The sequence below is a fragment of the Mesorhizobium sp. WSM3626 genome, assembly GCF_000513935.1.
Classification (GTDB): Bacteria; Pseudomonadota; Alphaproteobacteria; order Rhizobiales; family Rhizobiaceae; genus Mesorhizobium; species Mesorhizobium salmacidum.
Map to the genome: position 1 here is coordinate 1 of NZ_AZUY01000009.1, position 110641 is coordinate 110641.

The following is a 110641-nucleotide window of genomic DNA, read 5'->3' on the forward strand; positions in this document are numbered from 1 at the left end:
AAGCCTCGAATCGGATGGCCATCCGGTTCGAGGCTCAGTCGCTCTTCTCGCACAAAGTTTCCTCCGTGCAGATACAAGGGGTGTTCCAGCGAAGTGAGGCGTTGGCGTTCCCTGGAACACCCCTCATCCGACCTCGCGTTGCGAGGCCACCTTCTCCCACAACAAGGGGAGAAGGAAGAAGCGCCCCGTTACCCGAACTTGCCAGTCCTCGGGAAACCCTTCGGCACCATACGCCCTGCCGATGCCCTCGCGCCGATCCACTCGGCCAGTTCCTCGCGCGACCGCGTGAAGGTGCGGTCGGCCGAATCCTGCCAGGAAAGACCGGTCTCCAGCGTGAACGGCTTGAGGTCGAGAAGGCCGCCGTCCTTGTATTTCTGCAGCCGCACGCCCTTACCGCGACTCATCTCCGGAATTTCCGAGAGCGCGAACACCAGCATCTTGCGGTTCTCGCCGACGATGGCCAGATGATCGCCAGTGACCGGCACGCAGCGCTTGGCTTCGTCCGGGGCCTTGACGTTCATCACCTGCTTGCCCTTGCGGGTGTTGGCGACCACCTCTTCCTCCGCAACGATGAAGCCGTTGGCGTCGAAAGAGGCGAGCAGCAGCTTGCGCTTGGGATCGTGGACGAAGGCGGTGACGATGTCCTGGTCATTGTCCATATCGACGATGATGCGGATCGGCTCGCCATGGCCTCGGCCGCCGGGCAGCCGGTCGGCGCCGATCGTGTAGAATTTGCCGCCGGTGGTGAAGACCAGCACCTTGTCTGTCGTCTGGGCATGGAAGGCGAGCTTGAGACTGTCACCCTCCTTGAAGGTCAGCGTCGAAAGATCGGCCAGATGGCCCTTCATTGCCCGCAGCCAGCCTTTTTCCGAAACCACGACGGTGACCGGCTCGCGCTCGATCATGGCATGCGCGATGTCGGTCAGGTCGTGCTCGGGCGCATCGGCGAACTGGGTACGGCGCTTGCCGATCTCGGTCTCCGGGCCGAACTTGTCGCGAACCTGAGTGACTTCCCACTTGATCGTCGACCACTGCTTTGCATCGGACGCCAGCAGCGCCTCGATCTGCTTCTTCTCTGCGGTCAGGCCATCGAATTCCTTGCGGATCTCGAATTCCTCCAGCTTGCGCAACGCGCGCAGCCGCATGTTGAGGATCGCTTCGGCTTGGGTGTCGGTGAGCGACCAGCGGGCCATCATGACCTGCTTTGGCTCATCCTCCTCGCGGATGATCTTGATCACCTCGTCGATGTTGAGATAGGCGATCAGGTAGCCGGCGAGGATTTCCAGCCGCCTCTCGATCTCGCCGAGGCGATGTTTCGAGCGACGGATGAGGACGTCGCGGCGGTGATCCAGCCATTCCTGCAGCACGCCTTTCAACGACAGCACGTTGGGCACCTTGCCGCGCGACAGCACATTCATGTTGAGCGGGAAACGGCTCTCGAGCTCGGTGAGCTTGAACAGTGATTCCATCAGGATGCCGGGGTCGACGGAACGGCTCTTAGGCACCAGAACGACGCGGATGTCCTCGGCACTTTCGTCCCTGATATCCTCGAGCAGCGGCAGCTTGCGGGCCATCAACAGCTCGGCGATCTTCTCGATCAGCCGCGCCTTCTGCACGCCATAGGGGATTTCGGTGACCACGATGCTCCAGGTGCCCCTGCCCTGGTCCTCCTGGTTCCATTTCGATCGCACGCGAAAGCCGCCGCGGCCTGTCTCATAGGCTTCGAGGATGGAGGCGCGGCTGTCGACGATGATGCCGCCGGTCGGGAAATCCGGGCCCTGGACGAAATCCATCAGCTTCGCCACCGGCGCGTCGCGATGGTCGATCAGATGCAGTGCGGCGTCGCAAAGTTCGGCCGCGTTGTGCGGCGGGATCGACGTCGCCATGCCGACCGCGATGCCGGACGAGCCGTTGGCCAGCAGATTCGGGAAGGCGCCGGGGAGCACGACCGGCTCCTCGTCCTCTTCATTGTAGGTCGGCCGATAGTCGACGGCATCCTCGGTGATGCCGGCAAGCAATTCGGTCGCCACGTCGGTCATGCGCGCTTCGGTGTAGCGCATGGCGGCGGCGTTATCGCCGTCGATGTTGCCGAAATTGCCCTGGCCGTCGACCAGGGGGTAGCGCATCGAAAAATCCTGCGCCAGCCGCACCAGCGCATCATAGATCGACTGGTCGCCATGCGGGTGGAACTTGCCCATCACCTCGCCGACGATACGGGCGCATTTGGCAAAACCCTGGTCGGGATTGAGGCGCAGCAGTCGCATGGCGTGCATGATACGGCGATGGACCGGCTTCAGTCCGTCGCGAACGTCGGGCAGCGCCCGGTGCATGATGGTCGACAACGCATAGGCGAGATAACGCTCTTCCAGCGCCTTCTTCAGATCGACCGGTTCAATATGATCGCCGCCGCCATTGTCAGGCGGCAAAAGCCTTTTTCCCATGGGCTGGGACTAGCCGAGCGGGTGATTCGCGGCAAGAGGCGCGCACCGGACCGGTCGATTTGCGCACGTTTCTGCAACAGGAGACCGCAAGGTCGAGCTTGCCGGCCAACATCAATCTGTTACATGCCGCATCTATTGCGAAGCACGCTGGCGGCCCGACCTTCATGCCAAATTCACTGCATTGTCCAATAGCGTTCGGATCGGGTTTGCCTTTCACCGCGATTTTCGACCATTGTGCCGGGACACGCCTTTTTCCCGTCCAGTTCGTCACGGAATGGTGATGGCGCAAAGAATTGAAAAATAATTTCAGGACACTCTCAGGGACCTTGCGATGACAATCAACCGCTCAACTCTCCGGAAATTCGCTCTTTCGACCTTCTTGCTCACACTGCCGCTGAATGCTGCCCTTGCCCAGGACGCCGTGGTCGCGGACCGGCTGAAGGCTGCGCTCTCCGCACAGGGCGTCGACATCTCCTGGACCGGCGTGACCGGCGACAACACCAGCATGGTGCTGCAGGGCGTGTCGGTGAAACCGGCCGCGGAAAAGGAAGCGCTGACGATCGGCGACGTCAAGCTCGAGAACATCACCGAAGCCAATGGCGGCTATGATATCGGCACCGTGTCGACCTCGGCCTTCGAACACAGCAAGGACGGCGTCACCCTCGATCTCAGCCCCTTCATCATCCACGACATGACGGTGCCGGCCGACGGTTCCACCAGCCCGCTTGGCTCGCTGATGATGTATAAATCTGCTGAACTGTCGAACATGACGGTCAAGGTCGCCGACAAGACCGCATTCTCGATGGACGGCCTTGCCATCGAGATCACGCCGCCCGCCGACGGCAAGGCGATGGAATTCACCGCCAATACGGAGAAGTTCACGGCCGATCTCTCGCTGGTCGACGATCCCAAATCCAAGGAGGTCATCAACGCGCTCGGCTACCAGAACATCTCGGGGAATCTCGAAATGGCCGGCACCTGGCAGCCATCTGACGGCAAGATGGAACTGTCGAAATACGACATCTCCGTCGAGAATGCCGGCACGCTCGGCATGACCTTCGACCTCGGCGGCTACACGGTCGACTTCATCAAGTCGCTGCAGGAAATGCAGAAGAAGATGGCCGCACAGCCGGAAGGCGCCGACAATTCGGCGCAAGGCATGGCGATGCTCGGCCTGTTGCAGCAGCTTTCGTTCAACAGCGCCTCGATCCGCTTCGACGACGATTCGCTGACCGGCAAGGTGCTGGACTATGTCGGCAAGCAGCAGGGCATGTCGGCCAAGGACATCGCCAACCAAGCCAAGGCGATCGTGCCGTTCGGCATGGCGCAGCTCAACAATCCGGAACTCACGGCTCAGGTGACCGCCGCGGTCAGCAAATATCTCGACGATCCGAAGAGCCTCGAAATCTCGGCCGAGCCGCCGGCATCGGTGCCGTTCGCGCTGATCATGGCGGGCGCCATGTCGAACCCGCTGGATCTGCCGAAGACGCTCGGCGTCAGCGTCAAGGCGAACGAGGACTGATCGAAACGATCTCAGGACATGAAAAAACCGGCAGCGATGCCGGTTTTTTTGTTGCCGAATCGGAAGAACCGGTTCGAGCAAGTTCCTGAAGTGAAGCCTGAAGCTTCTGGTCAGGCGTCCTTCTTGGTTGGCGCGACGCGCAACGCCAAATCGCGAAGCTGCTGCGGGCTCGCTTCCGAGGGCGCGTTCATCAACAAATCATAGGCCTGCTGGTTCATCGGGAACATGGTGATTTCGCGCAGGTTCTTGGCGCCGACCAGAAGCATGACGACGCGATCGACACCGGCGGCCATGCCGCCATGCGGAGGCGCGCCATACTGGAAGGCGCGATAGAGGCCGCCAAAGCGCTCCTCGACCGTGGCGCGGTCCAGCCCGACCGTCTCGAATGCCTTGACCATGGTTTCGGGCAAATGGTTGCGGATGCCGCCGCTGGCGATCTCGAAACCGTTGCAGACCATGTCGTACTGGAAAGCCTTGATGCCGAGCAGGTCCTCGCCGTTCAGCGCATCGATGCCGCCCTGCGGCATTGAGAACGGATTGTGGGCGAAGTCGATCTTCTTCTCCTCCTCGTTCCATTCGAAGAACGGGAAGTCGACGATCCAGCACAGTTCGAAGCGCTCGCGGTCGACAAGGTTCAGCTCCTCGCCGGCGCGCGTGCGCGCGGCGCCCGCAAAGGAGACGAACTTCTTCGGGTCGCCGGCAACGAAGAAGGCAGCGTCACCGTCGGCAAGGCCGAGCTGCAAGCGGATCGCCTCGGTGCGTTCCTCGCCGATGTTCTTGGCGAGCGGGCCGGCGCCTTCGAGCTTGTCGCCCTCCTTGCGCCAGAAGATGTAGCCCAGCCCCGGCTGGCCCTCGCCTTGCGCCCAGCTGTTCATGCGATCGCAAAAGGCGCGGCTGCCGCCGGTTTTTGCCGGAATGCCCCACACCTCGGCCTTCGGGTCGTTGGCCAGGATGTTGGCGAACACCTTGAAGCCGGACTCGCGAAAATGGTCGGAGACGGCCTGCATCTCGATCGGGTTGCGCAGGTCCGGCTTGTCGGAACCGTATTTGCGCATGGCGACATCGTAAGGGATGCGCTGGAATTTCTGCGTCACCGGCTTGCCGTTGGCAAAGGTCTCGAAGACGCCGCGCATCACCGGTTCCATGGTCGACAGCACATCGTCCTGCTCGACGAAACTCATTTCGACGTCGAGCTGGTAGAATTCGCCAGGCAGACGGTCGGCTCGCGGGTCTTCGTCGCGGAAGCACGGCGCGATCTGGAAATAACGGTCGAAGCCGGACACCATGATAAGCTGCTTGTACTGCTGCGGAGCCTGCGGCAGCGCGTAGAAGGTGCCAGGATGGATGCGCGACGGCACCAGGAAGTCGCGCGCGCCTTCCGGCGACGAGGCGGTAAGGATCGGCGTCGAGAATTCGGTGAAGCCGACCTCGCCCATGCGCTTGCGCATCTCGGCGATGATTTTCGTGCGCGCCACGATGTTCCGGTGCAGCGTCTCACGGCGCAGGTCGAGGAAGCGGTATTTCAGCCTGATGTCCTCGGGGTAGTCCGGTTCGCCGAATACCGGCAGCGGCAATTCCTTGGCCGCCGACAGCACCTCGATCTCGCGGGCGAAAATCTCGATCTCACCAGTCGGCAGGTTGGCGTTCGTGGTTTCCGGCAGGCGTGCCTTGACCTCGCCGTCGACGCGGATCACCCATTCGCCGCGCAAGGTCTCGGCGATCTTGAAGGCAGGAGAATCCGGATCGGCGACGATCTGGGTCAGGCCGTAATGGTCGCGCAGATCGATGAACAGCAGGCCGCCATGGTCGCGCACGCGATGCACCCAGCCCGACAGGCGAACGGAATTGCCGACGTCGCTCTTTCGCAACTGGGCACAGGTATGGCTGCGGTAACGGTGCATGGTCATGGATAAAAGTCCGGGATTGTGGGTTGCGGGCCAAAGCATCGCAGCCCGGCCCAAAATTTGCGCGAAAAGCGCATGAGAGGCATGGTTTGTCAAGGCAAACGGACGGAGGGGCGGTCTCTCAGTTTGGAACTTCGGGTCTCAATCCATAGCCGGTCATGTGGCGCAACCGTAAACCGCCTCTCGCGTTGGCGCATGATGGAGTGAGAGGAGGCAAACATGTTTTCCTGGAAGGGCACTTGGCGCAATCAATACGGTTCGGTTGTAGTTATCGAAGACGATAGCGATGGTTTGATCCGCGGTGTCTTCAAGACAGCATTGCCCGACAGCAGCTTTTCCGGGATGGAAGTGCCTCTCCACGGGGCCGCTCATGGAGATGTGATTGGCTTTACTTCCGCGGCGTTAGGAAAAACGGGCCCGGCGGCGGTCAGCTACACCGGCATTTTTCGGGACGGCAAGATGGAGATGTTGTGGCACACAGTGGCTGGACTGGCACTTTCAGCCGATGCCGAGGGTGAGCCCGCAAAGCTGACCCAGGTTGGAACATGGCGCGCCTTCGGGACCAGCCTAGACACTTTTGAGCGCGTCGATTGAATACTCCGACCGCCGGCGAGTTCGTGCCGATCAACGCGGCGTTGATGCTGTTCTATTCCTTCGGCACCATTGGCGGCCCGTTCGCGGCCTCGACAGCGATGCAGTATTTCGGGCCAAGCGCGCTGTTTGTCTTCAGCGCCGTGGTCTAAGCGGTCTTCACCGCCGTCATCCTCTCCGGCGTGCCGGCGGCAAGCGCAGCCGCTTCACCGCGGTGTTGCGCACCTCGACCATTCTTGCGCGGCTGGCGAGGAGAAATAGTGATCCAGACAGTCCGGAAGGGCCGTGACGGTGGCGCCACAGCTTGACGAAAGCCTTCCCGGCTGAAATCTAGGAAGACCCTACTCCTGCCAAAAGCGATTTGATGCACGTCATCACCACCCAGAAAGAACTCGAGACCGTTCTCGCCGCTTTCGAAAAGTCGGATTTCGTCACCGTCGACACCGAATTCATCCGCGAAACGACCTTCTGGCCCATCCTGTGCCTGATCCAGATGGCCGCGCCCGGCGTGACGGCGCTGATAGATCCGCTTTCACCTGATATCGACCTCGCTCCCTTCTTCAGGTTGATGGCCAACGAGGCGGTAGTCAAAGTCTTCCACGCCGCCCGGCAAGACATCGAAATCATCGTCCATCTCGGCGATCTCGTTCCGCACCCGGTGTTCGACACACAGGTGGCGGCGATGGTCTGCGGCTTCGGCGACAGCGTTTCCTATGATCAGCTCGTGCAGCGCATAACCGGCGCCCGGCTCGACAAGTCGTCGCGCTTCACCGACTGGCGCCACCGCCCGCTGTCCGACAAGCAGCTCGACTACGCGCTGGCCGACGTCACCCATTTGATCGAGGTCTATCAGCACCTCAACGCCGAGCTGGCGCGGGAAAACCGCGCCCACTGGCTGAATGAGGAGATGGATGTCCTGACCTCGCGCGAGACCTACGATCCGCATCCCGAGGACGCCTGGAAGCGGCTGAAGATGCGGCTTCGCAAACCGCAGGAGCTGGCGATCGTGCAGACCGTGGCGGCATGGCGCGAACGCGAGGCGCGCGAGCGCGACGTGCCGCGCGGCCGCGTGCTCAAGGACGATGCGATCTACGAGATCGCGCAACAAGGGCCGCGCGATGCGGCAGCCCTTGCCAAGCTGCGCACCACGCCCAAGGGCTGGGAACGCTCCTCGACGGCGACGGCACTGCTCGGCGCGGTCAACACCGCGCTCGCCCTGCCCAAGGAGCAGATGCCGAAACTGCCGAAAAGCTTCCAGCCGCCCGAGGGCTCGAATGCGGCCGCGGAGCTCTTGAAAGTGCTGCTCAGGATCATCGCCGAAAAACAGGGCGTCGCCTCTAAGGTGCTCGCCTCCAGCGACGATATCGATCGCATCGCCGCCGAAGGCGAGGATGCCGATGTGCCGGCGCTGCAAGGCTGGCGGCGCGCCGTGTTCGGCGAACAGGCGCTGAAACTTGTGCGCGGCGAGATCGGCATCAAGTTCGACAATCGAAAAATAGCAGTGTTCGACCTGTAGGTTCAGTCTCTCTTCTTCCGTCGCGGGAGAAGAGAGCTGACGCCAATTCTGCTCAAATCACCCCGAGCAGGTGAAGAGCGAGCCAGATCCAGCCCAACAGGACAATGACCGCTCCAAGGAAGAAAGAGCGGCTGCGCCAGCGCAGATCGTTGCTGGTCAGGTGAACCCAGGCGTGGAAGTAGCGGGTCACCACGAAAGCCCACATCAGCGCCAGTGTCAGATAGTTGACGCCATTGGTGACGTGCAGCGCCAGGCACAGCACATAGAAAAGCACCGGCAGTTCGAATTGATTTCTGAGATTGCCGGCAACGGTCGCGCAGGAGGCCGGTTCTGTCGAGCGGGCCTTGTACTGGCTCGCCTTCGCCTCGCCCGACTTGACGGCAACATATCGGCGCCGGCCCAGTACGCAATAGACGATATAGATCAGCAGCACGTGGGCGAGCACCGGCCAGAAGATCGCGGTCTGGTTCATGCAGTCGCCCCTGCCCTGTTCGGCTTCAATTCTGACGTCTTTGGCCCGCCAACCAGAAAGCGGCAATGACGATGACCGGGACGGCGAGAAGCACGAATTTGGTGACGATGAGCGCCGAGGCGAAAGACAGCGAGTCCGGATTGGCGTAGAGGAAATCGGACAGAAGCCGCGCCACGGCGATATTCTGGGCGTAGTCGGCGAGCGTGTAGGGCAGCACCAGGACCAGCGCGAAGATCGCCTGCATCTGAGCCGGCAGCACGCGGAAATTCTTCAGTCGCCGGCCAGTCGCCAGGATCAGGCTGACCAGCGTCAGCGACAGCAGCGCCGGAAACAAAAGATCGAAGGTCAGGTAATGCCAGACCAGGATGATCTCGCTGCCGCGCCGGCCAAGCGCCGTCAGCCAGGCCATGCCTTCGTCGGGCGTGAATCCGAAATAGCGCATGTCGAGCGAGGCCAAGCCCCCGCTCAATTGGCGGAAATAGAAGAACTCCATGCCCGTCATGGCGATGAAAACCGCCGCCGAGAGAAAGCAGAGCGCCCCGACATGGCGCGACAGGCGCAGCACCATGGCGGTCAAGTTGCGCCAAAGCCCGGAAGAATCAGGCTCCGCCGGGATAGTTGGGACTTTCGCGGGTAATCGTGACGTCATGGGCGTGGCTTTCACGAAGTCCAGCGTTGGATATGCGCACAAAAGTGGCGCGGTCGCGGAAATCGGCAAGGTCGCGGCCACCAACATAACCCATAGCGGCTTTCAGCCCGCCCGCAAGCTGGTGCAACACGCCAGACACAGGTCCTTTGTAGGGAACCTGCCCTTCAATGCCTTCCGGCACCAATTTCAGCGTGTCGCGCACCTCGGCCTGGAAGTAGCGATCGGCGGAGCCCCGCGCCATGGCGCCGACCGAGCCCATGCCGCGATAGGCCTTGAAGGAGCGGCCCTGGTGCAGGTAGACCTCGCCCGGGCTTTCGTCGGTCCCGGCAAGCAGCGAGCCGATCATGGCGGCACTGGCGCCGGCGGCGAGTGCCTTGGCGAGATCGCCGGAATATTTGATGCCGCCGTCGGCGATCACCGAGGCGCCCGATTTATGCGCTGCCTCGACCGCCGACATGATGGCCGAAAGCTGGGGAACGCCGACCCCGGCCACAATGCGGGTGGTGCAGATGGAGCCCGGACCGATGCCGACCTTGACGGCGTCGGCGCCGGCGTCGATCAGTGCCAGCGTGCCTTCCGCGGTGGCGACATTGCCGGCCAGGATGCGCACGGAATTGGAAAGCTTCTTCGCCCGCGTCACCGCGTCCAGCACCCGCTGTGAGTGGCCATGCGCGGTGTCGATCACCAAAAGGTCTACGCCGGCCTCGATAAGACGCTCGGCGCGTTCGAAGCCGTCATCGCCGACGCTGGTGGCGGCCGCGGCGCGCAGGCGCCCCTGCGCATCCTTGGTGGCATGCGGGTTAAGCTGCGACTTCTCGATGTCCTTGACGGTGATCAGCCCGACGCAATTGCCCGTTTTGTCGACCACCACCAGCTTCTCGATGCGGTGCTGGTGCAGAAGCCGCTTGGCCTCGTCCTGGTCGACATTCTCCTTGACCGTGATCAGGTTCTCACGGGTCATCAATTCGTAGACCTTTTGCGCCGGATCGGAAGCGAAGCGCACGTCACGGTTGGTCAGGATGCCGACGAGCCGGCCGGTCTTGTGGCCGCCGGCGCCGCCATTCTCGACCACCGGAATGCCCGAAATCGAGTAGGTGCGCATCAGCGACAAGGCATCGGCGAGCGTGGCGTCGGGACCGATCGTGACCGGGTTGACCACCATGCCGGATTCGAATTTCTTGACCTGCCGCACCTGCTCGGCCTGTTCGGCGGGCGAGAAATTGCGATGGATGACGCCGATGCCGCCGGCCTGCGCCATGGCGATGGCGAGCCTTGCCTCGGTGACCGTGTCCATCGCCGCCGACAGGATCGGCACGTTGAGGTCAATGTCGCCGGCGATGCGGGTGCGGATGTCGGTCTGGCCGGGCATCACCTCCGAATGACCGGGCTGCAAGAGCACGTCGTCAAAGGTCAGCGCCAGTGCGCCGGTGGAGGTTTCGATGATTTTTGCCATGGCCAGCCCTTTGAATGCAGAAAAAGCGCTGGACCGGAATGGACAGCGCCGACTCATTATTCCCTTTCAGGATTGGCGGTGGCTGGTAACACGTCGCGGCGGCGTTGAAAAGCTGATCGTTGAGTGGACGTTAAGGATCGGTTCAGTGTCGACAGGGTCGCGGGACCGATCCAACTTCCTGTTTCTACGCAGTTCCAGACGGAAAAACCGTTCCACACTTTGCCTGGAGCCTAGTCCGCGCCCAGCAGGGTATCGAGCAATTCATGACGTGGCGATGCGAAAGGATTGACAACGGTTACGCCACCCCAGGTGAAGCCATGTTGCAGATCTTCCGACAGGAGCAGCCGGCAACTCGATTGGGAGGCAGCTGATAGGATGACCGCATCCCAGATACTGAAATGGTGGTCGGCCGCAAGATCGACCGCCATCATCATAACCTCGGGCGATGTTCCAGCGACCGGGAAGGCGTCGCGCCAGCCCAGGAGTGCGTCCCGGCCTTCCTGCGAAGATCGTCCAGCCTTGCGAACAAGTATGTTGAACAGTTCGCCAAGCACTTGAACCGGAATGACAACTGCCTCTTGCGGAACGTTGCGCAGCAACTCCAGAACAGCGTCACGCTTGTCGGCGTTGTTCACGCCTTCAGCATAAGCAAGGATGTTGGTGTCGAGCGCGACCTTCACCGGTCGTAAAGCTCGTCGCGGGTCCATTGCCCGGCGTCGACGACAGGCTGCCGCTCAAGCCGTGACAGCAGCGCGGTGCGCGAGCGCGAGGCCACCTGACCGCGATTGTCCGCGGGTACGATCCGCGCAACCGGCCGCCCGTGACTGGTCACCACAAAGTTCCGCCCTTCCCGCACACCACGAAGAATGAGCGAAAATTTTCGATTGGCGTCGGCAGCTGTAACGGATTCGTCCATGATTGCATCAAAGTAGTTATTTTAACTAGAGTAGCTATAGCTTGGCTCCTTGGCAAGCAGTCTCTGATCGCTGCCCAGGCCCTCCGCGGCGTCGAAGTCGCACAAAAGTGACAGCAAATTAATGCGACATCGGCCCAAAGGCATGATAACCGCCCATTGTATCGGCATGCCCCCGGCCGGCAGGCAATTTCGACCAATTCGGACGTCTTCGTTGAACCGCACCATCCCGCTTATCCTTGCGGTCGCTCTCTTCATGGAAAACATGGATTCGACCGTCATCGCAACGTCGCTGCCGGCGATCGCGACCGACATCCATACCAGCCCGATCGCACTCAAACTGGCGCTGACGGCCTATCTGGTGTCGCTGGCGATCTTCATTCCGATCAGCGGCTGGATGGCCGATCGCTTCGGCGCCAAGAACATCTTTCGTGCCGCGATCGCGGTGTTCATTGCCGGTTCGGTCGCCTGTGCCCTCTCCGGTTCCCTGCCGGCCTTCGTGGTGTCACGCTTCCTGCAAGGCATCGGCGGCGCCATGATGACCCCGGTCGGACGCCTGGTTCTGGTTCGTGCCACGCCCAAAAGTGATCTGGTCGCCGCCATGTCCTGGCTGACCGTTCCCGCACTGGTCGGGCCGCTGGTGGGCCCGCCGATCGGCGGCTTCATCACCACCTACTTCACCTGGCACTGGATTTTCCTGATCAACGTGCCGATCGGCCTGATCGGCATCTGGCTGGCCACCCGCTTCCTGCCGGAAACTGAATCGATGGAGACGCCGCCGCTCGATTTCGTCGGCTTCGTGCTGAGCGGGCTGGCCGCATCCGGCGTCGTCTTCGGCCTGTCGGTGGTCAGCTTGCCTTATTTGCCGCCGGCGACCGGCTTCATCACGATCGCCGTGGGGCTGCTGTCGGGCGCGCTCTACCTGATGCATGCGCGCCGCGCCAGGAATCCGCTGCTCGCGCTTGAGTTGTTCCGCAACCAGGTGTTCCGCTCGTCGGTGCTCGGCGGCAGCCTGTTCCGCATCGGCATCGGCGCGGTGCCGTTCCTATTGCCGCTGATGTTCCAGATCGGCTTCGGGCTGACCCCGTTCCAGTCCGGCATGATCACCTTCGTCTCGGCGATCGGCGCCATCGGCATGAAATTCGTCACCGCGCTGATCTTCCGCGTTGTCGGCTTCCGCCGCGTGCTGATCCTGGGCTCGCTTGTCGCCGCCGCATCGATCGCCAGCTATGGTCTCTTCACCCCAGAGACGCCCTATGCGTTGATGCTGGCCATATTGCTGGTCGGCGGTTTCATCCGCTCGATGTTCTTCACCGGTGTCAACGCACTCTCCTATGCCGAGGTGTCGGCCGAGGATACCAGCAAGGCGACGCCTATCACGGCGGTGTTCCAGCAATTGTCAATCGCGCTCGGCGTGGCGCTCGCCGGCGGCGTTCTGGAAGTCTCGACCTCGATCCATGGCGGCCCGCTGACGCTGGGCGACTTCCATATCGCCTTCTTCATCGTGGCGGCGGTATCGGCGGCGGCGTCGCTGTCGTTCATGCGGCTGGCACCCGATGCCGGCAACGCCGTCTCCGGCCATGGCCGGCTGACAACGCCCAAGACACTGGAACAGGTGAGATCGCCGGGAGAGTGAGGCTCTCTCCCTGCTCCCCTTGTGCAAGAGGAGAAGGGAAGGCGTTACTCCCTGCTCGGCTCTCGCCCCTTGAAGTCCTTGGCCAACAGATAAAGCTCCACCGACTCATCGCGCGATGCCGGTGGCTTGACGTGGTGGACGGAGCGGAAATTCTTCTTGAGCATCGAGAGCAGTTCGTTCTCGGCGCCGCCCTGAAAAGTCTTGGCCAGGAAATGGCCGCCGGGCTTCAAGACCGACAGCGCGAAATCGGCCGCCACCTCGCACAGATGCATGGTGCGGATATGGTCGGTCCGTTTGTGGCCGGTGGTGGGTGCGGCCATGTCGGACAGCACGACATCAGGATCCCCGCCCAGCGCTTCGGCGAGCTTTTGCGGCGCCTGCGGATCAAGAAAATCCAGCAGCAGCACCGGCGCGCCAGGCACGGCGTCCATTTCGAGATAATCGATGCCGACGACATGCGGATGCTCGGCCGTCGATTTCGTGCGCGCGGCCGCGACCTGACACCAGCCGCCGGGAGCGGCACCGAGGTCGATCACCTTCATGCCGGGTTTCAAGAGGTGGTGCTTGTCATCGATCTCGATCAGCTTGTAGGCCGCGCGCGAGCGATAACCGTCGGCTTTGGAGCGCTGGACATAGGGATCGTTGATGTGGCGCTGCAGCCAGCGACGCGACGATTCCTTCAAGCCGCTTTTCTTCTTGATCCGCGTTTTCAGCACGCGAATGCTGGCGGACCCTGGTTTTTCCGGTTTCTTGGTCATTGCCTGATTTCTTGTTTGAGCATGATCATGCCCTAGCACGCCCATCGTTGCGCCAGGCGCCGTCATCGGCCATCAGTTCGCTCAATATGCCCTCGCGCAGGCCCCGGTCGGCGACGCGCAGCCGCTCCGAGGGCCAGACGGCGCGGATTGCCTCGAGGATAGCACAGCCGGCGAGCACGAGATCGGCGCGGTCAGCACCGATGCAGGGGTTGGCGCAGCGCTGCTGGAAATCCCAGCCGACCAGTCTCTCCACCATGCGGTCGACGCTGTCGCGGTCCATCCACAGGCCGTCGACCCGGCGGCGATCGTAGCGTTCGAGGTCGAGATGGACGCCGGCCAGCGTCGTCACCGTCCCCGAAGTGCCCAACAGATGGAAATTCGGGCTGGCCTTGAGATGGCTCAACCGATCGCGGCCATCGAAAGCGGCCAGCCTGCCGGCGACGTCGTCGACCATGGCGGTGAAGATCTCGCGCGTTACGGTGCGGCCGCCAAAGCGTTCCGCCAATGACACGACGCCGACCGGCAGCGATGTCCACGAAACGATATGATTGGCGAGGCGTGGCGAACGGCGGCCGGTGAGATCGATCAGCGCTATCTCGGAGGAGCCGCCGCCGATGTCGAACAGGACGACGCCTTGCGTGTCGCGCTCGACCAGCGAACCGCAGCCGGAAACAGCAAGGCGGGCTTCGGTCTGGCGGTCGATGATCTCGAGCTTCAGGCCGGCTTCGCGTTCGACACGATCGAGGAACTCGACGCCGTTTTCGGCGGTGCGGCAGGCTTCGGTGGCGATCAGCCTTGCCTTCCTGATCTTGCGGCCGCGCAGTTTGTCGCCGCAGACCTTCAGCGCCTCAACCGCGCGGTCCATCGCCGGCTGGCCGAGCCGGCCATTGGCGGTGAGCCCCTCGCCCAGCCTGACGATGCGCGAGAAGGCATCGATGACGCGGAACTGGCCGTGACGCGTGGGGACGGCGACCAGCAGCCGGCAATTGTTGGTGCCGAGGTCCAGCGCCGCAAAGACCGGAAGCTCGTGCACCGGCGGCCTGCGGTGTCCTTGCTCGGGGCGTGGGATTGGAACGACGGGCGAGATCGCCGCAGCGGCAACAGGCTTCAGCTCCACTGCCGCGACAGCGGCCTTGCCTTGTGCCGGCGATCGATTGTCCCCGGGGCGCGCATCGTCGCGCGCAAAAACCTTGCGCCCACGCCTTCGCTTGCGCCGTTTCTTGGGCTTGCCCTTCTGGTTGTGGGTCGCGTCGCCTGCCTGCCCATTCACGGAGCGAGGCTCCGTCGGGCGGCGTTGCTGCCAACCGGCTGTCCCCGGGCCTGACGATCCCGGGGAAGCGCTGGACGCGCCCACCTCCGGCGCGCCTGCGCCGGTGTCGCGGTCTTCCACTGTCGTTCCTTCCGGCGCCGCGCGAACCGGTGACGGACGCAGCAGGCGCTTTGGCATGTTTCAAGTTGCCGCCAGACTAACAGTGCTGTGGCCGATCACCAAGGGCCGCATGCTGAATTTTGCCGGCCGGGGCGCGAACCGCCTTTTCGCTGCACCGCCGTAATGTACCGGCAAGGCTGGATTGATAACGCGGCGCCAGCGAAGACCGCGCCCGTCGAAGCCGATGCCCTCGCCGCTTGTCAGCGTTTTGCGCCCCGTCCAGTGCAGGCAGGTCTTGCCGGCATCAGGCGCGACAAGTGTTCGCGGTTGAATAGCCGGCTTCAATGAGGCATTTCTGAAATGAATGGGGAATGCGGGGCGGTTGGCCTCTCGACAGAAAAGGAAGCGGATACACAAGGCATGGCAGTCTGGCAATGAACTGGAAACGCTATTTCTGGCCGGTCGTCGGCATCGGCGCGGTGATCTTCTCGCTGCTGCTGCTCTGGCATGAATTGCGCGGCATCTCGCTGGATGACGTCTGGGACGGGCTGGCGGCCATTCCGGCTCGCGACTGGATACTGGCAGGCTTGAGTTCGGTCGTCGCCTATGCCGCGCTCGCCGGCTACGATCACATCGCGCTGCTGCATATCGGCAGACGAGTGTCGTGGCTGTTCGTCACGCTCTGCTCCTTCACCACCTATGCGCTGTCGCACAATATCGGCGGTTCGGTGTTTTCCGGCGCCGTCATCCGCTACCGCGCATACGGCACCAGGGGCCTGACCGGCCAGGAAGTCGGCGTATTGGTAGCGGTCTGCTGGATAACCTTCGTGCTGTCGACGATACTCGCCTCGGGCCTTGTGCTGGTGTTCGAGCCGCAGATTATCGACCGATTCTCCGGCATCGCCCATCACGGCCTGTCGGAGGCGGCAGGCGTCGCGATGCTGATCCTCATCGCAGCCTATATATTCGGCAGTTGGCTGCATCTGCGCCCGTTGACGATCGGCAGCTTCCAATTGCACTATCCGGCGCTGCCGATCGTCGCGCGGCAATTGCTGATCGGCCCGATCGAACTGCTCGCCGCCGCGGCGATCATCTTCTTCGCCCTGCCCGAAGTGCACAATCCCGGCTATTTCGTCGTGCTGGGCGTCTTCCTCGTCTCCTTCTCGGTCGCCCAGATCTCGCACGCGCCGGGTGGCCTCGGCGTGTTCGAGGTGGTGTTCCTGGCCGGGCTTTCCGACATGGACCCGGTCGGCGTGCTGGCGGCGCTGCTGGTGTTCCGGCTGTTTTATCTGATCATCCCGCTGTTTCTGGGCCTGGGCATCGTGCTGTTCTTCGAACGCTCGCAATTCAGCCGCAAGGAGAGCTGAGGCATCGGATCGGACTTTGCACCCGCGTTGTGCGCGCCATATGAACGAGGCGCCTGATACCAGCGGCCGAAACGTTGCGATTGAACCGCAGAGCAGGCTTGACTATTTTCCGCTGGCGGCTACAAGGCAGCGCTCAAGCGGCTCAGCCGTTCGGCCCGCGCGGTCCATGACCGCGCCTGCTGGGGAATAGGTTAACGGTAGACCCACGGACTCTGACTCCGTTAGTCCTGGTTCGAATCCAGGTTCCCCAGCCAAACTGGATGCCCTGTGGATAGCTTGTTGCCACGAGCTTCTGCTGCTGCAGCCGCCGTTTCCGCAAGTCAATCAAATGGTTACCTGAAGGCGGCACAGACTTCGCCTCGGTTCCATTCGCAGCACCAGATGTAGGAGCTTCTCGTTAGGAAGCTGCCGGACGAACAGTCGGCTGGCTTCGCGACCCAGTCCAGGAGCCAAACGCCGTCGTCCATGGAGATTCGTCACGTTGCACATAAACGTCGGCCACATTGATCGCGACAGACGCACATGCGCCGGCCCTTGCAATCAGCGGTGCCATCACCAGTTCCGGGCCGATGGCGGCGACACCATTATCGGTGCGATCGCAGAAGCGATCAAACGACGAACACGTCGTGATAGGTCAGGGCCGCCCCGGGCTCCAGATGGGCGATTTCCACCTGTGGGGCCGATTTCGAGCCGTCGGGATCATAGGACAGAACGCCCGTGGTCCGGTTGTAGAGAAGGTAATCGTTGCTGTGGGCGGCGTGTTCTTGCAACTCGAAATACGACGAGTTCACCTGTGTCGGGCTGGACAAGGAACCGGGGCCGAGCTTGGTGAAGACGGCACTGTCGAGATATAGCGCGTCATGTTCCGCGTCGAAGTCGGTGATTGTGGCGACATTGCCGGGGCCATAGGCCGTGTCAAACACGAAGGTGTCCTCGCCCCTGCCACCGGTCAGCACGTCGTTGCCACCCAGGCCCCGCAGTGTATCGTTGCCAGCCTGGGCGTCAAAGGTATTGGCCGCGCCAGTGCCGATAAATGTATCGTTCCCGGCCGTTCCGTGGGTCGGGTCGGTCGGAGGTGGCGGTGTCGGGTCGGTCGGCGGGGTCGGAGGTGACGGTATCGGGTCCGTCCCGTCATGGGCTGCGTGCCAGGCCGCCTTGGCGTGGTCCCAATAGTCGCGGGCGGCCTGGCCCTGAAGGACCGTCCAGCCGGCGGGCGGCTTTGGATAATCCGCCGGCAGCGGCGTGTCGGAGAGGTTGAGATAGTAATTGCCGTGCGACTCGACCGTCTTGTCCCAGGCGTGCTGCAGCCGCCCCTGGCCGTTGTGGTGAACGTCGGTGATCGCCACCACGCAGTCGACAAAGTGCAGGCTGGGCGAGATATCGTTGGCGCCTGTGCCGTCGGCGAGTTTGAATGGCGAACCGTGGGTGATCACGCCTTTGCGAAGGTACTCTCCCATGCCCAGAAGCATGCCATCCATGGTGACCGAGTTGCCAGACCCATTCACCTCACCGTCGCCAAGGCTCACTCCGGAAAACACGTGGTCGAACAGCGAATCCCGGATGGTGCCGCCGATGACGTCGTCGTCCTCGACCGCGTCGTCTCGTGAGTTGCCGACATAGCTGTCCTCGATAAGAAAGGTGCCGGTGCCGCCGACGCGGATGCCATCCCAGGGCTGGGTGATCGTAAAGTCGTCGATGACAAAGCTGTGGGCTGAATTCACACGGACTGCGGCGGAGTTAACGTAGATGTTCTCCCAGTCGCCGGTTTGGGACACCGTGCCGTTGATCGTGCCGCCCAAAGCCACGAGGTTGTCGCCGGGGTTGACGACCGCGAAGGGATAGAGGTTAGTGGGGCTTCCCTGATTGGCAACGATCCACGAGGCGCTGGTGGCATCGATTGTGGTGTCGGCGGGCAGACCGGATACCTTGTATTGGCGGTAGCCGTAGTCGTCACTCAAGACAATGGTGTTCGTATTGGCCATGTTCGGCCACCTTTCACACCCCCGCCCTTTTTTCTGCCCAAACGCCTGAAGCCAGAAAGGCCTGCACCTACCAGAGCCCCGTTAACCATATCGTGCAAATCACAAAATGTAAAAATAATGGACGTCCCTCGCAAAAAAGCTGTCGCGCAGCGATTTCAGCGGGGCCCGACGTCCTATATGCCTATATGCTTGGCGCATTAGCACGGGAGAAAGGTGTGTCCCGAGAGCGTGACGCGCATATGTGGCGCGAAGCCGGGAAGCTTGCGGCGTCTGGCGACTATGAAGGATGGCTTGCCATTGAATGGGAGCTTCGTAGCAGAGGATTCTCACGCGCCAAGCTGCTGTTTGATAACGACCGGGTCCGCGAAAAATTGGATGACATCTGTAAGAAGGCACAGGAGCAACGCGCCCACGCCAACCGGACCTAAAGGCCCGAAGCGCGGCGATCTTGCCCTTCACCGATCGCATGTGGGCTGCCATTCCCGTATAAGGCCGCCTGATGGTCACTGACACCGAGTTCATCCGCGAAAGCATCAGCCAAGGCTGCGTGATGCTGGCCGATGGCGAGTCCTTCATCGACAGGTTGGTGAAGTATGTCGGCAACGGGAGAGTCCGGTGGCACGTCGAATTTCGTGGACATCGAATCGAGCTGACGACCGGCCAGCTCAGAAGCAGCCTACCTTCCGAAGGAAGATGCTCGAACAGGCCGGCATGCTGCCGGCTCAGCGTACCGGGGCCAATTGCAGGCGATGGGCTATCGATCTGAGGAAGAACGCTATCGAGCTTCCGTGGCGCGATAGACCGGTCGATGCCGGATTCGCCGTCGACAGGCTTGTCAGCCATGGGAGCGTCCGGTGGATAGTTGAATACCAAGGCAAGGCAATCAAATTCACGACCACCAAACTGCGCAGGCAAACTAGTTTTCGCAAGAGGATGCTGCTCAAGGCCAAGGTGCTGCCGCCCCAACTGGACCCAATTGCCTATCGAAAGTGGATGGATTGGCTGATTCAAAACGCCACGGAGGCGGTACCGCAGACCCGCGATGCCTTGATGACCGAGAAAAGTTGGCTTGACGACCTGCCGGAGCTAGCCGGCTGGCAAAAAGAAGCGCCACCCGAAAGCGACTAACAGGGCGCCGGCCGACCTTCCCGGGCGGTTAATTTCCGATCATGGAATGCTGAAGGGCACCGATTCCGCAACCGTTCCATCAATGGCCAAATCAACACGATAGGTGCCCTCCGGCCATCCCGCCGTAGGTTTGGTGAGTTGTGAATCAGCCTCGTTGTTCGCTCCGACGTCGAGGTCGACCTTGTCGATAGTATAGTTTTCTGGTGCGGCGCCGTGGGAATCGACCGAGACCCAGGAGAATGTGATTTTCGATGTGGGCGCGATATCCACCAAATCGGCCGACACATAAATCACCGGTGTGTCGACAGGGAAGCTGCTCTGAGGCGTTCCCCCGTCCTTCGTCGCGGAAAGGACAATGTTATCGAAGCCGGCCGCATGGGCCGGCAAGCTGAGGGCCGCCAAGGCGGCAACGGCAACTAGAACTGATTTCAAGACTTACTCCTCGGACTTGGTTACTGGCCCGCAAATCTGGGGGCGAATGGCGCTAAGGGCGGATGCCTTCAGCCCAGCCATTTGTCATAGTCGGCCACCAGCAAGTGCAGTGGCTGCGTGTCTTCCTCGATATCGGCGAAACGGCCGATCGGCTCGCGGAAGACATTGTCGGTGCGATCGTCATTGACGGTCGATACCTCGCCGATCAGGACATCCTTGCCTTCGGCCCAGAAGGCGTGCCAGACGCCGGGCAAAAGCGTGACGCTCTGGCCCGGATCGAGCTTCAACAGCCCGCCCGCCGGCAGCCTGTGAATGGTTCCGTCGACCGGCACCGACACCTCGGCCTTGGGGTCGATACCGCCATCGCGATCATGCATGAACAGTTCAAGCACCAGCTTGCCGCCGCCGCGGTTGATGATGTCCTCGGCCTTGATGTTGTGGCGGTGCATCGGCGACATCTGCTCCTTGCGCGAGATCATGATCTTCTCGGCATAGAGCATGCCCATGCCCTTCTTCATGTCCTCGTAGCGACCGTTGCGAACGGTGAACAGGAACAGGCCGAGTTCGTCGAACTTACCCTGGCCGTAGTCGGTGATGTCCCAGCCGAGCCGTGAGGTGAAGATGGCCGAGGAATCGACCTGGCGCGCCTTCATCTCTTCCGGCGACCAGTAGGCGAAGGGCGGCATGATGTAGCCGAACGAGCGGATGAAAGCGTCGGCTTCGCGGATGATATCGTTGATTGCGGAGCGTTTCATGATCATGACCCCTGGTGTCGGTTTTTCCGATAGATCGCATAGCCGAACGCCGGTGCGGTGTCGATCCATTCTGCTATTCGAGCCTTGCGCGTTCCCGACCATGGCCCACTGATCCGGCCCGCTGGCCGCGTGACATCGCTTGCTTTCAGGCTCATAAACCCTGCGAATTTTCACAGAGATAGCCGATGCCGACGATCCATGATCTCGATACGCCGTCGATCCTCATCGACGCCGCACGCGCCGAAGCCAACATCGCCAGAGCGCAAGCCCATGCCGACAAGAACGGACTGAAACTCAGGCCGCACATCAAGACGCACAAGCTGCCTTATTGGGCGAAGAAGCAAATGGCGGCTGGCGCCGTCGGCATCACTTGCCAGAAGATCGGCGAGGCCGAGGTGATGGCCGATGCCGGGCTGACGGATATCTTTCTCCCCTACAACATCCTTGGGCGCGCCAAGCTCGAACGGCTGAAGGCGCTGCATGGCCGCGTGAAGCTGTCGGTGACGGCTGACAGCGCGCAGACGCTGGAAGGGCTCGCCGCCACCTTCATCGATGCCGGGCACCCGCTCTCGGTATTGGTCGAATGCGACACCGGCATGGGACGCTGCGGCGTGCAGACTGCCAATGAAGCGGTTGCGCTGGCGAGGGTGATGGACAAGGCCGGCGGCCTTGCCTTCGGCGGACTGATGACCTATCCGGCCGCCGGCCGGGCCGTGGAGGCCGAAGCCTGGCTTGCCGACGCCAAACAGGCGCTGGCCGCCTCGGGTCTCGCTTGCGAACGCATCTCCAGCGGCGGCACGCCTGACATGTGGCGTTCCGCCGATGCCTCCGTCATTACCGAATACCGGCCCGGCACCTATGTCTATCTCGACCGTTACCAGGTCGCCAAAGGCGTCGGCACAATAAACGATTGCGCGCTGACGGTGCTCGCAACCGTGGTCAGCCATCCGACAGCGACGCGCGCCATTCTCGATGCCGGCAGCAAGGCCTTGTCCAGCGACACGCTGGGGCTAAAGGATTTCGGAGAGTTGATGGGCGTGCCGGGAGCGCTGGTGACGGGCCTGAGCGAGGAGCACGGTACGGTCACGCTGTCGGGCGATGGCAAGCTGCGCATTGGCGAACGCGTGCGGGTGGTGCCGGACCATTGCTGCGTCGTCACCAACCTGTTCAACGAGGTCAATCTGATCGACGGTGAGAAGGTGCTGGAAACGCTGCCGGTGGCGGCACGCGGATTGATGGGGTGAATTTCTAGGCCGGACGCTCCGCCTGCCGCGCCGCCACCCGCCGCATGGCAATGACGCGGCGGCGCCGGATTTCGGTGCGCATGGCCATCAGATGCAGCGTGAAGAAGAGCGCGGTGAAGCCGACGGCCATCACCAGCAGCGGCCAGAGCAGGCTGGGATCGATGGTCGGACCGCCGAGCCTGAACACGGAAGCCGGCTGGTGCAGCGTGTTCCACCAGTCGACCGAGAATTTGATGATCGGGATGTTGATGAAGCCGACCAGCGTGATGATGGCGGCGGCCCAGGCGGCACGGCTGGCATCATCCAGCGCACGGGTCAGCGCGATGATGCCGAGATACATCAGGAACAGCACGAAGACCGAGGTCAGCCTTGCGTCCCAGACCCACCAGGTGCCCCACATCGGCTTGCCCCAGATCGAGCCCGTGATCAGCGCCAGCGCGGTGAAGACGGCACCGATGGGGGCCGCTGATTTGAGCGCGACATCGGCTAGCGGATGGCGCCAGACCAGCGTGCCGAGGGCAGACAGCGCCATCAGCGTGTAGCACATCATGGCGAGCCAGGCGAAAGGCACATGGATGTACATGATGCGAACGGTGATGCCTTGCTGGAAATCCTCGGGCGCGGTGAAGCTCATATAGAGGCCGACGGCGAGGACGAGCGCGGCGAGCGCCGCCAACCACGGTACAAGCTTGTCGGCCATCCCGACGAACCGCGTCGGATTGGCAAGATCGGCCCAGCCGCCCAGGCGTGAGGTGGTGTCACTCATGCGACTTTACATAGACCGCCGATGCGTTTGGGGCAATCGAGCGGTGGTGTCGCAGGCGTAGAAGCGTCTTCCTTCCCTCTTGTGGGGGAAGGAAGAACCGGCTCAGGCGGCCTCACCCTGTACGGAGCGGCTGAGGCGGCGGACTTCCTCGTCATTGAGCAGGCCGCCGGCGCGCAGCAGGCTGGCGAAGCGGCCGTTGCGCAGCGACAGTTCGGCGAAGCCACCCATCTCGACCACCTTGCCCTTGTCCATGAACACGACCAGATCGGCGTCGCGGACGGTGGTCAGGCGGTGGGCGATGATGAAGGTGGTGCGGTCGCGACGCAATTCGTCGATCGCTTCCTTGACGCGATCCTCGGTCTCGACGTCGAGTGCGCTGGTCGCCTCGTCGAGCACCAGGATCGGAGCATCCTTCAGCACGGCACGGGCGATGGCGATCCGCTGGCGCTCGCCGCCAGACAACTGGCCGCCACGTTCGCCGACCACCGTGTCGTAGCCGTTGCTCTTGGCCAGGATGAAATCCTGCGCCGCGGCCGCGGAGGCGGCGGCATGGATTTCTTCGTTGGTCGCGTCGGCACGGCCGACCCGGATGTTGTCCTCGATCGAGCGGTTGAGAAGCCCGGCATCCTGGAACACGGTGGCGATCGAATGGCGCAGCGACTTGCGGGTCACCGTGCGGGTATCGATGCCGTCGATCAGGATACGGCCGCTGGACGGCGAGAAGACGCGCTGCAGCAAATTGATGAGCGTGGTCTTGCCCGCACCCGTCGGCCCGACAATGGCGACGGTCTGGCCTGCCTGGACCTCGAAGGACACATCGCTGACGCCCTGGCCCGAATTGGCGAACTCGAAGCTGACATCCTCGAAACGGACATGGCCGGTGACGTTGGCAAGGTCGCGCAGGCCATCCGGCTCGGCGGTATCGGCGGCCGAGTCCTCGAGCTTATAGAAATCCTCAAGCTTGGCGCGGGCTTCCGAAATCTGAGTGGTGAAGGCCGACATCTGGTCGAGACGGGCGATCAGCATCCCGGCAAAGCCGGTGAAGGCCACGACATCGCCGACGCGGAGCTGGCCACGGGTGACGAGATACGCGCCGATTGACAGCACGATCATCATCGAAATGGTCGAGGACAGGCGGTTCAGCGCATTGGCAATCGCCCACCAGTCGAGCACAGGATTCTGCGCGTCGAGCAGGCCCTTGACGTAACGCTTCAACGCCGCGGTCTCATGGCCGATGCGGTTGTAGCTCTGCAGCACGGCGACATTGCTGACGCTGTCGGTCACATGGGCAAACACGGTATGATAGTGACGCTCGACGGCGGTCTGCCCTGCCTTGGTGCGGCGCATGACGATACGGCCGATGCCCACGTAAAGGACGCCAAGGCCAAGCAGCACAATGGACATGCGGACGTCCATCGCAAGCGCGGTCGGGACCAGCAGCACCAGCGCGATGGCCGTCGAAAGATGCACGCGCATGAATTCGAGCCACAAGCTGAAAAGGGTTTCAACGGCGCGCAGCAGCGTGTGCAGCGAATTGGAAGTGCCGCGCTGGTGATGCCAGGCGAGCGGCATGGTGATTACGCGCTCGAAGGACTGGCACAACACTTCCGAACGACGGGCATGGGCGAAGCGATCGGCGCCACGCGCCACCAGCACGAAGGCCATGACATTGAAGAGACCGAGAGCTGCCCAGACCGCGAGCGTCGAAAACACCGGACCTTTTTCGGAAATAGCGCCGATCACCCGGCCTAAAAGGATCGGCTCAAGGATCGCGATGGCTGCAAGCGCGACGTTGGCCGCACAGATCAGCGCGACGCGCTTCTTGTCGGCAGCCAGATATCCCAGCGCTCTCCAATAGATCTGCAGAAGTGACACTTTAGCTACTCCGCCAACTTTCTATTGTGCCCAATACCAATATTGTGCACTGCACCATTTCGTAACACCTAACGGTTGATGCGTCGCAAAACAATGCCCGTCTATCGCTTCCGTTCCCGTTTAGCGAACAAAAGATGACGACGATACGAAATCTGACGTGATCACCTAACGGTTTGAGATAAAAGGTGAAATGTCAGCCTTGCGGCAAAATCGTGGCAGTAGCGGAGCGCTGCCACATTTTTAATCACCGCGAGCTTGCACGGTCGGTTTCACGCGTCTTTGGCGGACGCCCCACAGATCGCGCGCAAGTAAACAGGACGCGGCGGCGCGCGTCCGGAGGACGCGCGCGCTTCTGACATAACCTGCTGATTTTACGCTGGTATCTTGACCACGACCTCGGTCTGGCCGCCGGCTTTGGGTTCAAAGGACGCCGCTTTTGTCTTCGATCCGTTGACTTCGAGCGAGATCGTCTTGGCCTTTTTGTCGCGAACGACCTGGACCTTGATGTCGGCGCCCAGCATCTTGAGCGAAGCCTGGTAGCCATCCCAGTGGCTGGGCAGCTTCGGCCGGAATGTGATCTGCTTGCCGCGCCGTTCGATGCCCAGGATGCCTTCGACCGCCGCCCGGTAGAGCCAGCCCGCCGAGCCGGTGTACCAAGTCCAGCCGCCGCGCCCACCCTTGTCGTCCCCGGCATAGATATCGGCCGCCACTACATAGGGTTCGACGCGGTAGTGCTCGGTCGACGCCTCGTCGAACGCGTGGTTGACCGGGTTCAGCATCGAGAAGCAGCGATAGGCTTCATCGGTCTGCCCCATCTGGGCGAGCGCAATGACGAACCAGGTGGCGGCATGGGTGTACTGGCCGCCATTCTCGCGCACGCCAGGCGGATAGCTCTTGATGTAGCCGGGATCCTTCTGCGTCTTCGAGAAGGGTGGAGTGAACAGTTTGACGATCTTGAGATGATCGTCGACGAGCAGCTTCGTCGCCTGCTGCATAGCCGTGGTCGACCGCGCCGGGTCGCCCTCGCCCGAAAGCACGCTCCAGGACTGGGCGATGGAGTCGATCTTGCACTCTTGCGATGTACGCGACCCCAAAGGCGTGCCGTCATCGAAACTGCCGCGCCGGTACCATTCGCCATCCCATGCCGTGCTTTCGAGCGCTCGCTTCAGCGCGTCGGCATGCTTTGTCCAGGCCTGTGCGCGCTTGGTGTCGCCCTCGGTCCTGGCGACCGCGGCGAAGTCGCCCAGCGTCTTCAGCAGGAACCAGCCCAGCCACACGCTCTCACCCTTGCCGTGCTCGCCGACGCGGTTCATGCCGTCGTTCCAGTCGCCGCCGAGAATCAACGGCAGGCCGGCTGGACTGCTGCGCTTGATGGCGAGGTCGAGCGCACGCGCGCAGTGGTCGTACAGCGACACCGTCTTCTTCGAGATTTCCGGGGTGAAAAAGGCGTCGTGCTCGCCTTCGCCCAGCACCTGTCCGTCGAGGAAAGGCAGTTGCTCCTTCAGGATGGTGGCGTCGCCGGTCACCAAGAGATAGCGGGCCGTGGCGTGGGCGAGCCACACCACGTCGTCGGAGATCAGGGTACGCACGCCGGCGCCGGTGCGCGGCAACCACCAATGCTGCACGTCGCCTTCCGGGAACTGCCGCCGCGCGGCATTGAGGATCTGGTCGCGCGCCAGCGTGGGATCATGCGCCAGCAAGGCGAGTGTGTCCTGCAACTGGTCGCGGAAGCCGAAGGCGCCGCTTGCCTGATAGAAAGCCGAGCGGGCGCGGATGCGGCAGGCAAGGCTCTGATAAGGCAGCCAGTGATTGACCATGGCATCGAGCGCCTTGTCGGGCGTCTCGACCTGGATGGTGTCGAGGAAGGCGCGCCATTCGCGCTCATTGTCGGCCAGGCGCTGGTCGAAATCCTTGCCCCGGTGCTTCTGCACCAGCGCGCTCGCCTGCGCCGAAGACTCGGCATCGCCAAGCAGCCAGATGAGCGTGACGTCGCCGCCAGCCTGAATCTCGATGTCGCGGGCGATCGCCGCGCAAGGATCATCTCCGGCCTCGACGCGGCCTGAGAGAGCCGCGCCGCTCAGCACCGCCTGCGGCAACTCGCTGGACCCGTGCCGGCCGAGGAACTCGGCCCGGTCTGATGTCACCGAGTGGACGCCGGTGTCGGCGGCGAGGAAGGCCACCCGCTCGCTGAAATCGAGCCCGTAGGGATTTTGCGCCAGCAGCGCGCCGGTGGCACCGTCGCGGGACGGCACTATAGTTGCCGCGGTGCGCGACCGATGCCCGCCAAGCACCCATTCGGCATAGGCGTAAACGCGCAGCCGGGCCGGTACCGGGCCGGAATTCTGGATGCGCAGCCGCGTGATCTTCACCGGATCGATGGGATCGACGACATGGGTCAGGTCCATCGACAACGGTCCGCGCTTCGAGCGGAAGGTCGAGAAGCCCTGGCCATGCCAGGCTTCGTAGGTCATCGAGGGATCGCGCACCACCGCGGCGATCGGCGAGAATGCCTTGCCGCTGGCTTGATCATAGATATAGACCCCCTCGCCCGGCCGGTTGGAAACCGGGTCGTTCGACCATGGCGTCAACTGGTAGTCGCGGCTGTTGCGGCTCCAGGTGAAGGCAGCACCTTCGGCCGAGGTGTGGAAGCCGAACGAGGCGTTGGAGACGACGTTGATCCAGGGTTGCGGCGTGGTACGCCCGCCAGTCAGGCGCACCACATAGTGCCGCCCGTCGCCGTCGAAGCCGCCAAAACCGTTCCACTGGCTAAGGCCGGAGCCATCGGCACTGACATCGGCCCCCGCCTGCGAGGCAAATGCATGCATCTGCGGTGCGGGCGCCGGAATTTCGCGCGGGCTTGGCAACCCTGCCGGCTGCAGGCCATCGCGCGCCTGCAGTGCGGCCGCCTCGGCCCGTTCGATCTGGTCGAAAATGGTGCCATTGCGCGTATGCAGCACAACCCGGGCGACGGCGAGCAGCGTCTTATAGGTGGTTTCCTCCATCAGGTCGCGGCGCACCGCGAAAATGTGCTGGCGGGGTCCGAGTTCCTTGCCACGCAAGCGGCTGTTTTCGCAAAGCGTTTCGACCGCGCGCTGCAGATCCTGGACATAGGAGGAAGCCTGCTCGTTGACGACGACGAAGTCGATCATCATGCCGCGGGTGCGCATATATTCCTGGAAGCGCAATGCCTGGGCAACGATCTCCAGATCGGCAACGTCGCCGATCCTGACCAGGAAGATCGGGTAATCGCCCGAAATGCTTGTCGGCCACAGGCTCGACTGCTTGCCCAATCCGGAAGCAACGGACTCGGCCGGCAGCCGCAGGAACGGGTCGGGATAGATCAGATAGCGCGCCAGTTTCTGCACATTGGCCGCATCGGTCAGGCTGAGGCCCATATGGCGGGTCTGCACCTGGCTGCGCGTCCAGGCAAGCATGGCCTGGCGAGCAAAGCTCTCCTGATGGTCGAGCCGGCTTATGGCCTCTTCCAGTTCGGCGCGGTTGGCCCCGACGACTGTCCAGAAGGTCAGCGATACCTTCTTGTTGGCGGGCACGCGCACCTGCCGGCGCAGCGAGGCGACGGGATCGAGCGTGAAGCCGGAATGGCCGCCCAGCCTGGCGCCTGGATCGAAAGCGGCGGCATCGACGATGGTGCGGCCACGGCCGATGAAGGCGCGCCTGTCGGTCTCGGCTTCGGCATCACGCGCCGGTCCCGACGGATCGGTGACGAAATGCACCAGGGTGACATCGGGCTCGCTGGTTTCGCGCTTGCGGCGCGTGGCGAAGATCGCGCCATTGTTGGCGGCGATCTCGGTTTCCACGAACATCTTCGAGAAAGCAGGATGCGCGTTGTCGGAAGCCTCCGAGCCCAGCACCAGCTCGGCAAAGGACGTCACTTCGATGTGACGGTCTGACGTGCTCTCATTGTAGAGCGTGATCCGGCGGCCCTCGCCATTGCCCTCGGAAACGACGATGCATTCCACCTCGGAGCGCAGCGTGCCGGCGGTTTTGACAAAGCTCGCCTTGTCGTCGGAAAACAAGGTTTGCGTCTTTTCCTCGACGGCGCGTCTGGGCTCCGATGTCGCCGACCACCAGTCGCCGGTGGCGGCGTCGCGCAGGAAGATGTAGGAGCCAAGCCGGTCCTCGACGGGGTCGGGCTGCCAGCGGGTGACGGAAAGATCGCCCCAGCGGCTGTAGCCGGAGCCGGTCGCGGTCACCATCACCGAATAGCGGCCGTTCGACATCACATTGGTCGAACGCAGCGCCCGCACGGGATCGAGCACGATGCGGGTATCGGGGCTCTCGGTTTCGGTCTCGTCCTTGGAGCGCTCGTCGGCCTCGGTGCGGACGGTGGCGGTCGGAATATCGCGCGGCGCCCTCTCCTGCAGCAGCAGTTCGGCCGATTCAATGACCGGATCGCTGTGGAAGCGATCGCGCAGGCGACCTTCGAAGATGGCGTCGGCGACGGCGGCGATCGACATGCCCGAATGGTGGGCATAGTAGTTCAGCACGACCGCTTGGTTGGTGCCTTCCGGCACGCGCTGCGGCGTGAAGTCGACCGCATCATAATAGCCATGACGGCCAAGCGCGCCGATCTCGCGCAGCCGGGCCAGATTCTGCACCGCTTCGCGCGGGTTGAACTGCGCCGCCATGATAGTCGCGTAAGGCGCGATTACCGTATTCTGGCCAAGGCCGCGCTTGAGCCCAAGCCCCGGCACGCCGAAATTGGTGTACTGATAGGTCAATTCGCGGTCGCGGGCGTTGTAGGCCGCTTCCGAGATGCCCCACGGCACGTTCTTCTGGCGACCGTACTGCATCTGGCGCTTGATGATCAGCTTGCTGGTCTGGTTGAGGATGGAGCCTTGCGGCTCCTTCATCACCAGCGGCGGCATCAGGTACTCGAACATCGAGCCGGACCACGACATCAGCGCGCCCTGGAAGCCGATCTCGACGATGGGGCGGCCGAGCCTGAACCAGTGTTCGGTTGGCAGATCGCCCTTGGCGATGGCAAACAGGCTGGTCAGCCGCGCCTCGGAAGCCAGAAGATCGTAGCAGCTTTCGTCGAGCTGATGTTCCTCGACCCGGTAGCCGATCGACAAAAGCTTGCGCTCCGGCCGCATCAGGAAGGCGAATTCCATCTCGAAGGCGAAACGACGGGTGCGCTCGCGCAAGGTGAGCAGCTTGGCACGCAGAGCCTCGACAGCGTTTTCGTCGCTGTGGGCGTCGTGGACGTGCGCCTCGCAGGTGGCTTCGAGCCTTGCCGCCCAGTCGACGATGACGTCACTCTGCGGTGATGCGGCCTCGGTGTGAATGGCGGTGGCGAGCTTGCGGATTTCGCCGGCCAGCACCGCCAGGTTGATGGTGCGGATCGACGCCATTTCCGGCTGGGCCTTGATCGTGTCGACGGCGCGCCGCATGCCGTCGAGGCGATCGACAAGCCGTTGGCGCAACGGGCGCAACTGACGGCGGTCGTCGGGCAGTTCATCGAGGCTTTCGCTCAGGATGGTCACCGTGTCGAGAATGCCTTCGAAATCGCCCTGCAGGTGGACGGAAGGCGCTTCCGCCCATTCGGCGCAGGCCGCCGCCACCGCCACCAGGTGACCGGCGAGATTGCCGCTGTCGACAGCCGAGATATAGAGCGGATAGAGCGGCTTGAGCGTCGTGGTGTCGTACCAGTTGAAGAGATGGCCGCGGCTGCGCGGCATGCTCTCGATGGTCGTCATGGTTGCATCGATGCGGGTGATGGCATCGGAAAGGCTGATCCAGCCGAAATCGCGCGCCGAAACGACCGAGAGCAGGTAGACGCCGATATTGGTCGGCGAGGTGCGCGGCGCCACGACGGGCGCCGGGCTCTCCTGGAAATTATCCGGCGGCAGATTGTGATGTTCTGCCGTGACGAAGGTTTCGAAATAGTGCCAGGTGCGCCGCGCCACGGTGCGCAGCGTATGGATGTCGGCTTGCGATATGCGCAGCCGGTCCTCGGTTTCGGCGGAGCGGCTGATCCAGCTGGCGATCGCCGGCGAACCGATCCAGAACAAGGCAAAGAAGAAGGCGACGAAGGCACCGGTGGAGTCGGCGAGCACCGGAATGGCGAGGCCGACAAAGCCGATGATCACGGCGCCATACATCATGCCGTAATAGGAGCCGACATCGTTGTCGCCCGCCTTGTGCGCCTGCGAGGCGGTGCGCCATTCCAGGAGGTTCTGCCGGCTGACGAACAGCCGGTAGAGCGTGCGCACAATGGCATCGCCCATCATCCAGGCGTTATGTGCCATCAGCACGATCTTCAGCGCCACCATGGCGGTGCCGAAGGCGACGTCGCGCGCCAGCGCCGAGAAATGGCCGCGCGGCGTCTGGTCGCCGCTCTTGGGCAGAATGGCGTTGACCACGTCGAAGGTCGGCGCCATGAACAGGCTGAGGATCAGCAAGGCCTGCCACTGCGCGGCCTGCGTGAACGGCAGCAAGGTCCAGCCGGCGATCGCCGCCATCACCCAAAAGATCGGCGTCAGCGAGCGGCGCAGATTGTCGACCATCTTCCAGCGCGACAAGGCCGGAACGCCGGAACGAGGATTAAAGATGTAGCCCAAAAGCTGCCAGTCGCCGCGCGCCCAGCGATGGTGGCGCGAGGCATCGACCGAGTAGCGGGTCGGGTAATCCTCGACCAGTTCGACGTCGGTGACCAGTGCGGCGCGCGCCAGGGCACCTTCGAGCAGATCGTGGCTGAGGATGGTGTTTTCCTCGATGCGGCCCTGCAAGGCGGCCTCGAAGGCATCGACATGATAGAGGCCCTTGCCGGTGAAGGATCCGTCGCTGAAGACGTCCTGATAGAGGTCCGAAACAGCGAAGACATAGGGATCAAGGCCGCGATTGGCCGAGAAGACGCGCTGGAAGAACGAGGCTTCGTCGCCGCTGGTGAGTGAAGCGGTGATGCGCGGCTGCAGTATGGTGTAACCGGCGGTCACGACGCGCCTCGTGGCGTCGAAGTGCGGACGGTTGAGCGGATGGCAAAGCTTGCCGACCAGGCTCGATACCGCATCGCGGGTGGTGCGGGTATCGGCGTCGAGCGTCATCACATGGACGACCTTTTCCGGCAGCGGGACTTCGAGCGGCAGGAAGGTGGTATCGCTGTCGCCGCGCAGCAAGAGGTCGAGTTCGTGCAGCTTGCCGCGCTTGCGTTCCCAGCCCATCCAGCACCCTTGACCGGCATTGTAGAGCCGGCGGCGGTGCAGGATATAGAAGCGCGGCGCGCCGTCGGAGGGATAGCGCGCGTTGAGACGGGCGATTTCGGCGCGGGCGAAGTCGAGGATCTCGGTATCCGCCGCATCGATCTCGATCTTGCTGTCGGGCCAATCCGAAAGCAGCGCGAAATGGATCTCGTCCGCCAGATTGGCAAGGTAATGCACTTCGATGTTGCGGATGTTTTCCTCGACATCGTCACGCGAGCCGATCAGCGACGGCACGACCACCAGGGTGCGCGCCTCGGGCGGCACACCGTGCCTGTAGTCGTAACCGATAAGGCGTGTCGGCTTAAGGAACAGCGAGACCACGGTGTTGAAGAAAGCGAGCGCGCCTTCGCTGGCCGGCACGGCAAACAGAGCCAGCATCAGCACGATCGACGGCACCGACAGGCCGAGATTGGAAAGGGCGTTGCCGGACAGGACAAGCAGCAGGACGGTCAGCGCGAAGACGGGCAGGACGATGCCCAGCCAGCCGGTCTTGGCGAAGGTCCGCTTGACCGTCTGGCTGATCGTGGGCCGGTAACCGATCGCTTTTTCCAGTTCCAGCCGGCGCGGGCCAACGACGTAAAAACCGACATCGGTATGAGCGAATGCAATCTGGGCGTCCACTCCCCCTCCGCTCTCCGGGACGGTTTCACCGACGGCGTGGCCGGCCAGTTCAATGGCTTTTTCGGCGACACGGTACTCCGAAAGGTTCGAGCGGCGAGCCAGTTCCTCGATCGCGGTGCGGTATTGATCGCGCGAGAAGAAGTCGAGCGCGGCAAAATCGGTGCGCTCGCGCAGCACGGTATCGATGCGGCTGACGCCTTCGAACCACACCGTCCAGTCGACGTCGTTGATAAGGCGCAGGCCGCGGACGATGTTGCCGGTGGTCACATTGCCGCTGGACAGCGTCTGGTGCTCGGAAATGATGATTTCCTCGGCATCCGAGCCGGTCTTCTCGAGTTCGCCTTCCAGCCACTCCAGCGCCTTGCCGGCGTTCTGCGATCCGTCACGCAGGCGATAGAGAAGCTGAGTAGCAAAGGTGGTGTCCTGCGCATGCGCGCTGAAATTGGCGAGGATCGCCTGCCGATCCGGATTGTCGTCGGTCGCCAGCACCTTGTCGGCCACGTCATTGGCGATCTGGCGCATCTGGCGGGTGCGGTTGACCCTGACCGCCAGGCGACGGAGGTTCTCGATCAGCACGAAACGCAGAAGGGACGGCAGTGCCCAGAGTTCACCAATCTTCAGCGGTTCGACCGACTGAAAACCCTGGACGATAGACTTGAACATGGTCGCCGAGACGGAACTGTCGGAATGCGCGACATAAGTCCAGGCCAGCGCCAATGCGCGCGGCACGGTGCCGCCATCGGGCAGTTTCAGGGTCGGCAATTGCCGGTAAAAGCGGCGCGGCAGGTCGCGTTTGACCTGGAAAATGGTTTCCTCGATCAGATAGTTGTTGTCGAGCAGCCACTGCGCGGCCGGCGTGATGGTTTCGCCCCTCACCTGCGCGGCATTGGTAGACCGGTAGACTTCGAGGATCTTCTTGGCGCTGTCACGGATACGGGCTTGAAAGTCGAACGGTATCAGACCGAACAGATCCGTCAGATCGCCCTTGGCCAGGCTTTCGCCGAGCAGCCGGAGCCGTTCCTCCGGCAGGAATGTGGATCTTATCGGCTCTTCCGTGATGACTGGGAAGCTCGCGCTTGTCTTCTCGATCTGGGCTAGGTTCGTCTGAATATTCATTGAAAATTCCGTAAGCGGGCACTCAGCGGCGTCACCGCCACGGCAATGGCCCTAAAACCGGTTCGAATGCAATCGGTTGCATCAACCCTAAGCCGAAAGTTTATTTCCGCACCACGACGGAGCGTCATCTTTCGACCAATCCAAAGACGAGCGCCTCTCGCTCCCGTCGGGATCGATCGACGGAGAGGATTCGGGCTTTTTCGTGATGCCAGTGCCAGCTTACGCTATATTTCGCCAGCGTCGCGATCATGTTTGGAAACAGGCGGTAACCGTTGGGGCGAAGCGCGTCAGGCGGCAGCGATTATCCGGATCACGAAAAGGGTCGCATCCGGTGCGGGCTGAACCCGCAAGACAGAGGCGTCCGGCCCGAGCAGCAGGGTGTCGAGCGGTCCGACACGAATAGGCGCGGCGCCGGGGAAAATGGCATGGCCTCTGTGACAAAGGATAAGGGTGGGACCGGCCTCGGCTGGGATTTCCGCAGGCGTCGAAATCGCCAGACGCTCGACCGAATGCAATATGCGGCCGCGGCGGGTCATGACGTTGAGATCGGTGATCGGGCCGGCGATCAGCGCGGCACTCGTCGGCTGGTCGGCTGGAAAGGAAAATGGCTGGGAAGCCGCTGTCACCCGCTGCGGCGGACGGCCCGCGACATCAAGCACGATCCCCTCACCTTTCAGCACCGACAGCGTGCGGTCGATGCCGGCAAAATTGGAGAACGGCCCGCTGCGTTCGACCCGGGCCATCGAGACGCGCCAGTCGAAATCGTCGAGCCCGGCACCATCGGGCGAGACGGCGATCTCGGTCGTCGTACCGCCGCCGTTCTTCCACGGCATGACGCGGTAATCGGTGGCACGAAAGACACGCATCACGTCAGCCGCTATCCGAGAATGCCCGGCAGATTGAGCTGGTGCTCCTTGGCGCATTCGATCGCGATGTCATAGCCGGCGTCGGCATGGCGCATGACGCCGGTCGCCGGGTCGTTCCACAGAACGCGCTCCAGCCGCCTTGCAGCGTCCGGCGTGCCGTCGGCAACGATGACCATGCCGGCATGCTGGGAGAAGCCCATGCCGACGCCGCCGCCATGGTGCAGCGATACCCAGGTCGCGCCCGAAGCCGTGTTGAGCAGCGCATTGAGCAGCGGCCAGTCGGAGACGGCGTCGGAACCATCCTTCATCGCTTCCGTCTCGCGGTTCGGCGAAGCGACCGAACCCGAATCGAGGTGATCGCGACCGATGACGACCGGCGCCTTGAGTTCGCCCTTGGCCACCATTTCGTTGAAGGCGAGGCCCAATCGGTGGCGATCGCCAAGACCAACCCAGCAGATGCGCGCCGGCAACCCCTGGAAGGAAATCCGCTCGCGGGCCATGTCCAGCCAATTGTGCAGATGGGTGTTGCCGGGGGTGAGTTCACGCACCTTGGCGTCGGTCTTGTAGATATCCTCCGGATCGCCGGAGAGTGCTGCCCAGCGGAACGGGCCGATGCCGCGGCAGAAGAGCGGACGGATGTAGGCCGGCACGAAGCCGGGGAACGCAAAGGCGTTTTCAAACCCTTCGTCCTTGGCGACCTGGCGGATGTTGTTGCCATAGTCGAGTGTCGGCACGCCGGCGTTCCAGAACGCGACCATCGCCTCGACATGCTCGCGCATGGAGGCGCGCGCCGCATTCTCGACCGCCCGGGGGTCGCTGACGCGCTTTTCGCGCCACTCGGCCATCGTCCAGCCCTTCGGCAGATAACCATTGATGGGGTCGTGCGCCGAGGTCTGGTCGGTGACCATATCGGGGCGAATGCCGCGCTTGAACATCTCGGGCACGATCTCGGCGGCGTTGCCGAGCAGGCCGACGGACTTCGCCTCGCCGGCCTTGGTCCAGCGCTCGATCATTTCCATGGCCTCGTCGAGCGTCTCGGCCTTCTCGTCGACATAGCGGGTGCGCAAGCGGAAATCGATCGAATCCGGATTGCATTCGATCGCCAGGCAGCAGGCGCCGGCCATGACGGCGGCCAATGGCTGGGCGCCGCCCATGCCGCCCAGGCCGCCGGTCAGGATCCATTTTCCCTTGAGATTGCCGCCATAATGCTGGCGGCCGGCTTCGACGAAGGTCTCGTAGGTGCCCTGCACGATGCCTTGCGTGCCGATGTAGATCCAGGAGCCGGCCGTCATCTGGCCGTACATCATCAGGCCCTTCTTATCGAGCTCGTTGAATTTCTCCCAGGTCGCCCAGTGCGGCACCAGGTTGGAGTTGGCGATCAGCACACGCGGCGCATCGGGGTGGGTACGGAACACGCCGGCCGGCTTGCCGGACTGCACCAGCAGCGTCTCGTCCTCGCCAAGCGTCTTCAGCGACGCAACGATCTGATCGAAATCGTTCCAGGTACGCGCCGCCCGGCCGATGCCGCCATAGACGACCAGTTCATTGGGGTTCTCGGCGACATCAGGATCAAGATTGTTCATCAGCATGCGCAGCGGCGCTTCAGTCGTCCAATACCGGGCATTGAGCTTGTCGCCGCGGGGGCTGCGCACTTCGCGGATGTTGTGACGGGGGTCGGTCATCATTGTCCCTTTCGGATGAGGCGGCGCGTCAGCGCCCGGCCCAGTCAATGGCGGTTTGGAGAATCTGCGTCAGCGTGGCGCGGATGGGCGCGGCGAACGCGGCATCGTAGGGCGCGGGCCAATTGTCCGGTGTGCCCTTCCCGTCCGGCTCGCGCATGTAGCCGCGGTTGGAGAGCTCCATCTGCAGCGCATGCACGCCCTGATGCGGCTGGCCGAAATGGCGCGTGATCCAGCCGCCCTTGAAGCGTCCGTTGACGACAAAGGTCTCACCGGTTTCTGCCATGATCTGGTTGACCATCGCCTGCAACGCCGGATCAGCGCTCCTGCCGTCGTTCGTGCCGAGGTTGAACACCGGCAGCGTGCCTTCGAAGAGGCGTGGCAGCACCGAGCGGATCGAATGGCAGTCGTAGAGGACAATCTTGCCATGCAAGGTGCGCAACCTGTCGATCTCGGCCTGCAAGGCGGCGTGATAGGGTGCAAAGAATTTCTCGCGGCGCTCGTCGATCTCCGACGGTCCCGGCTCTTCGCCCTCGCGATAGAGCGGATCGCCGTCGAAGGTTTCGGTTGGGCATAGGCCAGTGGTTGCCTGGCCGGGATAGAGCGAGGCGCCGGATGGATCGCGGTTGACGTCGATGACGGTGCGCGAGATCGCGGTGTGCACGACCGTAGCGCCGAGACCGCCGGCGAAATCATAGAGATTGTCGATCCACCAGTCGCAATCGCGGCGACCAAGCCATGGCGAGATAAGCCGGTTTTCGAGGCCGGCGAGGTCGACACCGGTGTGCGGGATCGACACCAGAAGCGGTGCCGTGCCTCGTTTTATTGCCAGCCAAGAAGGTGTCATTGCGCAATCCCCGGCAGCGCCACGGCGCTCGCGGCCTTCGCGACTGCACCGCTACGTACCATGGCGATCGCCTTTTCCATGTCGGGGTGGAAGTGCCGGTCATTGTCGAGATGCGGCACCTCGGCGCGAACCAGCTTGCGCACGGCTTCAAGCGCCGCACTCGAGGCGAGTGGTGCATGGAAATCGCAGCCTTGCGCGGCGGCCAGCAATTCAATGCCGATAACAGCCGTCGCATTCTCGATCATGCCGATCAGCCGGCGCGCGCCATGCGCAGCCATCGAGACATGGTCTTCCTGGTTGGCCGAGGTCGGGATGGAATCGACGCTGGCCGGATAGGCTTTCTGCTTGTTTTCCGAGACAAGTGCTGCCGCCGTCACCTGCGGGATCATGAAGCCGGAGTTCAGGCCGGGCTTGGGCGTCAGGAAGGCGGGCATGCCTGACAGCGCGGGATCGACCAGCATGGCGATGCGGCGTTCCGACAGCGAGCCGATCTCGCAGACGGCAAGCGCGACCATGTCGGCGGCGAAGGCGACCGGCTCGGCGTGGAAATTGCCGCCGGAGAGCGCCGTGTCGTCCTCGGCGAAGATCAGCGGATTGTCGGTAACGCCATTGGCTTCGGTTTCGAGCGTATCGGCGGCCTTGCGCAGGACATCGAGCGCCGCGCCCATGACTTGCGGCTGGCAACGCAGGCAATAAGGATCCTGTACACGCTCGTCGCCGAGCCGGTGCGACTCGCGGATGGCGCTGCCGGCCATCAGATTGCGCAAGGCATCCGCGGTCTCGATCTGGCCGCGATGCTTTCTCAACATATGGATGCGCGGATCGAAGGGGGCGTCGGAACCCTTTGCCGCGTCGGTCGAGAGCGCGCCGGCGACAAGCGCCGACTGGTAGAGTACTTCGGCCTCGAACAGGGCGGCCAGCGCATAGGCCGTCGAAAATTGCGTGCCGTTGAGCAGCGCAAGGCCTTCCTTGGCGCCCAATGTCACGGGCTCCAGCCCATGCGAGACGAACGCGACCTTCGCCGGGAAGCGGCCATGCGGGGTAAAGCATTCGCCGACACCGATCATCACCGCCGTCATGTGCGACAGCGGCGCAAGGTCGCCGGAGGCGCCGACCGAACCTTGCGCCGGCACCACCGGGATGACATCGTTGGCCAGCATCGCTTCGAGCAACTCGATGGTTTGCGAGCGCACACCGGAGGCACCCTGCGCCAGGCTCGCAAGTTTCAGCGCCATCATCAGCCGGGCAACGGCAACAGGCATCGGCTCGCCGACGCCCGCGGCATGCGAAAGCACGATGTTGCGCTGCAGGGTCTCGAGATCCTCGGCGGGGATGCGCACGCTGGCCAGCTTGCCGAAACCGGTATTGATCCCATAGACCGGCTCACCCTTGGCGACGATGCGCGCGACAGCTTCGGCGCTTGCCTTGATTTTTGGGCGGCAGGCACCGTCCAGTTTCGGCACGGCGCCACGGTAGATGGCGCGCCAGTCGGCCAGCGTCGCATTGCCGGGCTTCAGCGTCAGTTCGGTCATTGTCCTCTCCAGATGCGGGCATGCAGCGGGTTGAAGCCCATGCGGTAGACGAGTTCGGCGGGGCGCTCGATGTCCCAGATCGCCAGGTCGGCGGATTTGCCCGGTTGCAGCGTGCCGGTCTCGTCGAGCAGGCCCAGCGCACGCGCCGCTTCGCGGGTGACGCCGGCAAGGCATTCGTCGACCGTCATGCCGAACAGGGTCGCCGCCATGTTCATGGTCAGAAGCAGCGAGGTCAGCGGCGAAGTGCCGGGATTGTTGTCGGTGGCCACCGCCATTTTGACGCCAAGCTGGCGGAACAGGGCGATCGGCGGCTTCTTGGTCTCGCGGATGAAGTAGTAGGCGCCGGGCAGGATCGTCGCCACTGTCCCCGCCTTAGCCATCGCCATGGCGCCCGCCTCGTCGGTGTATTCGAGATGATCGGCCGACAATGCACCATAGCGGGCGGCGAATTCAGCGCCATGCAGGTTGGACAGTTGGTCGGCGTGGAGTTTTACGGGCAAGCCGAGCGCCCTGGCCTTGTCGAACACGCGAGACATCTGCTCGGATGAAAAGGCGATACCTTCACAGAACCCGTCGACGGCATCGGCCAAGCCTTCCGCGGCGACGCCGGGAAGGATCGTTTTGGCGACGAGATCGATGAAAGCGTCCTTGTCGCCCTTGGCTTCGGGCGGCAGCGCGTGGGCTGCGAGACATGTGGTGCGAACCATCACCGGGCGTTCACTGCCCAGTTGCCGCGCGGCGCGCAGCGATTTCCTCTCGTTTTCGAGATCGAGACCATAGCCCGACTTTATTTCAACGGTGGTGACGCCTTCGGCCATCAGCGCATCGAGGCGCGGCAGCGTCTGGGCAACCAGGTCGTCCTCGCTGGCCGCACGCAAGGATTTGACCGAGGAAACGATGCCACCGCCGGCCCTGGCGACCTCTTCATACGTGGCGCCGGCCAGCCGCATCTCGAACTCGTTGGCGCGGTTCCCGGCATGAATAAGATGGGTGTGGCAGTCGATCAGGCCGGGCGTGATCCAGCGGCCCTCGCAATCGATGATCTCGCCCTGGGCAAACGCCGACGGCATCTCGGATTGCGAACCCGCATAGACAATGCGGCCATCGCGCGCGGCGAGCGCGCCTTGCTCGACGATACCCAGTCCGGCAGAATTTTCAGCCATGGTCGCCAGACGCGCATTGCGCCACAGGCGAAGCCCGCCTGCCGGGTTTTTGCTCTCTACGGCCATCATCTTTTCCGTTTCAATCGGTGGCGATTATGTATATACATATTGAAACGCACTGCAAGTGTCATCATTGCACACGAGACCGGGGAGCGGAGAGAAAAGTGACCGATATCTTGGCGGAACAGGCGCTTCTTCCCAACGGCTGGCACGACAATGTGCGGATCACTTTCGCCAATGGGCGCATTGCGGCCGTAGAGCCTGGGAGCACCGCGTCGCCTGGTGACGAACGCCATGCCATTCTCCTGCCAGGCATGACCAATCTGCACAGCCACGCCTTCCAGCGCGGCATGGCAGGGCTCGCCGAGTTGCGCGGGCCCTCCGCCGACAGTTTCTGGAGCTGGCGCGAGGTGATGTACCGCTTCGCGCTGTCGATGACTCCGAACCAGGTCGAGGCGGTGGCAGCGCAGCTCTACGTGGAAATGCTGGAGGCCGGTTTTTCGCGCGTCGGCGAATTTCATTATCTGCACCATGACCGTGACGGACAACCCTATGCCAACCCAGCCGAGATGGCCGAGCGCATCGCTGCCGCGGCCGGCGAAACGGGGATCGGCCTGACGCTGTTGCCTGTGTTTTACGCACATTCCTCCTTCGGTGGTGCCGCGCCAAACGAAGGCCAGCGCCGATTCATCAACGATGTGAATCGGTTCGCCCGGCTTGTTGAGAAAAGCCGGGAATCTGTTCGCTCTTTGAATCAAGCGATTGTCGGCGTTGCCCCGCACAGTCTGCGGGCCGCGACGCCTGAGGAACTCACGGCGATTGCGGCCATGGCGCCAAACGGGCCAATCCACATCCATGTCGCCGAGCAGGTGAAAGAAGTCGAAGACTGCCTTGCCTGGTCCGGCGCGCGTCCGGTCGAATTTCTGCTTGGGGCTGCCGATGTCGACCAGCACTGGTGCCTGATCCATGCCACCCACATGACCGATGCTGAAACCATCGGCATGGCCAGGAGCGGCGCCATTGCCGGCCTTTGCCCGATCACGGAGGCCAATCTCGGCGACGGCACCTTTGCCGCGCCTTTGTTCAGGGAGCATGGCGGCCGCTTCGGTGTCGGCTCCGATTCCAACGTGCTGATCGGCCTGCCCGACGAATTGCGCCAGCTCGAATATTCGCAGCGCCTCGCGCACCGCGCCCGCAATGTGCTGGCCGTGGCTGGCGGCTCGACCGGCCGCGCGCTGTACGACGCAGCGCTTAACGGCGGCAGCGTCGCGCTTGGCGCCGGCGCATCGCAAATCGCGCCTGGTGCATCCGCCGATCTCATCTCGCTCGACGCCGGCAACCCCTCGCTGGCCGGCAAAACCGGCGATGCGATCCTCGACGCCTGGATTTTCGCCAATGGCAGCAAGGTCGATTGTGTCTGGGTGCATGGCAAGAAACAGGTCAGTGATGGCAGACATGCCAAGCGCGAGGCCATCGCCGAACGGTTTCGCGGCGTGATGACAGCGCTTTCCGAGGGTTCACCCAGATGAGCATGGCTGAACCGACGGAGATAGACGACAGCGAGACCGTCTCGCTGCATCAGCGCATCCTTTCCGATATCCGGGAAAGAATTCTTTCCGGCACCTGGGTGCCCGGCCACCGTATCCCGTTCGAACATGAGCTGACCGCCGAATACAAATGCTCACGCATGACGGTGAACAAGGCTCTGTCCCAGTTGGCCAAGGCAGGTTTGATCGAACGCCGCCGCCGGTCGGGCAGCTTTGTCCGCCAGCCGCAATCGCAGGCAGCCGTGCTGGAACTTCACGACATCAGGATCGAAGTCGAGGCGCTCGGCCTGCCCTATCGCTACGAGCGGCTGGAACGCCTGAAGCGGCGCAGCAATGGGGAGGACAGGACGTTGCTCGAACTGTCCGCCACAGGTCCAGTGCTATGGCTCGAAGGTCTTCATTTTGCCGGCGAACGGCCATTCGCGCTCGAGCAACGTCTGATCAATCTTTCGGCGGTTTCGGAAGCCGGGGACGAAGAGTTTCTGGAAATCGCTGCTGGGCCTTGGCTGATCGACCGCGTGCCGTGGAGCGAGGCCGAGCATCGGATACGCGCCATGAGCGCTGACGACGCCATCGCCGATGCGCTCGACATCGATCCCGGGGCACCTTGCCTGGTGGTCGAACGCCGCACCTGGAGTGCCGAGCACCCGGTCACCCACGTGCGCTTCATCTATCCGGCGGAAAGCCATACGCTGGTGGCAAGGTTCACGCCGTCGCAGGGGTGAGTGATCTCCCCCTCGTCGTGGGGGAGATCGGCAGTTCTGACGTCGCGCCTTTACAACGCCGCGGTGATAATAATCTCGACCAGATATTCCGGGCCGGCGAGCTTTGCTTCGCCGGTGGCGCGGGCGGGCGTGTGGCCCTGCGGCACCCACTTGTCCCATTCGGTATTCATCTCGGCGAAGGTGCCCATGTCGGCCAGCCAGATGATCGCCTGGACGATCTTGGTCTTGTCGGTGCCGGCCTTGGCCAGCAATTCGTCGATGGTCGCCAGAATATCGCGGGTCTGCGCGGCGACGTTGCCGCCGGGTTCGCCGACCTGGCCGGCCAGGTAGACGGTGTTGCCGTGGATGACGATCTGGCTCATGCGCGGGCCAACATCGATGCGACGAATGCTCATTGCGAGTTCCTTCCGTTGTGGTCGCGCCTCTTTAGAGTCGCCGTCCGCTTCGGGCAAGGCCGGCTGAACCGAAACCGCTTGAGCCAATTGCTCCATCCAGGGCCAGGCGCCTACACGGCGAGTTGACCACCGCGACGCAATTCCGCCGGATTGGCTTGTTGACTAATGTAATAACATCACATATCCAAACGGCCGCACCTTAGCCGGATTTGGTTTCCCACGGAACGATATGACCCAGACCTGCCTGACATTCCGTGACCTGACGTTGGGCTACAACAGCCATCCCGCGATCCATCACCTCGATGGCGCGATCCGCAAGGGCTCGCTGACGGCCGTGGTTGGGGCCAACGGCTCTGGCAAGTCGACGCTGATGAAGGGTATTGTCGGGGTGCTGAAGCCGATGGCAGGCGAGGTCATTCGCGCGCCGGGCGTGCGGGCGGCCTACCTGCCGCAGCAATCGGAACTCGATCGCTCCTTTCCCGCCCGCGTTGTCGATCTGGTCTCGCTCGGCCTGTGGCCGAAGCGCGGCATGCTTGGCCGCTATACGGGGGAAGATCGTGAGGCCGTCAGCCAGGCTTTGATGGCCGTCGGCCTCGGCGGCTTCGAGAAGCGGCCGATCGACACGCTGTCGGGTGGCCAGTTGCAGCGCACGCTGTTTGCCCGCGTGCTGTTGCAGGATGCCGACCTGATCCTGCTCGACGAACCGTTCAACGCCGTCGACGCCAAGACGGTCGGTGACCTCATTGCCTTGATCAAGCGTTGGCACGGCGAAGAGCGCACCATCATGGTGGTGGTTCATGATCTCGATCTGGTGCGCCAGAATTTTCCCGAAACACTGCTGCTTGCCCGTCAGCCGGTTGCCTGGGGCGAGACCCGGGAGACGCTGAAACCGGAGAACCTGCTGCGCGCGCGCCGCTTCCACGAAGCCTGGGAAGAGAACGCGCCCTGGTGCGAGCCTGACGAGCACGCTCATGACCATGATCATCATGGCCACGACCGCGATCATCACCATGGCGCCGGACCGAGGGCTGCCTGATGGACGCGCTCTACAGTCTTTTCATCGCACCTTTCGCCGATTTCGGCTTCATGCAACGGGCGCTGTTCGGCTCGCTGATGCTGTCGCTCGGCGCCTGCCCGATCGGCGTCTTCCTGATGCTGCGGCGCATGAGCCTGTCGGGCGACGCGATGGCGCATGCCATTCTGCCGGGCGCGGCCGCGGGTTTCCTGTTCTACGGGCTGGAAATCCTGCCGATGACCATTGGCGGCCTGATCGCCGGCATCATCGTGGCGCTCGGCGCCGGTGCCGTGTCGCGCTTCACCATCCAGCGCGAGGACGCCTCGATGGCCGCCTTCTACCTGATTTCGCTCGCCATCGGCGTGCTGATGGTGTCGATCCGCGGCTCCAGCGTCGACCTCATGCATGTGCTGTTCGGCACGGTGCTGGCGCTCAACAACGAGGCTTTGACGCTGATTGACGGCATCGTCGCGGTGACGCTGGTCAGCCTTGCCATCTTCTGGCGGGCGCTGGTGGCCGAATGCCTCGACCCGCTGTTCCTGCGTTCGGTCAGCCGCATGGGCAGCCCGGTGCATTTCATCTTCCTCGGTCTCGTCGTGCTCAACCTCGTCGGCGGCTTCCAGGCGCTCGGAACTTTGCTTTCCGTCGGATTGATGATGCTGCCGGCGGCAGCCGCACGCTTCTGGACGACGCGCGTCGAACCGATGTGCGTGCTGGCCGTACTGATCGGCTTTGCCTCCTGCATCGCCGGACTGCTCTTGTCCTATCATGCGTCGCTGCCATCCGGCCCTGCCATCATTCTGTCGGCTGGCGTCGTCTATTTCGCCTCGATCCTGTTTGGCACGCGCGGCATCCTGCGCGCCCGCATCATCCATCACCGTCACAGAACGGCCTGATCCCCCGCCCTAAAGGAGACCCGCTTATGCTCAAATCGATCCGTGCCGCCCTGACGATGAGCGTTATAACATTTGCCGCCTTTAGCGCGTCATCGGCTTTCGCCGCGCCGCTGAAAGTGGTCGCCAGCTTCACAGTCATTGCGGATTTCGCCAAGAATGTCGGCGGCGACCGCATCGCGATCACCACGATCGTCGGCCCAGACGGCGACGCCCATGTCTACGAGCCGAGCCCTGCCGACGCGGTGGCCATGGCCAAGGCCGATATCGTGCTGGTCAACGGCCTGCACTTCGAAGGTTTCCTGCAGCGCCTAGTCGATGCCAGCGCCACCAAGGCCTCCATTGTCACCTTGACCAAGGGCGTGACGCCGATCGACTTCAAACCTGAATTCGCCGACGCCGATGCGGCCGAGGGTGCCGGCACCGGCGGCGGCAAGACGGTCACCGATCCGCACGCCTTCCAGTCGATCGCCAATGCCAAGATTTATGTGAAGAACATCGCCGAAGCCTTTTGCGCGGCCGACAGCGACGGCTGTGTCAGCTACCAGACCAATGCCGCCGCCTACACCAAGAAGCTCGATGCGCTGGAAGGCGAAGTGAAGGCGGCGATCCAGTCGATCCCCGAAGCAAAGCGCGTCGTCATCACCTCGCATGACGCCTTCGGCTATTTCGAACATGAATACGGCCTGACCTTCCTCGCTCCGCAAGGCATCTCGACCGATTCCGAACCGTCGGCCGCCGATGTCTCCAAGCTGGTCGAGCAGGTGAAGCAGGACAAGGCCGCGGCCATCTTCGTCGAGAACATCACCAACCCGCGCCTGATCGAGCAGATCGCCAGCGAGACCGGTATCAAGGTCGGCGGCACGCTCTACTCGGACGCGCTGTCGCAGCCCGACGGCCCGGGCTCGACCTATATCGACATGATGCACAACAACATCCGTCAGATCAAAGGTGCCATTCTAGGCAGCTGAATTTGATCCGCACCCAACCGGGCCGTATCGGCCTGGTTGGATTTTCTGGCGCGCCATGTCTATTTGGCAGAGAATTCCGTCGATGCGGATTGCCGTGCCCACCGGGCAATGGCAAGACTGCCGCCAAACCAGATTGCGAGGACATGAGCCATGGAATATCGCCAGATCAGCGAGGACTATTCGGTCTCCGGTCAGATCCAGCCCGAAGATGTCGCCACCATCAAGGAAGCCGGCTTCAAGAGCGTGATCTGCAACCGGCCGGACGATGAGCAGCCCGGCCAACCTTCGGCGGACACGCTCAAGGCAACGGTCGAAGCCGCTGGCCTCGCCTTCCGCTACATCCCGGTGATCAGCGGCCAGATGACCGCCGAGAATGTCGAGGACCAAGCAGAAGCGCTCGATGAGCTCCAAGGCCCGGTGTTTGCTTATTGCCGCTCCGGCGCGCGCTGCACCAATCTGTTCCTGGCGATACAGCAGTCGAAGGGTTAGATCGGCAGCGCCCCCGTTTCCTTCAGCGTCTCCAGCACGATCGCCGTTTTCACATGCTGCACGGATTCATGCGGCAGGAGTACGCCGTTGACGAACTCCGACAACGATTTGAGATCGGGCGTCACCACCTTCAGGATGTAATCCATCTCGCCGGTCAGCGCGTGCGCCTCCTGCACTTCCGGCAAGCGCGCCACCAATTCGCCGAAGCGCCGGGCGTTGTCGCGGTTGTGAGTGGCCAGCGTCACTGAAATGACGTTGACCAGCGAGAAGCCGAGCCTGTCGCGGTCGAGCACGGCGCGATAGCCCTTGATATAGCCATCTTCCTCCAGCCGCTGCCGGCGGCGCGAGCATTGCGATGCCGACAGGTTCACCCTTTCGGAAAGGTCGTTGTTGGTGAGCCGCGCGTCGCCCTGCAAGAGCGCCATTATCTTGCGGTCAAACTGGTCAATGCGCGTTTCATCCATGGTTTTTTCTCACATCATGCATGCTTCACGCATGACATCACCATTTCAAGCGTTTGAATGCAAGCACCATGCACAGGCTCCGCGCTATGATGGCGTTGGATGGCCTTTTTAGGCCAAGCAGCTTCCGGAGGAATTATCATGGGTCCCTTCCCACACGACGCCCCGCCCGCCACGATCAGCAAGGACAACCCTGCCGGCACCGATGGCTTCGAGTTCGTCGAATTCGCGCATCCGGAGCCCAAGAAGCTAGCCGAACTGTTCACCCGCATGGGTTATATGGCGGTAGCCAGGCATCGCACGAAGGACATCACCGTCTGGCGCCAGGGCGACATCAACTATGTCGTCAATGCCGAGCCCGGCTCGCACGCGATGAAGTTCGCCGACAAGCACGGCCCTTGCGCGGCCTCGATGGCCTGGCGGGTGGTTGATGCCAAACATGCTTTCGAGCATGCGGTGTCGAAGGGCGCCACGCCTTATGAAGGCGACGACAAGGCACTCGACGTGCCGGCCATATCAGGCATCGGCGGTTCGCTGCTCTATTTCATCGCGGCCTATGGCAAAAAGGGCTCGGCCTATGATGCCGAGTTCGAATGGCTGGGCGAACGCGACCCGCGACCGCAGGGCGTCGGCTTCTATTACCTCGACCACCTGACCCACAATGTCTATCGCGGCCAGATGGACAAATGGTGGGACTTCTATCGCAATCTGTTCGGTTTCAAGCAGATCCATTTCTTCGACATCGACGGCAGGATTACCGGCCTGGTCAGCCGCGCCATCACCTCGCCCTGCGGCAAGATCCGCATTCCATTGAATGAGTCCAAGGACGAGACCAGCCAGATCGCCGAATACCTGAAGAAGTACAATGGCGAAGGCATCCAGCACGTCGCTGTCGGCACGGACGACATCTACGCCGCCACCGACAAGCTCGCCGAGAACGGGCTGAAATTCATGCCCGGCCCGCCTGAGGCCTATTATGAGATGTCGTATGACCGCGTGAACGGCCATGACGAGCCGATCGAGCGGATGAAGAAACACGGCATCCTGATCGACGGCGAAGGCGTGGTCGATGGCGGCACGACCAAGATCCTTCTGCAAATCTTTTCGAAGACCGTGATCGGGCCCATCTTTTTCGAGTTTATCCAGCGCAAGGGCGATGAAGGCTTTGGCGAAGGCAATTTCCGCGCGCTGTTCGAATCGATCGAGCAGGACCAGATCAAGCGCGGCGTCATCAAGGTTGACGGCAAGGCGGCGTAAAAGTGAAAGCTCGTTTGCGGTTCGATCAGCGTTGACCTAAGTTCCGGCCATAAGAGGTCGATCTGTGAACGTCTCCATAACTGCAGCCGGAGCCAAACTGTCGGAACTGGTGAGACGCGCGAAAGCTGGCGAGGAGATCGTGCTCACGCGACGCGGGAAGGCCGTGGCGCGTCTCTTGCCGCCGCCGGGGAAGGAAGACCTTTTGCCACGCATCGGCGCCTTGAAGGGCAAGATTCGTATCGCCGATGATTTTGACGCCCTCGGCCCTGAATGGGCCGAGTATTCGAGATGACGGCTAGAGCCCCAGCCGCTCGACCTCTGTCTCCCTCAGATTGAAATCGTAATCGAGCAGGAACTCGTCCAACTGGGGCGGAGCGACCGAGCTACCCGAGAGCATGGCGTGGACTTGGCCGCGATGATGGATGTCGTGCAGGAAGACGTGCGCCAGGATATCGCCAATGCGTTCTGGGATCATGCCGTCCTCGCGCCGGTCGGTGATGACGCGACGATCGAGATCGGTCTCCGACAGCCCATCGCAGAAGGCGATCAGCCGCCGGTCGGCCGCAAGCTGAGCCACGCAAAGCTCCGGCGCAGCATCGAAAGGCACGAAGTCATCGTAGGCAGCGGCACCGACGCCGCCTTCTTCGAGAAAACCGAGATAGAGCTGATCGACCGCGAGGACATGGTTGAGCGTTGCCTTGATCGACGGAAAAAAGCTGGTGCGCTCGGCCTCGAACTCACCGGGCTTCAGCGCAAGCACGGCTCGATAGAGCCGGTCGTTCGACCACAAATTGTTGCGCGCCATGCGGCGAAGATGCTCGAGCAGGGTCATTCTTCCTCCTTGCGCTCACCGCTCGTATTTCTCCACCGTCTGCTCGATGGCGCCGAAAATCGAGGCTCCGGTCTTCGACTTCATCTCGATGCGCACCGTATCGCCGAAGCGCAGGAACGGTGTCTTCGGCTCACCCCCTTCAATGGTCTCGATCATGCGCAGTTCGGCGATGCAGGAATAGCCGGCGCCGCCCGCCGAGACTGGCTTGCCCGGGCCGCCGTCGAGTTTGTTGGATACCGTACCCGAACCAATGATGGTGCCTGACACCAGTGGCCTTGTGCGGGCGGCGTGAGCGATCAGGGCCGGGAAATCGAAGGTCATGTCGATACCGGCATTGGCGCGGCCGAACGGCTTGCCGTTGATGTCGGCGAGCAGCGGCAGGCTGACCTTGCCGCCATCCCAGGCGTCGCCCAGTTCATCCGGCGTCACCGCGACCGGAGAGAAGGCGGAGGATGGTTTCGATTGGAAGAAGCCGAACCCTTTGGCGAGTTCCGGCCCGGTGAGCGCGCGTAGCGTGACATCGTTGACCAGCATGACCAGCCGGATCGCGGCGCGTGCCTGATCGAGGCTGGCGCCCATCGGCACATCGTCGACGATGACGGCAATTTCGGCCTCCATGTCGACGCCGAAGGCTTCATCGGCCATGCGGATCGGGTCACGTGGCGCCACGAAGGAGTCCGAGCCGCCCTGGTAGATCAGCGGGTCGGTCCAGAAGCTCGCCGGCATTTCGACGCCACGCGCTTTCCGCACCAGTTCGACATGGTTCACATAGGCGGAGCCGTCGGCCCATTGATAGGCGCGCGGCAGCGGCGAATGCGCATCGTGTTCGTGGAAGCGAGCTGCCGGCATCGCATTGTTCTCCAGCGATTCCGCGATTGTCGCGAGATGCGGCGAGATCCTGCGCCAGTCGTCGAGTGCCGCCTGCAGCGTGCGCGCCAGGAACGAGGCGTCGGTGTATTGCGTCAGGTCGCGCGAAACCACGACGAGTTTCCCGTCGCGCGTTCCGTCCTTCAGCGTGGCAAGCTTCATGCGGTTCCCTCTCCTGAGGCGGCCTTGGCGCCGCTTTGATTTCTTGTCTCACGCATGATCTTTTCCGAAAACCGGTTCCCACTTTTCGCTGACGCGGTCCTTCGGTTCGGGATCATGCTAGCTCCACAACAAGGCCGTCCCGGGCGATCGTCAAGTCGCCGATCCATGTTTTCCTGACGGCGTCGATCCAGTCCGCCTCTGCGATCTCTGCATCGTCGGCCGGAATGAGGTGATTGAGCACCAGCCGCTTTACGCCGGCATCGCCGGCGATACGACCGGCCTCCTCGGCAAAGCTGTGGCTGGCGAGCAGATGTTCCCTGAGCCGCGCGCCATTGCCGGTTCTGGCGACCAGCCGTTCGATGCCTTCTTCCAGCATGGCTTCATGGACCAGGATATCGGCACCTTCGGCGAAATCGGCGAGCGGCGGGAAGAACGCTGTATCGGCAGAGAACACCACGCTTTTTGCGCCATGCTCGAAGCGCAGGGCAAAGCAGTCGGTCACTGGTGGGTGGTCGACGCGCAGCGCCGTCACCTTCAGGCCGCGTTGCTCGACCACACGGCCCTCGCCGAATTCGTCTACAGAAACCAATTCGCGAATGTCGGGCCGGCCTTCATCGACGATGCGGATCTCGATATCGAATTCCATTGACTGACAAAAGCGCCGCCAGTAGTGGCCGACCCCAGGCGGGCCGAACACGGTGACCGGCGTCGCCAGGCCAGCCGTCCAGGCGGTGTGGATCAGCGGACCCAGTTCCAGCACATGGTCGGAATGCAGGTGTGTGATGAAGATCAAGTCGAGCGCCTTCAGGCTGACACCGGCATCGACCAGGCCGCGCGTGACGCCAAGCCCACAATCGACGACGATCGCTCGCCCACCGATCTCGAGCAGCGACGAACTCGGCCACGGTCCGCCCGGCCGCAGCGCAGGACCGCCCTTGGAGCCTAGCAGCACCAGCCGATCCGGCGTTGGCTTGCCGCTCAAGACCAGTCGCCCTCGGGCGTGCCGTTGAAGCGTTTCTTCAGGTCGGCCCAACAGTCGATGTAATTGTCCTGCCGGGTTTCGAGTTCGGCACCGTAGCGGGTCAGCATTTGCGGAAAGCGGGTCTCGAACATGAAAGCCATGGTGTTGTCGAGCTTGACCGGTTTCAGGTCGGCGCGCGAGGCCTTATCGAAGCCAGGCGCATCCGGGCCATGGGCCAGCATCAAATTGTGCAGGCTGATGCCGCCGGGAACGAAACCCTCCTCCTTGGCATCGTACTGGCCGTGGATCAGCCCCATGAACTCGCTCATGATGTTGCGGTGATACCAGGGCGGCCGAAACGTATCTTCGGCCACCAGCCAGCGCGGCGGGAAGATGACGAAGTCGATATTGGCGGTGCCTTCCTCGCCGCTCGGCGCGGTGAGCACGGTGAAGATCGACGGGTCGGGATGGTCGAACAGCAGCGCACCGACCGGCGAAAAGGTCGCCAGATCATATTTGTAGGGGGCGTAGTTGCCGTGCCACGCCACCACGTCGAGCGGCGAATGGCCGATCTCGGTGACGTGAAAATTGCCGCACCATTTCACGATCAGCCGGCACGGCATCTCTTTCTCCTCGAACCAGGCGCAAGGCGTCTTGAAGTCGCGCGGATTGGCCAGGCAATTGGCGCCGATCGGTCCTCGATCGGGCAGCGTCAGCTTGGCGCCGTAATTCTCGCAGACATAGCCGCGCACTTCGGCGTCGACCAATTCGACCTTGAAGACGAGGCCGCGCGGCAGCACCGCGATCTCACCTGGCCTGAGTTCAATGACGCCCATTTCGGTGACGAAGCGCAAGCCGCCCACCTGCGGCACCACCAGCAACTCGCCATCGGCATTGAACAAATGATCGTCGACCATCGATGTGTTGGCGACATAGACATGGGCGGCCATGCCGGTCTGCCCGAGCACGTCACCGGCCGTGGTGATGGTGCGCATGCCCTGGATGAAATCGGTCGGTTCGTTCGGCATCGGCACCGGATTCCAGCGGTACTGGCCAAGCGCCAGCTCATGATCGCCGACATTGGGGGCGGTCTTCCACAGGGGGTAGCTGGCGGCCTTGAACCGGCCCGTATGCTTGACGCTCGGCCGGATGCGATAGAGCCAGGAGCGCTCATTGGTGCCGCGCGGCGCGGTGAAGGGCGAACCGGAAAGCTGTTCGGCATAGAGGCCGTAGGCCGGCCGCTGCGGCGAGTTGCGCCCCTGCGGCAGCGAGCCAGGCAGTGTCTCGGTCTCGAAGTCGTTGCCGAAGCCCGGCATGTAGGAAAAGGCCATCGCTTCCTCCCGGATTGACCAAACTGGTTTCATTTGTAACCATTGAAAATGTAACTATCAATCTTCCGTTTTTCCCGGGTACGGACAATGGACATTCTCGAACTCGAAAGCTTCCTGCCCTACCGGCTCTACCGTCTTGCCGATGCCGTCAGCCGCGAATTCTCGAAGGTCTATAAGGACCGCCATGGCCTGACCCGGCCCGAATGGCGCACGTTATCGGGATTGGGACAGCGCGGCACGATGACCGCGACGGAACTTGGCGAGCAGTCGGCCATGCACAAGACCAAGGTCTCGCGCGCCGTGGCCGAGTTGGAACGGCGGCGCTGGTTGATGCGAACGGCTGACGAGAACGACCGCCGCGTCGAGCACCTGACACTGACCAAGACCGGGCTTGCGGCCTATCGCGAGATGGTGCCGCTGGCGAAGGCGTTTGAGAGGGAATTGCTGGCGAAGTTTGGCGTGGACGAACGTGCGGCGATTATGAGCGGGGTGGCGGCACTGGAGATGGCGTTGGAAGGAAAATAGAGTTGATAGGCTGGCAGGACAGAGGGGGCGCGAAGGAACTCCACATCTCTGTCGACGCGTCTCACCAGTCCATCACCACCTTGCCCGAACTGCCGCTCCTCATCGCATCGAACCCAACCTGGAAATCATCGACGCCGATGCGATGCGTGATTAGGCCGGTCACATCGAGCGGGCCCTGTACCAGGGCGATCATCTTGTACCAGGTCTCGAACATTTCGCGACCATAGATGCCCTTCAAGTGCAGCATCTTGAAGATGACCTTGTTCCAGTCGATCTCGAAGCCGGTCGGCGCTATGCCGAGGATGGCGATCTTGCCGCCATTGTTCATGGTGTCGATCATGTCGCGGAAGGCGGGCGCGGCGCCCGACATTTCGAGACCGACGTCGAATCCCTCGGTCATGCCGAGCACCGGCATGACATCGCGCAGCTTTTCCTTCGAGGCATCGACGACATGTTGGACGCCGAGCTTTTTCGCCAGCGCCAGCCGCACCGGGTTGATGTCGGTGATGACCACCTTGCGCGCGCCGACGCACTGCGCCACCAGCGCGCCCATGATGCCGATCGGTCCGGCGCCGGTGACCAACACATCCTCGCCGACCAGATCGAAGGACAGCGCCGTGTGGACGGCATTGCCCAAGGGGTCAAAGATCGCGGCAATCTCGTCTAGAACATCGTCGGGAATCGGCACGACATTGTGCTGCGGGATCGCCAGATATTCGCCGAAGGCGCCAGGACGGTTTACGCCGACGCCGAGCGTGTTGCGGCACAGATGTCCCCTGCCCGCACGACAGTTGCGGCAGTGGCCGCAGACAATGTGGCCCTCGCCCGACACGCGCTGGCCGACCTTGTATTCGGTAACCGCAGCACCAAAGTCGGCGACCGTTCCGACGAATTCATGGCCGGTGACCATCGGCACCGGCACCGTCTTCTGCGCCCACTGGTCCCAATTGTAGATATGCACGTCGGTGCCGCAGATCGCTGTCTTCTTGACCTTGATCAACACGTCGTTGGGGCCGATCTCCGGCACCGGCACCTCTTCCATCCAGATGCCCGGCTCGGCCTTGGCCTTCACCAGCGCCTTCATCATGTTCGACATTCTTTTGTCCCTTGAATCTCTTGATCCGGAATCGCTTTTCGGCGCCGGCCGTTCAGGAAATCACGCCCAATTCCCTACCGACCGCACCGAATGCCTCCACCGCGCGGTCGACATCAGCGCTGGAATGCGCCGCCGACATCTGGGTGCGGATGCGCGCCTGGCCTTTCGGCACGACCGGGAACGAAAAGCCGATGACATAAATGCCACGCTTCAGCATGCGCGCGGCCATCTCCTGGGCCAGCGTCGCATCACCGAGCATCACCGGTATGATCGGATGATCGGCGCCTGCCAGCGTGAAGCCAAGCTTGCCCATCTGGGACCGGAACCGCGCCGCATTGGCATATAGGCGCTCGCGCAAGGCATCGCCATTGCGGATCAGGTCGAACACCTTGATCGAGGCGCCGGCGATCGCCGGCATCAGCGTGTTGGAAAAGAGATAGGGCCGCGAGCGCTGGCGCAGCCAGTCGACGACCTGGCTTTTGCCAGAGGTATATCCGCCGGAAGCGCCGCCGAGCGCCTTGCCGAGCGTGCCGGTGATAATGTCCACCCTGCCCTCGACGCCGCAATGTTCGGCCGAGCCGCGGCCGTTTGAACCGACGAAACCAACCGCATGGCTGTCGTCGACCATCACCATCGCGTCGTATTTCTCGGCGAGATCGCAGACACCTCGGAGATTGGCGATGATGCCGTCCATGGAAAACACGCCGTCGGTGGCGATCAGCCGGAAGCGGCAATCCTTCGCTTCCTGCAATCGCGCCTCGAGATCGGCCATGTCGTTATTGGCGTAGCGGAAGCGTTTGGCCTTCGACAGCCTGACACCATCGATGATCGAGGCGTGGTTCAACGCATCCGAGATAACAGCATCCTCTTCGCCAAGCAACGTCTCGAACAGGCCGCCATTGGCGTCGAAGCAGGAGCCGTAGAGGATGGTGTCCTCCAGGCTGAGGAAGGATGAAATTGTCGCCTCGAGCTGTTTATGCTCTTCCTGCGTGCCGCAGATGAAGCGCACCGAGGCCATGCCGTAGCCGTAGCGATCGAGCGCCTGCGTGGCCGCCGCGCGCAGGTCCGCGCTGTCGGCAAGGCCGAGATAATTGTTGGCGCAGAAATTCAATACTTTCTCGCCACCGACCTCGATTTTGGCCGACTGCATCGAGGAAATCACCCGCTCGGACTTGTAGAGGCCGGCGGATTTCAGCCCTGCAAGCTCGCTGTCGATATGGGAGAGAAATGCTGCGGTCATGATCAGGCCTCGTTTGACGTGGGCAGACTGTCGTCCCGCCGGCGCAAAAAATCCATCGCAAAAGCGACCGGATCAGGTGGCCGGGCAGCATCAGCCGGGATGCAATGGACATTGCCCAAGTGACGGCCCGGGAACGCATGGACTGACGAATGCTCAAAAGCGGGCTTGCGGCGAAAGAAGCCGATAACCATTTCGCGATTTCTCCCCGCCTCCCCCTTGCCGGCCGGCCGTCGACTTCCGGTCCTGTTAACGTTTGCAGTTCAATGGTGCTCATACAGAAATCCGTTGGCGAGAGGACTGCCCCCAAACATGTCTCAGCAGCCGGTGCAAACCGTTTCAGGCAAGCTCATACTGCTGATCAAAGCTGGCTACTGGCTGGCGCTGCTGATCATTGCCGCCATGGTGGCGGCCTCCTTCGTCCTGCTGCAGCAGACGATGGCCACGCAGCAGCACAACAACACGCTGCTCGACATCGTCGGCACGCAAAAAACGTTATCGCAGCGCATCGTTTTCCTTGCCAGCGCAACGGGCGCCGCCTCGCGCGACAAGCAGCCGGCGCTGGTCAGCGCGCTGAAGCAGGCCACGGCTGAGTTCGAGACAAGTTATGATCTGCTGCTCAAGCAGACAGGCGCGGATCCGCAATCGCCTGCCAAGCTCGATCCGAAGTCGATCGAGAGCGTGCTTTTCGCCAAACCCTTCCATCTCGACTATTTCTCGGTTGGCCTGATCGCCAATGGCGATCGGCTGGTCTCGGCCTTTGAATCGCAACTCAACCAGCTCGACAATGGGGGCTACAAGGGCGGCGCCGAACGAGTCAACCTCGATGCCTCGGTCGCCAATGCCACGCTGTCGGGCTATGCCGCGCTTGGCCAGCGCATCAGTGCGGATGCCGACGAGCGCTCCGAGAAGCTGCTCACCCTCCATCGCACGCTGTTCTACGCCACCCTCGGCGTCATCCTGCTGGTGGCGCTGTTCATCTTCAGGCCGATGTCCAACGCGATCCTGCGCAAGACACGTGAACTGGTCGATGCGCGCAATTCGATGGCCTTCATCGCGGTGCATGACGGCCTCACCGGCCTGCACAACCGCACCTTCTTGACCGACCATTTCGAGACGCTGATCAAGGGCGCGCATCGCCGGCGCGAACGCCTGGCCGTGGTCCAGCTCGACCTCGACCGCTTCAAGCAGATCAACGATACGCTGGGTCACGCCGCCGGCGATTATGTCCTGGTGGTGACCGCACAGCGCATGCGCGATTCCTGCCGGGCGTCGGATCTGTGCGCGCGGCTTGGTGGCGACGAATTCGTGATGATCCTCAACGGAGCCGGCAACACCGAGGACATCAACATGCTGGCACGGCGCATCCTGGTGCACATCAATGAGCCCATCGTATTCCAGGGCACCACCATCCTTCCGGGCGCCAGCGGCGGCATCGCCGTCTATCCGATCGATGCCGACAATGCACAAGACCTGCTCGTCCATGCCGATCTGGCGCTTTACTCCGCCAAAAAAATGGGGGGCGGCAACTTCTCGTTCTTCTCAGAGGAACTGCGCCGCGAGCTCGACTACCGCAAGCAGCTCGAACACGACATCAAGGTCGCCATTTCCGAGAAGGCATTCCAGGTCTATTTCCAGCCGCAGGTCTCGCTGACCGACGGCACCATCAGCGGCATCGAAGCGCTCGTGCGATGGAACCATGCCGAGCGCGGCATGATCTCGCCGGGCGAGTTCATTCCGGTCGCCGAGAAATGCGGCTTCATGCCGGAGATCGGCCGCATCGTGATCAGCAAGGCGATCAACGAGGCCGCTGAATGGAACCGTGCCGGGATTGCCTTCGGGCGGCTTGCCGTCAATGTCTCGGGCACCGAGCTGCGCGAGCACGATTTCGATGCGTTTCTGTTCGAGACGTTGGAGAAGGCCGGACTGCCGCCGCAGAAACTGTCGCTGGAAATCGTCGAATCCGTCATTCTCGACGACGAGAAGACAGGCATCGCGGCGAAGCTGCGCCACATCAGGGCGGCCGGCGTGCATCTGGAGCTCGACGATTTCGGCACCGGCTATGCTTCGCTCAGCCACGTCAATCCCAACGAGATCGACCGGCTCAAGATCGACCGCCGCTTCGTCCAGAACATCCATGAGAATGGAGACAACTCCAAGATCGTGCGCGCCATCACGGAGCTTGCCCGGGGGCTGGGCATCTCCATCGTCGCCGAGGGCGCCGAAACCGAGGCGGAACTCGATTCGCTGATGGCAATCGGCTGCGACCAGGTGCAAGGCTATTCGATCGCTTTTCCGATGCCGCATGACAAGGCGCTTGAATGGCTGACCGCCCGCATGCCGAAGAAAGCCAGGCTGACGGTATTGCAGGGAAGCCTGGCGTAGGTAGAGCCCGGCCAGCCTTGACAAGTAGCCGCGAAAATGGCGGCCTGCCCTGATCGCAACGGGATAGCGGCCGCATGACGTTCCTTCGGCTTGCCCTGGCAGCCATGTTGATGCCGGCGTTGCCGGCCTATGGCGCGGATCGCACCATCTATCTCACCTTCGACGACGGTCCGCTGAACGGCACAAGCAACATCCTCGACGTCTTGGAGGCGGCGCAGGTTCCGGCAACGCTGTTCATGGTCGGCATGCATGCCGAAGCCAGTGCGTCCAACAAGGCGTTGGTACGGCGCGCCAAGGCGATGCCGCTGGTGACGATCGGCAACCACAGCTACAGTCACGCCTACAATCACTACCGGCACTTCTATGGCGATACGGAAGGCGTGGTTGCCGACATGCTCAAGGCCAATGCCGTATTGGGCCTGAAGCCGGCGGTGCACGTGTAGCGCGCAAAATCGTTTGGCACCTCCGCGCAACTTCATTTGGCATCAGTTAGGCGCGGTTATAATGGCCTTTGAACGGCCATTTAGCGGTCAGCCAGGTACTCGTCGCTGGCGGCAACGAACCGGGTGAACTCCCGCTCGATCTCAGCCACGGCCTCGTCCTTGCTGTCGGCCCGGCCTCTTGCCCCGTTCTGACGCTTTAGGAGGGCATCGTGGTAGTACAGGCCCCAATGCCAGGCGCCGGCAGACGGGCCGTGCTGGTGCTTCATTATCCGGCCGACATCATTGCCAATGAAAGACGCCGCGAAGTCGTATGGCGCCGCGCGGCCGCCGATGACGGTGCGGGCCCATGACAACCGGACCCGCGCCCCCCGCTGCAGGATGAACTTGAACGCGTCGTGCCGCGCCTCAAAAGTCGCCAGCACCGTGGGGCCGTCGTCCACGACCTGGAAGCCGCGCTGATAGGCAAAACGAACCGTCAGGCGATCTATGGCCATCACACAATCCTCCCGTCCTCGTGGCGCATGCCTCGGCCACGACCGGTTCAACCAACATTAGGGGGCATTTGCTCCGGCGGGAATGTTGGTTTAGCGTCCCCCCTGCTTTCACCGGGGGGAGACAACAAAATGCGCGCGCTGCTGGCCTTGATGCTGCTGACGGGGACTGCGCACGCAGGGTGCAATGACACGCTGCTGGCGTTCGGCGAATGGAGCGTCGTGCCACTCGATTACGATCAGGTTCAGATGAGCGTGGCCTTCAAATCGAGCGCCGATAAGCCCATTGCGATGATCAATGCCATGGCCGGTTATATTGACGCTCTCGGCGACCCGGTGGTGTCATTCCGGCTAGACAAGGATGTCGAAATCCCAGCCGGCGGCATGTACACCGAAGTGAAAAACTGGGCCAGAGACCCGTTCGAGCGCATGCTGATACTCAAGCATGCTGAGGTGAAGACCTTCGTTTGCGTTGAAGCCGTGCTTTACAAAGACGGGACGAAGCAGGCTTTTTAGAGCTATCAATCACTGTCCCTGTAATCCAGCAGCGTGGCATGGCGCAACTTCGGCTCGCCTCGCAGAAACCGCACGCGCGCCTTGACGCTGTGCTTGAGCCATTCGACCTCTTGGCCTGTCACGGCCTTCGGGAGGCCCGCCGGTGGCCGGCCCTTGCGCACCCGCTCCATGAGCCGTTCGCGGATCTCCTCGGTTAGGGCGATTGTCGCGGCGCCGGCATACTTACCCTCGCGCGCCATAAGCCCGACCGTCTGCTTACCAGGCTCGCGCTTGAACCCCAGTAGCTCGAACTCGCCAACATCCCAGCATTTGGTCTTGACCCAGGCTTCCGAGGGACCGCTGCGATATGGGCTGTGCCGGCGCTTCGAGACCATGCCCTCCAGCTTCAGCTTCCCGACGCCAGCGTAGAACTCGGCTCCGCCGCCCTCGACGTGCTGGCTGTATTGGATGATGCCCTTGGCCGGCTTTAGCAGGTCCCACAGGATCGCCTTGCGCTCGATCGCGGCCAGCGCGCGCAGATCCTTGCCGTCCAAGTGCATGATGTCGAAGGCGACGAAGGCGAGCAGCTCGGCGTTCCAAGTCATGCGCGAATGCATCTGGTGGAAGTTGGGGCGACCGTCCGGCTCGGGCGCGATCATCTCGCCATCGATGATGAACGCCTTGGCTGGCAGCTTCTCCGCCGCGCCGATGACAGGCCAGTATCGCTTCGACCAGTCATGGCCGTTTTTGGTGAAGGCGCGCACGCCTGCCCAGTCGAGGACAAGCTGGGTGCGAAATCCGTCATACTTGATCTCGTGGAACCAGTCGTCGCTGAGTGGCGGCTCAAGGACCAGTTCGGGCTCAAGCGGTTTGATGAACTTCAGCCGATCTGCGGCGTTACGCACACTCGATACTCCAACTGCCAGACAAGGCCCGCCGGCCGTTTTGGTTGCATTTTAGCTTAATTGAATGTGGAAACAGTTGATGAAGATCGAGGCGGAGGACTGCCGAGCGGCGCTAGCGCTAATCAGGAGCACGATCGAGGACCACTGTCCGCCCGGCGTGCTGCCCAGCGAAGAGATGGTCAACGGGCTCTACAGCCCCGATCTGATGGGCGAGGCCAAGGCGATCTCCGCCGCCATAGTCGCGACGGTTGAAAAGCTGACTCGTCATAGCTGAGAAGATCAGGCATCCTGCTGCCAGTCGAGCGATAGGCGTAGACATGCGAAAAGGTGAGGTCGCTGCAAAGGCGGCGCTGATGATCGGCTCTCTTGCCGCTTATTGGTTCGTCGGATCATGGCTACGCGGCGACTTCGTCGAGACCCCGGAAATCTACAAAGTCGCGAAGTGCCAGCGGGCCGTGATCGACGCCCGCAAGGGCCATCCGGACCCTCAGCTTCTTGAGGAATGCCGCAGCAAGGGCCTGATCCCCACCGGCCGAGATTCCCAGGGGAATTGAATTCTCGCCCAAAAGAGCGCTTTATAAGTGCCGTCTAATGGGCTGGGGCTCGAATTCCATGGGTATTCTCCGCGACTTCCTTCGCAGCGTCGAAGGCTATGTGACCGCTCTTGCGCTGATCGCCATGCCGTTGCTGCTCGGCTTTGCGCTGCTCGTCATCGATGTCGGCAGGGCGAACAACCTTCACACCGACCTTCAGAACGCGACCGATTCCTTAGCGCTCGCCGGCGCCCGCGAACTTGACGGCGGGTCGAATTCGATCACGAGGGCCAACGATGCGCTCGCCGCTCTGGTCAAGAACGAGGCCCGGTTTGGCAACGGTGGCCCGGCGATCATCGACAACACCCAGGTCAGCGCGATCTATCTCGACGCTATTCCGCCCAGCGACGACACACGGATCGACGCAGCCTGGGTAACCGCTCACCAGACGACCGATGGCCTCAAGGCGGTCTACCTGCTCGTGAGATCGACGCCGCGAGCCATGACCACGCTGTTCCCGCTGCCGGTGGGGCTGACACTGCAGACGCTGAACATCCAAGCCGAGGCGGTTGCGGTCTATGACGCGTCGGCCTGTGACGTGACGCCCCTGTTCATCTGCAACCCATTCGAGCCGGTCGGCGGGTCTGGCAACAACCTGACCTTTCAGGAGAACTTCGCCCAGGGTGCGACCTACGGGCGGCAACTGATCCTTTCCTTCTCCGGCAACTCGTCTCCGCAGCCGGGCAATTTCGGCTGGCTTGAGGTGGCGGCGAGCGGCGGTAACGCTCTTCGCGATGCGCTGGCGACAGGCAAGCCCGGCCTCTGCTACGGTATGCGCGGTCTCCAAACCAAGACCGGCGGAACGATCGGCCCTGCAGAACAGGGGATCAACACTCGCTTCGGCGTCTACGCCGGAGCCATGAAAAACAACGATCCCGACACTGCTCCCGCCTACAATGTCCGCAGAGGCGAAAAAGACCCGACGAAGACTTCCAGTTGCTCGGCCTACACCGAGGAGACCGACCGGACAAAGGCGATGGCGCTTCCAGACTGGTCTCTCCCTGGCGGCACCTATTCGGACCAGACCCTTGTCGGCGGTGGTGTTTTGAAGGGCGATAAATGGGATTATTCTGCCTACTGGACGCTCAACCACCCCGGCGCGTCGGCGCCGTCGACATTTCCCAAGCCAACAGACCCGACGGGAAGCAAGACCATACCTTCGCGCTACGATGTCTACTCCTATGAAAACAAGAACGATCTGGTCACAGGAGCCGCCAACAAAGCGCCGAACGGCGAGACCGGCGAAGGAGCGTCGAACCGATGCTACAAGGGAAGCGGAACCATTTCGAAGACGGCATTGGACCGAAGGATGGTGTTCGCGGCGGTGATCAACTGCCATCAGGATTTAGGCAACGGTCATGCAACCATAACCAAGCCAAAAGCCTTCGTTAGCCTTTTCCTCACGAAGCCGATGATCACCAACTCGACCACCAAAACGCTGTCAGCCGAAATTGTCGATGTCAGCGGCTACAATGGCAATGGCACGCTGGATACGTTTTTGCGTGAAGAATCCTATCTGGTTCGTTGACCATGGCTGCGTCCCCCTGGACCTGGCAGTTGCCGCTGGTCACCTTCCTCAGCGCCGGCGCCGCCACCTATGTCGCCAGCACGGGGTTGCCGGCTCTTCCGAACTCACTCAATCCGGCCTGCAACATCAAGGGCAATGTCAGCATCAACACCGGACAGCGCATTTATCACACGCCGGGCGACAAGTTTTATGCGGCGACGATCATCCGTCCTGAATACGGCGAAGCCTGGTTCTGTTCCGAGGATGAGGCGCGGGCAGCCGGATGGACGCGCGCCCGGCGCTGATCCGACCGAGATAAGGACTCATGACCTCGGGAATGCGGAAGTCGGCAGGGTGAACCCCGCGTCCGATCCATAGGTGGCGATATTGCTGATGCGCACCTCATCGATCCAACCGTTCATGTCGAAGGTGGTGAACCCGCCCGGCCTCAAGCTGCCTAAAGCCAGCACAGCGGCGGCGTTGGGAATGCTGACGGTATAGCCGGTTGTTTTGACCTGCATGACGCCATCGACGTAGATGCGCAGGACGTTGGATGCGTCCCGATCGACCGCGATATGATACCAGGTGTTGAGTGTCGGCGACCACGTGTAGAGACCGGAGTCAGTCGTCGAGAACGTACGGAATGAAAGCTTCCCCGCATTAAACCAGAACGCCCAGCCACCGGACCATTGCCCGACAAGCAAGGCGTTGGTCGGCGCAGCTGCGAAGCGGAAGAAGCCCTCGACCGTGAATTGGCCTGTCCCGAAAAACCAATCAGCAGAGTCCGGGAAAGTGATGTAGTCGCCGTTGCCGTCGAGGAGCAGCGAGGAGCCGCCGAACTTCGATTGCGCGGTGTCCAGTTGCGCGTTACCGGCAAAGGTAGCCGAGCCGTGCGCCGCGCCGCTTTCATCGGATGTCGCCGTCGCCGCATCGACGCCTTCGAAGCCGAGCAGCAATTTGCGGGTGGCGAAATTTGGATCTGAGACGGCGGCCTTGGTCAGCGTCGCCGCCGTGCCCGACATGGCGTAGCTGCCTGCCACCGCCGCGACCTTGTAGCCGCGCAGCAGTCCGGCGGCGGTTCCGGTGAGGGCAAACGAGCCTGCCGCAGCCGCCACCTTCTTGCCGTAGACCAGCCCGGCCGCGGTGCCCGTCATGGTGTAGGAGCCCGCCGCGGTCGACACCAACAGGGCGCGCCGCAGCGTGGCGGCGGTGCCGGTCAGCGTGAACGACCCGGCATCGGCGGCGAGAACCTTGTCGGCGCTCGACGGGACCAGGCCGGCCGCGCTGCCGGTCAGCGTGTAGCTGCCTGACGTGCCCGCCAGCAGCAAGGCACGCCGCAGGGTGGCGCTGCTGCCGGTGAGCGTGAATGAGCCTGCGGCGGCGGCCGTCTTCAAGGCACGCCGCAAGGTCGCGGCGGTGCCGGTCAGGGTGTAGGAGCCGGCATCGGCGGCGAGCGTCAGGGGACCGCCGCCGGCGCCCCAGATCTCGACGGCGCCGAGATAGAGCTTCAGCACCGGATCGGCGCCGAGACAGAGCGCGGTCGGTGTCGTGCTGCCCAGCTTCAGGTCCATCGAAACGCCCTATCCCGTCCCAGCTTCAGGCGACTTCCCAGAACGGCCTGGCGTCGCCGCCACCGACGCAGAAGCGCCTGTGCTGCTTCCCGCAGGTGCAATGGAAAATATAGATGTCGGGAATGCCGCCGGCGGGGTCGGGGCTGCCGTCCGGCTTCTTCTTGTCGCGCCAGTTCTCGCTCGAATAGAACGCCTCGATGTCGTGGTTTTCAGGGTGCCGGCAGCACGACGCGATCTTCTGGTTCTGCTCGAGAGCCTCGATGTATTTCGGCGGGAGGAGGTCGAACAGCTTGGCGACAGGGTAGCGGGCGCAGGCAAGGACGTGGGCCATGGTTCACGCTCCGACGATCGTGTCGGCCTGGCGGCCGATCGGCGTGGCTAGCGCGCATAGTTCGTACATGGCCCGGTGGTAGTTCGCCGCGTTGTTCGGGTCGCCCTCGACCTTGATCGTCCGGGCTCCCTTCTGCCCGTCCGGCAGGGCGGCGAAGGTCGGCCATTTCTTCAGCGCGGCCGTGGCGCGCTTCACCATGTCGTCGCGGTCTTTTGCGGATTTCATGTCAAAAACTCCGGTTGATGTTGAGAGCGGCAGGCTGTCAGGCGAACGTGTGAACGGAAGCGCCGAAGTCGAGCGTGAAGGTCTCGCCGGCAGCGACGGTGAAGGTGGCGCCGTAATCGTAGCTCCAGCCCACATTGTCGCCGGCCGAGGTGTCGTCATAGACCGAGACATAGCGGCCGGTCGTGCTGGAGCCGAGATTGCCGCCCGACGCCGTCCAGACGACATCCACCGCCGTGGCGGTCACCGTGCCGCCGGACCGGGTCGAGCTGTAGGTGATATCAGTGCCGCCGGTCGTATAGCCGTTGTTGCCGGCGATCTGGGTCAGGTCAGAGACGGCGTTGTCGGTGGCGACCACAGGCGCGTCGGTGTGGATGACTGCCTTCCAGGTGTCGGTCGAGCCGAAGGCGTCGATCAGCTTGTTCATCAGGTTTTCGATGAAGGTCTCGTATTTCACAAAGGCGGCCATGGTGCGTTTTCCTAGCTGTTGATGACGTAAAGCGTGGTGGCGTCCGGCGTGCCGAGCGCGTCGTAAGCGGCCTGGCTGATCGCGATCACGCGATTGATGCCAAGCGTGATGACGGCCTCGACCGAGACGTTGGTGCCGTCGATGCGCAGCGTCCCTTCGCCGCCGGCCGGGATGACCGGCGCGTCACCCGGCTGGGCGGCGATCGTCACCGTGACGGCCTTGCCCGTCGTGTTGACGAACTTCACCGGCCCGCGCTCCTCGGCCGGAACGGTCAGCGTGAACGGGCCGGAGGGCGCGCCGGTCAGCGCGATCAGCGAGCCGTCCCACAGCTCGGCCGAGGTCATGGTATCCTCGGTGCCGGCCAGGGCGAAGCTCGACGCGCCATGGTTGGCGGTCTCCTCGCGATTTATGCGGTCGTTGACGGCGGCGATGCCGTTGCCGATCTGGCTGGCCGCTACCGGCGTCGCGTTCATGTTCTTCTGCTCGATGGTCATTTGTCCCTCAAAGCGTGATCGTCGCCTGCGCGAGGTGGCCGCGGCCCACGGCAGTGCTCATCTTGGCAAGGCGGAATGTCAGGGTGGCCGGCAGTGCACCGAAGTCGGCGACGATATCGGCATCGGCATAAGTGACGGCCGGCTCCGAGCTCTCCAGCGTGCGCACAACCGCGTCGCCGTCCATGATGTCCCACTCGAAGGCGTCGATCGCCTCGCCGCTGTCCGGGTCGGCGGCAAACATTTCCCAGGGCGACAGCCGCGAGCGCGCGTCGGCGGCCAGGTCGATGTCGGACCCGTCGACAGCCGCCCGCAGGTTGACGCAGGCATAGGGTTTTTCGGCAGCGCCGGTCGAGACATGCGCCTCGGTGACCACCGTTCCGAGCGACACCAGCGCTGTCGCTGCCTTGTAGAGGCGCGTTTCGCCGAGGCCGGCGGCGGCGGTGCTGAAGCGGGAGTATTGTGCAGGGTCGAGCGGCACGAACAGGTCGCCGGGCGCCAGGTTGCCGATGAACACTTCCGAGCCCTGCGCGCCCCAGATAATGGTCGAAAGCTCGGCGACGCCGTCGCTGACGGTCGCGTCCTGGTAGTGGATCAGCACCCAGGCGCCCGGCCGGCCGATGGCGGCCAGATTGGCGCCGTTGTAGAACGCCGCAGCGCTGACCGACTGGATCGAGGCCGGGTCGCCGGTGCCGATGGCGACATGGATGGTGTTGGCAAAGTCGGTCGAGAACGGATCGGTGGGCGTGCCCGAGATAGCGGTGATGACGCCGGCGACGGGTGTCATGTCGGAACGCTCCGAGATGAGCGTGAAGATCGCGCCGTCGTCGGACCGATAGAGCAAGGCGCTGGCGAGAGCCGCCGTACCGTAACCGGTCATCTGCGCGTACTGCACCAGGCCGGTGCCGCCGAGGTCGTGGGCGCGCGTCAGCAGCGGCGTGTCGAGCCAGATCAGCCTGGCGTGCAGCGAGACGGCGGCGATCTGCGGCGGCGTCAGCGAGGCGCCGTCATAGGTCGCCTCCGAATATTGCAGGTACTGGTAGGCCAGGCAGTCCTGCGTGTAATCATCCTTGAAGGTCGCCTCGCGGATCCTCGCGACTGTGCGGAAATTGCGGAAGTCGAAAGCAACGATATCGGCCGGCTCGACATGCGCCATGCCGGGCCGCAATCCGAAGGCATAGGTCTCGTTGCCAAGCACCGAACGGAAGACGGCCAGCGTCGCCGCCCGCAGCGCCTGGCTTGCCGTCATCGACAGCAGCGAGGGGATGGTGCGGCGCTTTTTCGAGCGGGTGACGTCGAAGATGCCACGCGGCCGATCGAAGGGCTGTTCGAGTTTCTGGTAGTCGGCGTCCTGGTCGTAATAGCCGAAGGTGACGCCGGCATATTCGTCTTCGCCGGCATTGATGGTCTTGATGTTGGTCTGGGTGCCGGTCTCGACGAAGTCCTGGTGCGCCAGCTCCTGGTCGACGGCAAACGCGCCGTCGCGTGGCGGCCAGAAGTATTTCCGCTTGCCGTCGCTCTCGACGATCTTGACGTCGAAGGCGGCGGCGATCGATTGCTCGACATCGTCGATCGTGGTGTCGTTTTCGAGCTTGAAACCCTGGCATTCGTTGCCGGGAAAGCCGACGAAAACGAGATCGGAAGCTTCGAAGCGGCCGTCATAGGTTGCGAGCTGGGTGAAGATGTCGACCAGGTCGACCTGGCCGGGCGTGGCGTCGCCCGAGGTGATCAGGCTGATCTGGCCGGCCGTCGACACCCAGTCGCCATATTCGGCGATCCAGCCGTTGATGCCGTCGACGTGGAACACGTAGGACCAGCCGATATAGTCGAAATCGTCGAGATCGGCCAGGACGGAGATCGATCCGTCGGCGAGGTCGATCGCGTAGATGTCGCGATTGTCGGCGTCGAGCGCGAAGGCATGGCCCGGTCGCGCCACATACTGGCATGCCGTGCCTGCGATGTAGAGCTGCAGGTTCAGACCGAGATCGGTGACGGCGTGCGGCCCGGCCGTATACACGGTGGCGGCGTCGCGGATCTTGCGGATCGAGCCGTCCTCACGCAGCACGACGATGCTGTCGTCGGCCTCATCATAGGCGACGCCCTGGGGGTATTTGCCGCCCTCACTCTCGCTGTAGGCAATGGTTTCCGAGAACCCGGTGGCCGAAGCAACGCCCTTGCGTACATCGGGAAGAAAGCCGGTGAGCCCGAAGATGGCGCGGTCCTGCTCGGTCCAGTAGAAGGTGACCTGGCCGTCCTCGACCGGGCCGATCGCCAGCGACACGACACGGGCATTGGCGCCGCCGGCCGGGCTGTCGAACGGGTCGACGATCCACGAGATCGACAGGTTGGTGATGTCGACCACGGCGATGGCGAGCCCCGATCGCTCGGTGCTGTCCTCGAAGCAATCGCAGAACACCAGGTAGCGGGTCGCCGCGCCGCCCTCGATCAGCACGCTGGCGATGATGACACGGCCATTGATCCCCAATGCAGCCGAACGCTTGACGATCTCGCCGGTCATCGCGTTGACCAGCAGCAGTTTGGCCGGCGTCTCCCAGTCCGGCACGCTGCTCATGTCGTCATTCGAGACGACGAAGTAATCGGAGCCCTGCAACGCGACGATATATTCGAAACGCCGCCAACCAGCGCCGGTGCGGTCGAACAGCGGCGAGCGCGAGATCTCGGCGTTGGAGGCGACATCGACGACGACGACCCAGCCGAGCGTCTCGGGCGATGAGGACGGCAGGCGCGGGTGCACGACGACGTAGATCTGCCCCTTGGCGAAGTCGGCGGCCGACGCCTTGCTCTCGGCACGATAAAAGCCTTCGCCAAAGTGCGGATCGTAAGTGGCCCAATCCTCGAAGGTGATGGTCGAGAGTTCGTCCGAGCTCGGCTGCGCCGTCACCACGCCCGATAGCACCGCCCGGATCAACGGCACGTGGTTGCCATAGGGTGTGCAGTCGAAATCCTCGAATACGGCATAGGCCAGGCCCGGCCATGAGGAGACCTTGTCGGCGCCGAGCTTGGCCAGCAGCAAAGGGTCCGGCGTTGTCTGGGTGCCGTCGTGGAAGCGTATCTTCTGGTTCGACTGCCGCAGCGGCGCCGTGTTGGAGACGATCAGTTCCTTGTCGGCGTAGAGCTTGAGCAGGCTGAACGACGGCGCAAACAGGCAATCCTTGAACAGCACGGCGAAGGAGGCCGTGACCTTGCCTTTCTTGGGCGTGAAGTCGCTCCACCAGACGATCTCGCCGTCATAGGCGGAGGTGCCGCTGCCGGCGGGTATCGTCTTGCCGGCAGGCGAGGAATTGTCGCCGGGCGAGTTGTAGTCCTGGGCGCGCGACGAGATCGGCTCCGAGGCCTTGTCGTAGAAGAACCCGCCGCCGGTGGGTCTGCCCCATCCTGTTGAAAACAGCGCCATCAGGCTCGCCCCCAGCCGGTCGAAAAGGGTGGCAATGGCGGATTGCTGACCACGGCGGGTGCGTCCCCGGCGTAGGTGAATTTGGCGTCGTCGGCCGGCAGATGGTCGAAGCCCTGGTAGCGGTTGTTGGCGAATTTGGCGCAGCCGCCTGCGCCGCGCTTCTTGTTGCAGCCGGCATGGATCAGCGCGGCGTCGCCAGCCTCGATCGGCGCCGGCAGCGGCTCCCACAGCTTGACGGTGGCGGTGTCCTGGTCCCAGGCGCGGACGGTGAAGGCGCGCCCGGCGAGCTGGCCGCTGGTGAACTTGACGGCGCCGCGATCGAAGAAGCCGTCGACCGCCGCCGGGCGGGCGCCGTCGATCGAGAAGGAGACGGCGTCGAACCAGTCGACGATCGTGACCGCGTCTGTCCAGGCGCCGAGCACGTCGACGCCGCAGCCCGTTGACCCGAGATCGAAACGGCAGCCGGGCCCGATCGTCTTCAGCACCAGCTCCCGGCCGCTGCGGCTGTCATTGCGAAAGGTGAAGGCGCCCTTGCCATCGTCGATGATGTCGGTCTTGCCGACCGACCATTTGAAGCCGAAGGGCGGCGACACCTCGCCGGCCTCGAAGTCGATGATGCGGGTGACGATGGCGGCGCCCTGGTAAAGGCCGCGCGTCACGTCGTCCGGCGCCACCGGGCCGCCGGCGAGCAGCGGGATCTGAATGTCGATCGAGCTCTCCGAGCTGTCGGTGATCCGGCCGCTGACCCAGACGAAACCGGGATTGCCGCGATAGACATTGCCCTCGAAGGTGTAGTCGACGCCGATCGTGTTGAGGTAGACGACCGGCAGGCCGACCGGCGCGAGCAGCAGCAGGCGGCCGGGCGCGTTCGGCCGCGCGTCGAGCGCCGTCTTCAGCCCAGGAGAAAAGGCCCGGCTCATGTGCGGTCCTCGGTCGCCGAGACGGAGCGGATCGAGGCGCGGCGCGGATGGTCGATCGTAACGGGGTAGCTGTCGGCGTCGAAGAAGACCTTGTGGTAGAACTCGACCGTGGTGCTGATCTCGTCGCCGTCGACCAGCGGCAGTATCGGCGCCAGGAAGGTCAGGAGGCCCGTATCGTTGACCGTGTAGTCGGTGGTGAGCACCAGCGGATCGCCATTCTTCTTCACCGACAACGTGCCGGCCTTGAGGTACTTGCGGTCGAGTGACAGCAGATTGTTGGTGCCCCATGTCTGCTTGACCTGGGCGCCGGTCTCGCCACCGGCGGCGGTCAGGATGACCTCGTCGGTCAGCTGGAAGTTCATGTGGTCCTTGAGCAGGAACGGGAAGGCGCGGCCCCGGCAATCGTCGACCATCTTCATGGCGACGCGGATCTCGTCCTGGGTGGCGTCGACCAGCGAGAAGATGAACTGCCGCTTCGGCAGCGCATGGATCTGCGAGGGAAAGACGATGCCGCCGCCGCCGATCACGACCGATGTGTTCCAGCCGCCGGCGCTGGACTGGAAGCCGTAGGAGACGTGCTCGTCCATAATAAGCAGCGCCATCAGAGCGCCCTCATATGTTCATTCAGGAAGGCGCGGAACTGGTCCATCATCTCGCTCTGCGACTGCGGTGATGGTTCCGGATTGCCGGGCGCGGCGTGATAGTGAAACTCGGCGATGATCGGCCTGCCGGCGGCGGCGCGACCCGTGGCGGCTCCGGCCGGCGCGGCGTCGCGCCGATCCTCGAACTGATCCGGGCGCGCTATGATGACGCGCTCGTTGGGGTTCTTGAAGAACTCGACCTTTTGCGTATCGCCGGGATGGATCATGCCGCCCGTGTCGAAGCCGGTGCTTCCGCCATGCGTGTTCTGCCACATGATCCAATCCCGGTAATTGAAGCCGCCATTGCCGGGATAGAAAACGCCACCAACATAGTCGAATGGATTGGCCTGGCTGCCTCCGCCGGAGCCCCCACCCGAGCCCGACGACGAAGATCCGCCGGAATATGAGCTAGGCGACGATGCGGCCGCCATGCCCGCCGACTGGATGCCGCGCAGCAGCCCGATCGCAGTCTGGCCATCGTCGACCAGCGTCGAGAGATAGCCGACCGATCGAGTGACCTGTTCAACCGTCTGGAAGGTGTTTTCCTCGATCTTGGACAGCACGCCGGCGCCGCCGGCCAGCAGCGGCATGACGCCGTCGACCGCGCCGCCGGCGGCGTGGCCGGGCACGCCGCGCCGGATCGCTTCGAGGTTGGCGACGCCGATCGCCGAGGTGGAGGCCGCGTCGAAGACGTATTCCTGCCCGTGCACGAAGCCGGCGACGCGATCGGTAGGTCCGTGCCCGGTAAAGCCGCCGGTGCCGAAGCCGGGTGGAAGAGAGCCGGCAAGCGTCTGGTTGGCAAATGGATTTGGGTCCATGCCGCCGATCTTGCCGACAGGGTTCGTAGACAAACCGCCGGTAAAAACGCCTCCGGGCCGCTCGACGCTGATCGGGCCGCCCGATGTCTGGTAGACCGTGGTTATCGAGACGGTCTTGTCCTGCAGTTGCCGGGTTGCCTGATCGAGCAGCTTCACCCTGGCCGTCGTCGCGTCGACCTGCATCTCGGCGGCGACGAACGCGTCAATGAATTTGTTGACCACCTCGACGCCGAGCCCGCCCTGGATGAGCGCATTGCGCACCATCTCGATGCCCTCGGCAACCAGCGGCGCGCTGGCGCCGCCCGCGCGCATGGACGCGAACAGTTTCTCGATCGTGCCGGTGGCCGAGCCGATCGCCGCCTCCGCGCCCTTGATGTTGGAAACGTCGCCGAAGAACTGGCCGATCGAGCGGGTGCTGGCCGCGCTCGAAATGGCGGCCTGGATGCTGGTCAGTTCGGCCTTGGCGTTGCGCAGTTCATTGTTGTAGCCGACCAGCGTCTGCAGCTGCTGCTGGTTTGCTGCGGCCGATGCCTGCGCCATGGATTGCAGCGAGCGCACATTCGGGTCGATGCCGGAGAGCGCGGCGAGCGATCCGCCGCCCGCCTTGAGGTCACCGAGGAGCTTCGTGACGGCGGACCCGCTGCTGTTGGCGTCGGAGCCGATACCCTTGAGGCCCTTGGAAATGTCGAAGAGCGTCGCCTGCGCCTGCTTTCCTTCGACGGCGATCGATTTGATCCCGAGCGTGCCCTCGATCTCCGCCGCCGTGTTGACGGCCTCGTTGGCACCCTTCTGCAGTGTCGTGAAGAAGTCGCGAGTATCCTGTGAAAGGGCCGGATCGATGCGTATGTCGCCGAGCGCGGCTTGCAATTCCTTCGCAGAGATCTTGTTGTGGTCGAGGCCGTCTTCAATCCGCCGCAGGGCGGTGTAGGCTTGGTCGCCGAAATTGGAGAAATCGCCTCTGTCCCCGGTCAGCGGGTTGGTCGTCGCCAGCCGGATCTGCGCAGCGATGTCGGCTTGTTGCGCCTGGAGGGTCTTTCGCTCGGCCTCCAGCCGATCCGTCGTATCGGCTCCCACCACCGAGCGCGGCAGCCTGTTGGCCTCATCCTCGTAGGCTTTCGCGGCGGCGGCCGCCGCCGGGTAGGAGGCCGCAATTTCGTCGATCAGTTCCTTGTGTTTCTTCAGCGAAACGTCGGCGGTCTCGATGCCTTCGCGGGTGGCCAGCACATAGGCCGCCACGCCGGCGGCGGCAGCGACCGCTCCCGCCGCGATGCCGGCCGGCGTCACGAGAAAGGCAAGAAATGCCTGGCCTGCCGCCCTCGCAGCGACACCAATCCCTTGCAGTGAGCCGCGAAGACCGCGCGGCCCGCTTTCCAGCGCGTCGTAGATCTGGCCGGCCTGCGAGGCAAAGATCATCATCGGCGACGCGCCAAGCGCGAACATGGTGATGACGTCGTTGCCCTGCCTGGACAGGTTGAGGAGCTGGTTGGACGTCAGGCGCGCCGCTCCGCCGACAGTGCCGAGGACGCCGGCCGTCCGAGCCGATTGACCGGCCAGGAGCGCATAGCGGCTGTTGAGGCCATCAAGCGCACTCTCGTGCTCGGCCGTGGAGATAGCGCCCAGACGGTGGGCCGCATTCAGGTCGTCGAGTTCGGTCTCATATTGCTTCGAGGCGGCAAACAGCGGGTTGTACCGGGCGCGCAGTGCGTCGAGTGACTGGCCGTAGGCTTCGATGTCGGCGGAGCGGAAGGAATTGTTGGCAAACTGCGTTCCGACCACAGGCACGTTGGCGCCGATGCCAAGTCGCTGGTCGATCGCCGTCCGCAGGTTGCGCTCGGCGGCCGCCTGGGCGGCGATCGCTTCGGTTGCGCCGCGCGCCGATGCCACGACCTGGTCGCTGGCCGCCGCCATCGCGGAAGACGTTTCCCGAGCCTCCGCACCCAGCACCCTTACGCCGGCCGTCGTCTCGGCGGTCGCCGCCTTCGCTCCAGCGGCGTCACCAGAAATGACCAAGGCAAGGTTCAAGGTCATCAGTCGGCCTCGGCCATGGCTTGAAGTGCTGCCTGTTCCATCACCTGGATGTCGCTAAAGAGCTGGCGCTCCCGAGCGCGGTCGCGACGGGCGAAAACCGGCCGGGCGGAGGCGTAGTCGATGCCAAGCCGGATCAGCCGGTGGCCTTCGCCGGCGGGCACCGCCACCGTCCGCCATTGGGTGTCGCAGGCGAAGAACGCCATCACCGATTGCCAGTTTATCCGCCACACTTCGACTGCCTCGTCCTCGTCGTCCACCTCGACCGTGACGTTGAGCGCGGCCCATTGCTCGGCGTCGGCCTTGTCGATCTTCACAGGTCGCCGCGGGTCGGTTTGCCCGGCGCGGGCGAACGCCCATTCCCGCGCGACCTCTCTCAGTTTCCCCTTCGCGCCTCGTCCCCCGCCAGGGATTGCGCATAGGCCTTGTAGAGACCGCGGCTGAACCAGGCGTATTGGAGGCTGAGAGCCAACGCAGCCTCGGTGAAAGGAACCGGCTCCTCCTTGCCGACCGGCCCGTCGACCACGTCGCGCCAGTCCTTGCAGACCCGCATCAGCTCCTCGTGCCGGCGCTTTTTCTGTTCCTCGGGCGGGAGGGCGGAGACCTCCTTGAGCATGGCATCGCTTTCGTCGGAAGAGATGGCCTCGAACTGCATGTCGAAGGATTTGGTGACGATCTCGCCGGGCTTGTCTGCATCGGGCATCTCGACGGTCACCGGCCACCAGTAGCGATACGCGTCGATCATCTTGAACTTCATCTGCAGGGCCTCTTCAAAAGGGGTTTCTGGGGGGCGTTGAAAGAGGCGGCGGCCGAAGCCGCCGCCGGTTACTTCACCGTGATCTTGAGCTCGTCGTCGCCGGCGTCAGTGCACAGCATCAGCGGCAGCGAATAGTTGATGATCTTCTGTGTCTGGCCTTCGGTCGGCCTCCCGATCTCGACCGCGGGCGCGTCGAACTTGACGATGTTGCCGGCGATCGTGCCGTGCTGGGCGGCAAGCGCCCCGCGTGTCCTTGCCTGGGCCGCCGCAAACCAGTTGGTTGTCGCCAGCAGGCGCGCCTCGACGACACAGGTGCCGCTTGGGTTGCGGTCGACCAGCTGGATGCTTTCGGCGCCGATGAGGAAGCGTGGCTCGATCTGGTTGCCGAGGTCGATCGCCACGCTCTCCGCCACGGCGGCGGCGCCGAGCAGCGACAGCGTGGTGTTGGCTTTGTTGACCGGCACCGGCACCTGGAAGGCGGTGTAGTCGACGCTCGGCAGGGCCGTGTCGGAGATCGTGCCCAGCAGGCCGGTCAGCGTGAAGGTGAAGTGCGGGATTTGCTTGGGCGTCAGGTTGGCCGATACGTTGCCCTTGGCACCCAGCAGGATGTGGCGGACCCCGTCATGGTTGAAATACAGCGTGCCCGCCTCGAAGGCTCCCGAGATCGGGTCATACTGGACGTCGGTGTCGGGGGTGATGGTTTCGGCCAAGCCGCACATGCGCAGCAGCACGCCATAGCCCGGAACGTCGCCGGCGGCGCCCGCACCGGCGATTTCGACCTGACCGGAGAGCGTCGCATAGGTGCCGGTCAGGATCACGCCCTGCTGGCCGAGATAGGGCAGCAGCAGATCACGCGACACCTGGTCGCCAGCAAGCGGCGTGATCGTCACGTTGTTCATCTGGATGGCGTTGGCCGCGCCGGTCGGTACGGCGTCGGTGCCTTCGACGGTTTCGATCTTCGCCAGGACGGCGAGCTTGCGGTAAAAACGGGCCATCGCTATTTGCCTTTCCCGGCCGGACGTCCGGCGCCAGTGTCATCGGCCGGCTTGGCAGCCGGCGTGCGGATCGGCGCGGCTGGCTTGGCCACGCCCTCCGGAACGGTGAAGTCGCCATCGCGGACAAGCTTGCCCGATGCCTGGTCGATGATGTGCCGGCCCGCCGGGCGCGGCTCGTAGGACTTGGTCATGGTTGCTCCTCGAGGTAGTAGGCGGCGGCGAACAGCTCGCGCTGCCAGACGTTGCCGGATTTGGCCTTCAGCAGGTTTCCGGAAACATGGGTGATCGGGTCGCTGCCCACGCCAGACGGGATAAAGCCCATCAGGGCACCTCGCACCTTGGCTTTGAGCGCCTCGATCTCCTCGGCGGCAGCAGCACCGGTGTTGTCCGAAACATTCCTGGTGACGATGATGACGGCGACATCGGCTTCGACGCGCTGCAGCACCGGTCCGGTCATGCGGGCGTTATCCTCGCTCTGCTCTTCCTCGACCACGACATAGGCGGCGGGTGTCGCTTTGGGCTCTCCGGCCAGCGCAGCGAACTCGGCCGCGCCGCCAACGATGCGGAACACCGGCGGGTCGATGTCGTCGAGAAGGCCCCGCAGCTCGGTCACGATGCTCATGGCCGTGCACCCGACGCCTGGTCGGCCTCGGCGCGGAAGGCGTCCTCGGCGACATGCAGGATCTCGGCACGATCGGCGTCGTTGAGGTAGAGCGCCTGGCGGGCCGGGATAGTGATGGTGTGCGCGCCGATCGTGACCCGCATCGTTTCCTTGCGCTTCGCCGAAGCCCTGACGAAGCGGCGGCCGCGATTGGTCTTGCCCAGGTGGATGTCCTGCTCGCGGGCAGGCATCTGGATGGTGGCGCCGAGGAACTGCGCGGCGGCATAGGCGACGTTGGTGCCGACCGCTGCGGTGTTGTCGGTCGCTTCGCCGGTGATCGAGCTGTACAGCCGGTTCTTGACCCGCAGCATGTGCCCGTAGCCGCGCTGGCTGCGGCCAGTGCGCTTGGCGGCCGTGCGCGGACTGAGGCGCGGCCATTTGCCGTCCGGACCTGTCTCGGTCTCGAAATGGCGCTGGACCATCGGGACCAGGGCAGCAGCGATGGCTTCCATGATCACGCCGGGCGCCGTGGCAACGCGCTCGATGCGATCGAGGGTGGCCAGCACCTGCTGGTCGACGACGCGGAGCTGGATGCCTTCCGTTGCCATCACAACCCCTTCAGCGTTTCGCGCCGGAAGACGCGCGTCGAGGGATTGGCCCGGATGGCGCCGCCGCCGGCCTGCTCGGGCACAGTGCCGCCATCGTCGATCGAGACCAGGCCTTTGGCGACGTCCTTCAGCCAGGAGATCGCCGCGTTGTAGTTGCGGGTGACGATGCTGTCCTTGTCGGCCGCCTCGCCATGCAGGAAGTAGCGAGCGAGATCCGCCGCGATCTTGACCAGCACCGGCGGCACCACCGAGAGCGGCAGTGCATATTGCTTGCCGATATAGCCGTGGATCACGCCGTCCGCGTCGGCCAGCGCCCGGCCGACGACGACATCGTCCACCGTGGTCGGCGGGATGTTCGTGCGATCGGTCAGCTGCACCAGTTCGGTGGAGCTGAAGCGGTCGATCAGGTCCTGCTTGACGGCATAGGTCACGCTTAGAACAGCTCCACCTTGAGGTTCGGCTCGGCGAACAGCGCCTCCAGCTGCTCGGGGCCTTTGAACGCGCCGATCTGATGCTCGACCGGCGCCTTGGAGTGGGCGATGCCGGCGCGCCGGAAGCCATCGAGCTTGGAGCGGATGCGCAGGCCGGCCGGCAGCTGGTCTCCGTTCTCGGCCTTCCAGGCATCGAGTTCGGCCGACATGCGGGGAAACCGGGCGCGGAACTCGGCTTCCGTGTCCAGGTGCTCGCCTTGGCCGCCAAGCGCATCGAGCGCGTCATCCAGCGTCGCGATGGTGACGCTCTCGTCCGGGTTCTTGAAGAACTCGGCGTGCTGAGGGCCTGCGGAGCCGGCCGCATCGCCGGCTCCGCCCTGGTCGTCGCTCTCGCTGCTGGTATTGGTCCCCGTCGCCGCCCCCGATGACGGGGCATCCTGGCCTTGTGCAGCTCGCGCCACTTCCGGGCCGGATGTTTCCTGTGCGGCTGCTTCCATCTTGGGAGCTTTGGCCTTCGCCGCGCGCAACGCTTTCGCCATCGTTCAATCCTCGTTTTCGGGGCCTTTGAGAAGGAGCCGGCTCGCGGCTGCTTTTCAAAAACCCTACCGGCACCGTTGGGAGATGCCGGCAGGGGCGAATTCGGCGGACCGATCAGGCCAGCCAGGGCACCATCAGCACCTCGGCGGTGCCCGCCCACTTATTGGTCTCGCCGCCGTTGACCAGCTGCGAAGCGACGACAGCGCGGGCGGCGCCTTCATTCGTCGGCCCGCACACCAGCAGGTCGGGAACGTTGCCAAGCGGGCGGCCATGATCACCCTTCATGCCCGTCAGAGCGACGCGGCCGGCTTCATAGTGGGTTGGATCAAGCGTCTGCTTGGAGCCCCAGGCCAACTGCCAGAAGCCGAAACCGACGTTGCAGCGGCCATCGACGCCGTACTCGAATTCCTTCTTGCGCCACACGTTCTCGTCTTTCGGATCATCCTTGGAGACGAACTCGAACTTCTCGCGCTCCTGGTAGATGATGGGCTTGAGCGCGCGCTTGGTGCAGAGAAGGAACCACGGCTCGCCGGCGCCGCCGTCGGTGTTGGGGACCGATTGCGGTTCGCCGGCCTCGTCGAGCACCTTGTGATCGGTGTCGAAGAAATACTGGCCGTCGTAGCAGGCAGTCGCGAAACCAGCCTTCAGCAACGCCCACACAAGCATGTCCGGGTGAGCGGCGACCGACATGCCCATCTCGGTAAACAGCGGGGCATAGATCCCCAACGTATCGTCCTTGATGTCGTTGCGGTCGACGCCGATCGTCAGTTCGTAGTCCTTGTTCCTGATGGAATAGTCGTGCTCCATGAGGTTCTGGACGAGGCGATCGCCGATCCATTCACGGATGTTGGGGATTTTGCCCAGCCAGCCGTACTTTTCCTCGCGCGTCGTCGAGGGGACGGTGGTGGCGACGCGCGGATACTGCGATGCCGCCTGGCCAAGCCCGCCCTGGAAGGAAGTCTTGAAGCCGACGCGGATGGCATCAAGGGTCGTGCTGTTGATTTTCATGGAAGCTCCGTTGACGGTTGAGCCGCGCCTAGTCGCGGTCGATTTCGAAGACGCAGTTCGCCACGGTGGCGGTGGCATTGGTGCCGCCGACCGTCAGTGAGAGTTCACCGCCAGCCGGGACGTAGTTGGCTGCGGTCGGATCGCAGCTGTCCTTGTCGCCGGCCGCCGATCCTGCCTGGGTGATGGTGATCACGCCGGTGGTGATGGCGACGCCGTCGATCTTTCCGGTCAGTGTGGCGTCCCCGGTGGTCAGCACGCCTTCGGTGACGGACCTGATCTTCTTGACCAGGCCGGCATAGGGCGAGAGCGCGCGGTAGACGGGCGTGCCAACCAGGGTCGTGACCCGAAGCGGAACGAACATCTTGCGGCCTTCGAAGTAGCCGGCGAGGATGTCTTCGCCCATCAGCACATAGACGCCGATTGTATCGATGGCGATCACGATGCCGGCGGGTGAGCGGGTGCCGGAACCGGAGGTCTTGGCGACCTTCTCGTCATCGACGATGAAACAGACCTTGCCCACCTCGACTTCGGTGATCTCGTCAGTCGAGGCCGAGTTGGCCCAGCGGAACACGCCTTCCTCGACCTTGATGCTCAGGTCGCCCGCGCTGCCGGCCGAATTGTCGACCCGCTCGTTGGCGCGGCCGATTGCCTGGAGGCCGAGGGCGGTCGAGCCCTTGATGGCGAAGCCGGCGGCGTTCCTGCACACCAGGGCGCCAGCGTAGATGAGCGCTGCAGCCATCGGCACAGTCTTGACGTACCCGCGTTCCGAACGCGGCGTGTTGCGGTCTGCAGAGAGGGTCAACGGCCTGCCTCCTTTTCGGCGGCCTCGGCCGCGAGGATCTTCTTGTAAGCGTCGGCCGTCAGGCCCATCGCCGTGCAGACGGCCAGCTGCGCCTCGTCGAGCGCATCGGCGGTCTTGTTGTCCCGCCGGGTGATGTCCATCTGCGGCTTGGTCAGCACCGGCTGGTTCTCGACGAACTTCTCGAAGGCAGCCTTGTCCGACTTGAAGAGCGCGATGCCCCATTCCTTCATGGCCGGCGTCAGCTTGCCGGCCGTGAGGGCCGCCGTGACGGCTTCGTCGGCTTTTTCGGCCGACGTCTCGTCGCGAAGCTCCTTCAGCTGGTCGCGCAGCTCAGTGAGCGCCGCGATCGGCACGTACTCCGCCGGGTTTGGATTTTTGGCACTCAGCGCAGATTGCACCGCGCCAACGATCTCGTCGGTGGCGGCTTCAGGCTTGAGGCCTGCCGCCTTGGCCAGCTTCGAGCGATCGGCGACAGCGGCCGTCACCGCCGTGAGCACGGCAGCCGGCTTGGCGTCCTCGGTCAGGCCAGCAGCCCTGGCCAGCGCGGTGCTGGAGGTGAGGAGTGCCTGGATTGCGGAAAGGACGGCGTCCTCCCCAGTGCCCTTGGGCAAGCCCAGGGCGGTCAGGATCTTATCCATTTCGGTTCCTTCTTCGGAGAGGTTTGCAAAAACTGCACTCGCCGCCGCCGCTTCAAGATCGAGCGCCGGGGTGTTGGTCAGCGCCACGTTCAGAATGAGCATGACGCGGCCATCCGCCTTGCGGTGCGGAATGACAGGAGAGAGGTAGCGGTATTCTTCGGCCTTGATCGCGGCGGCAGCAGATGGCGTCCAAGCGACACGGCCCCAAATGCCGTCGTCGCGGACCTGAAGCTCCTTGACCCAGCCGGCTGCCTTGGCGGTGCCGCCTACGCCATCCTTTACGCCGAAGACGGACTGGTGATCGTAGTCGACCACCATGTCGGTACCAGAGTGATACTGCCGGGTGCGGGCGACGATCGCTTCCTGGTCGTCATGGCTGCCACTGTCGAACTTGCGGCCGTCCCTGGCTTCGAACTTGCCGGCCGGCACCAGGCGCATCCAGGCATCGGTCCCTTCAGGCGCGATGACGGCCACCGCCAGGGCGGCGACCGACGCGGTCGATAGCAAGGAAGCAATTGCGGATTTCATCAGCGGACATTGGCCCGGCCGATGCTGTCAAATCATGCCCGCCATGGCGGGCGGCAGCTTGTGCTTGGGAGGTCGAACTGGCGGGACTGATGCTGGCAGGACCGCCGCCGAATTCGCAACCGAACGGTAGCTGACAGGGAACCAACCGGCAAGGCTGCCAAAAAATTCGTTTTCGCGATTGGCTCCATCGGGGGCGGATAGGCCTTAAAATCGGTTTTGAACGGGGCTACAGCGCCAAACAGGGCTCCGCGCACCCAGTGGACGCCCTCAGGGGTCGCCGTGCGCTTGTGCGGCGATCGTTTGTGGGTGAGTTCAACCGGGCGGCTGCGCCCAATCCGAAGCGCCGGTCTTGCCCGCCAGATCCTGTTCGACGACGGAGATGTAGCCGGCCTTGCCTGGGTTGTAGGCCCAGCCCGGATCGATGCCATCGGGCACTGTGGTGATCTCACCGGTGCGTTTGTTGACGTATTTGCGCATCGTACCGGCGATGGGCTCGAACTTCAGCACCTCGCCCTCGCGCTGCAGGCGGTCAATATCGCGCTGGCTGACACTCTGCAGGGTGCAATGGCAGTTCCAGCCATTCGGGCAGGCATGGGTGTTCCACCAGGGGTGATCGACCGGCAGGACCGTATTGTGCCAGAGGTGATGCAGCGGTCTTGGATATTCCTGTCCCTCCAGGTGGACATAGCGGAGGAACGGCCGAGCCGCCTTGTTGCGCTCAAAGGTCGACCAGTGACCAGCGGCGTAGCTGACACGCATGTTGACGTCGAAGATGGTGGTCAGCCGCCTGGTGCTGCCGAGCTGCGACCAGTGCGCCTCGCCGGAGACCGGATCGAACGCCGGCTGCTGACCCCACCATCCCTTCGTCTGGAGCAGCGGCGTCAGCTCGGCTGCGAACTGGCGGAAGGTCTTGCCCTCGGAGAGCGCCTTCAGCAAAGCCTGGTAGATGTCGTCAAGGATGTCGAAGCCGGCAGACTTGGCGACTGTGAAGGCGCGAGCATGGGCTTCCTGCCATGTGTCCAGCCACGAGAATTCCGGATCAAGGCGCTGACCGCGCGCGAACAGCGCGGCGATGGCGTCGCGTGGCGGCAGTGGCTTTAGGACTGCGTCGACCACAAACCCTAGACCTTCATGACTGTTCGGGCTTCAGGATGGTCGAGCGCCATCCGGATGATGCTTCGAATCTCGCGCGCCACGATGTCGTGAAGCTCGCAAACCTCATGATATTCGAGCTCGCGAAGAAACCCATGCAAGCTAAGCGCTCCGACGAAGTCGCCGCTCCAGACCGTCATCTGCTCATCGTGGCAGATCCGATCGACTGCCGCTGTTGGCAAGAGGGTCACCGTTCCCATTGCATGCTCCGTCAAAGCGTCTCGTCAACTTCGCCGGCCAGGCGCGCGGCAAAGGCGGATCTCGCCAGCAGCTCGGTCAGCGCGGCGGCATCGAGCCCGGCGAAGCGCTGCGCCAGGAGAGCCTTCACGTCTTCCACGGAAGAGGCCGCGGCGATCTCGGCTTCCAACCCAGCGACGACCGGTGAGACCAGCGGCTTCCAGTCCGCCAACATGTCGTCGGCCGCGCGCTCGATCGCGTCACGGTTCTCGACGCCGATAGCCGAGAGCGCTGGCGGACGTTCGCCTGGCTTGCGCAGCTTCAGCTCCGGATCGGCCGGCGCGGCGATCGGCGCCGACACCTTTGGCGCAACCAACAGCTCCTCGTCCTTCTCAGGGTCAGGCAGACCGATGCGGTCGCGCATCGTCGACATGCCGACCTTGAGGCCGAGCGGCACGAGCGAGACCACGTTCTCGACCAGTGCCTTGATGTCGACCTGTTCCGGCCGGCCGATGCGTATCCTCGGGTACTTCTTCTGCGGCCCGAAATTCAGGTCCACCGCCGGCCGGGTGAGATCCCGATTTAGCGTCGCCGCGATCTGGCGGGCGTCGCCTTTCTCGATATCTTCCCGGACACCGTCATGGGTCTTGCCGACCGCATAGCCGCCAGCGATTGCGTCCGTTGTGCCCGTCTGCCCGAGCACCACCTTGGAAACCTGCTGGTCCAGCCAGTCGGCGCGCTCCTTGTAGAGCGCGTGCGACCCCGAAATATCCGCCTTCACAAAGTCGACGATCATCGACGTCGGCACGATGGCGGCATAGTCGACGCCAATGTCGCTCACCGCCTCAAGCAGAGTCTTCTTGTCTTTCTCGGATGCCCCGGCGTCATATTTGCCGAGGCGAAGCGGCTGGCCGTAGGCCTCGCAGAAGATCGCCCAGTCCTTGACGGTGAAGCTCTTGAACAGGAACGTCCAGGCGACGGCGCGGGCGATGCCGCCCCGGATAGGCAGGCCCGACTTCACCTTGGCCGAATGATAGATCCAGTGGTACGGCACCAGCGGCTCGTTGAGACCGCCATTGCGCAGCAGCGGCGTCTCACCGTCGACCTGGTCGAAGACGAACCAGCGCGGGTCGCGCCACGCCAGCCGCTTCGGCCGCCATTGACCTTCCGAGGTGTCCCAGATGATCTCGGTGCAGGAAAAGCCCTTGCCGACCGCGTCTAGGATGTCGAACAACTCGTCTTCGAAGCCGTCCCGTTCGATGATCTCGCGCACCAGGTCGGCAGCCGCGACACTGACCGCGTCATCGCCGGCCGCTTCAACGGTGATGTCGAGGCCGGACACCTGGCGCTTGCGGACGCCGAGGACACCGGCGTAGTGGGGGTCGCGCTCCTCCATGTCCTCGGCCAATGCCAGATAGTTTTCCGGGTCGCCGTCGATCGAGGCACGAAGGACCTGGGCCAACCGATCGGGCGTGAGACCGGCGGCCGGATGCAGCGCGTCGTGGCGGCGCACGCCGGTCGATGTCGGCGCGGCCTGCTCCACCTTTAGCGCGGCCTTCTCGATTGGCCGGCCATAGCGGTCAACGATCCCTTTGAACATGTCAGCCATCAGTAGATCCCCGGATTGCGGCGAGTGGACGCCATGCGGAAGCCCCGATCGTTGTCATCGGCGCGGTCGCGCCAACTGCGGCTCTGGTCGGTGCTGGCCCTTTCCTCAAAACGGCTCTTGGCAATCGGCGCCGGCAGATAGCCGTATTCATGCCACTGCATGCGGCTGGCGAAATAGGCGAGCACCAGGGCGACCGCGAAGTCGCCATGCCGCTTTGCGCCGGCCACGCCGACACGCTCGGGCGGGATTGAGGGAATGCCGCGGATAATCTTGACCAGGCGAAGATCCACGGCGTGCTCGGCGTCCCTGGTGAGCGCTATGTTGTCGTCTTCAAAGGCGGTTTTAAGCGGCGGGAAATTCTCGTTGTACCAGTTCTGGCTGAGGGTCACCGACCAGACCAGGCCGCCCGGCGTCTCCTCGGTGTGCAGGCCGAAGATGCGGCCGAGATCCTCGGCAAGGTTCATGCCGACGCCCGTCGCGTCCACAGCGGCCCCGCAGAGGCGCGGTGCCGTCTTCAGCATCAGGGTGGCGATTTCCTTCTGTTCCTGGAAAGGCACGTTTCGTAGCTCGACGGTCAGAGCGGCCTTTCGGCGGAGCACCTTGTCGATCGACAGCAGCGACATGATCGCCGGGTCGGCCTTGCGCGCCGGGTCATAGCCGAATGCGTGCTGGCGGTTTTCGTCGAGGCCGTCGAGCGCCTTCTTGATGGCGTCCTGGTGCGGCGCCATCAGATGCTGGCGTTCCAGCTCGGGCCGATGCAGGAAGTCAAGCGGCAGATCTATGCGGATGACCGGCGCTTCTTCCGGCGTCAGCGTCATGCGCGCTTCGATCAGCGGCGTGGTCAGCCAGGCGCCCGAGCCCATCGACGGAACGCAGAACAGCTCCTCGTCGGCGCCGTCACCGTAGAAGTCGATGATGTCCTGGCGCCAGGCGGCCTCGGCCTCGGGCGACCACTCCGCCCCCGTGACCAGGCAGATGCGCTCATAGAGGCCCTCCAGCAGCGCCTGGTCGAAGTCGATCTTGAGATGGCTGTACTTCGACCGGCCGCCGAGAATGTCCTGGACCTGGACGTTGAATTCATTGTCGGCGCCATTGTGCGTCGAGCAGACCACGACCTGGCCGCCCCACATCAGGTTCGCGAGCGCCGCCTTGAGCAGCTCCTTCAGGCTGTCGACGAACGCCGCCTCGTCGATGATGACCAGGCCCTGCTTGCCGCGCAGGGTGCGCGGCGCCGACGACAGCGCCAGGATCTCGAAGCCGGACGCGAACTGGATGCGGAAAGCCTTGATCTGGCGTGTCTCGTCGGGGTGCGCCGGGTCGGTGTCGGCGAACAGGAACTCTTCCTGGGCAATTGCTGCCTCTGCGTAGGCCCGAGCCCACATGGCGCAGGCGTCGATGAACTCGCGCGTCATCTCCTGCGAATAGGAGATGTACATGGCGTCCATGCCGCCGGCATCCTTGGCCCGGCTGGCGCGCAGCACGGCATACGAGGCCAGCGCCCAGGTCTCGCCGATGCGGCGGCTCTTCTCGATGAACAGCACGCGGACAGCCGTGCTTTCGAGCAGCGAGACGGTGCGCCCCTGATAGCCGAGCAGCACGCTGGGCAGACCGACGCTGTCGATGACATGGTCGAGGTTCGCCATGCTCTCGCGGCGGACTCGCTCCCATTCCTCTTTGGAGATCGGGCCGCTCATTGCAGCAGCACCTTCGCCCGGGGGTCGTCACGCGTGAGACCGACAGACGTCAACAGGGCATCTTCGGCCGCGGTCAGACATTCGCGCAGCTGGGTGACAAACGCCTCGACGGCTTCGATATCCTGAGGCGCGTACAGGTGGCCAGCGACACTGCGATGCTGCTCGACTTGGCGAAGCCGCTCACGGATCACTCCTGGCAAACAGGCACCCGCGAAGGTGCTGACGTGGATGGCAATCCTGTCGCTCTCGCGGCGGATCTGCTCCCATTCCTCTTTTGAGATCGGGCCGGTCACTGGGTCGGCTCCGGCCAGATGATGGTCACCGATCCATGAATTGTCCGGCGGGCTATCACCTGGTCGAGCACCTCGCCGTCAGGCAAGACGACATTCGCCAGGAGCGGCAGACCGTCTTCGCCGAGCACTTCGACCGTCACGTAGCCATAGCCATCGCTGCCGGCAAAGGCCTCGCAGACAGGCCGGTCGAAGACCTTCCCATCAAGGATGACGATCGGCAGCGTCTTCGATCGGTAGCGCCAGAAGTCGACATCGTTCCGATTGCCGGAAGTCCTTGTGGTGCGCCGAGGCGGGATATGAACTGTGATCATGGCGCCCTCACGCCGAGGATCTTCGCCTTGATCGCCTCGGCGGTCTCGGCCGACATGCCCTTGGCCTTGGCCACGGTGTCGACGGCCTTCTCGACATCGGCCTTGAATTCCTTGGCCACCTTGACCCGGCGATCGCTGGAAACGCTCTGCGCCTGGGTCGCCATCTTCAGCGCCGTGGCGAGCTGCATCGCGCCGATCGGCGCGAGGCCGCTCTCGCCGGCATCGGTCAGCAGCTCGAACACCAGCGTCTTGATCGCCTCGGCCGCGATCAGCGTCAGATCGTCGGAGCTCTGGGCGTCGAAGCGCTTGGAGATGGTGGCGGCGATCTCGCGGGTGTCTTCCAGCCGGCGCGTCATCATCGCCAGCTTGATCGAGTAGCGGTTGAACGCCGAAAACGACGGGATGACGAATTCCAGCTCGCCCTTATGCTCGGCCTGCAGCGCCTGCATCTTCAGGAAGAATTCTTCGTAGATCTCGGTCTGGGTGCGCTCGCGGTCCTGCAGGGCGGTCGCCGCCCAGGTGATGATCGGGCCGCACTCCTCGGGCAGGCGCTCGATCGCCGAAAGCTGACCACGGCCTTTGCGCGCCATGTCAGGCCTCCGGCGAAGGACGCGCCACGCCTTCGATGATCGACCGGCGCTCGACATGATCGATGCCGCTGCGGGTGATGGCAGCGACCATGATGGTGCTGACCTCGGTCACCTTGACTGCGCCCAGCTCGGCCAGCTTGCGGAGTTGGGTCCGCACCCATTCGCGCGACCGGTTGTGGCCGAACGCGTCGAGCGTCTTGGTCAGCAACGCTTCGTTCAGGCGCCCGTCCGTCTGCTGGTGCAGCTCCCGCAGGATGACCAGCCGGGCGTCCTCGGTCAGGTATGTGTCAAAGTCGCTCATGCGGCGCTCTTCGATCCGGTTAGCAAGAAATTCTCCATCCGATGGACCGTGCGGGCGATGCCGTTGACAACCTCGGCCTGCTTGCCCGCTTCGCCCTTGATCTCGGCCACTGCCAGCCGCAGGTCGGTGAACGACTTCACGTCGGGCAGGTGCTTCATGTCGCTCTCGATCGACTGGACGCGCACGGCATGATCTTCGAGCTTCCTCTCGATTTCGGCGCTCTTGCCGTCGATCGAGCTACGGATCACCTGCAGCTCCTCGGCATTGGATGCCTTGAATGCGTCGATATCGGCCTGTGCCTTCTTCGACCCTGCGGTCAGGAAGACGTAGACGATCGTCGCGAGCGACAGCAGGGGCGAGGCCAGCGAGGCCCAGGTGGACAAGTCTTCCATCAGGCACGTCTCCGGCTCTGTCGTTCGATGAAGGTTTCGCAGTCGAAGCACCGCGTGCAATTGGGCACCGCCTGGCGGCGGGCGTCGGGAATGCGTTCGCCGCAGTCGCAGAAGGGCGAGGCCGTCACGTCGACGGCCGACCGTATCGCCGCCTGGATGCGCTGGACACCGGCAACGCGCTCAGCCTCGACGCGCGCTTCGGCCAGCTCGACCGCCGCGTTGCCGCCCTTCATGGCTTGTCCCACTCCGCGACCTTGGCGAGGCGCACCGCGCAGACATTTCGCGCGCTGCCGTTCACGTCGCCGCGTTCGACGAAATCGCCAGCGGTCGCTGGGCCGCCCGGCTTGGACCAGTTGGGCGGCGGCGGGATCAGGAATGCCGGCGGGACACGCTCCTTGATGATCTCGGTCCTAACGACCACCTGCGGCTCCGGCGGCTGGGTCGTACAGTTTGCGCAGATCAGCAGGCACAGGCTGAGCGAGGAAATGGCTAACGTCCGCATTGGCGTCTTTCAGGGCGGCCACGGCCGCGTTGGTGTCGATGAAGGCCTGGTTCGAGGCGGCGATCTGTTCAGCAAGCTGGGCGGTCAGCTTGGCGTCGGAGGCGGCTTGCGCCTGTAGCCTGCCGATCGTGGCCTGGTTGGCGGCGTTGACGTCCTCAGCCACTTTCAGATCGGCCTTCGTCTGACGCGTCTCGGCCTTGGCCTGGACGGTATCGGCTTCCGCATCACGGGCCGCCAGCTTGTAGTGGTAGGCAACCAGGCCGAGGCCCATGAACGCCAGGACGACCAGCCCGGCGATGATCAGGCGCGCCTGCATCAGTGCGAACCCTTCAGGCAGTACATCTGCTCCAGCGCGCGGCGCTTGGTCAGGCCAGGCAGCGGCTTGAGGACGCCGTGCACCCTTGCCTTGTTGAACTCGGTGATCTTCAGACACGCTCCTTTAACGTCGCCTGCGCGCAAAAGGCGGCTGACGGAACCTTCGCAGAACGTGCCGTTGCCGAGATTGTAGGAGAAGTCGTTGAAGGCCTGCTGGACGTAGACGTCGAGCTGCTCGTAGTTCGACACGCACTTGGCGTTGCCCTGCTCGTAATGGGCCATCCGCCTGGTGAGAAGAGCCCGGCACTCTGCCTCGGAGAACTTGCGGCCGGCCATATCCTTGGCGTTCTCGGTCTCGCCATAGCAGTAGGTCAGGACGCCGATCGGATCGCGATAGACGTAGCCGCGATAGCCCTCCTGCGGCGCTGCCATGGCGGCGGCTGCGGCGATCCCGGCCGCTACTGTCGCGGCCGCCCCTGTGTTCCTGCCTGCGCCCATGGTGAGCTTCCGCCTGTGAAATCGGCCGGGAGATGTCCCGGCCATTTCACAGCACCATGCCTTCGGCGGCCGGCGGCAATCATGCCCGCCGAAGCGGGCGGTCTCTTAATTGCTGGAAAAGAGGTCGGTCTGGCGCGGATCCCGGCTGCCCTTGACGGGCTTGTCCGGCATGCGCCGGAAGAGCTTGTCCACGCCGGTCTCGGTGATCCCGAGGCGGCCGGCTATGTCGCCATTCGATGCGCCAGCTTCGCGATACTGCCGCGCCCGCAGCTCGCGGGCAAGAGGCACCCGGATATACGAGCCTGAATAGCGGCGGGCAAGCTTCTTGGCCGCCGCCGGGCCGAGCTCCTTCGAGAGCGCGGTGTCATCACCGGACGCCGGCACATACAGGCGGCGACCGCCATAGGCTTCCGCGAGCCGCACGAAGTCCGCCTGGCCAAGCAGGTGGAGCAGCTCGGTGGATCGCTGCTCGTCGCTCATGCAACCTTCGCTTCGCTGTCGCGGATGAGGCGCACCAGGACGTCATAGCCGGGAACGCTGCGGCCCTCGATCGTGGTGACGACAACACCGTCCACGAGGAGGAACCGGGCTCCGAGCGTCCGGACGCATGGTGCCTGCTGGTGGCGTCGCGTGCCTTCGGCGATGTGGGCGCGCAGCTGCTCGACATCCATGCCGAGCACCCGCTCCATGTAGCGGACCATGGCGTGGTCTGAGACGCGGACCGGTTCGTCGCTCATGCTGGCTCCCATTCGATCAGTTTGCCTTCGAAGCGCCCGACACCGTGATGCTGGAGCCAGAAGAAACCCATGTTTTCGCGGGCGGTGCCGCCACGCATGCCGAAGTCGAAGACGCAGGATGGCGCGAACCCGTCAGCCCGGCAGAACAGCTCGATCTCTTCGCGATGGAGGGGGATGCCCTCAATGGCGACGCTGACGATCGCACCGGGCATGAGATCGCTGACCGCAATCTCGATCGAGCGAACCCGCGTGCAGATCGGGTCGGCTTCGACAAGCTTGCGGCAATGGACCGTCCGCATGCCCTGATAGAGCTGGACCGGCTCACCCGGCCGGGCATGCCGCTTGCGATCGGCGCGTACCGTCTGCAGCTTGATCAGCCCCGACACCTGCGGGCCGAACATTGCCTTGAAGCTATAGGCGACCATCAGCTCTGGCTCCGCATTGTGCGATTGAATTCCGCCAAGGCGGTCGGCTCGTCGCGCCAAGCCGGCCAGAACCGCCAGAACCTGGTGATGCTGAAAGGATAGCTCGACACATGCCATTCGAGGCAAACGCGCCAGCGAATTTCGCCTGGCAGGGCCGCCCGACGAAAGGCAAAGAAGGCGATCGACCAGCCGTTCAGGCGGAGGTCGTCGCGGCCGCACCTGAAACGGACCATCAGCGTCCGCCTCCCGTGGACTGCAGCACCGCCAAATAGCGGTCGCGGAGCGTGCTCGGCTTGGCCGTGCCATCTTCGCCACCGAGATCGGGCCACCAATCGTCGCGGCCAAGCAGCCAGAGATGGCGCATGGCGATGTTGTTCACCACGCGACCGGCAGGCGGGTAGACCTCGATCGCGGCCGCGTCTTCACCGGCCATGCGGTTCTTGATCTCCTGCAGTTCGTCCCAGCCGATCGAGCCGTCATGCTCGATCGACAGGAGGCCGAGCTGGCGATCGTGATAGATCCGCAACGCTGCCCGCCACTTCGGCGGCCAGCTCGCGGCCTCGCGGGTGAAGATCAGGCGCGGGCCGTTCATCGGACACCTCGCTTCTCGACGAACCGGTCGATGTCTTCTAGGTCCTCGATCTCACCCACCAACTCAACCGCGCGTTCAAAGTCGGCGACTGTGTCACTGGCGAAATGCTCCAGGACGAAAGCCTGCGTTTCGCTCGGGCCGCAATCGGCCGACAGCCGTTCGCAGAGCAGACGTGCCATCTCGACGGCTCGCGGGCTCATGTCTTTCCCTTTCTGACCATCTCGCCCAGCGTGTTCATCACGGCCGGCCAGTCGCGGTCGGTCATCTGGTCGAGGGGCTTGGCCTTGTCGAAAACAAACTTGCGAAAGCCGGTCGCATCGACGGCCCGCAGAACGGACAGAAGCTGCCACTGTGCGAGTGCAATCTTTGCACCCGTTGGCCGCAGCCATGAGGCGGTGGAAACGCTCTGGCTCCAGTCGACGCCGGCCTCCCGCGTTATCCATGCCTTGAGCGCGTCGATCGCCTTGGCGGCGTCATCGGCGTCGAGCAGGAAGCGGGTGTGCTCGATGCCGGTCTGCCGCCTGACGAACGACAGCATGGCGGCATCGCTGCGGTCGCGCACGATGCCGAGGTTCCAGGAGGCGATCCAGAGCGCCTGGAGCTTCTTCGCGAACGGCCCTTGAAGACCCTTTTCAGCGGGCTTGAAACCGCGCTGGCGCTGCTCGGTGATGATGAGCGTCAGCTCAGCTGGGTTCATCTCGCGCAGGCTGCGCTTGCCGGTGACCCGCTGATAGAGATCCCGTGCAGTGTCCTCGTCGAGGCCGAGCTGCTTGTTGGCGACGTGGATGGCGGCGAGCGGGGTCATGACGCGACCCCGCTGCTGGCATCATTGATTGCGACGCAATTCCTCGGCGCAGCTCTGGATCTCGTGGGCGACGAGACTGAAGAGGTGCGAGAGCTTCTCGCTTTCGACCTCTTGGAGATTGGGGACGGCCGCGACGAGGTCGTTGAGGCCTTGGAATGCAAGCACGGCAAAGTCCAGCCGGTCGATCGGCTGTATAGTTCCTGACATTTAATCTCCCCCCCGGGAAAGGCCTTATCGTTGTGATTGAGGGCGCTGCTGCTGGCATCGCGCACGCCGGCCGCCCTGGCGGCCGGACGAACGCAGGTTGGTAGACCGCATGGAAACGGCAAGCCTCTCGGCTTCCCGCGCCGCCCGACCAGGACGCTCCATGTCGGGCTACCAAACCCGGCCCCGCCTTTTTCGCGAAGCACCGTGACGATAGACACGAAACGATGAAGGCTGAAAGTAAAATCAGGCCTTCTCCCGTCTCTACCCACATGATGGTTAGTAAGACCTCTGTATTGGCCGGAGCCCATGCAGGGTTGCTTATGGACGACGATGCGGTCGGCAGCGATCGCGCTCATGACGGACGCCCCGGCTTGGTTGCCTCTGCGAAGGCGGCATCACAAGCCACCGCATGTCGCGACACGTGCGTGGCCAGATCCTCCAGCACACGGGCGGCGGAATGGAAGGCACCGTCCTCGGCATACGTCTTGGCGAGGTCGGTCTTTTCTTCGATCAAATGGTGAATATTCATCGTTCAAGCCTTCGCCAGGTCGTTGACGATCGCCGCAGCGACCAGGCGGAGGTTCACGTCGCTGCCGTCAGGGCTTCTCAGCCAGGGCTTGCCGAAGCGGATGACGATGGCATCGCCGAAGGCCTTGCAGAGCGTCGCCTCGACGCTCTCCATGCGGCGCTGACGCGTCGTCTCGCCTTCGCGGAGGAGATCGGCCTTGGAGGTGCGGCTGCTGATGATGGTGCGGTCCATGGTCAAGCCCTCGCCATGTCGACGGTGATGGCGGTCCAGCTGTCGGTAGCGCTGCTCTCGCGCATGGCGAAGCGGACATACTCTTTCGAGCTGCGGGGTCGCTGAGCGTCCCGGATGGCGTCCATCGCCTTCAGCCAGCGCGGATCGGTTATGGCGAGCCGCAGCAGCATCAGGATCTCGGAGCGGTTGACCTTGCCTTCCTGATCGGTGTTGAAGGCGCGTGTGACGATCGTCTGGATCTCAGGCCGGCTGTCGGCGGCCCATTCCGTCAGGCACTCGTCAATCAGCGCCTTGGCGATCTGCAGCTCAGCGCCGAAATCCATGAAGTCGGCGACCTGGACGGTGACCTTGAACAGGCCGTCATAGGTCATGTAGGTGCGGTTACCCTTGCCTTTGTTGCCAGCCTTTACGAAGCCGTATTGCTCCGCGACCAGCTGGTCGAGCGCGGCCAGGTCCGACATGGTGTGGATCTTGAAGCGTGCGACCTGGTCGGAAAGCTCGCGGGCGAATTTGATGATCTTCCGGACCGTCTGGTCTTCCAGCTTGTCTTTGGGCTTCACCAGTTCGTCGGCGGTGTAGCCGCCCTTGTGATTGATCCAGAACAGCTTGTCCTTGATGATTTCAACACCGGCCTGCGGGCCGGCTTCAACGATGTCCATGGTCATTCTCCTGTTGAGATCGGAATTGGGTGCATGAAGGTGAGAAGGTCGCGCACGGCGGCCATCTGCAGGACCACGTGTTCGTGGTGTTCGGCGTCCTGGCTGGCCCACGGCATCGACCGTTCCAGCGCGGTGACCAGAAGATTGGCTTCAAGGACGATCGCCCAAAGGCCTTCGGTGGCCTTGGCCAGGGCGAACACCTCGGCAACAGTCGCCCTAGGCGCGTTGCGCTCGGGGTTGGCGATGATGCGGCCGCAAAGCTCGATCATGTCGAGCCTGGAGACCGCGGCGAGCAGTGCTTCACTTGCGGGCATCGCGATGCCTTTCCATGGCCTTCGCGAGGGCTCGGGCCTTGCGTTCGAGTGCCCTCCGCGCCGGCAGTTCACCCGGCCCAAACTTCATCTGGTCGAGCCGATCGACAGCGGCGCCTAGGTCGCGGCAGGCATGCATGACGGCTTCGTCTCGCGCCTTCTCCCGCTTCAAGGCCTCCAGGTCGGCGGCGACGATCGGCAGGATCTTGTCGATCAGCCGCGCCGCCAATGCCTGGGCGTTATGAGAGACCGGCGCTGTCATCGCGAGCCCACCGGCCGGCCATCCGAGAATGGGCGCGGGATCACCGGGAAGAGGCACACGTTGGAGCCAGGCTGGAACGCGACCTCGGCGACGCGTTCGGCCTCGGCCTCCCGCTCCGCCCGCGCGGCGCCATTCCAGAGATCGCGGCTGAGCCGGTTCTCCAGGTCGCGCGCCTTGTGGCGGAGGATCTTGATGCAGTCGCCCAGGATGCGGGCGTCCTGCGGGTCGAGGATGCGGGGCTCGTGCTGGTAGTCGGAAAGCAGGTCGTCGAGTTCGGCCAGGCCGTCTGACAATTCGAGGGACATTCTTTCGCCCATGGCTATGTTCTCCTTTGGGGGCAGGTTTTGCAGGCGTGGAAAAGCTGGGCGCGATGCCGCGACGTGGCGCGGAACGGCTCCTTCTGTTCGGTGAGGCAGCGGTCGCGGCCGATCTCGCCCAGGACGGGACATTCGACGGTCAGCGCCATCAGCGCGCCACGCACCATCTGCTCGACGCGAGAGAGGTCGCCCATGTATTTGAAGGCGAGGATTTGCGAGATCGCCGAGCGGCTGTAGTCGATGCGCTTTTCCGCGCCGCCCAGGCCCTCGGCATCGGCAAGCCGCGCCAGTTCCTCGATCCAGTCGGGCACCGGTGTGCCCCATGCGGCCAAGGCCTTGTCGGCGAAGGTCTGGCCGGCCGGCCGGCTGTTCTTCACAGGTCCTCGGTTCATGGCGAGACCTCGCGCGCGACCGAATGGCCGACCACCACCTTGGCGTTGGGGTCGAACACCAGCTTGGCCGCAAGCACCTTGGGCGCCTGGTTGCCGAGGTTCCGCACCAGGCGGAACACATGCCCGTTCTGCGCAAGGATGCCGGCGGCGGCGAGCGCGCAGGCATAGTTGCGCGCCGTCGACAGCGGGACGTCAGGGCATGCCCCGACCAGGTCGGCGGCGCCGAACATCTTGATCATCTTCATGGCGCGCCAGAGCTGCTCCTTCGCGCTCTCGGGCAGCTCCTTGCCATCGGCCGCCAGTCGGGGCGCGAGAGCCGGCTTTTTCACCAGCGTGAAGATGTTCTCGGACGGCAGGCCGCCGCCGTTGCCGACCTTGTTCTGGTCGACGATCTCAACGAAGCCGGCGAGCCGAAGCTTGCGCAGATAGCGCGTGGCGAGCCGGCGGGAGACGTTGGTCCGCCTGCTGACGTCATTGGCGGTCCAGGGGCGGCCAACCCGGTCCAGCTCCTTGATCACCGTCCAGAAGCCAGCCTCGCCGCGCGGTACGGCAAGGTTCAGCTTCACCATGTCCAGCAGCGGCCTCACTGGAATTTCCTCATGGTGAACTTTGGCGCTGCATTGATGGCGGCCGGTCCGCCGAAGGTAACGAGGTCGATGACGCTAACGCCGGTGATCTGAGCCACCTGGACGACCTTGGCGAGGTTGATGACGATGCGCCGCGTGTTGCCCCTGGTCTTGTCCAGGATGGCAGCCGCGAGATCGGGCGCGAGGCGGACGCCTCCGCAGCGATTGACCGCGAGCAGCGCGAAGTCCTCGGCGTCGCAGGGCACCGCCGGCAGCCACTCCAGCACGCGGTTGTGGACGCGCTCGAACCCTTCCAGGAGGTGCGGCAACCGCTCCTCGCCGATCAGGACCACGGGAGCGCCGGACTTGTCGGAAAGCTCCCTCAGCAGGTCGACGAAGCGCTTGTGGGCGATGAAATGCGCCTCGTCGATGATCAGCGGCTTGCGGGGATCGCCGACCATCACCATGATCGCCTGGTTCTTCAGCGCCTCGATCGAGCCACGCGGCGATGGCTCGCCCAGCTCCTTGAGAATGTCCGTGAGCAGCGACCGCGCCGAGGTGAACTGGCCACACTCGACATAGGCGGCGCGGTATTTGTTCGCCGCATAGATGGCGGACTCCGTCTTGCCCCATCCCGAGGGGCCAAAGTAGGCGGCCAGGCCGGGCAGCTTGGGGTCACGCTCGACCATGGTGGTCAGCAGCGTCGCGAACGCCGCCACGTTCTTGAGCGGCGCCGGCCGATTGACTTTCAGTATCTCCGTCATCATCTTCCTCGTGTTGTGTGCCGCTTCGCGGCGCTGCTTTCTGATCGGCCCGGTGTTCCAGCAGCGGGCCGATCGCCTTTACTCAGGACAGGTACGCGTCCCCGAAATCCTCATGGATGACCGACTGGGCCTTGAACTCGGCGGACATGACGTAGCCGCCGAGCCACATCGCATCCGGAGCCGACAGCTCGCCCGTCTTCATCCGGTCGCGGAACAGCAGTGCGCGGCGGTAGCGCTCCATCGCCGTCTCTGGCAGGGCGACGACGTTCGCAGGCAGGTGCGCGGTGCGCTCGGCCTCGATCTCGGCCCGGCGCTGCAGGAGGATGGCGTCCGTGCTCGCCACCAGCTCGGCCTCTTCCTCGGCGCGCATGTCGTCGATCAGCCGGCGATGCGCTGCCGCCGCCGCCGGATCCAGCGGCTGGGTCGGGTTGAGCTGCTCGGACATGGCGGCGATCGCCGCGTCGATCTGCGCCGTCGAATGCGCTTCCTCGCGCTTCGGCAGCGGGATGACGTTCGGCGCGTCGCGGCGGGCAACTTCGAGCGCGCGCTCGATCAGCGGCTTGCCCTTGGCCAGGCGCTTCATGTCGGCCTTGAGGTCGCGGGCCTGTTCGTTCACCAGGTCGGCGCGGATTTCCTTGGCGGCGCGGTGGAAGGTCTCGGGATGGATCCCGGCGAGGTCAGGGCAGATGGCGTCGCCGAGGAACTCGGCGCCGTCCTGGGCGAATGCATAGGCGCGGCCTGCGTCGTTCGGATCCATGCGCACGAACACCGGTGTGCCCGGCATGATGGTCGCCGTCTGGTAATAGTCGCCGCCGATGCGCACGCCGCGCTTGGTGACGATGCGCTGGCCGCTGTCTCCGGCAACGGGCATCAGCAACAGGTCGAGGGCGCGTTGCTCGACCTTGCGCACCGGTTTCGTCGAGGCGAGAGCGGCGGTGAATGGCGTGGCGCCTTTCAGGCCGGCATGCGGGCGGTGCTGGTAGATCGTGCTCGCCCAATCATCGACATGCTTCTGCAGCTGCGGGCCGGTCAGCGTGACGCCGAACACCTCGGCTTCGGTCTCGCCCAGCCGCTGCGAAAACGACTTGCGGCTTTCGATGGCCTTCCGATCGGTAACGGAGTGGCCGACAAAGCCTGGCAGCAGCGTCGCCATATCGTGCTGGAACGTCTTGATGACGCGCTCGACATGGCCCTTCTGCTCGGGCGAATAGGCGTCCGATGTCTCGGCCTCGATGCCGAGCGAGAGGAACAGGCGACTGGTGTCCTTGGCGACGAAGTCGGAGCCGTTGTCGGTCTTGATGACATCGGGCACGCCCCATTCCAGGATGGCCTTGCGGATGAGCAGGGCGACAGCCGAAGCGCGCGGCGTGCGCGACAGCAGCCAGACGGAGCGGCGTGTCGCGATGTCGATGCAGGCATAGACCGAATGCCGGCCATCGGTGCAGAGCGCATCGACCGGCGAGGCATCGATCTGCCAGAGCTGGTTCGGCTCGGTGATGTGGCGCAGCATGCCGACGCCGGCCGGCGCCATGTGCGAGCGGTAGCGGTCGGGGTTGGTCAGCTTCAGCAGCTCGACCTTGTGGCTTTCCTTCAGCCCCTTCAGCGCGTGCTGGAAGGTGCGGACCGGAGGCATGTCAATGACCGTTTCAACGCCCTTTGAAAGCACCTTCAAGGTGTCGCCGAACTCGGATCGGCAGAGCGTGCGGACATGATGGCCGGACAGATGCGGCTGCTGGGCGATCAGCGCCAGCATGAAGGCGCGAACGGCGCCGCCATTGGCGGTTTCCAGCACGCCTGTGCCCTTGCGCGCCTGGGCGGGATCATGCGCCAGCGCATTGACCTTGCCATCGCGCTTTTGCGACTGCCAGCGGGCGAGCGAGCGCTTGGAGAGGCTCGGGATTATCTCCAGTGCCCAGGGTTCGATGGTGAGCGACCCGGCGTTGTATTTGTCCGTGAAGACCTGGACGCGGGTGGCATAGCCGAGCTTCATGCCGCGCGAGAAGGTCTCGAAGGCCGCGACGACCGCCAGTCGCGCGTCGCGCTCCTCCAGCGCCCGCGCCGACAGGCTGTTGCCGGGCGAGGCTTTGGCCGGCTTGACCGGCAGCTCGATGACGACGTGCCGTTGCTGGTAGGCGACCTGGGCGAGCGTCGGAAACAGCGAGACATGATACTCGGTGGCGCCGCCGCGACCGGCGCGTGAACGCGCCTGGGTGAGCCGGTCCGCCCAGCCTTCGCGCTGGGCCATGCGGATGACGGCGCTTTCGGTGCGCGGCATGTCCGGCAGGGCCTCGGTGGCGATCTCGCGGGCGGTCAGCCAGTCTTTCATGCCGACACCCTTTCAAGTCCAAGGTCGCCGAGCCGGTACGCAGGAAAAGTCTCCTCCAGGACAGCAAGAGCTTCCTCGCAACGCCCTCCCAAGACAGCGTCGTAGATTTGCTCAATCGTCGACCGGAAGGCGCGCAAAGGCTGGCGGCGTCGGGTGAAGACCTGGCGCGGAGAGTGATGGATCGGCTGGGTTGCGAGGATTTCGGCCCGGTAGCCACGCGAGTAGACAACCGGGATGACGATGCCGATCGAGGCGAGGCTCTGCCGGATGTTGTAAAGCCTGACACGGATGGAACTGTCGGCCGTTTCCGGTCCTCCGTCGGCGCGGTCTCCAAACACGACGTCGATGAGCTCGGAAATGGTGAAGCAACGCTGCGAAGCTGCTCCGCCGACCAGAACCGAGGCGAGGCGGAATTCCTGCGGTGTAAGCCCGACCGTAACCTGGCCGCGCCTGATCTCGCGGCTCGACAGGGAGATCTCGATGCGGTTCCAATCGCCAACGCCGTTGAGCCGCTTCACGAGGATGACGGATGTCATATGAGCCACCCCTGTGATTGGCTCGCNCCCGCCGCCGGCTCTTGGGCGGCGGGCGCGCTGTCGAGGGCGGCTTGGGAGCTGCGCACCTCGGGGGGAAGTTTGCCGATGACCACGTTGATGTAGGCGGCAAGCTGCTCTTCCAGATGCTTCTTGGTGTCGGCATCCTCGCAGCGGCCGCACTCGATCTTCATGCGCGTGAGCAGGCCGGTGTAGGCCTTCGGCAGCAGGAAATAGTGGTCGACACAGAAGACCCCGTGGCGGCCTGGAGCGGCGTTCCGGCAGGTCGGTGCGGCGCATTTGGTCATGACCAGATCCACCCTTTGAGGACATGCTTGCGCACGCGCCGGCGGAAGACGGCGCCGGCCGCGAGGCGCGGGCCCTGCTGGCGGGTGAAGAACAGGTGCAGGGCGTAGAGGAACGCGAGGTAGAGGCCCGCGCTGCCGAAACTGATTGCGAGAATGCTCATGCCGTGGGCCTTTCAGCGCTTTGCTTTTGAGCGTGCGATCAGCGCCGTCTTGCGGGCGGCGATGTCGCGTTCATGTTCTTCGATCAGGCTGATTTCGATGATGTCGGCGTACTTCTCGGGCACCACCGCGTAGCCGAATTTTTCCGGCACGAAGCCGAGCAGGCCTTCCGCCTGGGTGGCGTCGATCAGGGCAATGAAGACGTCGAGCGGAATGCGGTGCTCGTCGCTGCTTTCGGACGACCACTTGTTGAGCATGCCCTCCGACACCGGTCGGTCCAGATAGGCCGACATGCGGCGGGCGATATCGGCGCGCGAGCCCTTGCCGTCGTCGCGGCAATCGCGGAGCGCCCGGCTCACCAGCCGTGAAATCTGGTTGTCGAGGCCGCCGCGGCCGGCGACGTCGGCGGCGTAGCCGACCGCGACCTTCGGCGGTTCCCATTCGAACAGGTCTGCTGTGAGTTGATCGCGGCGGGAGCGGACCATCAGCCTTTCCGCCCTTTCATCCACCGCTGGATGGCGGCTTCGTGCAGGGTGAAGAAACGGTCCTGTTCGCTCTCCTTCAGCTTGGAGAACTCGCTGGCGACCTTCTCCCATTTCGGCGGCGTCGCCGGCCTGGAGGTGCGGTCGATGACCGCGATCGCGTGGCTGACCGTCTTCGGCGCGTCGGCGGCTTCCAGCGTCAGCAGTCGCGCAATAGCGATCTGGCGCTCGGGTGTTTCGGCGGCGAGCTGCAGGAGGTCGGTCTGGCTGTCGGCGACAGCGTGCAGCGAGATGTCCTGGCGGACTTGCTCCGGGATGGTGGCGATCTTCAGCGCGTGAAAAACGCTGCGGCGCGATATGCCGAGCACCGTTTGCGCGGCCTCCGAGAAATTGAGTGCAAACTTTGCACTCAATTCATCGTCCTCGACGATCTCCCGGGTCTTCTTGCGCCCGGCTTTGCCGGTGCCGTGCTCGGCGTCGTAGATGTCGCGCCAGTCGGCGATATCCTTCGCGCGGTCGAGTACCGACAGCTGGCGCCGGATCAGGTTCTCGGCGATCTCGCGTTTGCGGATCTGCGTTTCGGTGGCGACGTCCTTGGGGTCTTTGACGAAAGCGTCGATCTCGGCGAGCCCGAGGGCGGCGACGGCGGCGAGGCGATGGCCGCCGAAGATCAGGCGATACTCGTGGCTTTCGGTCTTCTCGGGCACGACCTCGATTGGCGTCATGTGCCCGTTGCCGCCCTGGATGTCGGCCATGATGGTCGCCACCCAGGCCGGGTCGAGCCGCCGCCGGTTGGCGGGCACCCGTATTTCAGCAATCTTGATCTTGGTAGTGGTCGTCACGTCCGCAGGCTCCCCGTTTGAAATCCCCTGTCTGCGCATGCTCTGGCGCTAGACGGCGGCCTCAGGGCGAGCCGGACGCGGTGTCTAAAATGAGTGCAACTTTTGCACTTCCGCTGCGGCTGGCGGTGCTGGTAGTGTCCACCTCGTCATGACGGCCTCTGGTGTAGAGAGTCGGGAAGAGGGTTCGGAACGGGATATCCAGGGCGGCGGCGATGGCCTCGGCACCTGGGCGGCTCAATCCGATGATGCCTTGCCTGCAGCAGCTGGGATAAAGGTCAGCGCTGAGGGCGATCCCGGTCAGGGTCATGCCACGGCGCCGGATCTCGGCGTTGATGGCGTGACGGTCCCACACCTGAGGCGTGTTCATGGCGGCTCCACCGATCGTCCGGCCCTTTGCAGAGGTCCGGATGGTTAAAGTTTTAAACAACAGTAGTCGCGACTAATGTCGCACCAAAGAGCGAAAACAGCAACCGGGGTGCGAGAAAATTCGCACGTCAGAGTTCAAAATCGGCAATACGGTGTGAATAAGTGGCTAAGCATCGGAAATCTCATGGATTTTCCTGACGGGGATGCTGGGAATGGAACTCTGACGCATGGTCAGAGTTCGGGTCCAGACGATCTGACGACCTTCTCCGGACGGTTCGCTTTCGCAACCAAGGGCGAATCACCCCACGCGTTCTCCCGCCGGAGCGGGATCTCTGGAACTATGGTGCGAAAATATCTCGAAGGATCGATGCCCGGCCTGGACAAGCTGCTGGAGATCACCGAGGCGACCGGCGTGACGCTCGACTGGCTCGCCGCCGGCCGAGGCCCGATGCGCAGCGGCCACGCGCAGGACATCATGGTGATGGGCGGAGCACCTGAGGGTTTCGTGTCGGTGCCCAAGCTTGACATCCGGCCGAGCGCCGGCGCCGGCAGCGTCGATATCTACGAAGAAAGCGAACCGGACATCTTTGCGTTTCGCGAGGAATGGCTGCGCAGGATCGGCGTCAGCCCGAAATTCGCCCGCCTAATGGTCGCCCAGGGCGATTCGATGCGTGAGACGATCAACGACGGCGACCTGATGATCGTCGACATCTCTATCCGCGAGTTCATCGACGAGGCGATCTACGTCCTGGTCTACGGCGGCTTGGTGCGGCTCAAACGCTTGCAGCTGCTGCATTCCGGCGTTCTGCTCCTCCGAAGCGACAACCCGCGCTATTCGACGGAAGAGGTGCCGCTCGCCGAACAGCCGGAGCTGATCATCGGCGGCCGGGTTCGTTGGGCTGGTGGGTCTATTTAGGGAAGAGGGGTTCTCATGCATTCGGCCATCGACCTGGCGGAAGCCGATACCGACGCGACCGAGGTCAGCAGTTTCGTTGTATTGCCACCGTCCGGCCCGTTCCGCGCCGAGGCTGCGCTACGTGGGATCGAGGCGTTCCTGGCTGGTCGTTTTCCCGGGCTGGTGTTCTACGCCAGCGGCGATGTCGAGCCTTTCGAGGGTGATTACAGGCTTGTGCCGATCTGCGGCGTGCCTGGTGAGGAGCCCGACAGCCTGCGCATGCTGGATTACCCGCCGCAAGCTTTGCTCCTCGCCATCGAGGCGGCGCTGAAGCTCTTCCGCCCGGCCGGCTCGCCCCTAAACTGATGCCATCCGATCTTGCGCGGCCGGCGCCGCCGCCCGGTTTCGGTGCCAAGTGAAGTTGCGCGGCCGTTTTCTGCCTGCCCGGCTCTCTGGCCTCGCCACTTCCCGCCCAAACCCCTTGTTTTCCGGGCTTCTAGCGGCTGTTCCCGCCAATTATTACCTTTTCCCAGCATTGGCCGGCTGATGCCATCTGATCTTGCGCGTTACAGCACGCCCGCCTGCCGGGTCGCGATGTGTTCCGGCTGCCTTCGATGTCGAAGAACGACAATTCGCTTGGACAGGCGCAAGCCGGGCGTGAGGATCCCGACTATGAGTTTGTCGCGGCGTCCGGCTTTTATCTCTATGGCTGGGACCACGAGTGGGTGCACAAGGACAGCGGTGAGCCGGTGCAGAGCGTCGATCATGTGGTCAGCGAGATCGATCATTTGTTCGGCTATGGCCATTTCGCCAAACCAGGCAAGTTGATCCTGCTTATGCACGACGAGATGTTTCAGGACCGCTTTGACGGCAAGACGCAACTGACCAAGCTGATCACCGCATTGAAACTACGCCACTATGCGTTTGGAATAATCCAGAGCTATGACGACTGAGCCATCAGGTCGGCACTGCTAGCTCCCCACATTCTCCCGCAACGCCGCGAGCACCTGCGCAAACTCCGCCAGACGCTCGTCGGACAGTCCGGTGCGAAGCCGCTTGTCGAAGACGAGCGCGGCTTGCCGCAACGTCTCGAACAGCGCTTCTCCCGCCGCCGTCAATTCGACCATGTGAACCCGTCGATTGACGGGGTCGCGCCGCCGCGTCAGCAGGCCCTGCACCTCCATCGCATTGAGATGATGGGTCAGCGTCGCGCCCTGGATGCCGATCATGCCGGCAAGTTCGCGCTGATTGGCAAGCTCGCTCGACTTGACCGACAGCAGCGTGAGCCAGACCGGCAAGGTCCCCCCCGCTTCAACCAAGGCAGCGTCGAAGGCCTGGGCAACAAGCTTGGCGGTGCGGCCGAGATTCATGCCGACCGGCGGGCGGTCAAATGGTGTCATGATCTGACAGTAGAGCAAGCAGTGGAAACGTGAGACTGGGCTTCATGATTGACATCTAACCGTTAGATATCTAATTTTTGTCTTATTGATGGCGTCGCGACATGGTTGCGATGCGTGGGCGGCGGGCGAATGAGAGGAAATGCGGTCATGCAATATGTTTATATCGTCGTCATCGGCCTGCACGTCATGGCCGGCGTCTTCTGGGCCGGCACGACCATCGCGGTTGCCCGCGATCCGGACATCCGGGCAGAGCGGTTCTTTCGGCCGCAAATGGGCGCGGCTGGCTTGGCTTTCCTGACCGGTTTGCTGCTCTGGTATTTCTTTCATGAGGGTGCTTTCGGCTCGATGGAGAAGGTACTGGCGCTCGGCATTTTGACGGCGCTGATCGCCGCCGGCGTGCAAGGCGCGCTTGTGGGCTCCGCCAGCAGGCAGCTTGCTGGCGCCGATGCCGCGACCCAAACGGAGCTGCGCGCGAAAATGACCAGGGGCGAACGCATCGCCGGCGGGCTGCTGGTCATCACCGTGCTTTGCATGGCGACCGCCAAGATGTTTTAGAATCGCACGGCCGGTGAAAGCCGATCATGCGCGGCGCGCAACGGACCAGAGCGGTAGGTGGCTCTCCTTGCAAAGGCCGTTGCGCGCCACCTGATCGTGATCAAATCCTGATCCCAAACCGTATGCCGTCATAGATGGCGGCGTGGATGTTGCGTGAGGCGACCGCATCGCCGATGCGGAACACGACGAAGCCACCTTCCGAATTGCGCGATGGGAAGATATCGCCGCCGTTCACCAGCCGCTCATAATCGATCGCGCCGCCATTCCTCGACAGCGGCTTCAGCGACAGATAGAGGTCGTCAAGCGGCGCCGTGCCGTGCTCGACCACCACTTGGTCGACCCTGCGCTCCCCGCGCCAGCCATCGGCAAAATCCGAAGCGAGTTCCGCGACCAATTGATTGCCCTCGCGCCGCACAGAGCGCAGGCGTGTGTTGATGGTGATGGTGACGCCCCTTTCCTGGAAGGCGCGCATGTACGGCACGTGGTTCATGCCGCCCATTTCGGGGGCGAAGAACCGCTCTGGCGAAACCAGTTCCAATTTCGAGCCGCTGTTGGCAATCAGTTCGGCCGCGCCCATGCCCTGATGGCCGCCATTATCGTCAAAGAGAAGAACATTCTCGGCCGGCTTGACGCTGCCGGCCATGATATCCCAACTCGAGGTGACGAGATTGTCGCCGGAGGCCAGCGGCGGGTTCTGCGGCAGGCCTCCGGTGGCGACGACCACCACGTCAGGCGTCAGGGCCAGGACGTCGTCCTGCTCGGCCCAGGTGTCGTAGCGGATCTCGACGCCCAGCCGTTCGAGTTCGGCCAGACGCCAGTCGATGATGCCGATCAATTCCTTGCGGCGTGGGTTCTGGGTCGCAAGGCGGACCTGGCCACCCGCTTGTGATGATGCTTCCAGGATCGTGACCTGATGGCCGCGCTCGGCCGCGACGCGCGCCGCCTCCAGTCCGCCGGCGCCGGCGCCGACGACCACGACTTTACGCTTAGGCCCTTCCGTCTTGGCGATGATATGCGGGATATCCGCCTCGCGGCCGGTCGCCGCATTGTGGACGCACAGCGCCTCGCCGCCTTCATAGATGCGATCCAGACAATAGGTGGCGCCGACACAGGGACGGATCTCGTGCTCGCGGCCCTCCATCACCTTCCTGATGATGTGCGGATCGGCGATGTGGGCGCGGGTCATGCCGACCATGTCGAGCTTGCCGGTGGCGATCGCATGGCGAGCGGTGGCGACGTCGGAAATGCGCGCCGCGTGGAAGGTCGGGAATTTCGTCGCCGCCCTCACCTCGCCGGCGAAATCGAGATGCGGCGAAGATCGCATGCCGGTCACCGGGATGACCTTTGTGAGCGCCGCGTCGGTCTCGATCGAGCCACGGATGATGTTGAGGAAATCGATCTTGCCGGAGCCGGCCAGCCGCCTGGCGATCTCGACGCCCTCCTCCTTCGACAGGCCCTTCTCGAAATCCTCGTCGGCGACCATGCGGATGCCGACGACGAATTTCTCGCCGACCGCCGCTCGCACCGCATCGAGCACCATGTTGGTGAAGCGCAGGCGATTGTCGAGCGAACCGCCATACTCGTCACCGCGATGATTGGTGGCAGGCGACCAGAAGCCGTCCATCAGATGGCCGTAGGATTCGAACTCGATGCCGTCGAGTCCGGCTGCCTGGCAGCGCTGGGCGGCCGATGCATAGTCGGCGACGATGCGCTCGATATCCCACTCCTCGATGGTCTTGGGGAAAGCACGATGCGCCGGCTCGCGCACCGGCGAGGCTGACAGCACCGGCAGCCAGTCGGCCTTGTTCCAGCCGGTGCGGCGGCCAAGATGGGTGATCTGGATCATCACCTTGCAATCGTGCTCGTGGCAGGCGTCAGCGAGTTCGGCCAGCCACGGCACGATGCGGTCGTCATAGACATGCAAATTGCCGAAGGCGGCCGGGCTGTCGCGCGAAACGATGGCCGAGCCTGCGGTCATGGTCAGCGCCATGCCGCCCTCGGCCTTTTCGGCATGGTAGAGGCGATAGCGCTGCTTCGGCATGCCGTCCTCCGAGTAGGCCGGCTCGTGGCTGGTCGACATCACCCGATTCTTCAGCGTCAAATGCTTGAGCTGGTAAGGTTGGAGAAGCGGGTCGTTGCTGATCATCGTCTTCCTGCCGTTTTAATTTGTGCTAATGAGCGGCAAATCCAAGGAAACCGCTTATGATCGATACCAAAACCCTCACCCAGCTCGGCACGCACGTCGAGACGCCACAGAGCCCCGAAGCTGCGGTCCTGGAAACCGTGCCGTTTTCTCGCGGCGACGGACCGCCGGCGATCGTGCGCTTCACCTGCCNGGAATTCACCTCGCTCTGCCCGGTGACCGGACAGCCCGATTTCGCTCATATCGTCATCGACTACGCACCCGATGCCGCCCTGGTGGAATCGAAGTCGCTGAAGCTGTTCATGACCTCGTTTCGCAACCATGGCGCTTTCCACGAAGACTGCACGGTGATGATCGGACGTCGCATCGTGGCCGCGACCAAGCCGCTCTGGTTGCGCATAGGCGGCTATTGGTATCCGCGCGGCGGCATTCCGATCGACGTGTTCTGGCAGACCGGCGCTCCGCCGGAAGGCGCCTGGCTGCCGGACACCGGCGTCGCCCCCTATCGCGGGCGCGGCTAGCTCGGCCATCATTCGCACTGGTACTGGCTGAGCGCCCATTCGCCGGTCACCGACAAAAGGTCCGATATCTTCCATTCGCCGCCGACCTTCTTGAACTTCCATTCGAGGCGGTGCGGGTTGCCGCCGACGACGAAGGCGACGATGACCTTGGCCTGATCGCCGTTGATTGCCTCGAGCGTCTTCAGGCTCTTGTCGATCTCGGCCTTGTCGTAGTCCGCATTGTCGAGCGCCATGTTGGGGTCGAGGCACTCGCCCTGCCCGGATTTGCGCAAGGCATCGCTCTTGTCGAGCACGGTTTTAGCCGGGTCGACGAAATGGCCGCGCTGGGCTGGATCCACCTCGAGGCCGACCTGATCGTAAAACGGCCGCACGACCGCTGTCGGCGATCCCGGCTGGATGGGGGCGGCAGGCGCGCTCGGCGGCCATGCGACGGGTGGCGTCGCCGGCTCCACGGCTCCGCCAGGCGCGGTTGTCGGCGGCGTCTCGCTGTCATCAGGCGCGGTGCCGGCAGGGGCATTTGCCGGCGGCGCGCCCAACAGGCCCTGGGCGGATGCGCCGTTCAAGCCAGCCGCCAGCAGGCACATGGCCGACAATGACAGGAGCGCACGACCGGCCATTGCTTCACTCCGGATCTTGGCCCGCCATGCATTCGAGCTGGCTCAGCGTCCAGTCGCTGGTCTTCGATGCAATGTCCGATATCTTCCATTTGCCGTCGACCTTCTTCAGCGACCAGTGCATTTCGCGCTGCGCATCGTCTCCTTCCGGAAAAAGACTGAAGTTCGCCACCACTTGCGCCGTGTCGCCATCCACCGTCTCGGACAGCTTCAGTGTCTTGGACAGGGTCTTCTGGTCGAAATCCTGCGCGTCGAGGCCGGGGTCGAAGTCGATACAGGCGACCTGGTCCGGATTCTTCTTGGTCGCCTGGTCGTTGAGGTCGAACAGTTTCGTCACCGGCTCGGTGAAGCGATCGCGGTATTGCGCGTCGGCCTCGAACTTGACCTGCGGGACATAGAAGAACTTCACGGCGTCGGAAGCCGGACCGGCCACGGCGGCGGCGGGCAAGGCTATCGAAAGGGCGGCAAGGAGCACTGTCGGTCTCATGCAGAATCTCCGGCTTTTCATGGCTTGAAGCAACCAATACCACGCATCCTGCATATCGGTTTTTTTGCGGTTCATGAAGCCCGCTTGCGCACGCATCACGGCTGAAGCGGGTCATCTCGACGGGACGTGCAGGCCAAGCTTGCACTCAGAGGCCGAGCGCTGCCTTGCGTCCGTCATGGATGGCGAATGCCACCTGCCTGGAAGCGGTACAATCACCAATCGAAGTGTGGGCAATCTTGCGCCTTTCGAGTTCGATGGAAAGCATGTCGGCGGCCATATTCGTCGTGGCGAAGACCAGCGCATCGGCTTCGATCTCCTGCTCGGTTCCATCGAGCAGCGAAGCGATCCTGCCCATCCTGCCATCCCAGTGAACGACGGCGCTCTCGGTCACAAACCGCACCTTCAGCTTGACGAGCGCCCGCCGCAGCGGCGCGTCGACGGCCATTCGCTGAAGCTCTTTGCCAACCAGGGCGTCCGGCGTCACAAGCGTCACATTGTGACCATCCTCGGCAAGTTTCCAGGCGGTGCCGCAGCCTTTCCAATTGCCGCCATCGTCCAGCAAGAGAACATTTTTCCCCGGCCTCGCCTCACGGGCCATCACCGCTTCGGTCGAGAGCACCGGCCCGCCGCCCGGAATGCTGTCCCACTGCGGCAAGGCCCGCTGGAAAGCGCCGTCTGGCGGCATCGAGCCGGTCGCGACGATGACGTGATCCGCGCCTTCGCGCTCGACATCGTCGGCTTCGACATACCGCCCGTAGCGGATGTCGACCTGAAGCTGGCCGAGCTGGCGCTCGTACCAGTCGATCAGATCCAGAATCTGGGCACGGCGCGGCTGCAGTCCCGCAAGACGGAACTGCCCCCCAAGGCGGTCGGATGCTTCGGCCAGTGTCACCCGGTGACCGCGCTCGGCCGCGGCGCGCGCCGCTTCGAGCCCGGCCGGGCCACCGCCGACGACCAGCACGCGCTTCGGCTGGGCGGCCGGAGCGAAGCGGTCTCCGCCCCACTCCCATTCCCGCCCCGCGGATGGATTGATGACGCAGCTGATCCAGTAGTCACGGCTGCGCCGGCCCCAGCACATCTGGTTGCAGGACAGGCAGCCGCGAATGTCCTGCGGCCGTCCGGCGGCGGCCTTTGCCGCAAGATGCGGATCGGCGATCTGCCCGCGCACGATGGAAACGAGATCGGCGCGACCTTCGCTCAACACGCTCTCGGCGTTCTCGGCGGTGCGGATATGGCTCTCGGCGGTGATCAGCGCATGACGCACGGTGGATTTGAGCACGGACGCCAGGTCGGCACCGAGCTTTTCCGGGTAAACAAAGGTCGGCATGATCTTGTAGAAGTCGAAGTAGGAACCCGTTCCGCAAGTCACATAGTCCATCAAGGCATCGCGGTCGTGGAGGTCGATTATCTCGGCCAGCGCTTCGCGCTTCAGCGCCACTTCGACTTCCGGCTCATCACTGATCGCAAGACCGATGATGAAATCATCGCCGCATTCCCGGCGAATCCTGGTCATCACCTCACGGCTCATCCGGGTGCGGTTTTCAAGGCTGCCGCCCCATCGGTCGTCCCGGCGGTTCGACCAGGATGTCCAGAACTGGTCCAGCATCGAATGGTACGCCGCCCAGACCTCGACGCCGTCGAAGCCGGCCTCGCGGCAACGGCGCGCCGCCTGGACAAAGCCGTCGATCGTTTCTTCAATCTCGGCTTCGGACATCCGATGCGAACCGTCGGAATCGTGGTAGCTCGGCAGGCCGGAAGGCGACCAACCGGGGTGAAACGAGTTGTCCGCGTCCGCGTGCTGGCCAACATGGTAGAGCTGCTGGATGGCGACGGCGCCGTTGCCGCGAATCGCCTCCGTCACCTTGCGAAAATGCGGGATGACGCGGTCATCGGACGGGCTGAAGTTGCCGCGGGTAAGCACGGCGGCCTGATGCACGGGCATCGGCTCGACCACAATCATGCCGGCGCCGCCGATGGCGCGTTCCGCGTAATAGCCGACATGCCGCGCGGTCGGCAGCCCCTCCACCGCCATGTTGGCGGTATGGGCTCCGAACACGATCCTGTTGCGTAACGTCTTGCCGCGCAGAGTGGCCGGCGTGAACAGCCGGTTGAAGACCCGCCCAGACATGCACCGCTCCTTCAAAGCCTTGGCGGCGGCACCCAGGCGCCAGCGCTCGCAACCAAAGTTGCTTTTTTGCCGGAAAGCCGGCACCTCGAGAGTGCCGGCTTGCCGCGATCCTTGAAGCTAGGCGTCCAGCCAGACGTTCTGGAGATCCATTTCGAAGGTCTGGTGGACGCCGTAGTTCTTCACCTTCTTGTTCGTATGGCTGTAGAGCTTCTGCCAGAACGGCTGGATGATGACGCCGGAGTCCTGCAGGATCTGCTCGACATCCTTCATCACCTCCTTGCGCTTGGCGACGTCGATCAGCGAGAGCGCCTGCTTGAGCTTGGCGTCGAAATCGGGATTGGAATAAGCCGATTCATTCCACGCCTCGCCGGTGCGATAGCCCAGCGCCAGCACCTGGACACCGAGCGGGCGCATGTACCAGATGGTCATCGAATAGGGATATTTCGTCCAGTCGTTCCAGAAGGTCGAGCCCGGCAGCACGGTGCGCTTCACCTTGATACCGGCGTCGCGCAGCTGGCCGGCGATCGCATCGCCGGTGTTCTTCTGCCAGTCGTCCTCGATGGTGATCAGCTCGTGCTCGAAGTCGGCCTGGCCGGCTTCCGCCATCAGCTTCTTGGCGCCCGCGGCATCGCGCTCCTTCTTGGGCAGGGCATAATATTCGGGATGGATCGGGCTGACATGGTGGTTCTCGCCGACCGTGCCCCGGCCATTATAGCCGAGTTGCAGCACCGCGTTGTTGTCGACCGCCATCTGCAGGGCGTTGCGAACGCGCTGGTCGTCATATGGCTTGTGCGTGATGTTGGTGCGGGCAACCAGCGTGGTGGCGGTCGCGACCTCCGATTTCTGCAGCCCCATCTTGTCGAGAATGTCGATGAAGTCGGCGGGCGACTCGAAGTTGACATCGACCTCGCCGGAGTCGAAAGCGTTCACCGTGGCGTTGAAGTCGGTGCCGTAATCGATGAATTCAACCCCGTCGAGCGGCGCCTCGCCACCCCACCACTTGCCGTTCTCGCGGCGCTTGACCACCGCCTTCTGGCCGACGTCGTAAGAGACCAGCTCGAACGCTCCCGTGCCGATCGGCTTCTTGATCGGATCGGCGCCATCGGTATCGAAATTCCGGTGCACGATAAGGGCGGGGTAATCGGTGAAGTTCGGAATGAGCGAAATGTCGGGCTCGCTGAGCTTCAGCTTGACCGTATTGTCGTCGACCTTGGTGATGGCACCGTCCCTGGCCTTGCCGGTCTTGGCATCGATCAGCGCACCGACGCGCGCCGCCATCGAGTTGCCGGCGACGCCCTTCTCGCACCAGCGCGTCACATTGTGCACCACGTCATCGGCATTGAAGGCATCGCCATTGTTCCAGGTGACGCCCTTGCGCACATGCAACGTGTATTCGGTGGCGTCGTCGTTGATGTCCCAGCTTTCGAGCAGCACCGGCTCGAAGGTGAATTGTCTGGTGTAGCGAACCAACGGCTCTAGCCAGCTGCGCGAGATGTTGGCCAGTTCCACCCAGTCGTAAGTACGCGGATCCTTCTGCGCCTTCACCGCCATCGAGACGTGCAGCGTCCCGCCCTTCTTCGGCTCCTCGGCCAGAGCTTGCGTCGGCGCGGCGAGGCCGATCATGCCATAGGCAAACGCCGTCGATGCGCCAAGCGCGCTGGCCAGCGCCAGGAACTCGCGCCGGTCCATGCGACCCGCCCGCGCCTCCGTTGCCATCGCTTCGATAGCCTGCGGCACACGATCGCCATTACTTTTGAAAACCGTCATGTCACTCTCCCCTTGTTGTTCCCGTCAGGTCTTTGTCTGTTGTTTTTCAACTAACGCTGTCGGGCAATTTTTCCTCGCGCCGCGCGATCAAATCCTTGAGACCGTCGGCGATGCCTTCGTCGAGTTTCGGCTCCTCATAATCGGCGAGCATGTTGCGCGCCTTCTCGCGGCCGCGCGTGTCGTGGTCCTTCGCCCCTTCCGCCTTCCATTGTTCGTAGGAGTTGAAGTCCATGATGCTCGGCATGAAGAAAGCCTTCTCGAAATGTTCGAGCGTGTGCTGGGTGCCAAGGAAATGGCCTTGCGGTCCGACCTCGCGGATCGCCGCCATCGCTTCCTTGAAATCGTCGAAAGGCAGGCCGCCCGCGTATTTGTACCAGCCGACGAGCTGTTCGCAGTCGGTGGCGAATTTCGAGTACCCGCAGGTGAGACCTGCTTCCAGCCAGCCGGCCGAATGCCAGATGTAGTTGGCGCCGGCAAGGATGGCGGCATGCATCAACATGTTCGCCTCGTAGCCGGCCTGGGCATCGTTGAGCTTCGAGCCGACATGGAAGCCTGACGTGCGCCACGGCAGTTTGTATTTCCGCGCCAGCGCACCCATCAGATACATCATCTGGGCGGCTTCCGGCGTGCCGCCCATCGGAGCGCCGGTCTTCATGTCGACCGTGACCATGAACTGGCCGTAGATCTGGGGTGAACCCGGACGGATGAGCTGGGTGAAGGCCACGCCGGCAAGCGCCTCGGCGTTGACCTGCGCAACCGCACCGACGGCCGACGCCGAGGTCGAGGCGCCGCAGAGCGCGAAGGGCGCCAGGATCAGCGGCTGATTGTGGCGCGCATACACTCTCATCGCGTCCAGCATGGTGGCGTCCCAGACCAGCGGCGAATTGCAGTTGGTGATTGCAACCAGCACCGGATTGTCGCGGACGAACTCCTCGCCGAACACGACGCCGGCCATCGCCATCGTATCTTCCGCCCGCTCCTTGGACGTCACGATGCCCATGAACGGTTTGTCGGAATATTTCAGCGCCGAATGGATGATGTGCAGGTGCCGCTTGGGCACGGCAATTTCCATCGGCTCGCAGATGATCGAACTCGACGAGTGCAGCGCCGGCGCCATGTAGGCGAGCTTGTGGAAATTGTTGAGGTCGGCAAGCGTACCGTAGCGCCTGTTGTTGTCGAGGTCGCGCACATAGGGCGCGCCATACATCGGCACGAAGATCGAGTTCTTGCCGCCGACGCGCACCGTACGCTCGGGATTGCGCGCGTTGAGCGT

The 110641-nt window shown here is 63.5% G+C and carries 120 protein-coding genes, 1 tRNA gene and 2 pseudogenes (1 of these 123 cut by a window edge); 30 read left to right on the plus strand and 93 right to left on the minus strand.

The window, feature by feature from the left end; genetic code table 11:
• Window positions 1–188: 188 nt before the first annotated feature.
• Window positions 189–2441, minus strand: a complete 2253-nt coding sequence (parC, locus tag M653_RS0109180) for a DNA topoisomerase IV subunit A (RefSeq protein WP_027143084.1) — start codon at window positions 2439–2441, stop codon at window positions 189–191.
• A gap of 331 nt (window positions 2442–2772) precedes the next feature.
• Between parC and M653_RS0109185 the strand changes: the two genes are divergently transcribed.
• Window positions 2773–3963, plus strand: coding sequence for a hypothetical protein (locus M653_RS0109185; protein ID WP_027143085.1), 1191 nt, complete (start codon window positions 2773–2775; stop codon window positions 3961–3963).
• 110 nt (window positions 3964–4073) lie between these two features.
• On the opposite strand, the gene aspS is transcribed toward M653_RS0109185, so the two are convergent.
• Window positions 4074–5864, minus strand: coding sequence for an aspartate--tRNA ligase (aspS, locus tag M653_RS0109190; protein WP_027143086.1), 1791 nt, complete (start codon window positions 5862–5864; stop codon window positions 4074–4076).
• Between the two features lie 222 nt (window positions 5865–6086).
• Here aspS and M653_RS0109195 point away from each other — a divergent pair, with 222 nt between their 5' ends.
• From M653_RS0109195 to rnd, 3 genes and pseudogenes are all read left to right on the plus strand, one after another.
• Window positions 6087–6461: an avidin/streptavidin family protein gene (locus M653_RS0109195; RefSeq protein WP_027143087.1), complete on the plus strand. Its 375-nt coding sequence runs from the start codon at window positions 6087–6089 to the stop codon at window positions 6459–6461.
• Window positions 6462–6475: 14 nt separating this feature from the next.
• A pseudogene (locus M653_RS1000000135420) lies at window positions 6476–6747 on the plus strand (MFS transporter); the annotation flags it as partial.
• Between the two features lie 75 nt (window positions 6748–6822).
• Window positions 6823–7974, plus strand: a complete 1152-nt coding sequence (gene rnd, locus M653_RS0109205; protein WP_027143088.1) for a ribonuclease D — start codon at window positions 6823–6825, stop codon at window positions 7972–7974.
• 52 nt (window positions 7975–8026) lie between these two features.
• Here rnd and M653_RS0109210 read toward each other — a convergent pair whose 3' ends face one another.
• The 5 genes from M653_RS0109210 to M653_RS0109230 all read right to left on the minus strand — a co-directional run bounded on the left by M653_RS0109210 (window position 8027) and on the right by M653_RS0109230 (window position 11464).
• Window positions 8027–8446, minus strand: a complete 420-nt coding sequence (locus M653_RS0109210) for an MAPEG family protein (RefSeq protein WP_027143089.1) — start codon at window positions 8444–8446, stop codon at window positions 8027–8029.
• Between the two features lie 25 nt (window positions 8447–8471).
• On the minus strand, window positions 8472–9014 hold the full coding sequence (locus M653_RS0109215; protein ID WP_027143090.1) for a hypothetical protein: 543 nt from the start codon (window positions 9012–9014) through the stop codon (window positions 8472–8474).
• Between the two features lie 31 nt (window positions 9015–9045).
• Complete coding sequence (gene guaB, locus M653_RS0109220; protein ID WP_027143091.1) at window positions 9046–10548, minus strand: IMP dehydrogenase; 1503 nt, start codon at window positions 10546–10548, stop codon at window positions 9046–9048.
• Between the two features lie 230 nt (window positions 10549–10778).
• Window positions 10779–11228 carry a PIN domain-containing protein gene (locus tag M653_RS0109225; protein WP_027143092.1) on the minus strand — a complete coding sequence of 150 codons (450 nt, stop codon included), beginning with the start codon at window positions 11226–11228 and terminating at the stop codon, window positions 10779–10781.
• On the minus strand, window positions 11225–11464 hold the full coding sequence (locus M653_RS0109230) for a type II toxin-antitoxin system prevent-host-death family antitoxin (RefSeq protein ID WP_027143093.1): 240 nt from the start codon (window positions 11462–11464) through the stop codon (window positions 11225–11227). Before M653_RS0109230 ends, M653_RS0109225 begins: the two co-directional genes overlap by 4 nt.
• Window positions 11465–11675: 211 nt before the next feature.
• On the opposite strand from M653_RS0109230, the gene M653_RS0109235 reads away from it, so the two are divergent.
• Entirely contained in the window at window positions 11676–13097 is a 1422-nt protein-coding gene (locus M653_RS0109235) for an MFS transporter (RefSeq protein WP_027143094.1), read from the plus strand.
• A gap of 44 nt (window positions 13098–13141) precedes the next feature.
• On the opposite strand, the gene M653_RS0109240 is transcribed toward M653_RS0109235, so the two are convergent.
• The 3 genes from M653_RS0109240 to M653_RS1000000136635 are packed head-to-tail and all read right to left on the minus strand — an operon-like array spanning window position 13142 to window position 15569.
• Window positions 13142–13855, minus strand: coding sequence for an RlmE family RNA methyltransferase (locus tag M653_RS0109240; RefSeq protein WP_027143095.1), 714 nt, complete (start codon window positions 13853–13855; stop codon window positions 13142–13144).
• Window positions 13856–13880: 25 nt separating this feature from the next.
• Window positions 13881–15245 carry a Ppx/GppA phosphatase family protein gene (locus M653_RS0109245; protein ID WP_027143096.1) on the minus strand — a complete coding sequence of 455 codons (1365 nt, stop codon included), beginning with the start codon at window positions 15243–15245 and terminating at the stop codon, window positions 13881–13883.
• Window positions 15246–15305: 60 nt separating this feature from the next.
• Window positions 15306–15569 (minus strand): hypothetical protein, encoded by a 264-nt coding sequence (locus M653_RS1000000136635; protein ID WP_156938171.1) that lies wholly within the window; start codon window positions 15567–15569, stop codon window positions 15306–15308.
• An 89-nt stretch (window positions 15570–15658) separates the two neighbouring features.
• Between M653_RS1000000136635 and M653_RS0109255 the strand changes: the two genes are divergently transcribed.
• Entirely contained in the window at window positions 15659–16591 is a 933-nt protein-coding gene (locus M653_RS0109255) for a lysylphosphatidylglycerol synthase domain-containing protein (RefSeq protein ID WP_027143097.1), read from the plus strand.
• A gap of 180 nt (window positions 16592–16771) precedes the next feature.
• Window positions 16772–16845: transfer RNA gene (locus tag M653_RS0109260), tRNA-Gln, on the plus strand.
• A 354-nt stretch (window positions 16846–17199) separates the two neighbouring features.
• Here the strand turns inward: M653_RS0109260 and M653_RS0109265 are convergent.
• Window positions 17200–18573, minus strand: coding sequence for a calcium-binding protein (locus M653_RS0109265; protein WP_032935149.1), 1374 nt, complete (start codon window positions 18571–18573; stop codon window positions 17200–17202).
• Window positions 18574–19072: 499 nt separating this feature from the next.
• Here M653_RS0109265 and M653_RS1000000134340 point away from each other — a divergent pair.
• A pseudogene (locus M653_RS1000000134340) lies at window positions 19073–19701 on the plus strand (hypothetical protein).
• Window positions 19702–19740: 39 nt separating this feature from the next.
• On the opposite strand, the gene M653_RS0109280 reads toward M653_RS1000000134340, so the two are convergent.
• Both M653_RS0109280 and M653_RS0109285 read right to left on the minus strand, forming a co-directional pair.
• Complete coding sequence (locus M653_RS0109280; protein WP_027143100.1) at window positions 19741–20133, minus strand: hypothetical protein; 393 nt, start codon at window positions 20131–20133, stop codon at window positions 19741–19743.
• A 68-nt stretch (window positions 20134–20201) separates the two neighbouring features.
• The gene (locus M653_RS0109285; RefSeq protein ID WP_027143101.1) at window positions 20202–20888 is read right to left on the minus strand and encodes a D-lyxose/D-mannose family sugar isomerase; all 687 of its coding nucleotides are present in this window, start codon (window positions 20886–20888) and stop codon (window positions 20202–20204) included.
• Window positions 20889–21073: 185 nt separating this feature from the next.
• On the opposite strand from M653_RS0109285, the gene M653_RS0109290 reads away from it, so the two are divergent.
• On the plus strand, window positions 21074–22132 hold the full coding sequence (locus tag M653_RS0109290) for a D-TA family PLP-dependent enzyme (protein ID WP_027143102.1): 1059 nt from the start codon (window positions 21074–21076) through the stop codon (window positions 22130–22132).
• A 4-nt stretch (window positions 22133–22136) separates the two neighbouring features.
• Here the strand turns inward: M653_RS0109290 and M653_RS0109295 are convergent, their stop codons facing one another.
• The 8 genes from M653_RS0109295 to hutI all read right to left on the minus strand — a co-directional run bounded on the left by M653_RS0109295 (window position 22137) and on the right by hutI (window position 39886).
• Window positions 22137–22898, minus strand: coding sequence for a heme ABC transporter permease (locus M653_RS0109295; protein ID WP_027143103.1), 762 nt, complete (start codon window positions 22896–22898; stop codon window positions 22137–22139).
• 102 nt (window positions 22899–23000) lie between these two features.
• Complete coding sequence (locus M653_RS0109300) at window positions 23001–24773, minus strand: glucan ABC transporter ATP-binding protein/ permease (protein WP_027143104.1); 1773 nt, start codon at window positions 24771–24773, stop codon at window positions 23001–23003.
• A gap of 371 nt (window positions 24774–25144) precedes the next feature.
• A complete protein-coding gene (locus M653_RS0109305) occupies window positions 25145–33733 on the minus strand; it encodes a glucoamylase family protein (RefSeq protein WP_027143105.1) in 8589 nt (2862 codons plus the stop codon).
• 287 nt (window positions 33734–34020) lie between these two features.
• On the minus strand, window positions 34021–34599 hold the full coding sequence (locus M653_RS0109310) for a HutD family protein (RefSeq protein WP_027143106.1): 579 nt from the start codon (window positions 34597–34599) through the stop codon (window positions 34021–34023).
• Between the two features lie 11 nt (window positions 34600–34610).
• Window positions 34611–36281: a urocanate hydratase gene (hutU, locus tag M653_RS0109315; protein ID WP_027143107.1), complete on the minus strand. Its 1671-nt coding sequence runs from the start codon at window positions 36279–36281 to the stop codon at window positions 34611–34613.
• Between the two features lie 28 nt (window positions 36282–36309).
• Entirely contained in the window at window positions 36310–37125 is an 816-nt protein-coding gene (gene hutG, locus M653_RS0109320) for an N-formylglutamate deformylase (RefSeq protein ID WP_027143108.1), read from the minus strand.
• A complete protein-coding gene (hutH, locus tag M653_RS0109325) occupies window positions 37122–38657 on the minus strand; it encodes a histidine ammonia-lyase (RefSeq protein WP_027143109.1) in 1536 nt (511 codons plus the stop codon). Before hutH ends, hutG begins: the two co-directional genes overlap by 4 nt.
• The gene (gene hutI / locus M653_RS0109330; RefSeq protein ID WP_027143110.1) at window positions 38654–39886 is read right to left on the minus strand and encodes an imidazolonepropionase; all 1233 of its coding nucleotides are present in this window, start codon (window positions 39884–39886) and stop codon (window positions 38654–38656) included. Before hutI ends, hutH begins: the two co-directional genes overlap by 4 nt.
• Before the next feature lie 98 nt (window positions 39887–39984).
• Here hutI and M653_RS0109335 point away from each other — a divergent pair, with 98 nt between their 5' ends.
• Both M653_RS0109335 and hutC read left to right on the plus strand, forming a co-directional pair.
• On the plus strand, window positions 39985–41349 hold the full coding sequence (locus tag M653_RS0109335; RefSeq protein WP_027143111.1) for a formimidoylglutamate deiminase: 1365 nt from the start codon (window positions 39985–39987) through the stop codon (window positions 41347–41349).
• 2 nt (window positions 41350–41351) lie between these two features.
• Entirely contained in the window at window positions 41352–42092 is a 741-nt protein-coding gene (hutC, locus tag M653_RS0109340) for a histidine utilization repressor (protein WP_156938179.1), read from the plus strand.
• Between the two features lie 50 nt (window positions 42093–42142).
• Here hutC and M653_RS0109345 read toward each other — a convergent pair whose 3' ends face one another.
• Window positions 42143–42487 (minus strand): RidA family protein, encoded by a 345-nt coding sequence (locus M653_RS0109345; protein ID WP_027143113.1) that lies wholly within the window; start codon window positions 42485–42487, stop codon window positions 42143–42145.
• A gap of 229 nt (window positions 42488–42716) precedes the next feature.
• Here M653_RS0109345 and aztA point away from each other — a divergent pair, with 229 nt between their 5' ends.
• The 4 genes from aztA (at window position 42717) to M653_RS0109365 (ending at window position 45855) form a co-directional block, all read left to right on the plus strand.
• On the plus strand, window positions 42717–43523 hold the full coding sequence (gene aztA, locus M653_RS0109350; RefSeq protein ID WP_027143114.1) for a zinc ABC transporter ATP-binding protein AztA: 807 nt from the start codon (window positions 42717–42719) through the stop codon (window positions 43521–43523).
• The gene (gene aztB / locus M653_RS0109355; RefSeq protein ID WP_027143115.1) at window positions 43523–44398 is read left to right on the plus strand and encodes a zinc ABC transporter permease AztB; all 876 of its coding nucleotides are present in this window, start codon (window positions 43523–43525) and stop codon (window positions 44396–44398) included. Before aztA ends, aztB begins: the two co-directional genes overlap by 1 nt.
• A 26-nt stretch (window positions 44399–44424) precedes the next feature.
• Window positions 44425–45366: a zinc ABC transporter substrate-binding protein AztC gene (gene aztC / locus M653_RS0109360; protein WP_027143116.1), complete on the plus strand. Its 942-nt coding sequence runs from the start codon at window positions 44425–44427 to the stop codon at window positions 45364–45366.
• A 150-nt stretch (window positions 45367–45516) separates the two neighbouring features.
• Window positions 45517–45855 carry a TIGR01244 family sulfur transferase gene (locus tag M653_RS0109365; RefSeq protein ID WP_027143117.1) on the plus strand — a complete coding sequence of 113 codons (339 nt, stop codon included), beginning with the start codon at window positions 45517–45519 and terminating at the stop codon, window positions 45853–45855.
• Here M653_RS0109365 and M653_RS0109370 read toward each other — a convergent pair.
• The gene (locus M653_RS0109370) at window positions 45852–46319 is read right to left on the minus strand and encodes an Lrp/AsnC family transcriptional regulator (protein ID WP_027054987.1); all 468 of its coding nucleotides are present in this window, start codon (window positions 46317–46319) and stop codon (window positions 45852–45854) included. The two genes, M653_RS0109365 and M653_RS0109370, sit on opposite strands and share 4 nt — an antisense overlap.
• A 138-nt stretch (window positions 46320–46457) precedes the next feature.
• Here M653_RS0109370 and hppD point away from each other — a divergent pair, with 138 nt between their 5' ends.
• Both hppD and M653_RS0109380 read left to right on the plus strand, forming a co-directional pair.
• Window positions 46458–47573 (plus strand): 4-hydroxyphenylpyruvate dioxygenase, encoded by a 1116-nt coding sequence (gene hppD, locus M653_RS0109375; RefSeq protein ID WP_027143118.1) that lies wholly within the window; start codon window positions 46458–46460, stop codon window positions 47571–47573.
• A 64-nt stretch (window positions 47574–47637) separates the two neighbouring features.
• Window positions 47638–47865 (plus strand): type II toxin-antitoxin system prevent-host-death family antitoxin, encoded by a 228-nt coding sequence (locus M653_RS0109380; protein WP_027143119.1) that lies wholly within the window; start codon window positions 47638–47640, stop codon window positions 47863–47865.
• A 3-nt stretch (window positions 47866–47868) separates the two neighbouring features.
• Here the strand turns inward: M653_RS0109380 and M653_RS0109385 are convergent, their stop codons facing one another.
• The 4 genes from M653_RS0109385 to hmgA form a co-directional block, all read right to left on the minus strand.
• Entirely contained in the window at window positions 47869–48405 is a 537-nt protein-coding gene (locus M653_RS0109385) for a DinB family protein (protein WP_027143120.1), read from the minus strand.
• Between the two features lie 15 nt (window positions 48406–48420).
• On the minus strand, window positions 48421–49434 hold the full coding sequence (locus tag M653_RS0109390; protein ID WP_027143121.1) for a fumarylacetoacetate hydrolase family protein: 1014 nt from the start codon (window positions 49432–49434) through the stop codon (window positions 48421–48423).
• A gap of 112 nt (window positions 49435–49546) precedes the next feature.
• The gene (locus M653_RS0109395) at window positions 49547–50416 is read right to left on the minus strand and encodes an MBL fold metallo-hydrolase (protein WP_027143122.1); all 870 of its coding nucleotides are present in this window, start codon (window positions 50414–50416) and stop codon (window positions 49547–49549) included.
• The gene (gene hmgA, locus M653_RS0109400) at window positions 50413–51726 is read right to left on the minus strand and encodes a homogentisate 1,2-dioxygenase (protein ID WP_027143123.1); all 1314 of its coding nucleotides are present in this window, start codon (window positions 51724–51726) and stop codon (window positions 50413–50415) included. The genes M653_RS0109395 and hmgA overlap by 4 nt, the downstream gene beginning before the upstream one ends.
• Window positions 51727–51813: 87 nt before the next feature.
• Here hmgA and M653_RS0109405 point away from each other — a divergent pair, with 87 nt between their 5' ends.
• Window positions 51814–52251: a MarR family transcriptional regulator gene (locus M653_RS0109405; protein WP_027143124.1), complete on the plus strand. Its 438-nt coding sequence runs from the start codon at window positions 51814–51816 to the stop codon at window positions 52249–52251.
• A 61-nt stretch (window positions 52252–52312) separates the two neighbouring features.
• Here M653_RS0109405 and tdh read toward each other — a convergent pair whose 3' ends face one another.
• Together tdh and M653_RS0109415 are read right to left on the minus strand one after the other, a co-directional pair.
• Complete coding sequence (gene tdh, locus M653_RS0109410; protein ID WP_027143125.1) at window positions 52313–53347, minus strand: L-threonine 3-dehydrogenase; 1035 nt, start codon at window positions 53345–53347, stop codon at window positions 52313–52315.
• 52 nt (window positions 53348–53399) lie between these two features.
• A complete protein-coding gene (locus tag M653_RS0109415) occupies window positions 53400–54587 on the minus strand; it encodes a glycine C-acetyltransferase (protein WP_027143126.1) in 1188 nt (395 codons plus the stop codon).
• A 309-nt stretch (window positions 54588–54896) separates the two neighbouring features.
• Here M653_RS0109415 and M653_RS0109420 point away from each other — a divergent pair, with 309 nt between their 5' ends.
• Window positions 54897–56969, plus strand: coding sequence for an EAL domain-containing protein (locus M653_RS0109420; protein WP_027143127.1), 2073 nt, complete (start codon window positions 54897–54899; stop codon window positions 56967–56969).
• Between the two features lie 74 nt (window positions 56970–57043).
• A complete protein-coding gene (locus M653_RS01000000132265) occupies window positions 57044–57412 on the plus strand; it encodes a polysaccharide deacetylase family protein (protein ID WP_032935165.1) in 369 nt (122 codons plus the stop codon).
• Window positions 57413–57492: 80 nt separating this feature from the next.
• Here M653_RS01000000132265 and M653_RS0109430 read toward each other — a convergent pair whose 3' ends face one another.
• On the minus strand, window positions 57493–57906 hold the full coding sequence (locus M653_RS0109430) for a hypothetical protein (protein ID WP_027143128.1): 414 nt from the start codon (window positions 57904–57906) through the stop codon (window positions 57493–57495).
• Between the two features lie 129 nt (window positions 57907–58035).
• Here M653_RS0109430 and M653_RS0109435 point away from each other — a divergent pair, with 129 nt between their 5' ends.
• Window positions 58036–58419: a hypothetical protein gene (locus M653_RS0109435; protein WP_051442629.1), complete on the plus strand. Its 384-nt coding sequence runs from the start codon at window positions 58036–58038 to the stop codon at window positions 58417–58419.
• Window positions 58420–58424: 5 nt separating this feature from the next.
• Here the strand turns inward: M653_RS0109435 and M653_RS0109440 are convergent, their stop codons facing one another.
• Window positions 58425–59303: an RNA ligase family protein gene (locus tag M653_RS0109440; protein ID WP_051442630.1), complete on the minus strand. Its 879-nt coding sequence runs from the start codon at window positions 59301–59303 to the stop codon at window positions 58425–58427.
• Between the two features lie 79 nt (window positions 59304–59382).
• Between M653_RS0109440 and M653_RS0109445 the strand changes: the two genes are divergently transcribed.
• Genes M653_RS0109445 through M653_RS0109460 form a run of 4 tightly spaced genes read left to right on the plus strand, consistent with a single transcriptional unit; the run spans window position 59383 to window position 61708 of the window.
• Window positions 59383–59577: a hypothetical protein gene (locus M653_RS0109445; RefSeq protein WP_032935168.1), complete on the plus strand. Its 195-nt coding sequence runs from the start codon at window positions 59383–59385 to the stop codon at window positions 59575–59577.
• Between the two features lie 43 nt (window positions 59578–59620).
• The gene (locus M653_RS0109450) at window positions 59621–59857 is read left to right on the plus strand and encodes a hypothetical protein (protein ID WP_027143132.1); all 237 of its coding nucleotides are present in this window, start codon (window positions 59621–59623) and stop codon (window positions 59855–59857) included.
• A gap of 58 nt (window positions 59858–59915) precedes the next feature.
• Entirely contained in the window at window positions 59916–61424 is a 1509-nt protein-coding gene (locus M653_RS0109455; RefSeq protein WP_032935169.1) for a Tad domain-containing protein, read from the plus strand.
• Between the two features lie 2 nt (window positions 61425–61426).
• Window positions 61427–61708 (plus strand): hypothetical protein, encoded by a 282-nt coding sequence (locus tag M653_RS0109460; RefSeq protein WP_051442633.1) that lies wholly within the window; start codon window positions 61427–61429, stop codon window positions 61706–61708.
• 18 nt (window positions 61709–61726) lie between these two features.
• On the opposite strand, the gene M653_RS0109465 is transcribed toward M653_RS0109460, so the two are convergent.
• From M653_RS0109465 to M653_RS0109745, 55 genes are all read right to left on the minus strand, one after another.
• Entirely contained in the window at window positions 61727–62917 is a 1191-nt protein-coding gene (locus tag M653_RS0109465; RefSeq protein WP_198028752.1) for a LamG domain-containing protein, read from the minus strand.
• Between the two features lie 82 nt (window positions 62918–62999).
• Window positions 63000–63305: a hypothetical protein gene (locus M653_RS0109470; RefSeq protein WP_027143136.1), complete on the minus strand. Its 306-nt coding sequence runs from the start codon at window positions 63303–63305 to the stop codon at window positions 63000–63002.
• Between the two features lie 3 nt (window positions 63306–63308).
• Window positions 63309–63530, minus strand: coding sequence for a hypothetical protein (locus M653_RS0109475; RefSeq protein WP_027143137.1), 222 nt, complete (start codon window positions 63528–63530; stop codon window positions 63309–63311).
• 37 nt (window positions 63531–63567) lie between these two features.
• Window positions 63568–63996, minus strand: coding sequence for a hypothetical protein (locus M653_RS1000000134935; RefSeq protein ID WP_027143138.1), 429 nt, complete (start codon window positions 63994–63996; stop codon window positions 63568–63570).
• An 11-nt stretch (window positions 63997–64007) separates the two neighbouring features.
• The gene (locus M653_RS01000000132275) at window positions 64008–64490 is read right to left on the minus strand and encodes a hypothetical protein (protein WP_032935152.1); all 483 of its coding nucleotides are present in this window, start codon (window positions 64488–64490) and stop codon (window positions 64008–64010) included.
• A 7-nt stretch (window positions 64491–64497) separates the two neighbouring features.
• On the minus strand, window positions 64498–67902 hold the full coding sequence (locus tag M653_RS0109490) for a phage tail protein (protein WP_027143139.1): 3405 nt from the start codon (window positions 67900–67902) through the stop codon (window positions 64498–64500).
• On the minus strand, window positions 67902–68822 hold the full coding sequence (locus tag M653_RS0109495; RefSeq protein ID WP_027143140.1) for a DUF2163 domain-containing protein: 921 nt from the start codon (window positions 68820–68822) through the stop codon (window positions 67902–67904). Before M653_RS0109495 ends, M653_RS0109490 begins: the two co-directional genes overlap by 1 nt.
• Window positions 68819–69424, minus strand: a complete 606-nt coding sequence (locus M653_RS0109500) for a DUF2460 domain-containing protein (RefSeq protein WP_027143141.1) — start codon at window positions 69422–69424, stop codon at window positions 68819–68821. Before M653_RS0109500 ends, M653_RS0109495 begins: the two co-directional genes overlap by 4 nt.
• Window positions 69424–72309, minus strand: a complete 2886-nt coding sequence (locus tag M653_RS0109505; protein ID WP_027143142.1) for a phage tail length tape measure family protein — start codon at window positions 72307–72309, stop codon at window positions 69424–69426. Before M653_RS0109505 ends, M653_RS0109500 begins: the two co-directional genes overlap by 1 nt.
• Window positions 72309–72623, minus strand: a complete 315-nt coding sequence (locus M653_RS1000000137235) for a DUF1799 domain-containing protein (RefSeq protein WP_027143143.1) — start codon at window positions 72621–72623, stop codon at window positions 72309–72311. Before M653_RS1000000137235 ends, M653_RS0109505 begins: the two co-directional genes overlap by 1 nt.
• A 59-nt stretch (window positions 72624–72682) precedes the next feature.
• Window positions 72683–73063 (minus strand): hypothetical protein, encoded by a 381-nt coding sequence (locus M653_RS1000000137240; protein ID WP_027143144.1) that lies wholly within the window; start codon window positions 73061–73063, stop codon window positions 72683–72685.
• 68 nt (window positions 73064–73131) lie between these two features.
• A complete protein-coding gene (locus M653_RS0109520) occupies window positions 73132–74058 on the minus strand; it encodes a phage tail tube protein (RefSeq protein ID WP_027143145.1) in 927 nt (308 codons plus the stop codon).
• 2 nt (window positions 74059–74060) lie between these two features.
• Window positions 74061–74249 carry a hypothetical protein gene (locus M653_RS0109525; RefSeq protein WP_027143146.1) on the minus strand — a complete coding sequence of 63 codons (189 nt, stop codon included), beginning with the start codon at window positions 74247–74249 and terminating at the stop codon, window positions 74061–74063.
• Window positions 74246–74680 (minus strand): hypothetical protein, encoded by a 435-nt coding sequence (locus tag M653_RS0109530; RefSeq protein ID WP_027143147.1) that lies wholly within the window; start codon window positions 74678–74680, stop codon window positions 74246–74248. Before M653_RS0109530 ends, M653_RS0109525 begins: the two co-directional genes overlap by 4 nt.
• Entirely contained in the window at window positions 74677–75267 is a 591-nt protein-coding gene (locus M653_RS01000000132280) for a phage virion morphogenesis protein (protein ID WP_051442634.1), read from the minus strand. Before M653_RS01000000132280 ends, M653_RS0109530 begins: the two co-directional genes overlap by 4 nt.
• Window positions 75267–75698, minus strand: coding sequence for a DUF1320 domain-containing protein (locus M653_RS0109540; protein WP_027143148.1), 432 nt, complete (start codon window positions 75696–75698; stop codon window positions 75267–75269). The genes M653_RS01000000132280 and M653_RS0109540 overlap by 1 nt, the downstream gene beginning before the upstream one ends.
• A 2-nt stretch (window positions 75699–75700) precedes the next feature.
• Entirely contained in the window at window positions 75701–76237 is a 537-nt protein-coding gene (locus M653_RS1000000137245) for an HI1506-related protein (protein WP_027143149.1), read from the minus strand.
• 112 nt (window positions 76238–76349) lie between these two features.
• Entirely contained in the window at window positions 76350–77243 is an 894-nt protein-coding gene (locus M653_RS0109550; protein ID WP_027143150.1) for a Mu-like prophage major head subunit gpT family protein, read from the minus strand.
• A gap of 28 nt (window positions 77244–77271) precedes the next feature.
• The gene (locus tag M653_RS1000000137250; protein ID WP_198028754.1) at window positions 77272–78045 is read right to left on the minus strand and encodes a hypothetical protein; all 774 of its coding nucleotides are present in this window, start codon (window positions 78043–78045) and stop codon (window positions 77272–77274) included.
• Entirely contained in the window at window positions 78042–79211 is a 1170-nt protein-coding gene (locus tag M653_RS0109560) for a phage protease (RefSeq protein ID WP_027143151.1), read from the minus strand. Before M653_RS0109560 ends, M653_RS1000000137250 begins: the two co-directional genes overlap by 4 nt.
• A 312-nt stretch (window positions 79212–79523) precedes the next feature.
• Window positions 79524–80327 carry a phage minor head protein gene (locus M653_RS01000000132290; RefSeq protein WP_051442635.1) on the minus strand — a complete coding sequence of 268 codons (804 nt, stop codon included), beginning with the start codon at window positions 80325–80327 and terminating at the stop codon, window positions 79524–79526.
• A gap of 5 nt (window positions 80328–80332) precedes the next feature.
• Entirely contained in the window at window positions 80333–80563 is a 231-nt protein-coding gene (locus M653_RS0109570; RefSeq protein ID WP_027143152.1) for a hypothetical protein, read from the minus strand.
• Window positions 80564–80574: 11 nt separating this feature from the next.
• Window positions 80575–82149 carry a DUF935 domain-containing protein gene (locus M653_RS0109575; RefSeq protein ID WP_027143153.1) on the minus strand — a complete coding sequence of 525 codons (1575 nt, stop codon included), beginning with the start codon at window positions 82147–82149 and terminating at the stop codon, window positions 80575–80577.
• A complete protein-coding gene (locus tag M653_RS0109580; protein WP_027143154.1) occupies window positions 82149–83843 on the minus strand; it encodes a terminase family protein in 1695 nt (564 codons plus the stop codon). The genes M653_RS0109575 and M653_RS0109580 overlap by 1 nt, the downstream gene beginning before the upstream one ends.
• Complete coding sequence (locus M653_RS1000000136640; RefSeq protein WP_156938172.1) at window positions 83840–84136, minus strand: hypothetical protein; 297 nt, start codon at window positions 84134–84136, stop codon at window positions 83840–83842. Before M653_RS1000000136640 ends, M653_RS0109580 begins: the two co-directional genes overlap by 4 nt.
• Window positions 84133–84447, minus strand: a complete 315-nt coding sequence (locus M653_RS0109590; RefSeq protein ID WP_027143156.1) for a hypothetical protein — start codon at window positions 84445–84447, stop codon at window positions 84133–84135. The genes M653_RS1000000136640 and M653_RS0109590 overlap by 4 nt, the downstream gene beginning before the upstream one ends.
• Window positions 84444–85037 carry a DUF3486 family protein gene (locus M653_RS0109595; RefSeq protein WP_027143157.1) on the minus strand — a complete coding sequence of 198 codons (594 nt, stop codon included), beginning with the start codon at window positions 85035–85037 and terminating at the stop codon, window positions 84444–84446. The genes M653_RS0109590 and M653_RS0109595 overlap by 4 nt, the downstream gene beginning before the upstream one ends.
• Before the next feature lies 1 nt (window position 85038).
• Window positions 85039–85338, minus strand: coding sequence for a hypothetical protein (locus tag M653_RS0109600; RefSeq protein ID WP_027143158.1), 300 nt, complete (start codon window positions 85336–85338; stop codon window positions 85039–85041).
• Entirely contained in the window at window positions 85335–85730 is a 396-nt protein-coding gene (locus M653_RS0109605) for a hypothetical protein (RefSeq protein WP_027143159.1), read from the minus strand. Before M653_RS0109605 ends, M653_RS0109600 begins: the two co-directional genes overlap by 4 nt.
• Window positions 85730–85963, minus strand: coding sequence for a TraR/DksA C4-type zinc finger protein (locus M653_RS0109610; RefSeq protein WP_027143160.1), 234 nt, complete (start codon window positions 85961–85963; stop codon window positions 85730–85732). The genes M653_RS0109605 and M653_RS0109610 overlap by 1 nt, the downstream gene beginning before the upstream one ends.
• Window positions 85960–86151 carry a hypothetical protein gene (locus M653_RS0109615; RefSeq protein ID WP_027143161.1) on the minus strand — a complete coding sequence of 64 codons (192 nt, stop codon included), beginning with the start codon at window positions 86149–86151 and terminating at the stop codon, window positions 85960–85962. The genes M653_RS0109610 and M653_RS0109615 overlap by 4 nt, the downstream gene beginning before the upstream one ends.
• Window positions 86141–86548, minus strand: coding sequence for a hypothetical protein (locus M653_RS0109620; RefSeq protein WP_027143162.1), 408 nt, complete (start codon window positions 86546–86548; stop codon window positions 86141–86143). The genes M653_RS0109615 and M653_RS0109620 overlap by 11 nt, the downstream gene beginning before the upstream one ends.
• Window positions 86548–87045, minus strand: coding sequence for a hypothetical protein (locus M653_RS01000000132295; RefSeq protein ID WP_051442636.1), 498 nt, complete (start codon window positions 87043–87045; stop codon window positions 86548–86550). The genes M653_RS0109620 and M653_RS01000000132295 overlap by 1 nt, the downstream gene beginning before the upstream one ends.
• 105 nt (window positions 87046–87150) lie before the next feature.
• Window positions 87151–87525, minus strand: a complete 375-nt coding sequence (locus tag M653_RS0109630) for a hypothetical protein (protein WP_027143163.1) — start codon at window positions 87523–87525, stop codon at window positions 87151–87153.
• Window positions 87522–87782 carry a hypothetical protein gene (locus M653_RS01000000132300; RefSeq protein ID WP_051442637.1) on the minus strand — a complete coding sequence of 87 codons (261 nt, stop codon included), beginning with the start codon at window positions 87780–87782 and terminating at the stop codon, window positions 87522–87524. Before M653_RS01000000132300 ends, M653_RS0109630 begins: the two co-directional genes overlap by 4 nt.
• A complete protein-coding gene (locus M653_RS0109640; RefSeq protein ID WP_027143164.1) occupies window positions 87779–88207 on the minus strand; it encodes a hypothetical protein in 429 nt (142 codons plus the stop codon). Before M653_RS0109640 ends, M653_RS01000000132300 begins: the two co-directional genes overlap by 4 nt.
• A gap of 232 nt (window positions 88208–88439) precedes the next feature.
• Window positions 88440–88799 carry a hypothetical protein gene (locus M653_RS0109650; RefSeq protein WP_051442638.1) on the minus strand — a complete coding sequence of 120 codons (360 nt, stop codon included), beginning with the start codon at window positions 88797–88799 and terminating at the stop codon, window positions 88440–88442.
• Window positions 88796–88978 (minus strand): hypothetical protein, encoded by a 183-nt coding sequence (locus tag M653_RS0109655; RefSeq protein ID WP_156938173.1) that lies wholly within the window; start codon window positions 88976–88978, stop codon window positions 88796–88798. The genes M653_RS0109650 and M653_RS0109655 overlap by 4 nt, the downstream gene beginning before the upstream one ends.
• 17 nt (window positions 88979–88995) lie before the next feature.
• On the minus strand, window positions 88996–89604 hold the full coding sequence (locus tag M653_RS0109660; RefSeq protein WP_027143168.1) for a regulatory protein GemA: 609 nt from the start codon (window positions 89602–89604) through the stop codon (window positions 88996–88998).
• A 21-nt stretch (window positions 89605–89625) separates the two neighbouring features.
• Entirely contained in the window at window positions 89626–89811 is a 186-nt protein-coding gene (locus M653_RS0109665) for a hypothetical protein (protein ID WP_027143169.1), read from the minus strand.
• 352 nt (window positions 89812–90163) lie between these two features.
• The gene (locus tag M653_RS1000000136645) at window positions 90164–90340 is read right to left on the minus strand and encodes a hypothetical protein (RefSeq protein ID WP_156938174.1); all 177 of its coding nucleotides are present in this window, start codon (window positions 90338–90340) and stop codon (window positions 90164–90166) included.
• 3 nt (window positions 90341–90343) lie between these two features.
• A complete protein-coding gene (locus tag M653_RS0109675; protein WP_027143170.1) occupies window positions 90344–90571 on the minus strand; it encodes a hypothetical protein in 228 nt (75 codons plus the stop codon).
• A gap of 2 nt (window positions 90572–90573) precedes the next feature.
• Complete coding sequence (locus M653_RS0109680) at window positions 90574–91230, minus strand: DUF3164 family protein (RefSeq protein WP_156938175.1); 657 nt, start codon at window positions 91228–91230, stop codon at window positions 90574–90576.
• A gap of 2 nt (window positions 91231–91232) precedes the next feature.
• Window positions 91233–91544, minus strand: a complete 312-nt coding sequence (locus M653_RS0109685) for a hypothetical protein (RefSeq protein ID WP_027143172.1) — start codon at window positions 91542–91544, stop codon at window positions 91233–91235.
• Window positions 91531–91803 carry a hypothetical protein gene (locus tag M653_RS0109690; RefSeq protein WP_027143173.1) on the minus strand — a complete coding sequence of 91 codons (273 nt, stop codon included), beginning with the start codon at window positions 91801–91803 and terminating at the stop codon, window positions 91531–91533. The genes M653_RS0109685 and M653_RS0109690 overlap by 14 nt, the downstream gene beginning before the upstream one ends.
• Entirely contained in the window at window positions 91800–92120 is a 321-nt protein-coding gene (locus M653_RS0109695) for a hypothetical protein (protein WP_032935154.1), read from the minus strand. The genes M653_RS0109690 and M653_RS0109695 overlap by 4 nt, the downstream gene beginning before the upstream one ends.
• A 2-nt stretch (window positions 92121–92122) precedes the next feature.
• Window positions 92123–92512: a hypothetical protein gene (locus M653_RS0109700; protein ID WP_027143175.1), complete on the minus strand. Its 390-nt coding sequence runs from the start codon at window positions 92510–92512 to the stop codon at window positions 92123–92125.
• The gene (locus tag M653_RS0109705; RefSeq protein WP_027143176.1) at window positions 92509–93099 is read right to left on the minus strand and encodes a hypothetical protein; all 591 of its coding nucleotides are present in this window, start codon (window positions 93097–93099) and stop codon (window positions 92509–92511) included. Before M653_RS0109705 ends, M653_RS0109700 begins: the two co-directional genes overlap by 4 nt.
• Window positions 93096–93842, minus strand: a complete 747-nt coding sequence (locus M653_RS0109710; protein ID WP_027143177.1) for an ATP-binding protein — start codon at window positions 93840–93842, stop codon at window positions 93096–93098. Before M653_RS0109710 ends, M653_RS0109705 begins: the two co-directional genes overlap by 4 nt.
• Window positions 93843–93924: 82 nt before the next feature.
• A complete protein-coding gene (locus M653_RS0109715) occupies window positions 93925–96168 on the minus strand; it encodes a DDE-type integrase/transposase/recombinase (protein ID WP_027143178.1) in 2244 nt (747 codons plus the stop codon).
• Entirely contained in the window at window positions 96165–96704 is a 540-nt protein-coding gene (locus M653_RS1000000137255; protein WP_027143179.1) for a winged helix-turn-helix domain-containing protein, read from the minus strand. The genes M653_RS0109715 and M653_RS1000000137255 overlap by 4 nt, the downstream gene beginning before the upstream one ends.
• A gap of 301 nt (window positions 96705–97005) precedes the next feature.
• Window positions 97006–97170, minus strand: coding sequence for a hypothetical protein (locus M653_RS1000000136650; RefSeq protein ID WP_156938176.1), 165 nt, complete (start codon window positions 97168–97170; stop codon window positions 97006–97008).
• A gap of 12 nt (window positions 97171–97182) precedes the next feature.
• Window positions 97183–97653 carry a hypothetical protein gene (locus M653_RS0109735; protein WP_027143181.1) on the minus strand — a complete coding sequence of 157 codons (471 nt, stop codon included), beginning with the start codon at window positions 97651–97653 and terminating at the stop codon, window positions 97183–97185.
• The gene (locus M653_RS0109740) at window positions 97653–98492 is read right to left on the minus strand and encodes a ParB N-terminal domain-containing protein (protein WP_027143182.1); all 840 of its coding nucleotides are present in this window, start codon (window positions 98490–98492) and stop codon (window positions 97653–97655) included. Before M653_RS0109740 ends, M653_RS0109735 begins: the two co-directional genes overlap by 1 nt.
• 61 nt (window positions 98493–98553) lie before the next feature.
• A complete protein-coding gene (locus tag M653_RS0109745; protein ID WP_027143183.1) occupies window positions 98554–98859 on the minus strand; it encodes a helix-turn-helix domain-containing protein in 306 nt (101 codons plus the stop codon).
• Between the two features lie 183 nt (window positions 98860–99042).
• On the opposite strand from M653_RS0109745, the gene M653_RS0109750 reads away from it, so the two are divergent.
• The 3 genes from M653_RS0109750 (at window position 99043) to M653_RS01000000132310 (ending at window position 100706) form a co-directional block, all read left to right on the plus strand.
• Complete coding sequence (locus tag M653_RS0109750) at window positions 99043–99774, plus strand: S24 family peptidase (protein ID WP_280940099.1); 732 nt, start codon at window positions 99043–99045, stop codon at window positions 99772–99774.
• A gap of 15 nt (window positions 99775–99789) precedes the next feature.
• Window positions 99790–100119 (plus strand): hypothetical protein, encoded by a 330-nt coding sequence (locus M653_RS0109755; protein ID WP_027143185.1) that lies wholly within the window; start codon window positions 99790–99792, stop codon window positions 100117–100119.
• 248 nt (window positions 100120–100367) lie between these two features.
• Window positions 100368–100706, plus strand: coding sequence for a hypothetical protein (locus M653_RS01000000132310; protein ID WP_245262089.1), 339 nt, complete (start codon window positions 100368–100370; stop codon window positions 100704–100706).
• Between the two features lie 18 nt (window positions 100707–100724).
• Here the strand turns inward: M653_RS01000000132310 and M653_RS0109765 are convergent, their stop codons facing one another.
• Complete coding sequence (locus tag M653_RS0109765; protein WP_245262090.1) at window positions 100725–101123, minus strand: MarR family winged helix-turn-helix transcriptional regulator; 399 nt, start codon at window positions 101121–101123, stop codon at window positions 100725–100727.
• 177 nt (window positions 101124–101300) lie between these two features.
• On the opposite strand from M653_RS0109765, the gene M653_RS0109770 reads away from it, so the two are divergent.
• Window positions 101301–101708, plus strand: coding sequence for a hypothetical protein (locus tag M653_RS0109770; RefSeq protein ID WP_027143187.1), 408 nt, complete (start codon window positions 101301–101303; stop codon window positions 101706–101708).
• A gap of 100 nt (window positions 101709–101808) precedes the next feature.
• On the opposite strand, the gene M653_RS0109775 is transcribed toward M653_RS0109770, so the two are convergent.
• On the minus strand, window positions 101809–103854 hold the full coding sequence (locus tag M653_RS0109775) for an NADH:flavin oxidoreductase (RefSeq protein ID WP_027143188.1): 2046 nt from the start codon (window positions 103852–103854) through the stop codon (window positions 101809–101811).
• 56 nt (window positions 103855–103910) lie between these two features.
• Between M653_RS0109775 and queF the strand changes: the two genes are divergently transcribed.
• The gene (queF, locus tag M653_RS0109780; protein WP_027143189.1) at window positions 103911–104372 is read left to right on the plus strand and encodes a preQ(1) synthase; all 462 of its coding nucleotides are present in this window, start codon (window positions 103911–103913) and stop codon (window positions 104370–104372) included.
• Between the two features lie 8 nt (window positions 104373–104380).
• Here queF and M653_RS0109785 read toward each other — a convergent pair whose 3' ends face one another.
• The 5 genes from M653_RS0109785 to M653_RS0109805 all read right to left on the minus strand — a co-directional run.
• Window positions 104381–104989, minus strand: a complete 609-nt coding sequence (locus tag M653_RS0109785) for a hypothetical protein (protein ID WP_027143190.1) — start codon at window positions 104987–104989, stop codon at window positions 104381–104383.
• A 4-nt stretch (window positions 104990–104993) separates the two neighbouring features.
• Window positions 104994–105473: a DUF3828 domain-containing protein gene (locus M653_RS0109790; protein WP_027143191.1), complete on the minus strand. Its 480-nt coding sequence runs from the start codon at window positions 105471–105473 to the stop codon at window positions 104994–104996.
• Window positions 105474–105618: 145 nt separating this feature from the next.
• Window positions 105619–107601 carry an FAD-dependent oxidoreductase gene (locus tag M653_RS0109795; protein WP_027143192.1) on the minus strand — a complete coding sequence of 661 codons (1983 nt, stop codon included), beginning with the start codon at window positions 107599–107601 and terminating at the stop codon, window positions 105619–105621.
• Window positions 107602–107718: 117 nt separating this feature from the next.
• Window positions 107719–109368, minus strand: coding sequence for an ABC transporter substrate-binding protein (locus M653_RS0109800; protein ID WP_027143193.1), 1650 nt, complete (start codon window positions 109366–109368; stop codon window positions 107719–107721).
• 46 nt (window positions 109369–109414) lie between these two features.
• Window positions 109415–110641, minus strand: the 3' portion of a protein-coding gene (locus M653_RS0109805; protein WP_027143194.1) for a trimethylamine methyltransferase family protein. It continues 324 nt past the right edge of the window; the window shows 1227 of its 1551 coding nt (coding positions 325–1551); its start codon lies off the right edge, out of view; the stop codon is at window positions 109415–109417.

What these genes read in the sequence shown, in the direction of transcription:
- parC (WP_027143084.1), bottom strand. Translation starts at nt 2,441, where the DNA reads ATGGGAAAAAGGCTTTTGCCGCCTGACAATGGCGGCGGCGATCATATT.
- M653_RS0109185 (WP_027143085.1), top strand. Translation starts at nt 2,773, where the DNA reads ATGACAATCAACCGCTCAACTCTCCGGAAATTCGCTCTTTCGACCTTC.
- aspS (WP_027143086.1), bottom strand. Translation starts at nt 5,864, where the DNA reads ATGCACCGTTACCGCAGCCATACCTGTGCCCAGTTGCGAAAGAGCGAC.
- M653_RS0109195 (WP_027143087.1), top strand. Translation starts at nt 6,087, where the DNA reads ATGTTTTCCTGGAAGGGCACTTGGCGCAATCAATACGGTTCGGTTGTA.
- rnd (WP_027143088.1), top strand. Translation starts at nt 6,823, where the DNA reads ATGCACGTCATCACCACCCAGAAAGAACTCGAGACCGTTCTCGCCGCT.
- M653_RS0109210 (WP_027143089.1), bottom strand. Translation starts at nt 8,446, where the DNA reads ATGAACCAGACCGCGATCTTCTGGCCGGTGCTCGCCCACGTGCTGCTG.
- M653_RS0109215 (WP_027143090.1), bottom strand. Translation starts at nt 9,014, where the DNA reads ATGGTGCTGCGCCTGTCGCGCCATGTCGGGGCGCTCTGCTTTCTCTCG.
- guaB (WP_027143091.1), bottom strand. Translation starts at nt 10,548, where the DNA reads ATGGCAAAAATCATCGAAACCTCCACCGGCGCACTGGCGCTGACCTTT.
- M653_RS0109230 (WP_027143093.1), bottom strand. Translation starts at nt 11,464, where the DNA reads ATGGACGAATCCGTTACAGCTGCCGACGCCAATCGAAAATTTTCGCTC.
- M653_RS0109240 (WP_027143095.1), bottom strand. Translation starts at nt 13,855, where the DNA reads ATGACCAAGAAACCGGAAAAACCAGGGTCCGCCAGCATTCGCGTGCTG.
- M653_RS0109255 (WP_027143097.1), top strand. Translation starts at nt 15,659, where the DNA reads ATGAACTGGAAACGCTATTTCTGGCCGGTCGTCGGCATCGGCGCGGTG.
- M653_RS0109265 (WP_032935149.1), bottom strand. Translation starts at nt 18,573, where the DNA reads ATGGCCAATACGAACACCATTGTCTTGAGTGACGACTACGGCTACCGC.
- M653_RS0109285 (WP_027143101.1), bottom strand. Translation starts at nt 20,888, where the DNA reads ATGAAACGCTCCGCAATCAACGATATCATCCGCGAAGCCGACGCTTTC.
- M653_RS0109290 (WP_027143102.1), top strand. Translation starts at nt 21,074, where the DNA reads ATGCCGACGATCCATGATCTCGATACGCCGTCGATCCTCATCGACGCC.
- M653_RS0109295 (WP_027143103.1), bottom strand. Translation starts at nt 22,898, where the DNA reads ATGAGTGACACCACCTCACGCCTGGGCGGCTGGGCCGATCTTGCCAAT.
- M653_RS0109305 (WP_027143105.1), bottom strand. Translation starts at nt 33,733, where the DNA reads ATGAATATTCAGACGAACCTAGCCCAGATCGAGAAGACAAGCGCGAGC.
- M653_RS0109310 (WP_027143106.1), bottom strand. Translation starts at nt 34,599, where the DNA reads ATGCGTGTCTTTCGTGCCACCGATTACCGCGTCATGCCGTGGAAGAAC.
- hutU (WP_027143107.1), bottom strand. Translation starts at nt 36,281, where the DNA reads ATGACCGACCCCCGTCACAACATCCGCGAAGTGCGCAGCCCCCGCGGC.
- hutG (WP_027143108.1), bottom strand. Translation starts at nt 37,125, where the DNA reads ATGACACCTTCTTGGCTGGCAATAAAACGAGGCACGGCACCGCTTCTG.
- hutH (WP_027143109.1), bottom strand. Translation starts at nt 38,657, where the DNA reads ATGACCGAACTGACGCTGAAGCCCGGCAATGCGACGCTGGCCGACTGG.
- hutI (WP_027143110.1), bottom strand. Translation starts at nt 39,886, where the DNA reads ATGGCCGTAGAGAGCAAAAACCCGGCAGGCGGGCTTCGCCTGTGGCGC.
- hutC (WP_156938179.1), top strand. Translation starts at nt 41,352, where the DNA reads ATGGCTGAACCGACGGAGATAGACGACAGCGAGACCGTCTCGCTGCAT.
- M653_RS0109345 (WP_027143113.1), bottom strand. Translation starts at nt 42,487, where the DNA reads ATGAGCATTCGTCGCATCGATGTTGGCCCGCGCATGAGCCAGATCGTC.
- aztA (WP_027143114.1), top strand. Translation starts at nt 42,717, where the DNA reads ATGACCCAGACCTGCCTGACATTCCGTGACCTGACGTTGGGCTACAAC.
- aztB (WP_027143115.1), top strand. Translation starts at nt 43,523, where the DNA reads ATGGACGCGCTCTACAGTCTTTTCATCGCACCTTTCGCCGATTTCGGC.
- aztC (WP_027143116.1), top strand. Translation starts at nt 44,425, where the DNA reads ATGCTCAAATCGATCCGTGCCGCCCTGACGATGAGCGTTATAACATTT.
- M653_RS0109365 (WP_027143117.1), top strand. Translation starts at nt 45,517, where the DNA reads ATGGAATATCGCCAGATCAGCGAGGACTATTCGGTCTCCGGTCAGATC.
- M653_RS0109370 (WP_027054987.1), bottom strand. Translation starts at nt 46,319, where the DNA reads ATGGATGAAACGCGCATTGACCAGTTTGACCGCAAGATAATGGCGCTC.
- hppD (WP_027143118.1), top strand. Translation starts at nt 46,458, where the DNA reads ATGGGTCCCTTCCCACACGACGCCCCGCCCGCCACGATCAGCAAGGAC.
- M653_RS0109385 (WP_027143120.1), bottom strand. Translation starts at nt 48,405, where the DNA reads ATGACCCTGCTCGAGCATCTTCGCCGCATGGCGCGCAACAATTTGTGG.
- M653_RS0109390 (WP_027143121.1), bottom strand. Translation starts at nt 49,434, where the DNA reads ATGAAGCTTGCCACGCTGAAGGACGGAACGCGCGACGGGAAACTCGTC.
- hmgA (WP_027143123.1), bottom strand. Translation starts at nt 51,726, where the DNA reads ATGGCCTTTTCCTACATGCCGGGCTTCGGCAACGACTTCGAGACCGAG.
- M653_RS0109405 (WP_027143124.1), top strand. Translation starts at nt 51,814, where the DNA reads ATGGACATTCTCGAACTCGAAAGCTTCCTGCCCTACCGGCTCTACCGT.
- tdh (WP_027143125.1), bottom strand. Translation starts at nt 53,347, where the DNA reads ATGTCGAACATGATGAAGGCGCTGGTGAAGGCCAAGGCCGAGCCGGGC.
- M653_RS0109415 (WP_027143126.1), bottom strand. Translation starts at nt 54,587, where the DNA reads ATGACCGCAGCATTTCTCTCCCATATCGACAGCGAGCTTGCAGGGCTG.
- M653_RS0109420 (WP_027143127.1), top strand. Translation starts at nt 54,897, where the DNA reads ATGTCTCAGCAGCCGGTGCAAACCGTTTCAGGCAAGCTCATACTGCTG.
- M653_RS01000000132265 (WP_032935165.1), top strand. Translation starts at nt 57,044, where the DNA reads ATGACGTTCCTTCGGCTTGCCCTGGCAGCCATGTTGATGCCGGCGTTG.
- M653_RS0109430 (WP_027143128.1), bottom strand. Translation starts at nt 57,906, where the DNA reads ATGGCCATAGATCGCCTGACGGTTCGTTTTGCCTATCAGCGCGGCTTC.
- M653_RS0109435 (WP_051442629.1), top strand. Translation starts at nt 58,036, where the DNA reads ATGCGCGCGCTGCTGGCCTTGATGCTGCTGACGGGGACTGCGCACGCA.
- M653_RS0109445 (WP_032935168.1), top strand. Translation starts at nt 59,383, where the DNA reads ATGAAGATCGAGGCGGAGGACTGCCGAGCGGCGCTAGCGCTAATCAGG.
- M653_RS0109450 (WP_027143132.1), top strand. Translation starts at nt 59,621, where the DNA reads ATGCGAAAAGGTGAGGTCGCTGCAAAGGCGGCGCTGATGATCGGCTCT.
- M653_RS0109455 (WP_032935169.1), top strand. Translation starts at nt 59,916, where the DNA reads ATGGGTATTCTCCGCGACTTCCTTCGCAGCGTCGAAGGCTATGTGACC.
- M653_RS0109460 (WP_051442633.1), top strand. Translation starts at nt 61,427, where the DNA reads ATGGCTGCGTCCCCCTGGACCTGGCAGTTGCCGCTGGTCACCTTCCTC.
- M653_RS0109470 (WP_027143136.1), bottom strand. Translation starts at nt 63,305, where the DNA reads ATGGCCCACGTCCTTGCCTGCGCCCGCTACCCTGTCGCCAAGCTGTTC.
- M653_RS0109475 (WP_027143137.1), bottom strand. Translation starts at nt 63,530, where the DNA reads ATGAAATCCGCAAAAGACCGCGACGACATGGTGAAGCGCGCCACGGCC.
- M653_RS1000000134935 (WP_027143138.1), bottom strand. Translation starts at nt 63,996, where the DNA reads ATGGCCGCCTTTGTGAAATACGAGACCTTCATCGAAAACCTGATGAAC.
- M653_RS01000000132275 (WP_032935152.1), bottom strand. Translation starts at nt 64,490, where the DNA reads ATGACCATCGAGCAGAAGAACATGAACGCGACGCCGGTAGCGGCCAGC.
- M653_RS0109490 (WP_027143139.1), bottom strand. Translation starts at nt 67,902, where the DNA reads ATGGCGCTGTTTTCAACAGGATGGGGCAGACCCACCGGCGGCGGGTTC.
- M653_RS0109495 (WP_027143140.1), bottom strand. Translation starts at nt 68,822, where the DNA reads ATGAGCCGGGCCTTTTCTCCTGGGCTGAAGACGGCGCTCGACGCGCGG.
- M653_RS0109500 (WP_027143141.1), bottom strand. Translation starts at nt 69,424, where the DNA reads ATGGCGCTGCTTATTATGGACGAGCACGTCTCCTACGGCTTCCAGTCC.
- M653_RS0109505 (WP_027143142.1), bottom strand. Translation starts at nt 72,309, where the DNA reads ATGACCTTGAACCTTGCCTTGGTCATTTCTGGTGACGCCGCTGGAGCG.
- M653_RS1000000137240 (WP_027143144.1), bottom strand. Translation starts at nt 73,063, where the DNA reads ATGAAGTTCAAGATGATCGACGCGTATCGCTACTGGTGGCCGGTGACC.
- M653_RS0109520 (WP_027143145.1), bottom strand. Translation starts at nt 74,058, where the DNA reads ATGGCCCGTTTTTACCGCAAGCTCGCCGTCCTGGCGAAGATCGAAACC.
- M653_RS0109525 (WP_027143146.1), bottom strand. Translation starts at nt 74,249, where the DNA reads ATGACCAAGTCCTACGAGCCGCGCCCGGCGGGCCGGCACATCATCGAC.
- M653_RS0109530 (WP_027143147.1), bottom strand. Translation starts at nt 74,680, where the DNA reads ATGAGCATCGTGACCGAGCTGCGGGGCCTTCTCGACGACATCGACCCG.
- M653_RS01000000132280 (WP_051442634.1), bottom strand. Translation starts at nt 75,267, where the DNA reads ATGGCAACGGAAGGCATCCAGCTCCGCGTCGTCGACCAGCAGGTGCTG.
- M653_RS1000000137245 (WP_027143149.1), bottom strand. Translation starts at nt 76,237, where the DNA reads ATGGCGAAAGCGTTGCGCGCGGCGAAGGCCAAAGCTCCCAAGATGGAA.
- M653_RS0109550 (WP_027143150.1), bottom strand. Translation starts at nt 77,243, where the DNA reads ATGAAAATCAACAGCACGACCCTTGATGCCATCCGCGTCGGCTTCAAG.
- M653_RS0109560 (WP_027143151.1), bottom strand. Translation starts at nt 79,211, where the DNA reads ATGAAATCCGCAATTGCTTCCTTGCTATCGACCGCGTCGGTCGCCGCC.
- M653_RS0109570 (WP_027143152.1), bottom strand. Translation starts at nt 80,563, where the DNA reads ATGGGAACGGTGACCCTCTTGCCAACAGCGGCAGTCGATCGGATCTGC.
- M653_RS0109575 (WP_027143153.1), bottom strand. Translation starts at nt 82,149, where the DNA reads ATGGCTGACATGTTCAAAGGGATCGTTGACCGCTATGGCCGGCCAATC.
- M653_RS0109580 (WP_027143154.1), bottom strand. Translation starts at nt 83,843, where the DNA reads ATGAGCGGCCCGATCTCCAAAGAGGAATGGGAGCGAGTCCGCCGCGAG.
- M653_RS0109590 (WP_027143156.1), bottom strand. Translation starts at nt 84,447, where the DNA reads ATGATCACAGTTCATATCCCGCCTCGGCGCACCACAAGGACTTCCGGC.
- M653_RS0109595 (WP_027143157.1), bottom strand. Translation starts at nt 85,037, where the DNA reads ATGGCGCGCAAAGGCCGTGGTCAGCTTTCGGCGATCGAGCGCCTGCCC.
- M653_RS0109600 (WP_027143158.1), bottom strand. Translation starts at nt 85,338, where the DNA reads ATGAGCGACTTTGACACATACCTGACCGAGGACGCCCGGCTGGTCATC.
- M653_RS0109605 (WP_027143159.1), bottom strand. Translation starts at nt 85,730, where the DNA reads ATGGAAGACTTGTCCACCTGGGCCTCGCTGGCCTCGCCCCTGCTGTCG.
- M653_RS0109610 (WP_027143160.1), bottom strand. Translation starts at nt 85,963, where the DNA reads ATGAAGGGCGGCAACGCGGCGGTCGAGCTGGCCGAAGCGCGCGTCGAG.
- M653_RS0109620 (WP_027143162.1), bottom strand. Translation starts at nt 86,548, where the DNA reads ATGCAGGCGCGCCTGATCATCGCCGGGCTGGTCGTCCTGGCGTTCATG.
- M653_RS01000000132295 (WP_051442636.1), bottom strand. Translation starts at nt 87,045, where the DNA reads ATGGGCGCAGGCAGGAACACAGGGGCGGCCGCGACAGTAGCGGCCGGG.
- M653_RS0109630 (WP_027143163.1), bottom strand. Translation starts at nt 87,525, where the DNA reads ATGAGCGACGAGCAGCGATCCACCGAGCTGCTCCACCTGCTTGGCCAG.
- M653_RS01000000132300 (WP_051442637.1), bottom strand. Translation starts at nt 87,782, where the DNA reads ATGAGCGACGAACCGGTCCGCGTCTCAGACCACGCCATGGTCCGCTAC.
- M653_RS0109640 (WP_027143164.1), bottom strand. Translation starts at nt 88,207, where the DNA reads ATGGTCGCCTATAGCTTCAAGGCAATGTTCGGCCCGCAGGTGTCGGGG.
- M653_RS0109650 (WP_051442638.1), bottom strand. Translation starts at nt 88,799, where the DNA reads ATGAACGGCCCGCGCCTGATCTTCACCCGCGAGGCCGCGAGCTGGCCG.
- M653_RS0109655 (WP_156938173.1), bottom strand. Translation starts at nt 88,978, where the DNA reads ATGGCACGTCTGCTCTGCGAACGGCTGTCGGCCGATTGCGGCCCGAGC.
- M653_RS0109660 (WP_027143168.1), bottom strand. Translation starts at nt 89,604, where the DNA reads ATGACCCCGCTCGCCGCCATCCACGTCGCCAACAAGCAGCTCGGCCTC.
- M653_RS0109665 (WP_027143169.1), bottom strand. Translation starts at nt 89,811, where the DNA reads ATGTCAGGAACTATACAGCCGATCGACCGGCTGGACTTTGCCGTGCTT.
- M653_RS1000000136645 (WP_156938174.1), bottom strand. Translation starts at nt 90,340, where the DNA reads ATGAATATTCACCATTTGATCGAAGAAAAGACCGACCTCGCCAAGACG.
- M653_RS0109675 (WP_027143170.1), bottom strand. Translation starts at nt 90,571, where the DNA reads ATGGACCGCACCATCATCAGCAGCCGCACCTCCAAGGCCGATCTCCTC.
- M653_RS0109680 (WP_156938175.1), bottom strand. Translation starts at nt 91,230, where the DNA reads ATGGACATCGTTGAAGCCGGCCCGCAGGCCGGTGTTGAAATCATCAAG.
- M653_RS0109685 (WP_027143172.1), bottom strand. Translation starts at nt 91,544, where the DNA reads ATGCCCGCAAGTGAAGCACTGCTCGCCGCGGTCTCCAGGCTCGACATG.
- M653_RS0109690 (WP_027143173.1), bottom strand. Translation starts at nt 91,803, where the DNA reads ATGACAGCGCCGGTCTCTCATAACGCCCAGGCATTGGCGGCGCGGCTG.
- M653_RS0109695 (WP_032935154.1), bottom strand. Translation starts at nt 92,120, where the DNA reads ATGGGCGAAAGAATGTCCCTCGAATTGTCAGACGGCCTGGCCGAACTC.
- M653_RS0109700 (WP_027143175.1), bottom strand. Translation starts at nt 92,512, where the DNA reads ATGAACCGAGGACCTGTGAAGAACAGCCGGCCGGCCGGCCAGACCTTC.
- M653_RS0109710 (WP_027143177.1), bottom strand. Translation starts at nt 93,842, where the DNA reads ATGACGGAGATACTGAAAGTCAATCGGCCGGCGCCGCTCAAGAACGTG.
- M653_RS0109715 (WP_027143178.1), bottom strand. Translation starts at nt 96,168, where the DNA reads ATGAAAGACTGGCTGACCGCCCGCGAGATCGCCACCGAGGCCCTGCCG.
- M653_RS1000000137255 (WP_027143179.1), bottom strand. Translation starts at nt 96,704, where the DNA reads ATGACATCCGTCATCCTCGTGAAGCGGCTCAACGGCGTTGGCGATTGG.
- M653_RS1000000136650 (WP_156938176.1), bottom strand. Translation starts at nt 97,170, where the DNA reads ATGAGCATTCTCGCAATCAGTTTCGGCAGCGCGGGCCTCTACCTCGCG.
- M653_RS0109735 (WP_027143181.1), bottom strand. Translation starts at nt 97,653, where the DNA reads ATGGTCCGCTCCCGCCGCGATCAACTCACAGCAGACCTGTTCGAATGG.
- M653_RS0109745 (WP_027143183.1), bottom strand. Translation starts at nt 98,859, where the DNA reads ATGAACACGCCTCAGGTGTGGGACCGTCACGCCATCAACGCCGAGATC.
- M653_RS0109750 (WP_280940099.1), top strand. Translation starts at nt 99,043, where the DNA reads ATGGATTTTCCTGACGGGGATGCTGGGAATGGAACTCTGACGCATGGT.
- M653_RS0109755 (WP_027143185.1), top strand. Translation starts at nt 99,790, where the DNA reads ATGCATTCGGCCATCGACCTGGCGGAAGCCGATACCGACGCGACCGAG.
- M653_RS01000000132310 (WP_245262089.1), top strand. Translation starts at nt 100,368, where the DNA reads ATGTCGAAGAACGACAATTCGCTTGGACAGGCGCAAGCCGGGCGTGAG.
- M653_RS0109765 (WP_245262090.1), bottom strand. Translation starts at nt 101,123, where the DNA reads ATGAATCTCGGCCGCACCGCCAAGCTTGTTGCCCAGGCCTTCGACGCT.
- M653_RS0109770 (WP_027143187.1), top strand. Translation starts at nt 101,301, where the DNA reads ATGCAATATGTTTATATCGTCGTCATCGGCCTGCACGTCATGGCCGGC.
- M653_RS0109775 (WP_027143188.1), bottom strand. Translation starts at nt 103,854, where the DNA reads ATGATCAGCAACGACCCGCTTCTCCAACCTTACCAGCTCAAGCATTTG.
- M653_RS0109785 (WP_027143190.1), bottom strand. Translation starts at nt 104,989, where the DNA reads ATGGCCGGTCGTGCGCTCCTGTCATTGTCGGCCATGTGCCTGCTGGCG.
- M653_RS0109790 (WP_027143191.1), bottom strand. Translation starts at nt 105,473, where the DNA reads ATGAGACCGACAGTGCTCCTTGCCGCCCTTTCGATAGCCTTGCCCGCC.
- M653_RS0109795 (WP_027143192.1), bottom strand. Translation starts at nt 107,601, where the DNA reads ATGTCTGGGCGGGTCTTCAACCGGCTGTTCACGCCGGCCACTCTGCGC.
- M653_RS0109800 (WP_027143193.1), bottom strand. Translation starts at nt 109,368, where the DNA reads ATGACGGTTTTCAAAAGTAATGGCGATCGTGTGCCGCAGGCTATCGAA.